This window comes from Leptospira koniambonensis, from assembly GCF_004769555.1.
Classification (GTDB): Bacteria; Spirochaetota; Leptospiria; order Leptospirales; family Leptospiraceae; genus Leptospira_B; species Leptospira_B koniambonensis.
Map to the genome: position 1 here is coordinate 1556842 of NZ_RQFY01000004.1, position 115343 is coordinate 1672184.

Here is a 115343-nt window from a genome sequence, read left to right on the forward strand (position 1 = left end):
AGGAAACTTTGCCGTCCGATTTTCGGATTAATTTTTGAAATACCTTGCATCTGGAACCTGAGATCTCGCCGAATTGAGTTTCGATTAAAGCAGTATCTGGATAACGAATTTCCGCCTTATAATCTGTTTCTCCTCTTAGGATCATCGGGCCTATGTTTTCAGATTTCATTTGAGAGAAGGAAAGGCCTGCTTCTTCCAGGGCGACCATTCGTCCTTCATGTAGGAATACTTGGAAGTTTCCAACATTCAAATGTCCATTCGGGTCGCATTGGCTCCAAAGAACTGGGATTTCGTAAAAGAATGATTTAGAGATTTGCATTTGCTTCTCCTGTTCTTCTAAGCTGAAAAGAGTAAAGATTTGGAAAAGGGAAAATTATTGTTTTATATCAAATTATTTATTGGTTGGAAAAACAAAGTATAGGATTAGAAACTTTTCCAACCTAAATAGAAATAGCAAGATCCTAAAATTACACAAACAGGAGAATAGAGCAGGTAATCGTATTTTGCGAATTTAGTATTTTTGATTTTTTTAAAGTATCCTACCAATCGAAAATCTCCAATGGCTCTTCCTAAAAAGATAAAAGATACTAATAAGGAGAAGATTGCACTTATTCTGTTTGGGTAAAAAATATTACCGGAAGACCATAGGGCAACTGTTCCGAATCCGAAAAGTGCAAGCGCAACAAGTAGAGTGAGTCCTTTGCTTGGAATGAATGTTGGTTTGCCATTTGTTTCTGGAATGACAGTAACTGATGTTAATTTTCCACCGAATGCCCAGTAGATATGTAATGCAGATAGGAAGAATAAAACTCCGCTCGTAAACAAACCGATAAATCTTTCTATCTGCATTTGGAACCTCTACCCTTTATGAACGTCCTGATATAAAAGCATGTCCAGCAATCTTTCTTCTTTTTCTGGATCAAAGCCGCAGGTATAATCGAATGTTTTAGGATTTTCGTACGTCCCAAAAAGCATATCCCACCAAACTATATCCCCGTAATTGTTTTTATGTCTTCCGTATTGGTGATGTATTCTGTGCATCTCCGGTCTTTGGAAAAAATACCCAACCCATCTTGGGGTTTTGATATTTGTATGATAAAAAAATTCTCCGATAGCGGTGCAGAAAGTATAAACTGCTCCTGCCTCATAGTTTAATCCTAAAATAACATAAATTAAGATACTTCCTATAATCGAATTAAGGATCATTTCTCCAGGATGTTTATAGAAGGAGGTGATTACTTCGAGTCTTTGGGGGCTATGATGGATTTGGTGAAATCCTGTCCAAAGAAAATCATATGTATGTCTCCATCTATGCCACCAATAAAAAATGAAAGTAGCGATAAAATAAGCAAATAGTCCACCCAGTGCTGGATTCAGAAATTTTGATATATGAAATATTGAATTTCCATAAAACCATTTTTCCCAAGTAAAGCCTGCTAATACCACTACCCCTAATTGGATAAAATTCACTAATATAACTCGGATCGGCCAAGTTTTTACTTTTGGAAGTTTCCAGCCAGGGATGATCCGTTCGATTGCTAGGCATATCCCAGCTATAATAAATATTTCTACCAACATAGTTTTTTACGTTATGTGCCTCTGATTTATTTTGAGGATAAGAACTTGGTCGGAAAAATCGGGTCCCGAAAAATATAGGAAATTTTTTTATGTGAGAGATCTAATTTTTAAAAAATGGAAGAGTAGAAATCGTCTAAGCAACTTCTTTCTATATCGAGAGTTAATCTCCGAAAAAATATAAGTATCCGACTTTAAATCCGCGATCTATATTCGAATCGGTTCTTGTTTGTAACATCAAAGAAAATGTTAGATATCCATTTTGGCTTGTTGGGTATTGCACTCCAGGTGCGATCACGAAATAATCTGAATATGGAGTAACTGTATTGGAGACTGTCGTTTTATGACTAAATTCCAAAAGCAAATTTGTTTTAGAGGATAGGCTATACGAAAAAGTTAGTCCCGTATATAAGAATCTTTTAAAGTCTTCTTCTGCGGTTTCTTTTCCAGAAGAATTGGTTTCAGATTCAAAATTTACAGTTCCCTGAATGGAGAATGCACCAAATCTTTTTAATCCTCCAAAATATGCTCGGAGTAAAAATAGATCTGGATTGATATCTGCTTCTCTGGGTTGAGAAACAGAAGGTCCTAAAAATTGGATCCCGCCTCCGAATGATGCAAAATCTGTTTTTATAAAATATTTTGCACCTACTGCCCATCTATCCCAACCGCTCCAAATTTTTCTGGTAGTGGAATAATGATCTACATATCCATAATTTGCTGTAACTGAAAATGAATCGGTAAGTTTCATTTCCCCGGAAACGGAGATCTTTCTATCTCTTTCGTAACCATCTTCTTGTCTAGGTGTTCTATCTGTGGCTGATCCGGCAACGTAAACTTTATTATATACTGCCAATTCCTGGTTCAGGTTTGGATGTACTGGTCTTTCTTCATTTCCTGGAGATGGTAATAATGGAATTATAAAAACTGAATATACGAAAACTAAGGCTATTAAACTTTTTCTTTTCATTTCGACTGCCTTATTCATTTAGATACAGTATCGGGAAAAATGGTTGTAGTCGTTCTCTAAGAGCTTTGGAGAGAATATAATATCCGTTTTTATTAGGATGATTTCCGTCTGTTAACATATCATCTTGGATCAATAATTCTGTATCTATTCTGGGAACAAATGTGATCCTTTCTTTCATTTCTGCAGTGATCATCGCTACCGCAAGTGTGGGCCAAGGAAATTTAATATTCCAAAGATTTAATGCAACTACATGCTCACATCTTATCAAAAGTATCTGTATACTTTGGATTTGCCTGTCTACTGTCGCATCTACCTGACTTTGTGTAGGGGAATAATTTAGCAGAAAATCGTTGATCCCTCCCTCATACAAACATGCATTATAACGATTTTTGTCATTCTGCACAGAGCTTAGGATTTTACTTGTATCAATCCCAGGAAAAGCAAACTTGATAGTATTAAAATCGGAAAGTTGTTCTTCTGCAGGCCAGGAAGCTACGATGCTGTCCCCGTACATTGCCAAAGAAGGTTTTGAAAGATAAGAGATTAATTTTTCAGGATCAGAAGAAGGATCTTTATCGCAGTTGGTAAGTGAAAATATTAAGAACAGAAGTAAGACAGGGTTTAAGTTTATAAATAACCTATTCCACTGTCCTTTTAACTTCTGCATGAATACATTCTTTTAAAAAAGAATGTTTCGTTTAAACTAATTTTTTAGCAGCTCCGATCGCAGCTTCATAGTTCGGCTCACTAGCGATCTCAGGAACTAATTCCACGTATTGAACAGTATCATTCTTATCTAAAACGAAAACTGCTCTTGCAGAAAGTCCTTGTAAACCTCCGTCCGCGATATGTGTTCCATATGCTTTGGAAAAGGAGAAGTCCCTGAATTGAGAAAGTGTGACTAAATTCGGAGAATCCAATCCTTCCATGGTGCAAAAACGATTCATTGCAAAAGGAAGATCTCCAGAGACAACCACTGTTACGATCCCATCTAACTTTGTTGCTTTTTCGTGGAACTTTTTAGTTTCCATCGCGCATACAGATGTATCTAAACTTGGGACTGAAACTAAGATTTTCACTTTTCCGTTATAATCTTTGAGAGACTTGGTGCTTAAGTCTTTTGCTGTTCCGTGAAAGTCTGGAGCCTTTGCACCTACTTCTAATAATTTTCCTTCTAGTTGAACTTGGTTACCTTTAAGAGTGACGCTTGCCATTTTTATTTCCTTGGGAAGGGATGATACGTCGTAAGCGGATTTGGGCAACGATAAAAAGTTCTTGCAAATTTTTATCAGTAAATCGTGAATATCTTAAGCGGTTTATCCGTCATTTTCTACGTAATGAATAAATTAGGTCTACAGTCTAACCAAACCCTTTGGGTCGTCCTCTGGATGGTGGTAGTGGTCACGCTACCCTGGTCGGCTTGTACGCCCTAAGGTTCTTTCGTAGGCAGCAATCTTCGAAAAGCCCCTCTCGGCGTAAAGCCGAGGGGGGCTTTTTTTATTTCTACACTATATTTGAGGCAAAAATGGAAACGATTACGGAAAAAAACAAGGCTTGGCTTAGAGAAGATAAGGTTCCACAGAACGGAGCCGAACTGATCGTTGCTTATTTAAAAAGAAGAAGGATCCATAATGTATATGGGATCCCTGGCGGCGCCAATTTACCGTTATACGATGCTCTTCATAATAGTGGAATTCGTCATATTCTAGCAAGACATGAACAGGGTGGTGGATTTATGGCTCAGGGAGAAGCCAGAGTCACTAAAAAGCCTGCTGTTTGTTTAGCTTCCTCCGGCCCTGGAGTTACAAATCTAATTACCGCAGTTGCGGATGCAAAATCAGATTCTATACCGTTAGTCGCAATTACAGGCCAAGTGCCTCTATCTCTAATTGGAACAGATGCTTTCCAAGAAATAGATACATACGGATTATCTTTACCTATTACTAAAAAAACTTATTTAGTTCGTTCCGTATCAGAACTCATTCGAGTTTTGCCGGAAGCATTTCAAATTGCAGAAGGACCAAGACCTGGTCCTGTTTGGATAGATGTTCCAAAAGACATACAAGCTTCTCCTATTTCACTTTCTATGACTCAGATAGAATCTATTTGGAGTTCTCAGGAAGAAACAAATTCGCCTAAGATCTTTATATCGGAAGCAGATAAACTTAGATTTTATTCTCTATTAGAAAATTCTAAAAAACCAGTTTTGTATATAGGTGGAGGAGTAAAAGGATCTGGTGCGGAAGATCTGATCCTTCAATTGGCAGAAGCGCAAGATATTCCTGTAGTTTGTACATTGATGGGTTTGGATTCTTTTTCACAAACTCACAAGTTATCTTTGGGGATGCTTGGAATGCACGGGGCTCCCTATACAAATCGGCTATTGTTTGAGTCTGATCTTCTTTTAGCATTCGGAGTTCGTTTTGATGATAGGGCCACGGGGAAATTAGAAACATTCTGTCCGAATGCAAAAGTGATCCATGTGGACATCGATTATAAGGAAATCGGAAAATTAAGAAGACCAGATTTCGGGTTCTGTTCCGATCTAAAATATTTCTTGGAGAATATGGGAGAATTTCCAATTCATAAAAGAGAAGAATGGAGAGAACAGATCCGTTCTTATAAAGAATTGTATCCTTTAAATTCCGTTACTGCGACTCAAGGCTTTTCTCCTCAGGACATTATTTTGTCTGTTGCTAAATTTTTAGGGCCGAACGCGAAGATCAGCACTGATGTTGGACAACACCAGATGTGGGTGGCTCAATATTATCCATTCCAGAAAAGCGGGACTTTTTTGACTTCTGGAGGACTAGGCACTATGGGTTTTGGTTTGCCTGCGGCGATCGGAGCTTCTCTTGCGGATCCAAATTCTAAGATTGTTTGTTTTTCTGGAGACGGATCTATTTTGATGAATATCCAAGAATTGGATACTTTGAGCGAGTTACAATCGGATCTTAAAATTATAATATTCGATAATCGGAATCTTGGATTAGTTCGCCAACAGCAAAATTTATTCTACGGAAGTAGGTATAATGGAAGTGCTTATCCTTCTCATTCTAAGTTCTCTAAGATCGCAAATGCTTTCGGAATTTCCAGTTTAGATCTGGGAGAAGAAGGAAAAAGTTTAGAAGATCTGGAAAGTTTTCTAAAAGAGAAGGGCCCAGGATTGATCGTTGTTCCGATAGATCAGGATCTTCAAGTTCTTCCAATGGTTCCTCCTGGAAAAAGTAATTTGGAGATGCTCTTAGGTTGAAAAACTCCGTCTACAGACGGTTCTCTTTTCAAAATAACTTCTCGGCCGAAGTTTCGGTCGAGGAGTTCGGGACTTCTTCGTTCATTTTCGCTCCTTCTATCCTGTCTTCAATTTTCTCTTGGTGGCCCTCCCGGGCCTGATCATACCTACATATTCCTTTTTTATAATGTATACCCGAATCTATTTGGTTCGAAATTAAGGAGACTAGTATGTCCATAGAGATACAAAATATCAGAAAAGAAGCAAATGCACTTTTCCCAAGACCAATCGTCCGATCTTTCCCATTAAAGGAAGAAGGTTTATTGGAATATTTCCAAAAGCTAATGGAGGAAGCTGAGGTCGCGGTCCTATTCGAAAGTTTAGGACCTGAATCGGATAATTCCAGATATAGTTTTATCTCGGGCTTTCCAAAGAGAGTATTTAAGGCAAAGGGAGATAAATTAAAATGTGACGGAAAAGAAATTGGGAGAGGAAATCCATACCAATTATTCTCCGAAATTTTTCCTCCTAGAAAATCATTCTTAGAATATACGGAGGCAGGGGGAGGAGGCCTTTATGGTTATCTTTCCTACGAGGCCGCAAATGATATGGAGCCGAGTCTTCTTTTGAAAGAACATCCTAAATTTCCTAAGTTCTGTTTTGCTTGGATGGAAGATGGTATCCTCTTAGATAGAAGAACAGGTGAGTCTAAGTATTTTCATTATGGAACAGATCGTTATTCTTTGTTCGAGGAAATTTATAAAAAGAAAAATCCCGATAAAGGAAAATACAAATCTATCGATTTAGGTTTTTCTAAAACAAAAGAAGAACATAGATCCATGGTACATGAAGTTTTAGAAGAGATCCGAAAAGGAAATACATTCCAATGCCAGGTCGGATTTAGAAAAACTTTCTTAGTGGGAGAAGATGAGAATGCTATAACCAGAAGAAGAGGAGATTTCGAATTATATAGATCAGTTCGGAAAATAAATCCGTCTCCTTTTATGTTCTTTATGAGCTTTCCTGGAGAAGTTCATCTAGGAGCAAGTCCTGAACTTCTATTTAGATTAAAGGACGGACTCGCTGAAAGTTTTCCATTAGCAGGAACAATCCGAAGAGGAACAAGCGAAGAAGAAGATCAAAAATTTGCACTTCAACTTCTGTCCGACCCGAAAGAGATCGCAGAACATAATATGCTTGTGGATTTGCATCGAAACGATCTGGGAAGAGTTTCCAAATTTGGAACTGTAAAGGTTAGAGATTCTTTTGCTCTCAAAAGATTCAGTCATGTGCAACATCTATCTACTGAAGTTTCAGGAATATTAAGAGCAGGTCAGGATATGTTTTCTGGGTTAGCTTCTTCTTTCCCGACTGGAACCTTAAGTGGTGCCCCTAAGATTGAATCCATGAAAATCATCCATAGAATAGAAAATGATCCGAGGGGACCTTATGGAGGAGCTGTAGGAAGATTTGGCTTTGATGGAAATTGTTCCTTCTGTATTCCGATCCGAAGTTATTTCAGAAAGGAAGAAGAGGCGATGGTCCGCGCCTCCGGAGGGATCGTTATGGATTCAGATCCGGATGCAGAATACCAAGAGATTGGTCATAAATTAGGAGCGATCTTAAAAGCGATGGAGGCAGCTCAATGAAAGTGTTATTAGTAGATCACCATGATTCATTCTCTTATAATCTATTCCAACTTTTAGGAGAAATATTGGAAGAAGAGTTTCCATATAGATTTAGATTAGATGTGATCCGACAGAATGAAACGGATATTTCTAAAGTTTTGAAAGAGAAATACGATAGAATTGTTCTTTCTCCTGGTCCTGGAACTCCAGAAAACCCTGAATATTTCGGCTGTTCAATGGAGATCCTAAAACAATTAGGAGGAGAAGTTCCAATCCTAGGAGTTTGTCTTGGAATGCAAGGTATGGCCCATTTTGCTGGAGCGAATATTATAAAAGCAGAATATCCTATGCATGGGAAGATCTCTGAGATCAAAACTGACAAAAAAGGAGTATTTGAAGATCTTCCTTCTGACTTAAAAGTGATGAGATATCATTCTTTGATAGTGGACGAAAATACGCTCGGAATAGAATGGGAAAGAACTGCATATGCAGGTTCAGAACTTATGGGAATTCGTAATCAGGAAAAAAGAATGGAAGGTGTTCAATTTCATCCAGAGTCATTTGCGACTGAAGGTGGGAGGAAAATGCTTTCTAATTTTCTAATATAGATCAGGAGGCCAAGGAGGAAGGGGGAGCTTTTAAAAATTCTTGGATCCTTTCTCCCAAATCTTCTATCCGGAAAGGTTTTCCCAAATAATCGTCCATGCCAGCTTCTGCGCAGGCTCTTCTGTCTTCGCTGCTGTCATGGGCGGTAACGGCGATGATCCAAGGAATTTTTCTAGTACTAGGTTTCTTTTTTAAGATCCTTGAAACTTCAAGTCCACTCAACTCTGGCATTTGAATGTCTAAAAGAAGAAGATCCACACCATTCTCCTCCCAAAATGCCAAGGCGTCGATCCCGTTAGAAACGACAGAACAACTTAATCCTAATTTTTCTAACATCTTTTGGATTAATCTTTGATTCACTTGATTGTCTTCTGCCACAAGGATTTTTAGATCTCCATGTTCAGAGAAATCGAAATTGATACGATTTTTAGATTCGGCAATTTTAACTTTTTCTGCAGGGTTTGCTTTAGGAAGAGTCATTTCCAAAACAAATTTAGAACCTTTTCCTGACTCACTTTCCGCAGATATATTCCAATCCAATGCTTCGCAGACTCGTCTGCAGATAGAAAGACCTAAACCTGTCCCACCATATTTTCTAGAAATAGATAGATCAGTCTGAGAGAATGCTTCGAATAAAGTTGGGATCCGATTTGCGTCTATCCCGATACCTGTGTCTTTTACACTCAGAGAAAGAGTAATATCTGTTTCAGTCTCTTGCTTTAACTCCAACTCTACAGTGACTCCACCTTTTTCTGTGAATTTCAACGCGTTAGAAACCAAATTAGAAAGGATTTGTCTGACACGGATCGAATCAGATTTTACGTCGATACTTTCTCTCGCAGGAGGAAGAATTGTTTTAAATGCTAATCCTTTTTTGAATGCTTTATCAGATGCTTCTTCTGCATATCTTTCCAAAAGAGAGATTAGATCGAATTCTTTAAAACTAAAATGTAATGAGCCTGATTCTGCTTTGCTAAAATCGATCACATCGTTGATCAAACGGATCAGATGTTCAGAACTTTCAGTTAATGAATCCAGATATTCCTTTTGAAGGTCTGGATTGTTTGTTTGGTGTAATAGATCCACCATTCCTAGGATACCATGCACTGGAGTCCTAAGTTCATGGTTCATATTAATAAAGAATTGTTCTTTAGCTTTTTGTAATTCTAATGCTACAGATTGTAACTGGATCAATGCCTGAGATTTAGCATCTAGCTCCATAAAAGAAACTACAGATGTTGCTAGTGCCTCTAAGGCTTGTATCTCTGCTTCTGACAATTTTTTAGGCTTGGTATCTATTACGCAAAGAGTCCCAAGAATATATCCATCGGGAGTGCGTAACGGGGCGCCTGCATAAAATCTAATATTCGGATCATTCAATACGAGAGGATTTTGACTAAATCTAGGGTCTTCTAGAGCATTCTCCACTACGAAAGTCTTATTTTCGGAAACTGCAAATTGGCAAAATGAGATTTGTTTAGGAGTTTCAGTTGCATTTAGTCCCATTCTGGCTTTAAACCATTGCCTTTCTGAATCGATTAGAGAAACAAGCGCAATCGGTGTCCCACAAATTAGGGAGGCAGCTTTTATGATCCCGTCGTATTTTTCTTCAGGAGGTGTGTCAAGGATCCTATAACGTTTTAATGCTTGTACCCTTTCTTCTTCATTATCGGGTAGGGGAGCGACGCTATAGGGAAGGTTTTCCATAATGAAATGTGATATTATTTAAGACTAAAAAATAATGCGGCATATACTCCTTTTTGAAAGCAAAAACACAAGGATTTAACTTATTAGAGATTATTTTAAGGATCAATCATGGATGACCTGAAAATTACGAATTCCTAAGGTTTTGCCTTGAGAAAGGATCTCTTGCAATTTTCGGATGTCTTTTCTTGTGTTTTCGAACGCCTTCGAGAAGATCCAGGACCGGAAAACTTTAGAAAATCCAGATAATTCCATCTGACTTGTAAAAAGGATTTTAGTATCAGTATCTGAACCTTTAGGGTCAGGATAAAAGGAGAAGGTCTCAGTCTGATCTGAAAATCTACTCTTGATCCGTATCACCAATCTACTCGGATACTTGGATTCTAAAATTTGGTATTCGAACTTACATGCGAAAAACCAAAACTTAGTTTTCACTTGAAAACTAGGAGTACTTTCATTTTTCTTAAAGGAGAGAATATTCCCCGACCAGTCAGGCAAACGTTCGAAATTAGAAACGTAATCGAACGCTCTGCTCAAAGAGATCGGCACAGTAAAAGCAATAGTAGTCGTCGCCATGGAAACTTCTCTCTTTCTTTAAAAAGAATTCCCTTAGGATCCTTTTTCGAGTCCAATGTAATATAGAGAGGAAATATGGGTTTTAGACGAATAACCGGAACAAGAATCGCCGAAAAAACTATGGAGGGTGGTGGATTTCCAGTCCGCAGACCATTCCCAGTTCCGCAATTTTCATATTGGGACCCGTTTTTACTTTTGGATGAAATGGGACCTGTCAATTACGAACCAGGCAAAGCAATAGGTGCTCCAGATCATCCTCATAGAGGTTTCGAGACCGTTACGTATCTTCTATCTGGCGAAATGGAACATAGAGATTCCTGGGGACATGCAGGGAAATTAAAAGAAGGTGGTATCCAATGGATGACTGCAGGTGCAGGCCTTGTGCATTCAGAACTTCCTTCCGCTGATTTTCAGTCCAGAGGTGGAAGAATGCATGGATTCCAAATCTGGGTCAATCTCCCAAGGGATAAAAAACTTATTTCCCCGAATTACCAGGAAATGGATTCATCTGAGCTTCCAGTGGCAGAAAAAGACGGAGTTTGGGCCAAGGTAATTGCAGGAGATCTTTGGGGAACCAATGCGATCATCCAAACTCAAACACCAATTGTATTTTTCCATTTGAAACTTTCTCCAGGTTCTTATGCAGAAGTGCCTGTGCCTAAAGATTATAATATTTTAGCGTATCCATTCGTTGGCGCAGGTACTGTAATTGATGCAGATGCCGAACACGACCTTGTAGAAGGTGAGACAGTATTTTATCAAGGCGGAGAAGGTAGTATAGGCCTTCGTGCTCCTGAAAATTTTGCATGGGAAGTTTTGATTTTAGGAGGACAACCTCTGAACGAACCTGTGGCACGTTATGGCCCTTTCGTGATGAGCACTCCTCAAGAAATACAGCAGGCATTTGAGGATTATTCTGCAGGAAAAATGGGGACAATATAATTCCTCATTCATGGAAGAAGTCCAAACCAAAAAATTAGCAGTGATCGGCGGCGGTGCCGCCGGTTTTTTCGGAGCCATCCAAACTAGAATTCTTTCAGAAGGAAGAATATCAGTTCAGCTATACGAAAAATCTCCCAATGTATTGTCCAAAGTAAAAATTTCAGGAGGAGGAAGATGTAATGTTACTCATTCCTGTTTTGATCCGGAAGAATTATCCAAACGTTATCCAAGAGGGGAGAAGGAACTCAAAAGAGCTTTCGAGATATTCCAGCCTAAGGATACGATCCGTTTTTTTGAGAGTAGGGGCGTAAAATTAAAAGCGGAACAAGACGGGAGAATGTTCCCAATCACTGATAATTCCGAAACCATCATCAACTGCTTATTAGAAGAAGCCAAAAAATCAGGAGTAAAGATCCAAACTAAAATTTCTATATTAGGAATTTATAAAAATGAGGACTCCGATCAAAAAAGATTCAGGATACAAACGGAAGAGGGAGAAGAATACTTCGATTCAGTTTTGGTAGCAAGTGGCTCCTCTCGAAAGGTTTGGGGATGGTTGGAAAATATGGGTCATTCTATAGAATCTCCAGTTCCTTCTTTATTTACATTCGAGATCTCAGATCCGTTGTTAGACGGATTTCAGGGACTTACAGTCTCGGACGTAGAAATTATATTCAAAAATTCTAAACTAAAACAAAGAGGCCCCATTCTTTTTACACATTGGGGTTTAAGTGGCCCCGCAGTCTTAAAACTATCCGCCTGGGCTGCTCGAGAACTATTCGATTCAGATTATAAGGCAGAATTGCTTATAGATTGGATTCCTGATCTTCCTAGACAAAACCTAAGAGAAATATTTTTAGAAAAGAAGAAGGATAGTCCTTCTAAAAAACCGGGAAGTCGTTCCGAATTCGACCTTCCTTCCAGATTTTGGGAAAGAGTTTGGGAGAAGTCCTGCGGTCCTGAAAAAAGATGGTCCGAAATTTCTTCCAAAGAATTTCACCAAGCGGAAGAAATCTTAAAACGAACTGTTCTGAAAGTTACGGGCAAGGGAGTTTTTAAAGATGAATTCGTAACCTGCGGAGGAGTTCGTCGTAAGGAAGTGGATTTTTCTAAAATGGAAAGTAGGTTTCATCCAGGACTTTATTTTGCGGGAGAAGTTTTGGATATAGATGGGATCACAGGCGGATTCAATTTCCAAAACGCTTGGACCACTTCTTATATTGCTGCAAAAGCTTTGGCCGCAACTTAATCCCAGGGTTCTGGATAAGAACTAAATCCTAAACGATTTCCATCCGGGTCCTTAAAATATTTTGTGTAATCTGTCTTCTCTATAAAAGAATTCGCAAATAAGGAATCTATCTTTTCTCTTTCTTCTTTTTTTGGAGCGGAGAAGATGAGTGCGTGAGGTGCCTTAGGATCTTCTTCTTTTTCTATCATGATCCGAGTGGACCCTGCTAAAAACCAAGAAGATCTGAGCTTACCGTTCTCGTAAAAATGATCCTTTTCGAAAGATAGACCTGGGATAGTTATATAAAATTTTTTTAATGTTTCTGGATCTTGTGTGGAAATCGCTATATGATGGATCATTCCATAATCACCAGATCGGAATATTCAGGATGTCTTTTTAGATAGGTTTGAACAAAAGAACAATTCGGGATGATCTTTTTAGTTTCTGCTCTTGCTGCTTTGAGAGCGGCTTCTGCGAGTTGGGAGGCGATCCCTTTTCCTCTGAAATCGGTCGGAACAAAGGTATGATAAAGATCCCAAACATGGGCGCCAATCTCTCTATAAACTAAATGAGCTTCTCTTCCGTCTTGTATGATCAGGAATTTTTTGCCGGCAATATCATGTTGAACTGAATCCATTTTGCCCTCTGTTAATTCGACTCTCTTTGGAAAAGTTTAGTAAAGCCGAATCAATGTAAATCGATTAAGTTTTAAAAATCAAACAAACGGAAGTTCCGCCTACGTTTTTCAGATCTAACTCCGCCTTAAGTTGACTGCATAATGAACGAATGATCATTAGGCCCAAAGAAGAGTCTTGGTCCTGTTTTTTGGAAGAAGTTTGTCCAAACCATTCTTGGATGGAAGGCATTCCTACGCCGTCGTCTCTGACTGTAAGATGGACCTTAGTATCTTTTACTTTTAACTGAACAAAAATATTTCCTTTTGCTTCGCTTGGGAATGCATGTTTAAGAGAGTTTGAGATCAGCTCTGTTACAATTAGTCCGCAAGGGATCGCCTTCTCCATAGAAAGTTTAACAGGATCCATATCCGCTTCGAAACCGATCCTATTTCCGGATGGGAAATAAGAAGTGACTAAATGCCTTAAAAGGGACTCCAAATATGTTTTCATATCCACACTCGCAAATTTATCCTGCTTGTATAAATGATCGTGGATCATAGCCATCGCGGTGATCCTATTCTGAGCCTTAGATAAAATTTCAGAAGTAGTGGACTCACTTGAATACATGTTTTGTAAGTTCAACATTCCGGAAACGATCTGCAGATTATTTTTAACCCTATGGTGGATCTCGTGCAGAAGTACTTCCTTCTCTCTTAAATTTTCTTCTAAGGTCCTTTCGATCTCTATTCTCGCCGCGATCTCTTTTTCCAAAGTACGTTTGGATCTATATATATGAGCTTTTCTTAATCTAAGATTGGTAAGATATTCGTGCCTTCTCTGCACACTTTCCTGCAAACCTCTCATAAGGATAGTAAGTGGAACACATACGATCGTATTAGCGATCAGAAAGTTCAGGCCTACCACATATAATCTTTCAGGAGCCATTGCCCAAGGAAGGCTCATATAAAATTGAGCCTTAGATGCTATGAACACTGCGATCATATTTGCCAAAAGTCCAAAAAGAGAAGGGGTGAGGCCGAATAATACTCCCGCAAGAACTGGAAAAGGAAATAACCAGAGTAATCCTCCTCCTTCTGGGCCCACGAATACCAAAAGCGAAAGCCCTAAACAATAATTCATTGTTAGGATCAATGTGGCCTTGATTGAAAAATTTATTTTTTTAACAAGTAGAAGTAGATAAACAAGCCCTAATGAAAATGAATCTATCCATAAAACTTCAGTTTTGCCTTCTGTCCATGCAAGGTAAACACTCGGAAAGTATACTATGGTTCCGAGTATTGTCATCGTAAATAAGATAGAAGTTAAAATGAGTTCTCTCCAAAAGGAAAGCCCGGAAGAGATCGGAGCTTTTGGAGTTAAATATCCTTGGATAGATTTGAAAATCCGATCAAGTGGGCCGGATTTTTTTCCTTTTTCCATAGTTGTTATCAATAGACTACTGGAATCTATCAAAACAATAATACTCTAGTTCGAATAAAAAGCCGCAGGGAATTTTAATTGTTTCTATTTTCATAATGAATTATGTAAGATCATGTTTTCTCTTCTCCAAGTAATAGCCTGAAATAGATTGAACACTAAATACTTGTGATTAGTTTTTTGTTTTTTCAGAAATCCGGATTGTTTTTTAAAACAATTTTTCGTCGTGAAACTTGCACGTTATTCGAAAGATCGTACTATTCTTTAGATAAAAAAAAGAGGTCCGAAGACCTCTTTGAAGTTGGTAGTTAGGTATAATGGTACACTTAGTTTTTGGAGATCGCTCCATCCGCAGAGAATTTTCCTCCGCCTTTGATCACCAATGCTAAGGAGATTGCTACCATCAATAGATGGAATTCGAATCCTTCTCCCTTTTGGCTTCCCGCCCAGTTCATAAAGAAACCATGTTCTGCATGAGGAAGTATAGCGACTGTCATTGCTACTGCGATCCCTGCTGCAGCTACTCTTGTAAGAAGACCTGAAAGTAATCCGATCGGTCCCAAAAATTCTGCGATGAATAAAAGTATTACTAAGAAACCTGGAAAGCCTGCGCCGGTTAGGAATGCATAAGTTCCGGAGAATCCGTATCCACCGTACCAGCCTAGTACCTTTTGTGCTCCATGTGGGAACATCACAACCGCGAGTGTTACCCTTAGAATTAGGGATGTTATATCCGAATCTGTTTTTAAAATTTTTTGAATCATGATTACCTCCTGAATGATTCGTGTATATATAGTCTATTGGTTAATAGTTTATTGTTAAAGTAATGGGCCGAAAAATCCAAAAAACATAGATCCCTCCTTCATATTATGCGGATTTGAGTCCGACAGTCTTACAGATCTGTCCTAAATTTTTGAGTTCTTCGTCGCTGAGGCAGGACATCTTGCCCTTCAACTGCTCCAAATAATCAGGGAAAGAAGTTCCGATAAGTTCCTTTCCTTTGTCGGTAAGATTAATGATAAAATAACGTCTGTCTTCTTCACTTCTGACTCTGAGTACTAGACTTCTTTTTTCTAAATTGTCTACGATCTGTGTGATATTACCTTCGCAGGAAAATATTTTTTGACCGATCTCTTTTTGGCACATTGGGCCCAGATGGTAGAGAGTCTCTAGGCATCCGAATTGGCCACTAGTCAGATTATATTGGTTCAGGAATTTCTCCTCCATTGTGCGGATGGAATCTGCACAGCGGCTTAATTTGATGTAGGCATCAAGCACCTTTACATCTCTGGACTTTCCTTTATAATGAGTGGCCATAATACTTTAAGATTGAACTATTAATGTATAGACATCCCGAAAAGAAAAAAGTCAACAAAAAAAGAAGCTAAACCCAAGTCTATTTATGCCCCAGTTGGGTCCCAGCAGGTCCGGAAGTTCTCGTTCCAGGTTTCCATTTCCTGTAGATCTGGCTCGCTTAGTTTGAAATCGAATACTTGGGAATTCTCCAAGATCCTTTCTTTTTTAACTGATTTAGGGATAACCACTAATCCTTTGTCGATTGCCCAACGGATCAAAACTTGAGCTGGAGTTTTTCCGTATTTGGCCGCAAGAGAAGCGAGTTTTGGATCTGAAATTTTTTGGCCATGGGCGAGGGGACTATAAGCTTCCAGAACTATATTATTCTTTTTGCAGGTGTTTAAAAGTTCGTTTTGGTTTAAGAATGGATGGTATTCCACTTGGTTCACAGTAGGAACAATTTCTGCGTACCCGAATAATTCCTGCAAGTGAGGGATTGTATAATTGCTTACTCCGATTGCACGGACCAAACCTTCTTTATATACTTTTTCTAATTCTTTCCAGGCATTCTTTCTGGTTCCAGATACAGGAAAATGAATGAGATAAAGATCAATTGTATCTAAGCCTAAGGCAGATAGTGATTCATCCAAATACTTACGTGGATTTTTTTGATCGCTATTCCATAGTTTAGTAGTGATGAATAATTCTTTTCTGGGTATCCCACTCTTTTTGATGGCTTCCCCCACATCGGATTCATTACCATAAATTTTAGCAGTGTCAATATGTCTGTATCCGAATTCTAATGCGTTTAAAACTGAATCTATACATTCTTTTCCGGATCTTGTTTTCCAAACTCCCAGACCGAAGACTGGCATCTCTACTCCGTTATTAAGTTGTACAGATTGGTTTAAGACTAAATTTTGCATACTTGCTCTTAGACTCCTTTTGTTTAGTTTGGATCCATTCTTCTTTCGAAATGACTCAGTTTTATTTTTTGGTAGAAGAAGCCAAATTAGAGAATGTCAGGGACTCTTCCCTGAGTCCCAAAACAGATTCCAATACATTCTCCGCATACACTAGATCACTATATCCAGGACCTTTGGGTAGCCAGGAGGCTAATGTGATAATTCCTAATAGCTCTGCATCTCCTGGAAGTTGTTTTGCAGAAAGATTAACTCCTTGGATATTATATAAAAAGTCCAAGAATGTTCTTTGTTTTAAGCCATTAGAAGATTTTAATGCGATGCAAAGTATTTGATTGTCCTGCTCCATTCGTATCGTACGAACGTTTCGGATAGAAGAGAGAGGGAACCTTCTTTCTTTATATAATAAGCTGCTTAAGATAGGGATCCTGGTAGAATAACGAAGTTTTAATTCGAGCGAATTTGCAATAACCTCTGTCTTTTTGAATAAGATAAAGACAGTCATCAGAGTGGTAATTCCTAAAAAGAAAACAGAAAAAGGAATGATGAAGATTAGAAAAATCAGATTTTCAAAATTCCCAAAGAAAGAATTTACAACAGTGAACCATGCTCCATAAAATAAAGCTGGAACAAGCAATGTGATAAAGGTTTTTCCTATAGATTTAGGTTCTATGATCTCTATCTTAGTTCCTTGGTCTTTGGATTCTGTTTTAACCCATACAGAAGGTTCTATCTTTTTAGGATCTTGATTATGAGGGATATCTTTTGATTCTGGATTTGTGATCCTTAGATCCGATCTATCCAAAACAGGCAGCGGAAGTTTTGATTTGAAAAATTCTAATCCTTGTTTGAGAGAATTTCCATCTCTAAAAGTTTCTAGTAAAATACAACTTCCATCTCTGTATACCAAGTATAGGTCCCAATATTTCCAAGTGCTGTTTGTATTGATACTACTCCCGGTAGAAGAAGATCTTTCCGCCCTGAATAAGATCATATAAGAAATGAATTCAGAAAGAGAAAGTTCTACATCAGACTTGCCTGTTTCCCTCAAAGAAAGTAGAGAAGTATTTGTTTGGATCTCTATCGTTTTAACTATATGAGAAGCTTTTCTATAATTTCTCATCGTTATGATAAAAATGGTAACGAGTGAAATGCAGAAAAAAAATCCGAAACCAGGAAATATCTTTTCTTCTCCAGTTAAGAGCATTACTCCGAAAAATAAGGAAGCAATACTTCCGAAAACGCCAAATGCCAAGATGCCAATTATAAATGTACATCCACCAGAATATGGGTTTTTAGTTTCTTTACGAATGTTCGCAGATTCAGAGATCCAAGGATCCAAACTCATAATTAAAAGTCCTGAGAATAGAGAAGACTCTAGGAAAATCAATTTTAAAATGAATCCTTCTTGCATTTTGATTTGGATCGGATTCTTTGTTCGTCATGCAAATTAGTACTGCTATTTCTGATTTAGTATTGGCGATCTTCGCCGTATGGTCCAGTCTTTCCGTCCAGTCTTCCTCTAAAGGAAACGTTTCTAAAAAAGGAGGAGCCTACGGTCTTTTTTTGATCGGGCTCGGTGCTCTTCTTGGAGTGATTTTCTTTTTAGGTGGAGATTGGATCAGCCCAATTTATAGACCTATCGTGCATGTTGCAGGTGTGGTTGGAGTTCCTTGGATCGGGCTCGCATTTTTTAATGCAGGTTTCGGAAAGGTAGATGGAAAAACTTGGAATCTTCTTAGCTTAATCCTTCTGGTTTTAGCTATATTAAGTTATCTTTATCCTTTCGGTTTATACTCTACAGTGATCGGTGCGATTGCATTAGTTGCTGTTTTAGTAGTATGTATCCAAAAATACAAAGGCTCTCATAAGACTGCTGCTTTGTACGGGATTGCAGGAGCTTTACTTTTCATTCTATCTGGACTTGTAATCGGAACTGTAGGAACGATTGCGGGACTTCCTAGAGTGGATATATTCCATTATGGACTCGCCGCAGCATCTTACTGCTTAGGATATTCTTTAAAAAGGATTGGATAATTCTATAAGACGCCGTGGTTTATACTGCGGTGTCTTCTTCTCTTACGCAGGGATCTGTTCTGATACCTGGGTCACCCAAGACGAATAATAGTTGGATAGAGTTCTAAGGAACATAAGATCCATATCATTCTCCGTTCCAATAGCGCGTAATGCGTTTGCATACTGTGTCCTAAAGTCAGTCAGAGGAGCGGTTTCTTGGATATAATTTCGCATAGACTGAGCTTGCTCCGGGCCAAAACCGTATTCAGTAGACCATTTATCGATCAGGGTCCCACAATTATACTTTCTGGAAAGAAGGATCTGGGCTAGGATATTTCGGAACATATTCTCGATAGAAACGATTGTAATTTCTCTATGATTGATCGAGATCTCAGTGATGATATCGTCCTTCTTATCGATTACTGCTTTTGAAGTTCCCATCTTATTAAAAAATTTGGAAAGATCATTATAAGCTCTAAAATGTTTTAAGATAAGTTCTCTATCTTTTACATCCACTGTTCTTTGGTCCTCAGGATGACTCATCTCTTGAAGGATAGACTCAATCACCTGAAACATGATATCGAATGTGAACTGAGTGGATTTACCCAAAAAATATCTGATTTCGTTTTGGAATGCTGCATGAACAGATGCGAAGAAAGTTTCTAACTTTTCAGGATTCAGTACGGTAGAAGTTTTGAAAACTGAGATCATATCCCGAACGAATTTGGCTCTGTCTAGGATTGGAAATTGTTCCGGATGATTAGAATGGGTGCGTATAAAAGTCTCTTTGACTACTTTTACCGAACCTCCCCGAACTTCTTCGCTTCGAAATAATACTCGATAGAGAAGAACTGAGATCTCTCGGGAAGTTTTTTTATCTTTCAGAGTTTTTAAGTCAGAAGCTTCGAGATTTTCTCTACTTCCTGCAGGCTTGCTCTGGATTTCTCCCATGAATGGTTATGCCGATATTCCCGAACGAATGTTAGGTCGATCTTGGTATGAAAAAGTTAATTGTAAAGCAGATTTGGTTGATGAGGTAGAAATCCCATTGATTTTTCAACTAAGCGTTCGAAAATCGAGCGAAATCTATGCAAAAAATTATCGGACCCGAAAATCAAGTACACTATGGAGTTTGGGATGGTCCGATCGAATTCAATCATCACGATTTTACTCTTCTGGATTTTTTTGGAAAGGAGATCAAAGGACTTAAAAAGAAGTTCGCGTTCCATTCTTTCAATTATCTAGGGATCATGATGGAAGACTGCTTGGTCGGGATTGCGGCCGTAAGTCTTGGATATGCGTATAACGTGTTTGCTTATCTGTATAAATTCGATCAGGGCAAGGTCTACGAATTCGATGTAAAGGGGCCCGACTTAGGTCTTGCTTTAAAATTCCCTGCGAACCCGGATGAATATGAGATCTCCTTTAAAAAGGGAAAGTCCTTCCTGAATATCCGCAAGTCTCACTCCGAAGGTAAACTTTTACTTGATGCAAACTTTGGAAATAAATTGGAGATCTCCGGAGAATTTCCATATTCTCTTCTCACTCATAACCCTCTTAGAGTCTTAAATCCTTCCGAGCCAAGTCGTTGGACATTCACTGAAAAATGTTCTCCTCTAATTCCTGATCGTATCAGTGTAAAATACGAGAAGAAGGAACTCGTCCGAGATCCTTCCAGAACCACTATGGTCTATGATTGGTCCGGTGGTTATTTAAGAAGGGAGACAAATTGGTACTGGGCAGCTTTCTCTTCTGTCCTTCCTGATAGAACAAAAATAGGGGCTAATTTTGCAGCTCTAGTAAACGAAAGTTTTTTTCCGGAGAATGCTTACTGGATCGATTCTGAAAGACAAAGGGTCAGTAGATGTATATTCGATTTTTCTCATAAAGATCCTTATAAACCTTGGAGACTTTGGGACGAAGAAGGACGTATTCGTTTAGAATTCGAACCAAAGGGAGAAAGAAGAGAAAAGGTAAATCTGATCTGGACCAAATTGTATTTTAGACAATTTGTAGGAAAATTTTCAGGAAGTTTTAGACCAGAAAAGGGAAGAGAAGTCCAGATCAAAGATGTCTGGGGTTTCACAGAATTCCACAGATCTCTTTGGTAGTATCAAAACTTGAAATCTGAAAATCCAATTCGTATCTTATCCATAGATCTTTTGAGAGGACTGACTGTTGCAGGTATGATCCTGGTAAATAATCCGGGTACCTGGTCCAATATGTACTGGCCTCTTAAACATGCAAAATGGGATGGATGTACTCCGACCGACTTGGTATTTCCTTTTTTTCTTTTTGTGGTAGGTGCCTCTATTCCTTATTCTATTTCCAATGGAATACAAGAATTTCCTAAAATACTAAAACGCGCTGCTATTCTGATCTTTTTAGGATTATTTTTGAATTTTTTCGGAGAGTGGAGTTTTTCCAATCTCAGATTTCCTGGAGTTCTGCAAAGAATAGGATTCGTTTACTTTTTCGGAGCAATTTTATACAAAGAGAAAAATCTAAAATTCAGGATCCTTCTATTTATAACCTTACTGATCTCTTATTGGTATTTGCAGGAATTTGTTCCTCCTCCCGGAGCTTTAGAACCAAGCATGAAAGAAGGAAAAGATTGGGGAGCCTGGTTAGACAGAGAAGTTTTCGGCCAAGCGCATTTATGGAGATTTGGTAAGGTCTGGGATCCAGAAGGACTTTTGACTTCTTTTACTTCTATAGGGTCTGTGTTTTGCGGGATTTTTGCGGGAGAATTTATAAAAGATTTTTTGGAGAAGAGGGAGTCTATTCTTTCCATTTCAGGTAAGATCGCGTTAGGCGCTTTTGTGGTGTTGTTTGTTGGCGGAGTTTGGGGAATTTATTATCCGATCAATAAAAGTTTATGGACCGGGACTTATTCTCTTTGGACTGCTGGCTGGGCCTTACTTGTTATTTCCTTGTTTTTAATTTTAGAAAAGTTTGATAGATTTGAGTTCAAAGCTTTACAAAGTTTTCTGCTTCCTTTTGGAAAGAATGCTTTGCTTGTATTTTTTGGCTCGGGGATTTTTGCCAGAAGTTTAAATATAATCATGGTCTCTTCTCCGGAAGGAAAAAAGATCCCTTTGAAAAATCTGATCTATCTAGAATATTATAAAAGCTGGATAGATTCTCCGGAGTTGAGTTCCTTTTTGTATTCTATAACTGTGTTGGCTCTATGGTTTTTGATCCTTTTCTTTTTAGATAAAAAAAGACTCTACTGGAAAATTTAAGAACCGATCAGATGTTTTACAGCTGCGAGAAGGTCCTCGTCGTTAAAAGGTTTGATCATCCATCCTTTTGCTCCAGCATCCTTTCCTTGTGATTTCATAGCGTCGCTGGATTCAGTAGTTAGGATCAGTATTTTCATACTTTTTCCTTTTTCAGTTCTTAAAACTTCTTTAGTGAGTTCTATTCCTGTCCTGCCTGGCATATTTACGTCGAAGATGCCGATATCAAAAGGACCTTCCGATTCAATTTTAGTAAGTGCTTCGTCAGGGCCGGCGGCCTTGCATACGGAATAACCTTCTTCCGTAAGAGTGAAATCTAAAAGTTTTAAAACCGTGGGAGCGTCGTCTACGCATAATATCTTTGTCATTTTCTACCTTACCTTTGATTAATTATAACTGTTCGCTGTTCCAAAACATAGTTCTGAAATTTTTTCTGGAATATTATCTAGAGAGATCTGTTCCTTTACCGCACCCATCTCGTATGCTTCTCTAGGCATTCCGTATACTACCGATGTAGATTCGTCTTGACCGAATGTCATTGCACCTTTTTCAGAAAGTGCCTTTAGTCCTTTTGCTCCGTCTTTTCCCATTCCTGTGAGAAGGAAGGCCGCGCAAAAAGAAGCCAAAGGAGATTTTGAGATTGAGTGGAATAATACATCTACAGAAGGCCTATGCCCTGTGACCTTCTCCTTTTTATGTATTCGAATATTATAATATGGAGGATCACCAAGCTCCATATGATGATCTCCTCTTGCTACATACACATTACCTTTTGCAATACTTTGGCCTTCTTGTGCTTCTTGGATCTTTAGGGGAGAAACGGAATCCAATCTTTCTGCAAACATTCCTGTGAAATATTCAGGCATATGTTGCACAATCAAAATAGGAGGAAGCTCGCCAGCAAGATTTCTGAGTAAATATTCAATCGCTTGTGTGCCACCTGTAGAAGCTCCAATCGCGATCAATTTGATCTTAGAGACTGTAGAACTGCTCTGAGTTTTTGTTTGAGAAGTTTTTTGATTTCGATTTAGAACATCGGAAACATTTGTTTTAGCGCATGCTCGGATCTTATTTTTAAGTTCCAGCATCATTCTCAGGAAATCTTCTTCACTTCCGTCTGCTTTTTGAACGTAGTCTAAAGCCCCCGCTTGCAAGGAGTCTAATGTTACCTTCGCGCCTGCTTCTGTAAAAGAGCTTAGCATGATAACTGGGATCGGGAATTTAGGCATCAGCCATTGTAGGAATTCAATCCCACTGATATCTGGCATCTCTACATCTAAGGTGATCACATCCGGTTTTGCTTTTAGAATTTCTTTCATTGCTTCAGTTGCAGTAGAAGATCCAACAACTGTGAATCTAGGGTCCTCTTGCAATTGGGATGCAATTATTTCACGGACAATCCGGTTATCGTCTATGATGTACACACTTATCATTCTAACTTAGGCCAATTTTTCCAAACTTAGATTTGAGTTTTCGCCGGTGGATGTAGCAGCATTAGTCCCGTGGAATTTTTCGAATAGGAATTTAGTGTCCAGGATCAAACTGACTCTTCCATTACCTAAGATGGTAAATCCATTCACACCTTGTGCTTTCTGGATGGAAGAGGAGAGTGGTTTGATTACAATATTTTGATTTCCTAATACTTCGTCCACGAGTATCCCCAAAAATCTGTCCTCATTTTCCAGAATGATCAAAACAGGATTTTTACTTTTGTATTCCAGCTTTTCCCTGAGACCGAGTAGATCATTGATCCGTATCACAGGTATATAGATCCCTCTTAAGTCCAAGACCTCTTGGTCCTTATAAGGATGGATCAATTTCTGGTCTTTTAGACTCACCAATTCACTGATTTCTATCGTAGGAAGAGTGAGATAAGTTCCGCCAACTTCAAAAACGGTTCCTTCAATAATCCCTAAAGTAAGTGGAATTCTTAAAATGAAAGTGGTACCTTCTCCTTTTTTCGAACGCACCTCTACTTTACCGTTCAACTTTTTGATATTTTGCAGAACGATATCCATGCCGACACCTCTACCTGAAATATCAGTCAGCTTTTCTGCAGTGGAAAATCCAGGAGTGAATATGAGTTGGAAAACTTCCTTATCACTCATCTCATCCGGATTTCCTTTTAGGATTCCTTTTTCTCTGGCTTTATTGATGATCTTATCTCGGTCGAGTCCTCTTCCGTCATCCGCTACTAGGATCCAAACTTCATTTGCTGATTGTCTTGCTTGTAAGCGGATAACTCCTTTGTCTTTTTTGCCGAGTTCTGCTCTTTCTTCAGGAGTTTCTAAACCATGATCAATAGAATTTCTTAATAAATGGATAATCGGATCTTGTATGATCTCAACTACAGATTTATCAACTTCTGTATCTTCTCCACCAATTTTGAAATCTAATCTTTTCTGAGAACGTTTTTGTAAGTCTCTTACCAACCGATTCATTTTTTGGAAGGTAGAAGATAGAGGCACCATTCGCATGGATAATGTAACTTCTTGTAGATCTCTTACGATCTTATGAAGATGTCTTGCTGCAGACCGGAAACCCTCTAATCTTAATCCTTCTAATTCAGGATGATGGATTACGTTAGACTCTGCTATTACTAATTCTCCCATAAAGTCCATGAGTTGATCCAGTTTATCCGTAGTAATACGGATATCTTTCTTCTTCTCTATAACTTGGGCTTCTTGTATAACTGGGTTAGCTTCTGAAGAAGGAGTCAGAATTTTTTCTAGGGTTGCAGGTTTAGTCTCTTCTTCGAAAAATCCAAACCCTTTAGGGGCAGAAGGTGCCGGAGCCGCTTCTTCAAAGAATCCAAATTTGTTCTCTGGAGCTTTTTTTTCTTTTTCAGAACCTTTGGAAATTCGATCCAATTGTTCTTTCAGTTTATTTCGAATGATATCGGTTTCTTGTTCGAAACCTGAATCAGTTCTTTCTTCTTCCACCCGATCGAATATTCTTCGGAGTAGATCCAGAGTTTCCATCAAATCATCACTGAAATCGAACTCAGTAACTTTATCTTGATTTCTTAATATATCTAGAAGTGTTTCACCCAGATGAGTGATTTTCACAACTGTTTCTAATTTCAATAGACCAGAAGAACCTTTGAGAGTATGGAAAAAGCGGAAAGCTTTGTTTAAAGTTTCCGGATTCCCTTGTCCTAAAGTTTCAATCTCTTCTTCTAATGCTAAAAGAGAAGTTTCTGCAGAATCGATCAGGTCTCGGGCTTCCGAAACGAATTCCGAAAGAAGATGTTCTCGATCCATGTTATACTTTGATTTCGCCGGAATTTTCTTCTGAACCGGAAGAATGTTCGGATTGGTTAGTTGCCTCTGACTCTTCTTCTATCAATGGAAGGAAATTTTTTCCATTAGAGGCTTTTTTAGAATCTTTCTTTGCATTCCCGAATTGTGAGGCTGCATGTTTTAGATCAAAATGAGGAGCATGGAAATGAGACTTGATCGGTTGAGCGGCAACAGAAGGTCCGCGGTCTTGTTTTTTAGATTTTCCTTTGGAGGCAGTTAATACTTCTTCTCTGATCTTGATTAGAGTTCCCATTACTTCTAAAAGTGTTTCTGCTTGTTCGTTCAATTCTTTCGCTGTGGAAGCTAACTCTTCGGATGCGGCGGCATTCTCTTGAGTAGCCTGGTCCAACTGAACCATTGCAGTATTGATCTGAGTGATACCCCTCGCTTGTTCATCTGAAGAAACTGAAATTTCTTGGATCAACTTCGCAGTATTCTCTATACTTGGAACAATCTCTTCTATAAGTTTTCCTGCATCTTCTGCGCGTTCTACTGAATCTTTAGAAAGTCCGTTAATCTCTTGGGCCGCGATCTGGCTTCTTTCCGCTAATTTTCTTACCTCGTCTGCAACCACTGCAAATCCTTTTCCATGTTTACCTGCTCTTGCAGCTTCAATTGCAGCGTTTAACGCTAGTAAGTTGGTTTGATAAGCGATCTCTTCGATGATATTCACTTTACCCGAGATCTTTTTCATCGCATTCAGGGTTTCTAAAACGGATTTTCTACCCTTACTCGCGTCTCTCGCAGAAGATTCTGCCATAGAGTTTGTTTCTTTTGCATTATGAGAGTTTTGTTCTATTGTAGAAGACATTTCTTCTACTGCCGCAGTGGTTTCTTCTAAACTTGCCGCTTGTTCATTTGAAGACTGGCTCAATGAGAATGCAGTTGCAGAAACCTGAGCTGCCGCGGAAGAAACTGAACCTACTACTTCCAATGCAGTACTTAAAGCTTTATTGACAGAAATTGTTATCCATACTGCGCAAGCTACAGCAATCAAGGAAGAAAGTATGGGGATCAGTATCATCAAGAATGTGGTTTCTGCATATAGCTCATCTGTGCTTTTATTCGCATCGTCCAATTCTTTTTGGGCACGATCAATCATTTGGTTTAAATAACCTTCCATCTTATCCAAATAACTTCTGAGTTGAACTTGAGAGATTTGTCTTGCTTCTGCGTTTTTATTGATATATGCGAGGTCTAAAACTTTTTTCAGGGTAGCTCTATAATCTTTTTCTACTATCCTAAATTCATCCATATTCTTTTTGCCAGCTTCTTGCAGGAGTGGATAAACATCTGTTCCCAATTGAGGTAAAAGTGCTAAATTTGTTTCCGTTTCACCGATATACCTTTTCATATCATCTTCCTCTGTAGAAAGAATGGTATTTTTTTCTGCTCGGGTAACCTTGAGTATTGCGGTCCTCATCGCCAAAAGCATGGTCGATTTTTTAGCGGAAACATTGACCGCTTTAGTAACTACTGCATTAAAAGTATTTAAACGATATATTGCAAATCCTGCTACGAAGATCAGCAGAACGACTACGGTTGAGAATCCTATGGTTAATTTGGTTTTGACGCTCATTCTTCTATCCTTGCTTTATTATAAATTTCTTTTGTTTGGTTGTTAGGCTGGAGTTCCGGTCTCGGGAAGTTTTTCATGTAGGACTTCCAGCTCGTCGTCTCTTAACAATTTACGCACATCAAGTAGTATCTTAACTGAATCTTCTACTTTACCGAAGGAGGCAATGAAACGATTTGCTTCACCATCTCCCATTTTTGGAGCCGGCTCAGTATTTTCGGAAGGAATGCTTACTACTTCGCGGACTGTGTCCACGATGAGTCCAAGACTTTCTCCTTCTATGTTTAAGATGATTACGCAGGTTTTTTCTGTATAAGGAATGGATTCCATATGGAATCTTAGCCTAACATCAATTAGTGGAACTACTTTTCCGCGGAGATTAGTTACTCCTTTGATAAAGGCAGGCATATCAGGGACTTCCGTGATCGGTTGCATCCCAATGATCTCTATGATATATTTGATCTCTAGTCCGTATTCTCTATCTGCAAGTGAAAAGACTAAATATTTATTCTCAAGTGTGTCTTCATCATCCGCTTCATCTTCTTCCAAAAGAAGATCTATTTCGTTTTCTGCCATATTTATCCTCGATATTCTTCTTCGAATAGTCTCGATACTCGAATAGAATTTGTTTTGTTTGTCTCGAATTCAACATAGCCCGTCGATTTTAGCACAAAGATCGCGAGCAGACATACTAAAATAATTTATTTCAAAAGATTCTTGAAACCTTAAATTATGTCGGATTATTTACAGAACTTTTGGATCTTTCTTTTATGTATGATGAATGATCCGAAGTTCGTTCTTTCTAAACTGATCTTCTGCGGTTTTATCTTTTGTAAGAACTATACCGGCAAGATGTTCGATGGATAAAAAAATAATCCTAATTTATTTCTATTCTTTTTTAATTCCTGGCTTCCAAATTTTTCATAAGACGAACTTAATATAGAAAAAAGAAACGGGCTCTAATAACTTATGAAATAATTTTTAAATTCATTTCTAAAAACTAGAGCTAAAGGACTACTCAGTATTCTTTGACATGCTTTAGGTAATCGCTTGTTCTAGTAGGTCGAGATCCAGTTTAGTATTTCAAGAAAACGTAAATAGATTTTCTGAAATTTCTTTTGGAATTTTCGGAAAAATATAATTTCTCTTTCTTCTTAAAGAAGCGTTGTTACATTAGGTTGATTTTCAAAGTCGTATTAGAGTATACTGAGGCGCGGGCGGATTGTTTGGAATCAAATAGAGTTATAGAAGAAGAGGAAAAGATTCCGTCTGTATTCGTTAATGTGGGAGAATGTTTATTTTCCCAAACTCCTGTTGCGATGAAAACTCTATTAGGCTCATGTGTATCAGTATGTCTATTCGATCCATTCAATAGATTCGGCGGGATGAATCATATACTTCTCCCAGGAAAAGCGGGTGTCGATGATTCCGCAAGATTCGGGATCAATGCTATGGAATTATTGATCAATGAATTCGTTAAAAAAGGAATTCCCAGAAGTCGTTTACAAGCAAAGATCATAGGCGGGGGCAAGGTTTTAAGACTGGGCTCTAAAAGTGTTCCAATTGGCGAAAGGAACGTAGAGTTTGTGAAAGAATTTTTGAAATCAGAAGAAATTTCTGTTTCCGGAGAAGAAACCGGAGGCCAATATTATAGAAATCTTCGCTTTTTCACTCATACTTTCGAAGTGTTTGTAAAACGTGTGCAGATCGATCTAGAGAAAAACATGATCGAGAAAAACGAAGCGGCTTATTTGGACAAAATACGGGAGAATATGCGGAAAAAAACGCCGACTACTTTCTTTTAATTTCGAACGAACATTTAAGTGTTTAGAAATTAATTATCGGCGCCGCTCAGGAGAAACGATTGAATTCCCTCGTACGCAATTTACTTTCACCTGCCATTCTCACCGAAGAGAACGGCAAAATCATTGAATCCAATGACAAGTTTGCCGAATTGATTGGCAAAGAATTAGATGCTACTTTTGATTATTTAGATTGGATCCATCCGGTGGATAGAGAACACGAAGCTTCTTTATGGGAAAAAGATCCTAGTCTCAAACATTATGAAATGGTAAAACGTGTTAAAAACACGGATGAGATCTATTTAGCCTATCATACAGTTACTTCCAAAACGATAGATGGGAATTTGTTAACTCTATTTTTGCCGATGGAGACAAAACTTCCCTCCGACTTTAAAAATATCTCGATACATTCTACTGGGGAGAGTGTGAAGAAAGCGGAGATAGAGATCTATCGCAAAGCCTTGGAACTATTCGATTGGAAACAATCTCTCAAAGACAGATATTCTTCTACTGCTTGGATGGACTCTGCTATTAAACAGATCAATATCACATTGATGCAAGGTACAGGCGTCGGAAGTTTGATGACTGTACTTTCTATGATACTTTCCAAAGCAAAAAAGAAAGAAGGTGCAGAATTTGTAGAAATACGCGCTAATCTTTTTGATCTTTTACAAGACGGAGTGGCGAGCGCTTCTAGATTTACTAAATTTTTATCTTCTGCTCAGGCTCTTTTTGAGGAGAGCGAAACTCCAGACGAGATTGGAACAGTTGCAGAGTTTGTAGACGTATTGAGAGAAGTGATAGATGATATTACCCCTTCTGTCGCTCTTAAGGACCAGAAAATCCTAGTATCAGATAATTTGCATATTCTTTCCAACCGTTTGAGATTTAAGAAAGCTTGGATCTCTACTATTGCGAAAGAGGTTCTGATCAACGCTTTAAAATATTCTCCAGATAAATCCAGCGTGTTAATTCTCGTGCTTCGGGTAGGAGAAGAGTTACAATTTAAGGTGATCAATGATCCTCCTTTTTCAGGTTATTTACAGGAATTCCATGAGGATCTCGTATTTGAGCCTTTTTATAGAGGGGTCAAATTTATGGATGAACGTTTCGATCAAGAACAGTTTGGGATGGGCCTTGGACTCCCAGTCGTAAAAAAACTTGTAGAATTACAAAATGGAAAAGTGCATCTGCAGACGATGAATCTAAATCTAGACGATACCAGAAAAGAAGGGATCTGTCTTACGATGCGTTTTCCAGTCATTGAGTAGAAAATCAATCTCCTAAATTTTTTGAGAAATCGGTAGATCCATTTCCATTAGGACCATTGTTTCTTCTTCCTCGTCTAAGAAACTTTTCACATTGAATGTAGAAATTTTTCCTTCATGGTTTGAGACTATTTTTTCTACTAAAGGTAAACCTAATCCATAATCCAGAGTGGGGATGTCTTCGTGAACATATTTGGTTAACCTCGCAAAAGGTTGGAATACAAACTCAGATTCTTCGTTTGGAATTCCTTTTTTACTTCCTCCTTCTATTTTGGGAGAATTTAAAACAGAGATCAAAAGTTTTCTTTTTTTCAGAGTGAATAATACATAGATCGTTGTTTCCGGTTCGGAAAATTTGATCGCATTCAGCAATAGTTCTCCTACTGCTTTTTTAAAACTTTCTTCGTGAATGCCTACAGCCGCTCTGGAGCTTATATACTTATCTTCACAGATCTTGATATGTAATCTTTTGAATCTTGCTAGTTCGTATACGTTCTGTATCTCTTTTCTGAACAGATTATGTATTTGTGAAATGGTGTATTCTTCTTTGATCTGAGGGTTATGGATGAAATAGTCCATCTCGTTGAAAATTTCTATAATCCTATTTGCTGTTTCTGCATTGGATAATAATAGATCGATCAGTGTAGCAGGGACCTCATAATGAGTTCCGTTCTGTTTTGCCTTTTTGCGTATTAGCCCAATCGCAGATACCAACGCTCCAAATCCAGATCCTTGACTTAAAGAAGTTCTAATATTCGAGATTAGATAAGCACTTTTTGTTTGTAGATCTTTTCGGATCAAATCTTTGCGAAATGAATTCCAATCCAAATCTCCTTGGATCTTATTAAATCTTTCTGTTTCTAGATTATCCTGTAGCAGATCCAATTCCCAATTTTCTTTTATATTTTTTAGAGTTTCCGTGATTTCTTTGGGTGAGGTTTCGTTAACATCAATACAGTCGAAGGCACCTAAACGTAATGCCTTAACTATAGTTTTGGTATCAGGATTTTCTAAGCCCAATATGAAAGTAGGAGACCTTTTTGACGTGGAAAACTTTCGGGTCAATATTTCGAATTGAGAGATATCTAATTCTGAATAAACGATCCCAAAGTCTCGATCAATTTTCAATTCTTCCAATAATGGAAAATGAAAAACTGTAAGACCTACATCTTCACAAATTTTGGAGATCAAATCCGTTCTTTTTTGATCGGTTCCCACTAACAAAATATTTTTTTTAGTCCGGCCTTCCAATTGCCGAACATCATTTTTTTCTATTCCAGCGTTCGTCATAGACGCGCTCCATCCAAAAGCATTCCCGAATATTCGGAAAATATCTATGTAATATATTTTTAATGAGCCATAACTCTAGAATAACGTGGAAAATTGAAATATTAAATTTTATGACTTTTGTATACTAAGATGGAAGTAATGAAAAAAATGTTTTTCTAAATTATGAGTATAAGATGTTGCAAATTATTACATCATAAAATACAAATATACTAGCACTTTTGGATTATATTATAATTTACGACTAAACAGAACGTGTTATCTTTTTCAAAAATTTATTTCTGTAGGTTGTTCGAAATAAGTGAAGGTTTTAACTTAAATTAGTCGAGATCCGTATTGCGGGTATTAGATGTCGCGGATAAAAAAAATGGATAAAGTGTATAAAAATAAAAAACGCCGCTTTCCAAAAGAAAAACGGCGTTAGATAACGTGAGAAATTAGAAATTAAATTCTTTCGATTACAGTTGCGATCCCCATTCCCCCGCCTATGCAGAGTGTAATGAGTGCGTAACGTTGATTTCTTCTTTCTAATTCGTCTAAAGCGGTTCCAAGAAGGATAGCTCCTGTTGCTCCCAGTGGGTGTCCTAAAGCAATTGCTCCTCCGTTTACATTGATCTTTTCAAGAGGAATACCTAGAGTTTTTTGAGTATAAAGTACTACGGAAGCGAACGCCTCGTTAATTTCCCAAAGATCGATATCTTCTACTTTTAATCCTGCCATTTGGAGTGCTTTTTTGGAAGCAGAAACAGGTCCAGTCAACATGATAGTTGGGTCTTCTCCAGTTGCCACAGTTGAAAGGATTTTTGCTCTTGGCTTTAATCCGTATTTTTTGATTCCTTCGTCGTTAGCGATCAAAACGGAAGCCGCACCGTCCACGATTCCGGAAGAGTTTCCGAGTGTGTGGATATGGTTGATCTTTGCTACATCAGGATAAGATTTAAGCGCGATCGCATCTAATTCTCTTTCTCCAACAGTTTTGAAAACTGCACCTAAACCAGAAAGGAATGCGTAGTCAGATTCAATACGAGGGTTTTCGTCAGTGTCTACTATTGTTCCGTCTTCTAACTTAACCGGAATGATAGATTTTTTGAATGCGCCTTCTTTGATTGCTTTGTCTGCTTTCAATTGAGAAGACTCTGCGAATTTGTCTGCTTCTTCTCTAGTGATATTATACTTGGTTGCGATCAGGTCCGCTGAAATTCCTTGAGGAACAAGATTATAATGCTTTTGTATATTAGGATTTCCTATATTAAAATCTCTGTCTCCTAAGTCTGCTCCCATTTTTACACGGCTCATGGATTCTACTCCACCGCCTAAACCAACAGCCATTGCTCCTGATTGAACATGATTTGCAATATTGTTCACTGCTTGTAATCCGGATCCGCAGAAACGGTTTACAGTGTAACCTGGAACTGAATTAGGCCATTGTGCAGCCATGACCGCATAACGAGCGATACATGCAGCTTGGTCATCCACTTGGGAAACACAACCTAATACAACTTCTTCTACAACTTCTGGTTTTAATCCGTTTCTTTCTTGGATTGCTAATAGAGTAGAGGCAGAAAGTTCTTGTGGGTGAACGGATGCAAGTGTTCCTCTTTTTTTACCTTTCCCTCTTGGGGTGCGAACCGCATCAATTACGTATGCGTTGGACATAGTATTTCTCCTATAACGAAAGCCGTTCGGTTATTCTTGAACTTGTGTTCAAAAACGAAATATGCTTACGGCTTGAGTTTAGAAGAAAGGAGGGAAAAGCAAGCTACTTCTTCTTATCCGAATATAACTTTATCGAATACTCTGAAATACCAACAATCTCCTTTTAAATTTTCATAAAATCCGTTATGGCCTCCGTACTTTTGGATGAATATCTTAAGTTTGGAATTTTTAGGGATCTCATTAAATTCATCAGGACGTATGATTGGATCGTCTGCAGATGTAACTATTGTCAGATCTACTTTGAGTTTTTCAAAATCCTTTGGGCCCAATGTATAAGAATTAAAATAATGATCCGTGTCTTTAAACTCTGCAGAAGACGCTACGATCCTATCAGTCATTTCCATGACTGTTTTTCCTTTCATTATATTTTGGTAAGGATGTAGATCAGGAAAATGTACATTCTTCTTAGCTAAGGATTGTCTCCATTTATCTAAAAAATATTTTCCTATGATCAATTTAGAATCCATCATTTCAGTCGCAGACTTTGGGTGAAGAGGAGGACTAACAGCGATACAATGTTTTAAATTAGGGATACTTTGTTTATTTCTAGAATGTTCTCTGGCTACTCGAATCGTAAAATTCCCGCCCATAGAAAATCCGCCCAAGTATACAGGAAGTTTATGTCCGAATTCTTTTGCAACTTTACGGACTGCTTCGTACGTTTCGCGTATTAAACTTCCGTTAAATGGTTCTGGATTCAAATGATGAGTGTTCCCATGATCTCTTAAGTTCAATCTAAAAATAGAAATTCCTTTATCATAAAATCTCCTGGAAGTTCTTTGGATATAATTTGAATCCATACTTCCTTCCCAACCATGTATAAGCACGAGCAGGGCTTTATTTTGTGGAGACTTAGAATAATGACCTAATAAACGAACTCCTTTACCTGCATCTATGACTACAGGAGAAGCTGCCTTGTCCATAGGATGATCCGGAGTATTCTGCCTCATTAAAGAAGCTAAAACAGTTTGTACAAATGGATGTCTGAGATGAAAGGGAGGTTTGAAGGGACGAAGAGTCTCCATGCCGGCAATTTTCCGGGTCAGGTTTTGTTAGACAAGCATTCGTCAGAGAAAATCGATAAGAACTTTATACAATTGTTTTGGTTGGAATGGTTTGCCGATAAAACCTTCTATACCATGTTGAGCGCATTTTTCATATGCTTCTGAAAAGGAACTAGCTGTGACTGCAACGATCGGAGTCTTTGCATTAGAGGAATTTAAAGCATGGATAGCATCCGCAGTATGATATCCGTCCATCTCGGGCATTTGTAGATCTAATAGGATCAGGTCGTATTTTTTATCATTCGTATCCAACAGTTTTAATGCTTCTCTGCCGCTTAAAGCAGAGTCGGATTGTATTCCTGTTTTGCTCAAATGTTTTGCAAGTATTTTCACATTGATCTCGTTATCATCTACGATCAGAACAGAGCCTGAAGTGAATTTAGGAACTGCATCTGATTGTTGTGTTTGTACAATATTTAAAGAAGTTTGGGTTTCCATTTTTAAAGGAAGAATAACAGTAAACTCAGAGCCTAGTCCAGGTTCCGAATCCAATCGAATTTCTCCTTTCATCCTAGAAGTTAACCTTTTGACGATATAAAGTCCTAATCCTACTCCTCCATATCTACGTGTATCCGCCAGATCTTCTTGATGGAATGCATCAAAGATCCTTTGTCTGGCTTCTTCTTGGATACCGATCCCTGTATCTTTTACTTTGAATAGAATAGAATCAGCTCCTTCTAAATCTAAAGAAAGTGTGACTGAACCTTTGTCTGTAAACTTGATGGAATTTGTGATCAGGTTCAATAAAACCTGCTCGATCCTGGTCCTATCTCCAATGATAACCTTAGGGAATTTTTCGGAGATTAGGATCTTGAATTCTATCTCCTTTTCGAATGCTTTAGGTTCTACTAATATACGTATAAGGTCTATAAAGGTTTTGATCTCGAAAGCTTCTTCCTTGATCTCCATTTTGGCGGAATCCAAGGTGATTATTTGGAGTAGATCGTCGATTAATCTGGAAAGGATTTCAGTGGAATCGGAAAGATCTTTTAGATATTCCTTTTGTTCCGAGTTCAATTCGGAACCTGCGAGAAGAGTGGCCATCCCGAATATTCCGTTCAGAGGTGTCCTCATCTCGTGGGAGATCATTCCTAAAAATTCCGACTTAGCCTTATCTGCTTGTTCTGCCTTTTCTTTTGCTTTTTCTAAAACCAACTCTGATTGTTTTGCGGCAGAGATATCCGTATGAGTTCCTACAATACGTGTAGGTTCTCCATTCTCATCCTTTATGATAAGAGCTCTGGAGCGGATAAACATATATTCTCCGCCTTTCGTTTTAAATCTTAAAACCTTATCGAATCTTTCCGTTTCTTCGGATTGATGTCTTTGGAATGCAGAAAGTGCAATTCTAAGATCCTTAGGGTGTACTAATTTTCTCCAGACCTGAAGATCATCGGAAGCGATCTCTTGGTCCGTAAAACCAAGCATTGTTTTCCATCTTTCAGATAGAAAAAGTTGTTCTGTCTTCACATTATAATCCCAGTATCCATCATTGGATGCAAGATAAGTGAATTCTAACTGCTCTTTTTGTATTCTAAGCTGGTTCTCTACGTTTCTAATTTCAGTAATATTCTTATTACTGATGAGAAGTCCATCATATACACGGCTAATATGAAGAAGATAAAATCCTAAATTTCCTTGAGTATCTCTGATCTCATATTCTTTTCTTTGTGCTTGTTGTGTGAGATATACATTCTTATAAAGATCAAATGTCCCTAATTCCAAATTTTGAGGGAATAATTTACATAAATTTTTACCAATCGCGATCTCTTTGGGCATTCCTATCTCTGCTTCCGCTGCAGGATTTAGATCCTTATATAAAAAATCTGTAATGGATCCTTTATTATCAAAAATTGGTTCTAAATAATAAACAGCGTCTTCGTTCCTATAAGCCGCTTCTCTAAAAATATCTTTTTCTTTGACTTCTTGGTTTAGGTCCTTTGCGAGAGAAACGATCCAATCGTCCTGAGGACAGAGCATTGTGGAGTCGAAATAATTTCCATTGAGTACGGATTTACGAGTTCCTCTCCATTCTGAGCCGGCTTTGCTGATTGAATCCATAAAATCAGCGATTTCTGGCTTAATTTCATTTACATCAGGTCTTAACTTAGTGAAATTTCTTCCTATTATGAAACTCTTCTCCATTTGTAAAAGTTTAGCACCTTGCTCATTACAATAATGGAGTTTTATATCTTTGATCTTACCGTTTTTATCCCGGATAAGTTCGTTTACATACACAGAAGTCCCATCTGAATTTTCAAAAAATTTAATGAATGTAAGAATGTCTGCCGGGAGTTGATTCATCTGCGTTCTAAGGACTTTTACATCATTATAGGACGGCGAAGATCCAGAAAAGGCCCCGGAATTTCACGAAAGAAGGCCTTAAATCCTTAATGAGAAACCAACGTTTAGTATCTGAAAGGAACGGGTTGGAAAGGATTTTTTGGGGAGAAGAAGAAGTAAAATTATAGGGCTAGGAAACTTCTCCCTCTTGTCCTGAGCTTAAAAATTCATTTTCAGAATTTTGAGGGGAAAATTTCCAAATTTCGGATCCTGAAGGATAGGTTTCTAATCTTTCTGTATCGTTTTGCCTGGATTCCAGCTTTCTACATAGGTCTTGGAATGGGTGACGAAGGGAAGAAGCTCCACGTATGCTCATATCCAGATTCTCTTATAATGAGACTCAATATCAATAAAATCTTTTTATTTCGAAAATTTTTCTGTTGACATAGGAAACAATAAAAAGAGATTTTGTTTCCTATGGGTGGAAACAAAATATACCATAAATGTTTCCCGTTGGATGTTATGCAACACAAACAGAATCAGGCAACCTTTCGCAGCGTACTTTACTTAGGCATTTTTCTAAGTGCTCTTTCTATCTCGGGAGATAATCGAGATGATTTGGAGAAAGAAGGAGTTTGGACAACTACTTCTCTTATCCGTTATTCTTTAGAGAATTCAGTTCAGGCAAAGATGAGCCGACTGGATTTAGAAAACTCTGAATATGATTGGGAAAAGGAGAACGGTAAATACAATTTTATCGGGACCTTAACCGCTAATACTCAAAAGACGAATAACTTACCTTTACCTCAATACACTTTGCAAGGTAGAGAGATCACAAGTAATACACTCTCAGCAGGTGTATCAAAAGTTTTTAATACAGGAACTACTGCAAGTTTAACTGTCTCGGATAACCGTTACGAGACCGATGCGGGAAAAAGACCGGAACAACAAGGAACAATCGCACAACAATTCGCTCAGCCAAGCCTTCACTTTGCAAATCTTGGTTTCACTTTGAAACAAGAATTACTGAAAAATATTTTCGGATACCAGCAAAGAAGATCCTTGGAGATAAGCAGAAGAAGTTCTGCAGTCAGAAGGCTGGACGCGATGAATACTCTCTCCAGATCAGTGGTCCAATCCTTATTATCTTTTTGGAATCTATCCTTAGCAGACGAAAATCTTAAAACCGCGGAACTATTAGTCAAAAGTGTGAAGAATGTAAAAGATATTACTTCTTCTAAAGTGCGTATGGGAGTCGCAGAAGATTATGAGTCCGGACAATGGAATGCACTTTTGATCTCTGCCGAGAATCAACTCAGACAAGCAAAATTGGAAAAGGATAGAGTTCGTAGAGACCTACTTGTTTCTCTCGGAAAAGATCCTGAAACTAAAGCAAATTTTTCCTTAATTCTGGATGATTCTCTTCCTTCTCTAGGCGCAGAAGACTCAGAAACGGAAGAAGCATTCCAGCATAGATATGATTTCAAAAGTATCGCATTACAAAAGCAGAATGCTGGAACAGCACTTGAGATCTCCAAAAACGGATTATTACCTTCTCTTTATGTGAGTGGAACTTATAATTCTCGTGAATACGATCGTAATTTTCCTCAGAGTTTTGATGGAATTGGGAGCGGTAGATTTACCCAAAATTCCGCAGAGATTAAAATGGATTATCCTCTTGGGAATGATACAGCAAGAGCAGAATATAGAAATTCTTTAACACAAAGCAGAAAACTGGATCTTCTTTTGGATCAAACAAAAGAGCAGGTCAAAACTGATATAAGACAAGGATTACAAAAGATCAATACTACTCATGAGATCTTAGAAGAATCTAAAAAGAATCTCTCTCAAGCAGAGAAGTTTTACTCGGGCATTCTGCCCAGATACAGATACGGAAGAGCCACATCCGTAAATGTTAAGAACGCATTAGACCTAGTAGCTCAAGCTAGATATGGACTGATGCAGGCAAAAGTGAATTATAACTCGGCGCTAGTACAATACGAGCTCTCTAAGGGAACCTTATTCCGCAAATACGGAATGGATGCTGAGGAAGTTCTGAACCAAAACACCGGAGACCAAAAATGAATTTTGCAGAACTATCGATCAAACGACCGATATTTATTACCTGTACGGTTCTCATCATTCTTGTTTCGGGATATCTTTCCCTGAACAAGTTGGGTGTGGACCTTTTTCCTAACGTAACAATCCCGGTGGTCACAGTGACTGTGCCTTATCCGGGAGCGGCACCGAACGAGATCGAAACTCTGATCGCAAAGCCAGTGGAAGACGAACTTTCCACTATCTCTGGAGTGAAAAGGATCCGCTCTACCTGTAGTGAAGGATCTGGAACGATTATCCTTGAGTTTACCTTAGAGACCGACGTGAAATACGCGGAACAACAGGTAAGAGATAAGGTCTCTGCAGTAAAACCTAAACTACCGAATGATATCAAAGAACCTATCATTAGAAGGATAGATCCTGCGGATCAGCCAATCATCATTCTTGCGTTGAATGCAAACTTGAGTGAAGCGCAGATCTATGATATCGCTAACGAAGAGATCAAACAAAATCTTTTAACTGCTAAGGACGTGGGAAATATCACCATCTATGGCGGACGTAAAAGAGAGATCCATGTTGAGTTAGATAGACAAAAATTAAGACAACATATGATCCCTGCTTCCGTGGTTTCCAATCGTTTGGCTTCCGGTGGAACGAATATCCCTGCAGGTAAAGTGAGTAAGGCTGATTCTGAATTAGTATATAGAACTATCAATGAATTCAAATCTCCTCAAGAGATCAGAGACACTCCAATTTCCTTATTCGGGAACGAAGTTCCAGTCAGGATCGGACAATTGGGAGAAGTAGTAGATACTTTAGAGGATGAGAGCACTCGCGCGTATTTTAACGGTAAAAAGGCAGTCTTCTTGTTGGTGTTCAAACAATCAGGTTCGAATACAGTTGCTGTTGCCCAAGAAGTAAAAAAACGAATTGAAGAACTAAATAAGGAACTCGGAAGAAGAGAAGGTGGCGCGGTTCTTTCTATTGCAAATGATAACTCCATTCAGATCGACGATAATATTTATGATGTAAAAGAAACAATCATCATTGGTATCGCGCTCACGATTGTAGTCGTACTTTTGTTTTTGGGAAGTGTAAGATCAACGATCATCACAGGACTTGCATTGCCTAACTCACTTTTAGGTGCATTCATCTTGATGGCGGTTGCAGGATTTACTGTAAACGTGATGACACTACTTGCATTAAGTTTAGCGGTCGGACTTCTTATAGATGACGCAATCGTGGTCCGTGAAAATATTTTCCGACATAGGGAGATGGGTAAAACTGCAAGAGAAGCGTCTACGGAAGGAACTAAAGAAGTAACATTAGCGGTAATCGCGACCACAATGACTGTGATTGCAGTATTCTTACCGATCGCATTCGTGAGTGGAGTTGTAGGACAGTTCTTAAGAGAATTCGGACTAACAGTATGTTTTGCTCTTTTGATCTCTCTTTATGATGCGCTTACAATCGCTCCAATGTTATCTGCTTATTTTGGTGGAAAAATTTCAGGATCACATGCACAGGCAGGCCATGGAAATTCTTCACAAGAATTCTTAAGTGTTCCTACAGATGGAAAGAAAAAGAAGAAAAATTCTGAAACCACTACTTTAGAGGAGATTGCATTCTCTAAGATTAGAGCACAAGAATCTCCGAAAGGAATTGTTTCCAGGATCTTCTTTGCTTTATTCGAGCTATTGAAGTTAGTATTCAAAGTTTTAGGAAGAATTCTTTCTCCAATAGAGAAGGGATTAGATGGCGTCTTATCCGGATTTAACGTATTTCAAACTTGGTTAGAAAATATTTACGCAAGTGTTTTGAAATTCACCTTAAAACGTCCGGTCTTTATATTAAGTAGTGCGGTTTTGATCTTTGTTGCTAGCTTAATGCTAACCAAATATATTCCTAAAACATTCTTACCTGCACAAGACCAAGGAAAATTCCAGGTCACCTTGGACATGCCTCCTGGCACTTCTGTACATAAAATGGCGGAGATTGCACAAGAAGCCTATAAAGAGATCTCATCTCATAAAGAAGTTAAATTGGTAGCTATGTTCAATACGAACAGGACTGCGACTATGTTCGTGGAGATGATACCAGCGAAAGAAAGAAATATGAACACTTCTCAGTTCAAAGATCTTCTTCGTAAAGAATTGGAATCATTCTCTTACGCAAACCCTATCGTAAAAGATGTGGATAACGTGGGTGGAGGACAAAGACCTTTTACTTTAGTTGTTAGCGGTCAGAACGGAAAAGTTGTAGAAGAATATTCCAGAAAACTTTTCGAAAAATTAAGAGAATCTAAAGCACTTCTGGATGTGGACACAAGTTATAGAGCCGGTGCTCCAGAATTCAGAGTCGTACCTGATCGCCAAAGAGAAGTGTTACTTGGAATTCCAGGAACCGTTATCGGAACAGAATTAAGAACCTTGGTAGAAGGAACTACTCCTGCAGTCTATCGTGAGAATGGTGTGGAGTATGATATTCGTGTTCGATTGAAAGAAGGTCAGAGAGATTTGAAGGACAACTTCTATAATTCTTTCGTTCCTAACTTTAATAACATGATGATCCCGATCCAAAACGTTGCGAAGGCAGAAGAGACAACAGGTCTTGCAACCATCAACCGTATGAACAGGAACCAATCCGTTGAGATCTATGCGGATGTAAATCCGGATGGACCTGGTATGGGTGGGGCAATGGAAGAAGTAGCAAAACTTACACAAACAGAATTGCCTCTTCCTCCAGGAGTTCGTATCGGATATACAGGACAGGCTGAGAACTTTAAGGAGATGGGAACTTCTCTTGGAATTGCTATGGGACTTGGGGTATTGTTCATCTACATGGTTCTTGCATCCTTGTATGAAAGTTTTATCACACCTATTGCGATTATGTTGGTTCTTCCTCTCGCACTTTGTGGAGCGTTCATCGCTCTGTTCATAACCCAAAAATCCTTGGATATATTCTCCATGATCGGGTTAATCATGCTCATCGGAGTGGCCACAAAGAACTCGATCTTACTCGTAGACTTCACGAACCAGCTCATACAAAGAGGTGTTGAAATGAAAGAAGCGATCATAGAAGCGGGAAGAGAACGTCTTCGTCCGATCTTAATGACGTCATTCGCATTGATTGCGGGTATGGCTCCAATTGCGATTGGATTAAACGAAGCTTCCAAACAAAGGACAAGTATGGGTGTCGCGATCATAGGCGGATTGATCTCTTCTACCGTACTTACGTTAGTAGTGGTTCCGGCAGCATTCTCTTATATAGAGAAGTTGAACAATCTGGTCCGTAGAAATTCTCCGGATCCGGACGCACGATAATTATCATGGACTTCGCCGAGAAAAAAAATAGGCTCCGAGTTTTACTCGGGGCATCTCGGGTCTTTCAACGGAAAGGTTATGCGAAAACTAGAATGGAGGACCTTGTAGAAGAGTCCAAGATCGGAAAAAAGGCCTTATACGAATATTATTCTAATAAGGAAGAAGTTTTAAAGGCCGCTGCCGAATATAGACAAACCAAGGCTGCCTTTAAACTTAAAAGAATTCGAAACAACCAAGCTCTGGACTTCTCTAAACGATTCGTGAAGATGAGAAAAGAGCTACTGGACGTTTGTAGACCCAGCCATTTTGCATTATGGAAGGAATTGCAGGATCAAATTCCAGAAATATGGAGAATGGTGAAGGCGAAAAGGGTCCAATTAATAGATGCTGAAATTGAAAGCTTCTTGGAAGAGGGGAAAAAATTAGGAGAATTCAGAGCGGACTTGAGGCCCGACTTGTTCATCATGGCATTAATCGCGTGTTCAGATGCGATTTACAAGTGGGAACAAAACCCGACCGAGCGTCGGGCCAATATATCCGAACTGGACAATATTTTTCTTTATGGCATAATACGCAGAGGAAAGGAGACGTTAAAATCGTCTTGAGATTGAAAAATCGTTTCCTAAGCGGAAGGGGGATAATAAAGTGCACAGCGCCGTGGAACAAGAACTAACCCAAGAGAAGGACGAGGTCCGTGAGAGAATATTTGAAAAATCGTTTGAGCTATTTTTGCGATACGGTTTTGCGAAAACTCGAATGGAAGAGATCGCTCGCACTCTTAGGATAAGTCGTAAAACACTTTATAAACATTTCGCCAATAAACATGAATTGTTAAAAGAAGTGATGACTGATAAACATCTCAGAATTCACGGCAGGATCGAAGGTATCTTCCAAGATCCAGACAAATCCATTAAAGAAAAGATCCAATCAATGAGAGGCTGCCTCTCTTCCGAAATCCCTCACGGAATGAACGAATTTTTAAGAGAGATCCGTGACCAGGCACCTGATATTTGGAAACAAATCCAGTCTCTAAAAGAAAAAAATATAAACAGAACAATGAGAAAGATGATCGAGACTGGCATCAAGAACGGCGAAATTCGTTCTGATGTAAATCCTGATATCGTACTTCTTATCCACTCAGCAGCTTCTGAAGCAATGTTTGATCCAAACTTCTTAGCACAGACCCCATATTCTATTCGAGATCTGGTCCAAGAGTTAGATAATATTATCTTTTACGGGATCGTAAAAAGAGACGATATCTAAGTAGGAAAAATTTTCACTTTTGATCGTATTCTTTTTTTTTACTGGATGGACCTTATCTTCAATATTCTTATTTATTCTTTTTAGTAGGCTTTCTGGTCCAAGAAGGATCGGTACTGCTCTCTTATCTGCAACTACCCCCTTGTTATATATGGGGATTATTTCTTTTCTGCTTACTATTCTTGGAATTTATAGCATAGAGAAAATTACTCTTTCCTTATTTATACTCTCTGTTCTTGCAGTTATATGTATATTTGCTTTTAGAAATGCAGAGATACGTAAATCACCTCGGCTCGAAATTAAAAAACCAGAACTTATATTTATCATCCTATTCTCCTTGGTGGCCTTGTATCTATATGCAGGATTTCCCACTTGGTATTTGGATGGAGGAAGGGACCAGGGACAATACACAATCTTCGGAGTAGTGATCTCCAAAACTGGCGGTCTAAATTTAGAAGTACCGGATTCAAAATTGATACGAGAGATATTCGAAGATTCAGTAATGGTAGATTACCAATCCATTGCTTCCGAATTCAATCTAGGACTTTCTAATTCCGAAACGTATCGTTCTCCTAGATTTTTTCATGTATTTCCTGCATATTTAGCGATTGGTTATGATCTGTTTGGAATTGGTGGTTTACTTCGTGTCAATGCAGTCTTCGGATTTTTTTCAGTATTCTTTTTATATTTAGTGATCAGAAGGATATCGGATCCTTTGTCTGCGTCTTTGATTTCCATTTTATATGTTTTGAACTCTTCACAACTTTGGAATATAAGATCTTCCTTATCTGAAACAATTTCTCAATTTTTAATATTATTTACTGCTTACCTAATCCAGATATTTTTTAGAAGAAAGAGCCCGGTCCCTATGTTTTGTATTGGGTTGATCTTTGGGATCAGTTCATTTACTAGAATAGATAGTTATGTGTATTTACCAGCTTTGGTATTGTATTCAGGATTCTTATTAATATTTTTTGAAAAGTATTTTAAAAATATCTTATATTTTATCTCTGCATTTCTCCTGGTAAGTGTATTTTCATTCATTTATGGATACTTTTACGCCAAAGTGTATATTTATCATTTATGGGAACATAAATTCCTACAAATTATAGGGATTGCTTGTGCTTTATCATTATTTCTTCTTTTGATAGAAATTGTAGTTTGGAAAAAGGGATTTTCTATTCCACTTCGGAGTTTTTTCGAAAAGAATAAAAGAACATTAAGAATTTCTGTTTTATCTTTATTAGTCCTTGCTGGGCTGCTTGCCTATTTTGTAAGGCCTATGTTTTTATCTAAGGTTCCTGAGATAGCAGCCGCTAAATATCTTACATTTCATTCTTTATCCGTGTTTTTCTGGTACGTTCCTTTCTGGTTATTTATATTTCTGATTTTCACTTTCGATCTATTTATTTTCCGAAAGAAATATGTTAGTTCTTCTTTTGTATTTTTTTTAGGGTTCTTTTTACTAATTATTTATTTGTTAAACCCAAGCATAAGACCGGATCATTTTTGGGCTTCCAGAAGATGGATGCTTTTTTCTATTCCATTCGCGATTATAGGATCTGTTGTAGGGATCAGAAATATCCCGAACCTAAAACAGAGTTTTAAAACAGCGCTGCTCGTAATTCTAGCCGGAACTGGAATCGTTTATACAATTTGGAGATCTAAACTAATCATTTTTCAATCAATGATGGAAGGGTATGAAAATGTGTATGAGACATTCTCAAGTTCTACTCCTTCTGAAAATTCATTTTATTTTACTACGAAAAGACAAATTGCAAGTCCTCTTAGATATATATATGGAAAGAATGTATACCTAATCAACGACTCCGAGGAATTTTTACAAAAAGTCCCTAAATTACTCTCTTTGGGAAAGAGTGTATATATTATCCAAAATGGAATACTAACAGGAGCTGATCCTTATTTAAAATTCACTCATACAAAAGATTTGGTCCTGAAGGGAAATTTTCCTGCAGAATCCATCCAGAGATATCCTGAATTCCTATATCATAAAAACTTAAATCTACAAACTTATAAACTGGAGATCTCTCAGGCAAAGGTTTTGCCAGAACCAATTCAATTTGATTGGATTCCTGCAGAAGGTGGATTTTTTTCCAGGGTAGGGGAAATCGAGTCAGATGGAACCATTTCAGCAACAAGACACCAAGGACCTTTAGTTTATGGACCTTTTCTAATATTGCCAAAAGGAAAATACTCAGTAGAGTTCTTCGGTGATAATTTGAGCCATGCTAAGTTTGATGTGGCTTATAACGGAGGTTCTTCATATTTATCTCCTGAGGAAAAAGGAGAGAATCCTAACTCTAAAATGCTAATATTTGAAATTACAAACCCAGTTATAGATGATGTTGAATTTAGGGTATTTGTGGAAGGAAAATCTGGAGTTCGCATCCGTCGAATTTTTCTAAAAAAAATCTAATATATGAATATTAGATGTCTTTAAATTTCCCCCCGTTGATACAATAATTAGAGCCTGAAAAACTCATTTTATAATTTGTTAAAGGATTCAGAATGAAATATATATACTTACATCTAATACTAATATTTCTCACTTTTAGTATTTCCGCTGGAGATAGGGAGAAGGGAGAAAAATGCACAGCAGATATCCAATGCGGTTTTAAAATGGAATGTACTGGAGGAGTCTGTACTAAAAAATCAGAATTTGATTACGGAAGCGGAAAATCCGGAAACGAATGCTCTTCGGACGCAGATTGTATCGGTTCTGGATCCTGTGCCAGAGGAACTTACGGTAAAAAATACTGCACTGGCAAATAGATTGGATAGAATTCCAATCTATAATACTGTAAATACAGTATTTAGGTGAGATCCCAGGGATAGTATGGAAATCCCTGGGACAAATATTGATTAAAGGTCATCAGCTACTTTGAAGGTGTTTACGATCGGAACCTTCTAATAATCTTAATTTCCCCAATTCAGTTTTGATCTCATCTATCGATAATTCTCCTCCTCCAGAACTTTCGGAGATAGATTTTAAGATAGGCTGCAATTTGGAAGCTTCTTCTTTGGAAACAGAGATCCCTGATTGCATTAGAATTTCATAAATTGCAGATTTGCCTGATTGGCTTGTGAATGCGATCCTATCTCCTTCCGGTCTTCCGATCAAATTTGCATCGAAGGCGCGATAGGCTCCCTTCTTCATATCTTTTGTTTTAGAAACTCCGTCTTGGTGGATCCCACTTCTATGAGCGACCACGTCTTCTCCAATCAAAGGAGCTTTCTCTGGGATAGGAACTCCTGACATACGAGAAACAATGCGAGAAGTTTCATAAATTGTTTGAAGATCCAAATCCACTTTAACACCACAATTATGAAGTGCGATTGCAACTTCGTAAGTGTTTGTGTTTCCTGCTCTTTCTCCCAAACCGTTTAATGCGGTTTCCAATTGAGTGGCTCCTGCAAAAAAACTTTCCACAGTGGTGGCTGTTGCCATTCCCAAATCGTTATGAGTATGAACTGAAATTTTACTTCCTTGGGGCAATGACTCTGCAACTTTTCGGACCATTGCTACAAACAAATAAGGTCTGTATCTTTCTACAGTATTGGGAAGATTTACTACATCTGCGCCTGCATCCAAAGCTGCTTGAAAAGCTTCCACAGCAAAATCCATATTCTCCAAAGAATCTCCGAAATGTTCTCCTGAAAATTGGACTTCTCCGTAATTTCCCGCCAGTTTTCGTGCGTATGAAACGGATCGTATTATATTTTCTTTAACTTCATTCTCGGAAATTCCTAGTACGTTCCTGATCGTAAAATCGCTGATTGGATAAACGATATGAATTCTTGGACGAGGTGCTTTTCTGATCGCTTCCCAAGAAAGATCTATTTCCTTCTCTACAGCTCTGGAAAGACTGGAGATCGCTATATTCTCCGGAGCCAAAGAAGAAAGATAAGAGCAAGCTTCAAAGTCTTGTTTACTCGCGGAAGCAAATCCAACTTCTATTCCTTGCACTCCTAACTTTACGAGTCTCTTAAATATGATCTCTTTTTCTTCCAGATTCCAAGGTTTACGTAATGCTTGGTTACCATCTCTCAATGTAACATCCATGAAGAATGGAGATACAGGTGGAGTTTTCAAACCCTGGCCGGGTATGATCATATCTTGGATAGAAGGATATTGTGTTGCGATAATCTCGCCTGGTTTTTGTTCCATTGGGCACTCTCTTTTTCCGGCTCAAGCGAGAGATTTTGCCGGGAATGGCCCTAAAACAAAAAACCCGCTCAGAGGCGGGTTTTTGCACACGCAATTTTCCGTCCTCTCAACTCCAAAGAAGGAGTAAGAGGAGACCGAGCATATTAGCTTGGATTAAATTTTGCGCCATACTTACCTTTAGACTCGGTAAATTAGAAAAAGAAGTCAAGTATAAAAGAAAAAAATTGGGCGACTCCTCGCTTCGCGAGGCCGCGCTGCTACGGGCTGCGCTAGCGCTTCGGTCCTTCGGACTTCCCCTGCGCATCACTGTCGCGAGTTATAGATCTTCTTCTCTTTTCAGAAAGCTCCAGATACCGCCTTGCTCGAATTGTTTCTCTTCCAGCAATTGTTTGAGTTGGAGATATTCTTTTTTGACCTGATCTGGGATACCAACGATCTCTAGTTTACTGAAAGTTTCTCTTGCTTCTTCAAAACGATTTGTTCTTACATAACAAATCGCTAATGCGTATAGAGTAGGGGAATCTGCGAGTTCCGATTCGGGAAGATCCTTAAGCAGATCCAATGCACGATCAAATTTAGAAGCGCCTGTATAAACAGCGGCCAAATTCTTTTTGGCAAATACATCACTTTCATCTAATTCTAAAGCTTTAGAAAGATGGAATTCTGCTTTAGGTTTATCTTTTTTACGAGCGAATAGAACTCCAAGTCCAACCCAGGCCTGGACATGTGCTGGTTCCAAACGAATACATTCTTGCAGCGCGGACTCTGCTGGGGACATTTCGCCCAATTGAGAAAGGCACATTCCTAAATGAAAGAATGCGTTAGGATTATTAGGCTCAGACTCTGTCCAAGAGATCAATACGGATTTAGCAGAATTAGAGTCCCCTTTTTTCAGCGAGTCCAATGCGGTTTTCAGTCTTGGATCCATTCTTTTTCCATTTCTTTTCTTCCTTATGGATACGACTATCTTTTTACCCGACTTTTTCGCTGGACAGAAATTCTTTCCGGGGTTTCATAGAGGTGTCGGACTTACTATGAATTCATTCTCTAAATATTCTATTATACTTTTTGTATCTGCTTCTTCATTGCTTATATCTTGCTCTGGAGCAGAAAAGAATAGTCCTGAAATTCTGTTACCTGCTTCAGGGGAACAAAGAGCTGAAATGCCAGTACTCGTCCAATTCGAAGATGATTTGGAGTATGATGTAAAAACTTTGATGGCGACTTTCGCTACTGGTGTTGAAGGTAAAGACAGAAGACTAGATAGAGAATATGCAAAATTTCCAATTTTAGTCGGAACAGGTGCTAGATCCAAAGAACTGGAATTAGAAGGCACAGTCACCAGAAGAGTTTCTTGGAGTAAATCCGAAAGAAAAGAAGTTCTGATCACCATCGAAGGAAACAAGCTCACTCATAACTGTGGTTTAGGGATCACTGATAAAACTTTAGGATCGGCAGACTCAGCTAAAAAACCGTTTAGATCCGTTCGTTTATTTTTTCAAAGTACAGGAGTGAAAGATGCTCCTCGCACTGGAATTGCCTGGGTTGTTGGATTGGGAACTTACTTACTCTATCCATTGATCTATACTGGTTTCGTGGTGGAAAAGATGGATTGTGGATTGGTTCTCGAAGGTTAGATCATAATTTTGCTTTTCTAATTCGTCTAATAGGAAGAATATAACAGAAAGGAAGAAGAATATGCCATATATGGCTGTCGGATCTCGACAAATTTTATATTCAGATTCTTCGGCTCCTGCTTTAGTAGGAGACCAACCCAGAGATATAGCTTCCGTTTCGGATAATGCTGTAGTGCAGACACAAACAGCTGTGGTTCCGCCAGGCGGATTGCCTCCTCATTTGGGACAGTTCCTAGATTCTACAGTTTAAGGACATCGATGTACAGACTTCTTTTTTCCGTTTTACTCCAATCCTTGGTAGTAGTATTCGTTTTTCCTCTGATTGATTCTGGATTTCGTGTCAGCAATCAAGTCTGGGACGTAATAGTAATCGTTCTATTTTTCGGATTTTTAAATTTTGTTTTAAGATGGTTTCTGGTCCTCGTCACTTTTGGCGTAGGATATCTGGTTTATCTTTTAACCTTGGGAATTGCAGGTCTTGTGGTAAATGCAATCGTTCTATTCTGGATCGCTAATATATTTCCTGATAAAATATTCGTACCTGGTTTTTGGGCAGCTTTCTGGGGAGGAGCGATCCTAACCTTGGCAAACTACGTGGCCAAAAGAGAAAGTCAGGAAGAATATTCCAGATCAGATCGTAAAAAGAAAAAGTCCCATTAGATTTTCCGAATGATTCGAGAGATCCAAGCAATATTCAAAAACGATCCCGCAGCCAGAGGACTGGAATTTATACTCTATCCGGGATTACATTCCATTTTACTACATAAGTACATTGCATATCCTTTATATAAGATAAGATTAAAATTCCTGGCACGATTTGTTTCCCAGTTCAATCGTTTTCTGACCGGGATAGAGATCCATCCAGGTGCAAAGATTGGCAGTGGACTATTTATAGACCATGGAATGGGGATTGTAATCGGCGGGACCGCGGAAATCGGAGACGATTGTATTTTATTTCACGGAGTTACCTTGGGCGGAACAGGAAACCACCAAGGAAAACGTCATCCTACTGTGGGGAACAATGTGCTTATTGGTGCAAGGGCAACAGTTTTAGGCCCGGTTCATGTTGGCAATAATGTGAAAATAGGTGCAGAAGCAGTGGTTATCGATCATGATATTCCGGATGATTGTACTGTGGTGGGTGCTCCCGGTAAGATCGTGAAATTAAAAGGGAAGAAGGTTAAAATCCCCCTTAAGAAGACCAAAATAGTTTAGGTTTTTATGATGCTTTTTAACTCAGAAATCATTTCTTCTTCTAATTCACTAAAATATTTAGGATCATGGGTCATCACATAAAATTGTGAATTTCCCTGGAATAATTTCAAAAATAGTTCTGCTTTTTTTCTGGAATCAAAATTTGCAGGAAGTGTGAGAGCTTTTTTATGCTTTTCAAAATAATTTTCTAAACAAGAGATCCAAGATCCGAGTACAGTAGAACTTCTTTCTGCAAGATCTGGTTCAGGTTTATCTAGGCTTCCCATAAATCGAGCAAGAGGGCATCCAAAATATTTTCCTGATTTGACCTGCTTTTTTAAAAGAGCCATCCATCTATGTACGAACTCTTCTGGAGTTTCGGATTTTTCCATCAGCCTTTCCCAGCCGACTTGAAAATCCCTACCTTGGCGCTCTAAGTATTCTTTCCCCAGATCTTCTTTGGTTTGGAAATATCTATAAAAACTTGCCTTATGGGATTCTGATTCATCGATCACCTGGTTGATAGATGTTCCAGCATAACCTTGAGAATACATTAGGCGAACAGCAGTGGATGCTATCCTTTCGAAAGGTCCTTCTGGCTGTCCCAGTTCCGGTTTTCGTTTGCTCATCGGACTAAAATAAAATGATAGACTAACTGGTCTATTCTATTTTTATAAGGTCGATTGCGGATAGACTGATTGGTCTATTGGAGGAAAACCATGCAACAATTGCTATTCTCTAAAAGAAATCGGGTAGAATGGGTAGAAGTCCCTGATCCCAAACTTTCAGGACTTAACCAGGCATTGGTCCGTCCATTGGCTGTTGCCAGATGCGATCTGGATCTTCCAATTTTAAGAGGACAAACATTATTCCGTCCTCCCTTTCCTTTAGGACATGAGTTCGTAGGAGAAATACTAGAAACAAGCGAAGAATTATCTTCCCTATTTCCTAAAGGGACTCGCGTTGCTGTTCCATTCCAAATTTCTTGCGGACATTGTGCAAATTGTGAAACAGGTCTGACTAAAAGTTGCAGCACCGTTCCTCATACGAGTGCTTACGGAATGGGAAAAGGTGCAAAAGAATTTGGTGGAGCGATCTCTGACTCTGTTTTGATCCCTTATGCAAAAGAGATGTTGATCCCTTTTTCTAATAAGACTGATCCCGCAGCGATCGCAAGTATCAGTGATAATATTGTAGAAGCATGGAAGTTAGTCGGTATACATCTAAAACAAAACAAGAATAGATCCGTTCTTGTTTTGGGAGGTTTTGCCTCTAGCATTGGATTGTACACTGCAGCTCTCGCAAAACATATGGGAGCAGCCGACCTTGTATATGTAGACACAGATAAAAAACGTCTGGAGATCGCTGAGTCCTACGGAGTGAAAGTGGAGCAAGTGACTTCTTTTCCTAAAAGTTTTGGTAAGTTTGATATTGTAGCAGATGCAAACGGAAGTTCAGAAGGTTGGGATTGTGGCCTTAGATCTTTAGGAATAGAAGGTGAATTTGGATCCGCTTCTATTTTCTGGACCAATAATATTCCGATCCCTTATTTAGAATTATATAATAATGGAGCAACAATCCGTTTAGGAAGAGTAAGATCCAGAGAATGGATCCCTGAAATTTTGAGATTAGTAGAAGAGGAAGGTTTCGATCCTTCTAAGGTCACCACACGTAAAGCATCTTGGTCGGAAGCGGCGGATGCTTTCCTGGAAGAGGAGACTAAGTTGATCGTTGTGAGATGAAGTACATTGGATTTGAAGGACGGGGAGACTCGTCCTTATTTTTTTAATACTGCCCAATCGACCTGAAATAATCCCCTAAAAGTCCATCTACTTCTTCATAGGAAGAATACCCTTTGGTTAAGATACCTCTATCTAAACCATCTGAAAATACCAAACAAGGAAATCCGGTTACACCTAAAATATATCCGTAGTTGAAATCATTTCTGGTTTCTAAAAGGGTTTCTTCTCTATAGTATAATTCTTTAAATTCATCTAATGGAATAGAAAGTTCGGAGGAAATCTCCGCATATGTTTCGAAACTACTTGGATCCTTTCCTTTGGAGTGAAAACTCTCGAGTAATTTATCTAAAAAAGCAAAAGATAAATTTGGATTGATCCTTTGTGCAGTGATGACTGCTCTGGAGCCAGGTTCAGAATCATATTTTAAATTTCTATTTTGGAGCAGATCGTAGTGGAAACTTCTTTTAGAGATCCTTTCTACTTCCTTCCAAAGGTATTTTAGTTTTTCAGTTACTTCTTCACTGAACTGTTCCACTTCAGGTCCGTATTTTAATCCACCAAGCACTAATGTGAATTCAATCTTGTCCGAGTATTTTTCTCTGATCTTTTGGAAAATAGGGGAGAAGCCGTAACACCATGCACATATTGGATCGGCTACGTATAGAATAGAATGTTTGGTATCCGGGCGTTTGAATTCAAGGCTCACAGAGAACAGAGATAATTCTTCTTTTATCTTTTCCAACTAAAAAAGGCGGGAACATGTCCCGCCTTCCATTCCTTTTCAAATAGGAGGATCCTTTTTAGATTTCGTTCGGGTGTTTGACGTAGTAGAGCGACAGCCACACTACCCCGAAAAGTACCCCCGCGTAAGCTAGGATCGCAGTTACGATGTCAATCATAGGAAGAACTGCTGCTATAGGTGTAACTTTAGTCGCAGTAATCTTCGTAGCTTCACCAAGAATTAGGAAGAGACCTCCCAATCCGATTAGGTGATAGCGATTCATCGCATCCTTGGATACTCGGGCAAACCGGGCAAACACAGGAACAGCCAAAAGCGCTAATGCGAAGATGGTCACTGTATCCATGTTCATACCTCCTTAAGATACTAGGTTAGACCGATAAGGAGGTTCACACATTTCACTTAAGTTAAAAAATTATTTTAAAAAAATGTCATGTAATATAACGAGTGATTAATAATAGATTTAGAGCTATAGTTCTTAAGGGTTAAATCATATTTTTATTTTATGTATCACGGAAGTGATAGTTTCTGCCGGAATGTAAGATGGCATATTTAGTACATTATAATATTTTAAAGTATTGTAAGTTTTTGTTTAAGTGTAGAAGGTCCGTTGTAGCGGATGCTCAGTGATACCGGGCCTTCTTCTTTTCATCGAATCGTAATCTAAAGGTAAAATTTTTTTTGGACCGGAAAACGGCGTTAAGTATGTTCGAGATTCAGTGGACGTATTATCGTACTATTTAGAAACCTACGAAGCCTGTAGAAAGGCCTTCTTATCTTATAAAAAACAGCTTAAATCTAAGTTTGAACGTTTTGACTATGAATGTCTGGAGATCCCAAAAGATGGGGGAGAGCTGGATGTTTATTATTTAGGAGAGAAGAAAAAGCCAGCAAAACGTCTGGTAGTCATGAGTTCAGGCATCCATGGAGTAGAAGGATTTGCAGGGTCTGCATTCCAACGCAGATGGATTGAGGAATTCCTACTCGATGATAAAAGCCCTTACAAACTTCCCAAAAATTCAGACTTTCTCATTTTGCATGGGATCAATGCGCACGGTTTCAAAAACTTCCTAAGAGTGAATGAAAGGAACGTAGACTTAAATCGTAACTTCGCATTAAAAAGAGAGAAGCTGCATAAGAAGTTCAAAAACAAAAAATACAGAAAGATCCAAAGTTTCTTAAATCCAGGTTCCGAGTTCGGTAATTTTTTATTTGAATATGTCTTCTTCATTATTCGGTTTTTGGGAGTGTTGATCCGCTTTGGCGCTAAGTATGTTTTGGATGCTGCAGTAAACGGGCAGTATGAATTCCCTAAAGGGATCTATTATGGCGGTAGAAAACCAGAGCCTGTGGTCCGAGTTCTAAGAAAGTATTTTAAAAAAGTTTTAAAACCTTATGATCGAATTTTGATCTTGGACTTCCATACAGGTTATGGGGCGAAGAATGGACTGAGCTTAATGCATAATGCTGAAAACGGTTCTAAGACGGATAAAAATCTCAAAAAAGTTTTCGGTGATTTCGGCCTGCTCTTAAATGAGGGAGAAGAGGATTTTTATAGAACCTCTGGAGATTTTACAGACTTCTTTGGAAAAGTTTTAGGAAAAGAAAAGGATCTATTTCCTCTCACAGTTGAGCTCGGGACTTTCGGAAATTTGAATGTGATGGGCGCTATCCGAGGAAGTTTCTTGATGATCAGCGAAAATCGAATTCGTTTCCATGGATCAAAATCCGAATCAGAAGCGGATAAAGTAAGAGAAGAATTTAAACAAATGTTTTATCCGAATCGAGAAGATTGGAGATTGGCCGCAATGGATCATGTTTTTGGAATTGTTCCGGAAGCAATTACCAGATTTTCTAAGTTATAATTCTATAAACTGCTTGAGTTGAATGTAAATTGCGGCTGTAGATCTTAAACTCTGTCTACGATCAATAAAGTAACATCATCTTCAAAATCAGATCTATGGCAGTAGGTCCTACACTCTTTGATCAAACTTTCTGCGGCTTCCGCTGAATGTGACTGAGAATAATTTCTGACTGCTAGAGTAAGTAAGTCTTCGCTATATCTTCTGGTTCTGTCAGAGTTAGAATGTTCTGTGAGTCCATCTGTGTATAATACCAATCTATCTTGTGGTTGGAAAGCAGTTACATATTCTTCGAAGAATAGGTCTGGGATCACTCCGACTAATTTTCCTTTTGTTTCTAGATGTAAGGAATTTCCTTCTGATCTTCTGTAAAGAATTGGAGGATTATGACCAGCATTCGTATAAGACAATGTATTTGTACCTGTATGTACAATTCCATAAAAAGCGGTTAAGAAATTCCCTGCTAATTTATTATACAATGCATAGTTGAGTGCAGTGAAAAATTTAGAAGGGCTTCCTAATGTTTCCGAGTCGAAAGTATTTACTACAGTATGAATGACTGTGGCCACAACAGCTGCAGAAAGTCCATGCCCGGAAACATCTGCGATGAGAACAGCGCTTCTGTTCTCATCTAATTTTAGAATATTATAAAAGTCTCCGCCAACATTATCATAAGGGATATGTTGTACTCCAAATTCCAAACCACCCACATAAGGAAGACTAGAAGGAAGTATCTTATGCATTACTTCTCTTGCACGTTTTAGCTCTCTATCAGTATCTAAAACTTTATGGAATAGATTTGCGTTTTTGATAGTAACACTCAGCCTGTTTGCGATAGCGCCTAACATTTCTAGATCTGCATGAGTGAATGCAAATCCTGAGTATTTATTATTTACGCTGATAACTCCCAATAATTCTCCCCTGAATAGTAAGGGAGCCGAGATCAAAGAGTTTGCTTCGAATTTATATTTAGCACTTTTATCGTATCTTGGATCTTCGTCCAAGTTTTGAATGAGTAGGCTTTGTTTTTCTTTTGCTACCCAGCCTGAAATTCCTTCTCCGTAAGGGACTTGTATATTATGGATTGCGTCTTCTGGGATTCCTCTGGCAGCAAGTACTCTTAATACTTCCAAAGTAGGGTCTGCTAAGTAAATGGTTCCTGCTTTTGCTTCTAAGAATTCGAGTACCTTGTCTAAAAGCCAATTTCCTAATTCGTTGATACTCTTTTCTGCGACTGTTAATTTTTCGAATTCGTAAAGTAGTCGGAGCTCTAACACTCTTTTTTTGAGAGTTTCGTGAGCCTGAGCATTTTTGATTGCGATTGCGGCCATCTCGGAAAGTGAATTGAGCACCTCTACATCGGAGCTTTCAAAACTTCTGTTGTCTGATTTGTTCAGGATTTCAAGAGTCCCGATAACTTTGTCCCCAATATATAAAGGAACACATGCAAGTGATCTGGTCCTAAATCCAGTTTTTTGATCCAGAGCAGGATTGAATCTTGGGTCCGTATATGCGTCTTCAAGTACGATTGCTTTTTTTTCTTTTGCTACCCAGCCAGCGATTCCCTGTCCAGGTTCCAACCTTGCATATTTTTGGACGATCTCTCCTTTTTCACCCAAGGCAACTTCGCAGTATAAAAATCCGTCCTTCTCCTCTAAAAGAAATAGGGAACTTGCTTCCGCTTCCAACAGATCTTTGGAATACAGCATGATCAAAGGTAGAAGTTGGTAAAGGTCCAGATTGGCGTTTAGGATCGTACTCGTATTCAGTAGACTTTTGTATTTTCTGGCTTCCGAGTCAATTATGGACATAGATGGGGCAAGACTCTCATGGATCGGCGAGTAAGTCAACGGATTGTCGTTTTCTGTCGGAACAAAATGTGAGAAAGGCCTTTTTTTGGAGGAACTCCTACCCTTTTTTTCGGTCGGATATATGAGTCTGGCAATGGAGTTCGATTTGCAAAGGTTAGTGATTTTTCTCAGTGTTTTTACGGTAATTCTTTTGATAGGATATTCTTATGCGACCAGTCGTTTGATCGCACCTTTCGAACTCGGAACTTTTCAGAAGGTTTCTCTTTGGATCGGAGTGGTCTTTCTGGTCCTTCTCACCCCTAGTGCTTATCTATTGAGTTTATTTTTTAGAGAAACTGGCTGGCAGAAGTTCTGGGCCTACTCCGCATTTACCACTTTGGGATTTGCAACCATTCTTGTTTCTTTTGTTGTCTTCAAGGATCTGGGAAACTTGGCTTGGAAAGGTGTTATTTATCTTTCGGACCTTCTACAATCCAAAAGTATTTCTGTCGCATCAGCCGAAACAGAGGCATTATTCGGATCAGAAAGATTTGGAAGAGGGGATTTTTTAGCAAGATTCTCGTCCTTTGCACTTTTGGGACTCGCAGGTGGATTAACAGCCTTCGGATTCTACCAGGCTAAAAAAACTCCTACCATTAAACATGTGAAGATCAAGGTAAAAGATCTGCCTGATGGTCTCCACGGTTTTAAGATCGTGCAACTTTCTGATATTCATATTGGGCCAACAATCAAAGGGAATTTTTTAGAAGGAGTAGTATCTAAAACAAATTCTCTGGAGCCTGATATAGTCGCAATCACTGGAGATTTGGTAGATGGAACGGTAAATATGCTGAAACATCATGTTTCTCCACTGAAAGATCTGGAATCTAAATATGGTACATTTTTCGTGACTGGGAACCATGAATATTATTCTGGAGTGATTTCCTGGATCAGAGAATTAGAAGATCTTGGGATCAATGTATTATTAAATCAGAATAAACTAATAGATCATAACGGAGCGAAGATCGCTGTTGCCGGCGTAACAGATTATAAGGCTCATACAGTTATCCCTGGTCATAGGACAGATCCTAAACAAGCTTCTCTCGGAACCGAAAATGCTCATTATAAGGTTTTACTTGCTCACCAACCAAATTCAGTTTTTGAAGCTGCTAAGGTAGGATATAATCTTCAACTCTCTGGCCATACTCATGGGGGACAATATTTCCCCGGGAATGTGTTTATTCATCTATTCCAAAAGTTTGTGGCTGGTTTGAGTAAGTGGGAAGATACTCAACTTTATGTGAGCAGAGGTACTGGATATTGGGGACCTCCTTTGAGAATAGGAGCTCCTTCCGAAATCACTCTTCTCGTTTTGGAAAAACAGTCTTAGAACTTTATTGACATTCTGATCTTCCCGGGCTCTCTGTAGGGAATCCGGGATCCAGAATGATCAAAAAAATTTTCAGTTCGATTGCCTTATCCGTTTTCTTATTTTCCAGCTACTTCTTCTTTTCTAATTGTTCCAAACCAAAGCCAAAGTCCAACCCCGAGATCGAAAGATTAAAACCCAAAAAAAAAGCAGATGATAGGGATCAGGATTCTGATATTTCTTCCAGAGAATATTTTGATGAAGATGCAGATGGTAAACCTATCGAAAGAAAACCGGAGCCTAGTCCAGGAATTAGCTTAAGATCTTTTGCAAGTGGTTCTTCTGGATGTAAAAAAGGAAATTGTAAAAACGGAGAAGGTGTCTATGTATATGATACCAAAGACGTTTACTCAGGTAGATTTTCTGGAGAGATGAGAGAAGGTTGGGGGACCTTAGCTTATTCTGATGGAGATAGATACGAAGGCAATTGGTCCGAAGATAAAAAATCGGGTGCTGGACGTTATGTGTTTCGAGATGGATCCGTCTTTAGCGGATCATTTACAGCAGAAGGTAACGGGAATGGAAAGTATACCAAAGCAGGTAGAACTGCAAGATGCAGATTAGAGAACAGAAAGCTATTCTGTAAATAATCCATATTAAACGATAATCCTTTCGGATGAGTTTAAACAAATATTAATAAACGATTGTTCGATTATATTAGATCTCTTTTTTACAAGAGGTCTTGCATTTCAAAAAAAGAAAGATAGAATGTTCCATCGCAGGACGGAGGTCCTTATGGAAAGTTGGCATGATTGGTTAGAGACTCATCGGGATTGGTGGATCGATATGGTCCGCGTATATTTGGGCGGTGTTTTGGTGTATAAGGGACTTGCATTCCTTGCAGACACGGATGCTCTTATTCGACTCATGGAATTAAATAATGCTCCTTATGCTTCTACATTACTAGCTCATTATATAGTGATTGCTCACATTTGTGGTGGTTTGCTGCTGATGGTAGGACTTCTGACTAGATTCTCCGCGATTTTACAATTGCCTGTACTAGTCGGGGCCGTTTTGTTCATCCATGCAAGAGAAGGTTTTGTATCTGCAGGATCAAATCTACCTTACGCATCCATGATCCTACTTTTACTTTTACACTTTTCGTTGTATGGGTCAGGTCGTATCTCGGCTGATTTTTATATAGAAACACATAAGAGTGTTTAAAAGAAAATTCGTTAGCTCTTTATAATATTCAAAGAGCTAACGATCTCATTTTGATATCAGACTGGTTCAGACACCTTGTCTAATAAGCCAACCCAGTCCGTTCTTTCAGGTTGTCCCGGTTTTCTTTTTCCAAAAAATTGAACGATCAATTCTCCATCTGCATCATATACTTCGATAGAGTGGATGACTCCGTCTTTAGAAGGTTTATCTACGATATAAACTTTAGAGATTAGATCGGATCTTAAATGAAGATTGAATTCAGGATCCAGAACGTTCCACCAAGATTCTAAAACCTTAATATTGGTGACTTCACCCGTATGGATCTGGATAGATCCTGGATTTCCTACAAAAACCATGATAGGACTTCTGTCCAAGGATGCCATTTCCAACATCCTTAATACTGCTTTGGACTCTACGGTTTTAGTAAATTTTCCATTAGCGATCTCCATGGATTGGATCCTGGAAACACCATATTTTTTTAATAGAGCGAAAAATTCATGGGTATCTTCTAATTTTCCCCAGTCGTTTAAGAACTCTTCTTTGGTTTCTGGGCTGATCTCTTTTTTCTCTGTGATAGCAGTTTCCTTTTTGTTTTCAAAAGAGAATAAAGGAGAGAAGTCTGGAGATCCGTTTTTAAATTCTGATCTTAATTTTTCCCAAGCAGATACATTCGATTTATCTGTAAGGAAAAGTTTGAACATTGCTTCTCCATTTTCGTTAAAAAATTGGAAAGATCTTTGAGTGGAATCTTGTTTAGGCTCTTCCACTGCAAATCCGAATTTCCAAATTCCTGGAAAGAGCCTTAGATCGATGTCTGCTCCGACTACTAAAATATGTCCAGGACCGGAACTTACTTTTTCGAATATTCCTTTTCGTTCATGTACGCAAGCCTCGTTACGAGTGAGGACCATTACATGTCCTAGTTCTCCGAATTTTGCGAATAACTCCCCCCAATTAGTTTGGAGAGAAGAAACTTGAGGAAATCCTTCCGCCTTGGAAATTTCTGAGGCGGCTAATAATCCGCCTTCCGATGTTTTGAGTTGGGAAGCGATCTCTCTCATTCTAAGACGAGGTTGTGTTTCTTTGATCTGTTTCCAATCTTTGATGATATTCTCGATTTCTAACGATTCAGCGATGGACATTTTCTTTGACTCCTTTAGCATCTATTGTATAGGGTAGGCCGTTTATTTTGTTTGGTTCTGCGGGACCTAGAGGGATTAGATAATGCCCTCCTTCCGGAAATGGAACTTTCTGAGTTCTTAGTAAAAAATGTTCTAAGACAAATTCCTCATCCAAAATATTTTCAGGAACTCCGTCTGCTAATACTTTACCTTCTTTTAATACTGCGATACGATCCGCGTATCTCAAAGCAAGATTCAGATCGTGAAGTATGCAGAGGACTCCTCTTCCTTCTTTACTGAGTTGTTTTGCTTTTTCTAATAAAGAATGTATTCTGTTCGGATCTAAAGAAGCGCCTGGTTCATCTAAAAGAACGTAACTTTCTCTTTGGGTAGGTTCTTTGTCTTGGACTAGGACTCTTGCCATCTGAGTCCTTTGTTTTTCTCCGCCAGAAAGTTTATTATAAGTTTGGAATCTTTCTCTTTCTCCCAAATGTACCGAGTGAAATGCATCTTCCGTAATCTGGTCTTCTAATGGTTTAGGAACTCTTAATTTGGAGCAGGACCTTCCCATTCGAACAATCTCATCTGCGATAAATGGAAAATGGATCTCTGATTCTTGAGAAAGAACACTTCTTCTAAGAGCTAAGTCTTCTGAATCATATTCAGACAAAGGGATCCCATCCAAAAGCACCAATCCTTTATCCGGAGATATTTCTCCTGAGAATAATTTTAATAAGGTGGATTTACCGGCTCCGTTTGGACCCAGCACGATCAAAAGTTCTCCAGGATATAAACTTAAATTGACTCCTGATAATAAGAACCTTCCACCTCTGGATAAGGAAATGTTTGATAATACTAGGCTCATCTGAATTCTCCTTCTCTACGTTTTGCTTGTAAAATTAAGAATAAGAAAAATGGACCACCAATACCTGCTGCGATAATTCCGATCGGAAGTTCAGAAGGGAATGCTATGGTGCGTGCTGTTAAATCTGCTATCGCAAGAAGAAGTGCTCCTCCGAATAAGGAAGCAGGTAATAATGTTTTATGACCTGGCCCTAAAACCATTCTTAGAATATGAGGAACGATCAAACCAACGAATGCAATATTTCCGCAGATAGAAATACTTACGCCGACTAAGAGACTTGCGAGAACGATGGTGAGATTTCGGATCCTTCTCACCTTGAAACCTGTATGAAAAGCTTCCGCTTCTCCTAGTGCCAAAGCATCCAGACCTCTGGCTAGTACAGGAAAGAAGAAGGTTACAAATAGAAGAATAGCACCCAATAGATAAATTTTATGCCAGCTTGCAACTGCCATACTTCCCAAACTCCAGAAAGTCAGATTTCTAAGTTGGGTATCATCTGCTAGATAAGATAAAAATCCTAAAAGAGACACTACAGTTGCATTTACTGCAATCCCCGCTAGCACAAGAACTAAGGAAAATCCTCCACCTTCTCTTTTGGAAACAACATGCAAGAAGAATGAAACAGATAATGCTCCACCAAATGCGCATAACTGTAATAAGAAACTTTCTTTTCCTCTTAGTTCAGCAGGGAAGAAAGTTAATATCTTTTCTGAAAATACGATCCATGTAGAAGCAGCTAATGCGGCCCCAGGACTTACTCCAATAAATCCAGGTTCGACTAATGGATTTCTGAATAATCCCTGGATACAAACTCCTGCTGAGGCAAGGCAGGCTCCAACTAACATAGATAATATGAGTCTTGGCATTCTCAAATTCCAAATTAAAATGGAATGTGGGACTTCCAACTCGGATAAAGAATCCTGTCCTGATACCAATACTTTCAGGATCTCTGCCGTAGAAAGTTGGATGGAGCCGAATTTGAGGGAAAGTATTCCTATTCCGAAAAGTCCAGCAGCTAACACGATATATACGAGGATAGGCGGGACTTTACGTCCTGTTTTTTTCTTTTTTTCTTCCCCTTTAGTTTTCATTTCAGGGGAAGAAGTTTCCGGAGAAGATACGATCATTTTTTATCAGGCGTTTTAGGATGGAAGCCTTCGAATAATTCTTCGAGACCTTGGCCAAGTCTTGGGCCGAAACCTAAAAGAACTAGATCATCTATTGCAACCACTCTGGATTTTTTTCCAGCAGGAGTATCTTTCACGCCTGGAAGTGAGAACACTCCGTCTTTTCCTCCAAGGCTTTCTAAACCTCTGCTTGGAATTAAGATGATATCTGGTTGTGCTGCGATAACTGCTTCGGGAGTGATCGGTTTAAAACCTTTGAATCCGTCTACTGCGTTGGTTCCTCCGCCGAGTCGGATCATTTCATCTGCAGGTGTGTCCGTTCCGGAAACTTGAGCGAGACTTGTTCCTCTATGATAAACGAATAGAACTTTCGGTTTGGATTTTAATTTGGAAACCTTCTCTGCAATTTTGGATTGTTTTTTGTGAATATCTTGCACAATCTTTTGGGCTTCTTTTTCGGCTCCGATCTCTTTTCCGATCGCAAGAATATTATTTAATGCAGGCTCTATTCCGGGTATACCAGGATAGATTATCACTTTTAAACCTGCGGATTTAAGTTGTTCGATTACTTCAGGAGGTCCTGCGTATTCTAATCCTAAGATCAAATTCGGTTTTAAAGAAAGAATTCCTTCTGCGGAAAGCATTCTCTGATAGCCTACTTTTGGAAGTGCCACTGCTTCAGGTGGATAAAGAGAAGAAGTATCGTTGCCTACGACTAATTTACCTTTTCCTAATGCGAAAACGATTTCGGAAACAGTTCCGTTTAATGTTACGATCCTAAGTTCTTTTGCCTCTGCGAATATAGTTGCAGGTAAACAGAGGAACAAAGCCAAGGTTATGAGTTTTTTCATATTGGTTCTCCCAATTTTTGTTTTTACCGGACCCCCGGTACAGGTGAAGAAGAAGGTATCGGAGCTGCAGAATAATCTGCAGGAGCCGAGCCCGCGCTGAACCTGCCATCTATCCCCACATAATAGAATCTAGGCTTTTGCGGATTATAAGTAAGATCGAATGTGTCGAGAAGATTGTCCACACCTGCGAATATTTCAAAAGTCCCTAATATTTTTTGCGAAACTCTGATATTCAAATTGGTATGTGCGTTAACCATTCTTATACCGTAAGTAGGTGAAGTAGTACAATACGATATGTTTCTTTCCGTACAATACTCTTGGATTCCACCTGGAATATTCCCGAATAATGCGTTTATTGTGTTTGTTGCTTGTGTGGTAAGCTGAGCGCTGAGTGCAGAAAATTCAGTAGGCAACTGAGGATCACACCAAAGAGGATTTTTTTGACAGTAGTATGGTTGTTTTCCAAAAATTACCGCAAATAGAGAAAGGCTGAATCCACTAGGTTGATGATCTAAACGTATATTCGCATTCCATCTGTGATAACCTCTTCCTTCTAATGGAAGATTAGTCAATTCGTCTCTTGTATCGGTATAAGTGTAACCACCACCCAAAGAAACATTTTGGTGAACTCTAAGAGTTACAGAAGATTCAAATCCTTTTGTAAGAGCCTTTTGGTAATTGGATGTATTAAAGATCTGTAATCCGGATGCATCTCTGGCCGGGTTCGTCCTGAATCCGATCAAGTTGTCAATATTATTATAGAAGAAGTTAAAGCTGAACCAAAATACTTTATTCGGTTCCCATTCTCCTCCCAAATTATAACTGCGAGAAAGTTCTGGTTTAAGATCTGGATTTCCTGCTACTCTATATCCCACACCAGGGTTTATGAAATTATAATATAAATCTTGGAAACTGGGTGCTCTATATCCTAAACCATTGGCAGCTCTAATACGGAATTTATCCGTAACATCATAACGAACTGCTAATTTAGGAAGGAGTTGTCCTCCATAAATGGAGTCATGATCGGAGCGGATACCTGGGACGATTTGGATCCTTGGAGCGCTGGATACTCTCCATTCGTCCTGCACGTAAAACGCATTTCTTTGTCTTTGCGCATATCCATTCTGAGTTTGATAACTATCTGTTCCGAGAAGGTCACTTGCACATATATTAGGAAAATTTCTTTTACAATCCGGAGCGATCCTTGCAGAAGAAAATTGGTCTATTAATGTTTCTGCACCGTAGGAGATAACATGTCCGTCTGCGATCTTATGGTCTAAACGAGTTCGGACCTCTGTAACAGCGTTATCTAACTTCTCTCTTTTATCTTGAGCGTCTGACTTTCTTTGATCGTATGTATAAGTATCAAAAAATCTGGCGTAGTTTGTGTTTACGTTTAAGTTTAATGTTTTGGTAATTTCCCAATCTGCATTCACTGCGCCCATAAAATCATGGGTTTTATTACTTCTATCGTAAACTCCTCTTGGAGGAACTGCATCTACAGCGTTTTGATTTAGGTATCTATAATAGAACTGGAATCCTAGTTTAAAAGTTTCCGAAATATCGAAGGTGGTTTTGTTGGAAACGTTTATATCTTCGAACGCACTGCCTGAAGTTGATTCTAAGGGACCTTCGTATGGAAGTTTTTTACGATAAATATAAAGTTTTGTCCAAAGAGGGGTGTCCGTCGGGAAAGGAGAATAACTAGGGGAAAGACTTTCTATCCTTCCATTTTTTGGACCCAAGGTAGCATCCGGAGTTAGATCGTAACCATCTCCTCTATGCCAACCTGCAGTAAAATTTGTGGAAACAATTCCTCTACGAACTCCAACCGAAGCGTAATTACGGAACTCTGTTCCTGTTCCATAATAAAGAGGATTTCCTCCTCCCATAAAAGTCCTGAAATTTGCGGAGTAAGGATCTTTTTGTTCCTTAGTGATGATATTGATCACACCTGCAATAGCATCCGAACCGTAGAGAGCTGATGATGCACCTTTTACGATCTCAATTCTTTCTATATCTTCTGCTTTAAATCTAGTTAAGTCGATGGAGCCGCTGAAACGTCCTGTGGTCCTTTGTCCGTCCACTAAGATCAAAACGTTTTGGCCTGAGAGACCTTGTAAACGAACTGTAGATCCTCTTTCCCCTGCTTGTGCGGGACGAACCTCGATACCTGGAACGTTACCTAGAGTTTGAGAGATATCTCTCGCTCCCATTGCATCTATATCTTTTCTTGTGATCACCTCTGTAGTGATCGTGGAATCTTTTAAAAAACCTTTTCTGCGAGTACCTGTAACGGTGATGATAGAACCTCTATCATTATTACCGTTATTAATATCTTTTCCAACTTCCGGATTCACCTTGGTCTTATCAGGATCTTCTTTTTTTTCTTCCGTCTTTTTTTCAGGAAGAACTTCTCCTTCGGAGAAGATAGGAACTCCTAGAAAACATAAACCTGAAAATAAGATCAGATAAAGTATTCTAGGAAGGGAAGAAGGTCTGATCTTCCCCATCAAAGTTCCTTCCATTTAATTGTGGGAAATCCACTGGTGTTTGCGTTGTCGTAATAATCTGTGACTTCTATTGCAAAATTGCTAACACCATCCGAACCTTGGATTAAATATCCGATTGAATAAGCAGTAAGAACGTGAGTAGTACCATTATAGTTGTACCAGGTCCAAAGAGAAGGGCTTGCACTTTCAGTTGCTGTTCCGAATCCTCCTCCACCGGTTTGAGACAGGACTGAATCCACTGCAATAGTACATCCACCTACAGTTACATCATTTATATCCGTGGCAGGGTCTCCATCTCCGAACCCGCAAGATCCGCCGTTTCCGGAACCGCTTGAGCCACTATTTGTACCTATGATAAATCTTTTAAATCTTAGATCCCAATTACCAGACTTCGTAGTCTCTACTCCGCCAGCTTTAAGGTTTATGTAAGCCCAACATCCGCTTGCTGTAGCGTTGACTTGAGTGGTAAAAGTTCCTGAACCTGTTGTAGTTGTTTCGCCGGGAGCCTTGATGCAACCTCCACCACCTTCATCCAATGCGGCTAAAATCGCAAGACCATCGTCTCCTCCGGTACTTGGTCCGCAGTAAACGGTTAAAGTTGCTATGAGAATAATGAAACTTGAATATAATGTTTTCATTATTGAATCCCCCTTCTTCAAAAATTAATAATGACAATAGGCGGCCGATTTAAGGCCGCCTAAAATTCTTAAAGCGCAGTAGTGCTATAAGTTACTACCTTAGTCGCAGTTACTCCGGAAGCAGAGCTACCGGTCTTGTAATATGTGCTAGTGCTGCCAGTTGAACCGATCCCGGCTCCACTTGGCCAATCCGCTTTATTGATGATCGCGTTAGACGAAGTAAGGGTACATCTCTTCTTACAGTTTGCACCTTTGTATCCACTTCCCCAAATAGTAACTTTAGGAGTGGTGTCCGCGCTGATATCTAAACAAACATCGCTTGCAGTAGTTGTGAAAGAAGAGAACAAGCTCGTTCCAGTTCCACCAAGTGCAGCTGTTGCAGTTCCATCATCCGTTCCATAAGCTGTGGTTGCAGAATAACCTGCGTAAACCATTGGCCCACCTTGGTAGATATTCACTACGAGTCTTCCGTCACCTGCAGTCGTAGAAGGTGTAGAACTAGTTCCTGCCACACCGTCTGTGAATCCGGTAGCCAAATAGATGGTTCCGTGTCCACTTAGAGCTTGGGTCAATGCTCCTTCTAATCTGATATGTCTTGCTGCACCTGCAGTTGGGATAGAGATCAATTGGAAAGTGTTGATCCCTGCAGTGATTGCAGTTTCTGCGATCTCATCATCTGCCACCGCAGCATCTACGCAGGCGCTGTTTAAAGCTCCTAGTACAAGTGCAGCGTTGGACTCTTTCGAGCCTTGGTCGCAATTCATTAAGAAGGATATTCCTAGAATCATCGTCAATAGCGTCTTGGTTGTGTTCCGTTTCATGTTTTCTCCTGTTGAGACTCAATTCTCATTAGTAGGAGTCATGGTTTCTATATTTAGGTTCTGAAATGAGTCTAAAACTCAAAATCAAAATCTCTCGGAATCTGTCAACCAAGAATGAGAACAATTCTCAGAAGCGATATATAAAAGTCCACTAAAGAATTCCGGAAAAGCCGGGCATTTTGGCTGTCAGAAGGATTGATATTTGTCTGCTAAATTGACCTGTACCCTGAACAATTTTGGATTTAGAGAGATTCCAATTTATTACATAGAGTATATTTCATTTTTCTAATCCTTAAAGAAGAAGGTTTTGGGAAAAGTAATTGCTACGTCCTTCTCCTTGGGTTAAAACTACCTTCGCCGAATTCCGAACCTTTCGGTGACGGAGAGTTTCATAAATAGGAGGGTACAGTATGAAGAAAAAATGGGTGGTGGTTGCAAACCGAAGTGAGGCAAAAATTTTCGAATACCAAGGACCGACTAACGGTTTGAAGCTGGTGCAAATGATGGAGAATCCTGAAGGCCGACTCAGAAATTCGGATCTAGTTACTGGAGCAGGTCAGGCTTCCAGATCGGATTTTGATTTTTTTCATGAACCGAAAAAGAGAGTGGCTGCGGCGTTTGCAGGTAAACTTAGCGATTTTATGAACTTGGAAAGAAAGAAGGATTCTTTCTCCAATTTTATTTTGGTTTCCGAACCTGGCTTTATGGGAATGATCCTAGGCAAACTGGACGAAAAGTCTAGAGAAAGGATCTATCATAAGATGCCTAAAGATATCGTGCATGAAAGAGAGTCCAATTTGATGAACCATCTTAAGAGTGTGCTTGTAAGCGAGTCTTGAGATCCATTCGAGTCGATAGTATTAAGGCCGCCTTCATGGCGGCTTTTTTATTGACGCAGCCGAATCCTAAAGGATTCTACCTCAGTAAAAAATTGGAGAGAGTTCAATGGCTGCCTCAAAAGAAAAATATATTCTTTCTATCGATAGTGGAGGAAGTGGGATCCGAGCCATCTTATTCGATAAGAAGGGCAGAATAGTTTCTCGCCAATACGAAAAAACTCCTCCTATTGTGAGCGAGCCTGGTGCCTTGGAACATGATCCTGAAAAACTTTGGCAGGCACTTGTTTCCATTCTCAAAAAAACTTTTAAGAATAAAAAGTTCCAAGCAGCAAATGTGGATTCGCTCGGGATCTGTAATCAAAGAGGATCTTTTCTTCTTTGGGATAAATCTACAGGCAAACCTTTAACTAAACTGATCAGTTGGGCAGATGTAAGAGCAGGCAAAACTTCCGCGGAGATGAATTCAAATAAGATCTGGAAAATGATCCAATTCGTTTCCAGAATTTTAGGAACGATCACTGGCAATCCAATGTTGATCGCAACTTATATGCTTAAGTTCACAACCGATCATGCTTCTGTTCGTTTGAAATGGGTCTTGGATAAAAATCCTGAACTCAGAAAAAGAGCGAAGAAGGGAGAAATCCTTTTTGGAACATTAGACACTTGGTTCGTATACAAGCTCACCAAAGGAAAAGAACATATTAGTGATCCTTCTAACTCTACAGTAACTGGGATGTTCAATCCTTTTCAATTACAATGGAATGCTCCTCTTTGCGGGATCTTTGGTATTCCTACAGGAATTTTTCCGGAAGTCAAGGATACGGCAGCAGACTTTGGAACCACTGATCCTTCTTTATTTGGTGCTGGAATTCCAATCAGAGCAGTTGTCGGGGATCAGATGGCTGCTTTATTCGGACATGCTTGTTTTGAAAAAGGTGGTGTTAAGATTTCCCAAGGTTCAGGCGCTTTCGTAGACATGAATATGGGAGATAAACCTAAACTTTCTAAAAGAGGTTTGTTCCCACTGGTTGCATGGAGACTCGGTGGTAAACCTACTTATATGTTAGAAGGTTTTACTGGAACTGTAGGAACTCTGATTGACTGGCTTGGAAAAGGGATAGGTCTTTCTGATACTCCTAAAGTATTGAACGAACTTGCTTCTCAAACAAACGACACAGAGGGAGTGATATTTGTTCCTACTGCTTCTGGTATGAGATATCCTCATTTTAATCCGAATGCAAAGGCTTCTGTATTCGGATTGTCTCTTGCGACTCATCGAAGGCATGTTGCAAGAGCAGTACTCGAAGGAATTGCATTATCTTTATTTGATATATTAGAAGGGATCAAGAAGGATACAAATGTTCCTGTAAGTTCCATCATGGTGGACGGGGGGGTTTCCCAATCGGATATACTTTTACAATGTCTTGCGGATTTTTGTAATGTAGAAGTGAAACGTGCGCCTGAGCCTGATATGACAGCTACTGGTGCTGCTTATCTTGCAGGTCTCGGTTCCGGTTACTGGAAAAGTTTAGAAGAATTGAGTAAACTCGAAAGAGGATACAAAATTTTCAAACCTAAGATGGATCCAAAGTTTAGAGAATTAAAATTGGAACGTTGGCATAGAGCGGTTCAATCCACTCTTAAAATAGATTAAATTACTCTTGGATACGAATGGAGCTTACGACGGTGGTCAATTGTTCCGCCAACTCTTCGGTAGGCTCCTCGTCTCCATTATAAGTGATTAAGATCATTCTTTTTTTAGCAGAGACCAGGTAGACCATCCAATGTCTTCCATCTTCTTTTAAAAATTCACAGGCGATGATCTTAGAACCTTCGTTGTTCTCGAAGAATGCAGCCATATCTCTCACAAATTCAATTTTGTGAGTAGCAAGATATCTTTCTATTTCTTCTTCTGGATCGAAACCGCCTTCTTTATTTTCGAAAGCATAGACTTGCATTGCACCGCCGCCATTCTCCTCGAAAAAGGCAGGGATACCTTCGATCACAATATTCTGCCAATGGCCCGGGATGACCATGCTGTACCAGCCGGAGGGAGAACGATAGAGTCTGTAATCTAACTTTTTATCCATTCTAGAAACTATTTCGTCATTTTAATCCGGATAAAAATCCAGGCAAGCATGTTTGGGAATACTTGACATTCGTCTTGTCTCAGTGATTCTCTCCTGGTGATTGCCATCCTGAAAAACAGAAGAGGTCCCTTCTATCTGATCACTACGTTTTTCGCGATCATATTCTTTGCAGTATTCGCGTCGTCTCTTGCGATCCTATTTTCCCTATTCCTGGTCGCAGTCCTAGTTTTATATCCTGTCTTATTGGACTGGTTTTCTCGCTTATATGGTCAGGAAGATATTGCTGACGAGGTACATTTTGCAAAAACCAAAGATGGATGGAATATAGCATTACACAGACATATTCCTCCTATTCCAAATCCTGAACTTGCTCCGGTGATCGTTGTGCATGGGATCGCTACAAATAAGTATGTGATCGATTTGGACAAAAGACATTCTCTTCCTTATTATCTGAAACTAAGAGGTTACGAAGTATTTGCAGTTTCTTTAAGAGGTGCAGGAAGTTCCTACCATGAGAGTAGGGGAGGATACGAAGACTTCACCTTTGATGATTTAGTAAAATATGATGTTCCTGCAATTATCTCCAAAGTGCTTTCTTTGACAGAAAGTAAACGTGTGAATTGGGTCGGCCATTCTATGGGTGCAATGATCTTCTATTCTTATTTAGGGATCACATCCAAATCCGAAAAAGAAAAGATCGCAAGTTTTGTTTCTTTGGGCGGACCGGGAAATCTGAATCATTTAGGTTTGAGCCTGATCGGTTTACTTTCCAGATTTCCTCGTGCCAGAAAAGTTTTAGATCTTAAGTTCGGTGCTTCTATGCTCGCACCTTTGGCAGGAGAAATTTACACACCTATCGATCAGATACTTTATAATCCGAAAGCAACTCGGCCTAGAATAGTGAAAAAGGTAATGAAAAACGCGGTTGAGAATATCAGCGAAGGACTGATTGAACAATTCATGTCTTGGATAGAAACAAAGAAAATGAGTTCCCTCAACGGATTTTATAATTATATAGATCTCCAAAAAGAGATCACGGTCCCTAGTTTATTTATCGCTGGTGCAAATGACGCAATTGCAACTCCTGACACAGTTAGATTCGTATACGAAAGAGCAGGAACTAAGATCAAAAAATTTCATGTGATCTCTAAAGAAGAAGGAGCCAGTGATGATTACGGCCATGGCTGTTTGATCCTTGCGGAGAAGGCAGAAGACGATGTGTTTCCTAAGGTAGAAACCTTCTTAAGAGAACATGGAACCTATAAAAAGCAGAGCTGGTTTTCGAGATTAAAAAGAAAATTCAGACAGAATATTCCAAGATAACACGACATAATCCTGAATTTGCTGCCTTAAAAGAGTGGCATTATTCCTTATATCTCACCAAATCCTGAGTATGTCTCAATATAGATATGCTTAAATAATAAACATATTCTAAAATTGTACCCCTAATTTGAGCACAATATTTAGATTTGGAGAATTGGTACGCTAATTGCATAAGATCTCGGTAGAGCGAAACGAATCCAAAGAGAAAAAGAATCGGATACGTAGAGGTGCTTGACCATGATAGAACTCAAATTTGGGCAAAGAAAAGTAGTTAGCTTCCGAGGTGCAAGGAAGGTTGTCGGTGGTTTAACCGAGAAGAATAAGATCGATATCCTTCTTTATATCAGTAAGGAATTCGCAAACGCGGATAAAGAAGAGGAACTTTACGATATCGTAATAAGCCTCTGTAAAGATATCTTTGAGTGTGATAATACCACTCTTAGGATGTGGAGGGGAAATCTTTTGGTTCCTTCTCGCTTCTTTAAGGAAACAATTCCACCTCGCAGAGACCTCAGTCAGGACGAAGGTTATTCGGGATTCACTTTTAAGACCCGTATGCCTTTACTCATACAGGACTTAACACATCATGCGGAATACATAGACGAGGGAGAAACTACCCGAGCAGTCATGTGTGTTCCGATTATGTATAAAGAAGATTGTTTAGGAACCATTGCAGTAGAGTCAGACACTGAATTTTTCTATAGAGAAGATGATCTCGAAATTTTAGAAGCACTCGGCTCACAGCTTGCACTTGCAATTACGAGTGTTCGTTTGATCCAAGGTTTGGTTCATGCGAATGAAAGAGAGGCTCAGATCCTAAAACAATTGGAATGGGATATGAGAATGGGCCGTAACGTCCAAAGCCAGATCGTAGAGACTACGATTGCTCCTTGGAATGGTCTACATTTCGGAACTTATTATGAACCAATGACTGAAGTTTCCGGAGACTATTTTAATGTAGTCCGTCAAGGAAACTCGATCACTGCGATCATAGTGGATGTATCTGGACACGGTATTCCTGCCGCGTTAGTCACAATGTCCATCCACTATCAATTCCAACGTTGTACTTCCCTTGGTATGGGACTATCCGAAACTTTGGCCGAGTTGGGTGAATCCATCCGGCCACAGCTTCCGGATGGCACTTATTTCACTGCTTTCATTCTGAAAGTTTATAGCGACTATACTTACTCTTATGTAAATGCAGCTCACCAAAAAATGCTACATTACCATAACGGTCATGGGCGGATTGAAGAGTTAGATACCCAGGGAGTTCCTCTTGGTATCTTCGAAGTAGAAAGAAGTAATTTCGAAGAGAAACACGGACGGATCTTACCTGGAGATATTTTATTCTTACCTACTGACGGTATTACTGAACAGAAGAATGAACAACGCCAAGAGTTAGGGAACCAGCGTTTTATAGAATGGATCCGCCAAGAAAAATCAACCATTGAAGAACAAAGAGATAAGATCTATGTTGCGGATTTGGTAGGTTCTTTGATCGGAAGATTCAAAAGATATAAAGGAGATATGAGAAACGGAGATGACGTTTCTTTACTTGCACTCCAATGCAATCCAGAGCTTGGAAAAGCTAAAACATTACTTTCTTTAGCAAAGTCAGCTGCGAAAGCAAAAAAAGACCAAGTCGCTTACGACAAAGCATTGGAAGTATTCTCCATGGATGAGTCTCTCAAAGATAGTTTGGTCCTCCTTGGGAAAATGTATTACAGAGATAGAAATTTCGAGAAGAGCGTACAGTTCTTAGAGAAGTATATCAGAACCAGCGGAGAAGAATCCGAACATATCCATTATCTTTTAGGAAGAGCGTATTACGAACTGGAGAATATTCCAGAAGCAAAGAGAGCATTAAAACGTTCTCTCGCAATCGATCATACATACGCGAAGTCCAGCTTAAGGTTGGCTAGATGTTATTTGAAAGATAATGAGACTCCTAAGGCGATCAAGGTCCTGCAACAAGGTATCAAAAGTGCGCCTACGAATGAGTATCTAAAAATTTCCCTTAAAAAGTTGGAGGAATTAGTAAAAAGAAAATCAGGAGATCTAGTCGTTTCGGAACAAAGAAAAGAAGCGGTTTAATTCATAATAATAAGCGAAGTTCAGGAATCGTGTTCAAAAAATATATAGGAGATTTAGGAAAACATATGCGCATATTGATATTACTTACGCTCGCCTTTGCCTCGAGCGGAATTTGGGCTGACGAAGCCAATCCTGTGACTGCTGAATCCGCGTTAAGCGCAGTTGCAACATTAAGAGATGAAACGAATTGGTTATGGACCTGTATCGCGGGTTTTTTGGTATTTTTTATGCAAGCAGGTTTCGCTTTAGTCGAGGCTGGGTTTACAAGAGCAAAAAATACTGTAAATATTCTAATGAAGAACTTCATGGACTTCTCCTTGGGTTCTTTGGCGTATTGGTTGATCGGATTTTCGATCATGTTTGGACCTCAGCTACTTAGTGGTATCGGATTCGGTTCCATATCTTTAGCTGATAGTCTTTTGATAGTAGATGGAAAGCCTGATCCGAGCAAGTTTACATTCTTCATATTCCAATTGGTGTTTGCAGGAACTGCTGCGACCATCGTTTCGGGAGCTATGGCAGAAAGAACCAAGTTTGTGGATTACGTAATCTTCTCCGTATTGATCACAGCTTTCGTGTATCCAGTCTTTGGTTCAGTAGGCTGGTCCAACTTATTCAACCCGGATAACAAAGGTTATTTGGTAGAAGCAGGATTTATAGATTTTGCTGGTTCCACCATAGTCCACTCGGTAGGCGGATGGGCAGGACTTGCAGGAACAATAGTTCTTGGGCCTCGTATCGGAAAATACCAAGACGGGAAAGTCCTTCCTATCTTAGGTCATAACATGACGATCGCAGCTCTTGGGGTTTTCATTTTATGGTTAGGTTGGTTCGGATTTAACCCTGGATCCACTACTTCTGTCAACGGAGGAAGCTTCGCTATTATCGCAGTTACGACTAACTTTGCGGCGGCCGCTGGAGCAGTCTCTTCCATGGCTGTAACTTGGATACTTTTCAAAAAGCCGGATATAGGTCTTTCTTTGAACGGTGCCTTAGCAGGACTTGTGGCGATCACAGCTCCTTGCGCAAACGTAAGTATCAGTTCTGCGATCATCATCGGACTTGTAGCGGGGATACTCGTAGTATTCAGCGTTTTATTCTTTGATAAGATTAAAATAGACGATCCTGTGGGAGCAGTTTCCGTTCACGGAGTTTGTGGAGCTTGGGGAACTATCGCAGTAGGTCTTTTCGCGGAACAAGCTTTTGGCGGAGTCAATGGTTTATTCTTCGGTGGCGGGATCGACCAGTTACTAGTTCAGCTACAAGGTGTAGGTCTCGGATTTGTTTGGGCATTCGGGGCGAGTTTACTGATATTCTTAGGACTCAGATTCACCATCGGTCTAAGAGTTTCCGAAGACGAAGAGATCCAAGGTCTGGATATTCTGGAACACGGAAACGAAGCGTATCCAATTTCCAAATAAGGAACTTACGAAAACCTCCGCGGTCTACTGCGGGGGTTTTCTTTTACGTTGACGAAAAAGAAAGGTTCCGCCCGAATTGAGGTATGCGTTCTGGATTTGCCATCCGCTTCTTCCAAATATCTCTTTTCTTACTCTGTTTTCTTTTTTTCGGCTGCTTCGAATATGAAGAAACTCTGACTATTAATTCCAATCTAAGCGGGACTTTGGAAATCTCTTACGTGGTTCCGACCAAACGTAAGTCGGAAGAATCTCTCATAAAATTTCTTCCAACTAGACAGGAAGAGATCCAGAACAGATTGAACAAAGGTTTTTTTGCCAAAAGCCTCGTACTAAAAGATTATACCTTCCAAAAATTAGAAAGTTCTGAAGCAGAACCTGGCGTATTCCGTGAAAAAGCAAAGGTGACTTACAAAGTAGATTTCACTGATATTTCTCAGTTAGAAAATGTGCTTCTCGGAAATGTTCAGATCAAAAAAGAGAAGGTGAATACAATCTATATCAAAAGAGAATTCCCTTCTATCAGCAAATCTCTGGAATCTATGCAGATGGACGGAGAGAAAAAGGTCTTAAGTGAAACTTTGAGATTGATCCGCGGGAGCGCGCTTAACTTCAAAGTGAATTTTCCGATCACTTCTGTTTGTTATACAAATCGTGGAGAACAAAGTTTAGGAAGACTCGCTTATAGATTGCCTCTTGCAGACACTGTAGAGAAGTTCGGGAACAAATCCTGGGATTACAGGATTACCTTCGTCTACTAATCTAGTAATGCGGGATTGGGTGCTTGTCGCAAAGGCCTTCGGCACATTGCCCTTTGGGCAACGTCGACAAGCTTGTGCTTAGGTTGATTTTTTCGTTGTTAGAGAATTCCTAACTCGCTGCAGTACTTTCCAAATAGTTCAAATCCATTTCGGTCACTTTCTGTGATTTCATAATGTAATTCTTCGGTAAGATACGTTCTGACTAGGTCAGTGGGAAGTCTGGATTCTTTTTGAATGATATCTTCGATATGAGCTAGGCCGTATTTTAAAGAATCCTCATAGAAACTATCCGGTAATTCCAAAGGTTTTTTGGAAGCCCAGAGTGCAAATATGAAAGAAGTTCCAGTGGTTTCATACCACCATTCTGCCAGGTCCTTTACTTCATAAACATCCGGATCCCATTCTGCAAATAATGCATTGTCCCCGAAAAGCATATGAGACCCTCTTCCGATAGAAATTTCTTCTTTGATGATCTTAGGGTCGGTGGGAGCTACTTCTGGCAATTTTCCGGAATCGTTATGTACGAGTACTCTGACGAGGGCCATACTGGTTCTCGAGCCATTGTCTGTAAGAATTCTATAAGGAGGATAGGCTTCTTTTTTATTTTTGAAAAACTTAATGGAACGGACCTGTTTAGAGGCGCAAACCCCGACTTTCATAGAAACTGAAAGTACGTCCTCGTTTCTTAGGCATTCGATGGAGGATATTAATCCTACGTCTACCAGGCCTCGTAATAGATAATCCTTTAAAAGAGAGGGATTTTCTGGTACGACTTTATGCTCTGAATTCTGCTCGAATCCCCAGGTTAGGGGACGGGCGTTCAGGTGTTTGACGATTCCGATTCTCACTTATTGTTTTTTTCCAGAAAAAAGATCCGTTTTTTTAGCCTATTTACCAGAAAAACGATATATCCCTTCTAAGCCAGAAAAATTAGTTTTTCCTTTCCTTTTCCAGGCTGTTTCCCGACTGTATTCCGGGGTAGGGACCTGTTCGTCCAATCTATGGAATGAGTCCGTCGAAACCGATGCTGATCAAAGTAGATTATGAGATCCTAAATGGTGATCATGAGGCTTTGCGTGCCTATTTGAATTCTCATATAGAAGGGAATCCCTCTTCTGTAATTTTGGATTTGGATGAGGTGCAAGTTCTCACCTCGGTCGCTTTAGGCTCCTTGGTTGCGTTTGCAAATCGCCTCCGAGGCCAGGGTGTACTTTTGGAAACGATCAATGTCAGCCCTAAATTATTAGAAATTATTAAATTAGTCTCTTTGGACCAAGCATTGGGTATTCGCTGATTTATGGATGATAATTTTTCCAGTTTCTCTCAGATCACAGACGAAGAGTTCAAATTCATCAAGGATTTGATGTATAAGGAAACCGGAATATTCCTGGCGGATCATAAAAAGATAATGGTCCAATCCAGGCTAAATTCCAGGGCGAGAATGCATAAGATGCAGAATGTTTCGGAATATATCCGAGGTCTGCAGGCGGATCGTAAGTTTTTCCAAAGTGAACTTACTGAACTAATCAATCGTATTACTACTAACAAAACCGATTTCTTTCGAGAAAATCACCATTTCGAATTTTTGAAAGAAACCTTCTTTCCTTCCGTAGAGGAGAAGGCTTTGAAGTCCGGAAAAAAGCAGCTTCGTATCTGGTCCAGCGCTTGTTCTACAGGCGAGGAACCGTATACAATCGCAGTTACTTGTGCAGAATATTTTATGCATAAGCCTGGTTGGGATATTAAAATTTTTGCATCCGATATTGATACGAATGTGGTGCAAACCGCTCAAGAAGGTATTTACAAAGCGGATCGTTTGGAGCCTGTGAGTGAGGCTCTTAAAAAAAGATATTTTCTAAAAGTTAAGGATCTTTCTGGAAAGAACCAAGACACTTACCAAGTAAAACCTGAGATCAAGTCTATGATCGAATTTTATAAGGTAAATCTTTTAGAAACTCCTTATCCGATACGAGAGAAGGTGGATTGTATTTTTTGCAGGAATGTGATCATCTATTTTGATAAGCCTACTCAAAAGAAAATTTTCGAGAACTTCGAGCATGTTTTGAAGGACAGAGGACTTTTGGTGATTGGCCATTCTGAAACTCTTTTCGGGATCTCGGAAGCATATAAATTCTTAGGCCATACTGTTTATCAGAAAAAGCCTAAAATCTGATTCCACTGTTTCTGAGTGAAACTTTTGCTTTAATTTTCTAAACGATTATAGTTTGAATTTTTCGGAGATATTTTTGAGTATCTCCGCGGTATTCGATAGGTTTCTGGAAGAAGAGGACATTTGTTCCGCTCCTGATGCAGTGTTGATCGTATGCTCGTTGATCTGCATAATCACCTGAGAAATTTCCGAAACCGCTTTTTTCTGTTCGTCCGCAGCTAATTTTACCGCTTCCGATTCAATCCTTACTTTGCCTGCATTATCCGTCACAGCCTGGTTTATATCAGTTTGAGAACCTGTGATAGAGTATAATCTATCCATCGCATCAGAAACCTGATCTACATTTCGGATGATCGCATGAATGATCTCTGTAGATGCTTGGATCCCTTTTGCTCCGCTATCCAATTCTCCGGTGTTTTTATTGATCATCGCAGAGATAGATTTGATAGAAGAGGCAGTCTTTTCTGAAAGTTTGGAGATCTCTTCTGCAACTACTGCAAATCCTTTTCCTGCTTCTCCAGCTCTTGCTGCTTCTATCGCAGCGTTCAACGCGAGAAGTTGGGTTTGTTCAGAAATATCGTTGATGATCCCTATGATTGCGGTCATTTCTCCAGATGATTTTAGAATATTAGAGATCATCGCATTCATTCCAGAAAGAGATTCTTCTCCTTTTTTTGCCTGGAGAGAAATGGACTTTGCCATATTCAGAGTAGCCTGGACTTCATTACCGATCTGACTCACACTTTGGGAAAGTTCTGTGATCTTGATCTGGAATTCAGAAATATTCTTATACTGATTATAGATGGAGCCGGAAATATTATCCATCCCTGCAGACATCTCTTCGACTGTTGCAGACATTTCTTCCGTAGATGCCGCTGTGGATTGGGCTCCATTGGAGAAGTTTTCAGAACTTGCAGATAATTCTTCGGCAGAAGCCGCAAGCTCTTGGGAGATTTTTTGGATATCCCTTACTGAGATTCTCAAACTTTCTAAGAATGAGTTGGTATCCTTGCTTAGATCTCCTATCTCATCCTCATGATAAATTTTTAGACTTGCTGTAAGGTCTCCGCTCGACATGGAACGGAATAATTCTCTCGCTTCTTGTAAAGGATGGAGACGAACATTTACTATTTTATAAATAATGAATATGGAAACGATCAAAAAAACGAGTGCAAATGCGATGATCCTAAATAACATTTGGTGAACTACTTCTGCGAGTTCGTCCTTGGACACCACTGCAGAAACTCTAAGGCCGTATTCCGGAACATCATAAACTGTGGCGATTTTATCCTTTTTGAAAAAATACTCCATATGTTGTTCAGAAGGAAGGGTCATTAATTGTTTGCCCCAATCCGTTTTGCTTAGATCCAATTTTAAGATTAGCGATTTATCTGGATGTCCTACAACCACTCCATTCATATCAGTGATTGCAATATATCCGTCAGATCCAATTGTGATCCCGCTAACAATTGCTTCTGTCATTTTACTAAGTGAGATCGCAAAACCTAAAATACCAACTACTTGGTTTCCTTCTTTGGTCGGAACTGTAAGAACTGCAACTGCTTCTCCAGTTACTGGAGAAGGGTTTACCTTACTTAAAAGATTTTTTCCTTCTAGTGCGGCTTTGATATTTGCATCAAAGCCAGTTCCTCCCCAGCGGAAGTTAATCGCCTTTCCTGTGGCATCTGCAAATACTAAAGGATTTTCTTCCGGAGTGGATAAAAATACGTTCTCATAAGTATCATATTTTTTGAATACGTTTGCGAGAGTTGGGTTTAAATTCCCCTTATCTCTTGCAATGGTTGCTTTGACGAATGGGGTGTTAGAATTAACGAATTCCGCCAAAGTAGCTTGTTGGTCGAAGAAAAATTTGATATGTTTTCCAGCGAGTTTCGAGATCTTTTTCATCTCGTCAATATATGCTTCTTCCACATATTTTTTTGCGGTAAAGTATGCGAAGGAGGAAATCCCAACTGTAAGTAGAACTATAGTAATAGTGCTTACTGCGAGAATAATGATCTTTAAACTGTTTCTTTGCATTTTGTGAGTCGAACCAGGGCTGGATTATATTTTGAACTTTTCGGTTATATTTTTTAGTATTTCCGCTGTTGTGGCTAAGTTCTGAGCAGAGGAGGACATCTGTTCGGAACCAGATGCGGTATTTAAAGTATGCTCGTTGATCTGAGTGATTACTTGAGCGATCTCTCTTACTGCTCTTTTTTGTTCGTCGGTTGCGAGTTTTACACCTTCTGCTTCTGTTCCTACACGATCTGATTGTTCATCCACAGATCTGTTCACTGATTCTTGTGCAGAAGTGATCTCGAATAGATGACTCATTGCTTCGCCAACAGAGTCCACATTTTTGATAATACTATGTAGTATCTCAACGGAAGAACGAATTCCTTTGGCTCCTTCGTCCAGCTCGGAATTATTCTTATTGATCATCTCTCCAATGGATTTGATAGAAGAAGCCGTTTTCACTGAAAGTTTGGAGATCTCCTCTGCAACTACAGCGAATCCTTTTCCTGCTTCTCCGGCTCTTGCTGCTTCTATCGCTGCATTTAATGCGAGAAGTTGAGTTTGATCGGAGATATCATTTATGATCCCAATGATAGATTTCATTTCTCCGGAAGACTTCAGGATATTTTCTATCATGTTGCTCATTCCAGTGAGTGAACTTTCTCCTCTTTTTGCTTCTTGGGAAATGGACTCGGCGATTTGCAGAGTATTTTTGATCTCAGAACCTATCTTTCTTACTCCGGAAGATAATTCCTTTATTTTAGTATGAAATTCTAATATATTCGAATATTGCCTGTCTGTAACTGAGGAAATATTTTCCATACCCGCTGACATTTCTTCTACAGTCGCAGACATTTGTTCAGAAGAAGCAGCTGTAGATTGAGCCCCTGTAGCAAAACTTTGGGAAGAAACTGTTAATTCTTCTGCGGAAGAAGCAAGTTCCATTGCAATACGTTGGATATCTTTGAGTGAAGTCCTAAGACTGGCAATAAATGAATTCAGATCTGAACTCATTGCACCTATCTCGTCGCTGTATACTACTTGAATATCCGAGGTAAGGTCACCTTGGGCCATTGTTTGGAAAAGTTTGCTGGCATTCTCCAATGGATCTAATCTCTTCTTTAAAAGAACATAAAGTAGGAAAATAGAAATCCCAACTGTAGCTATGCTGATTAGTCCAATAGATAGTAATAGTTCTCCGAGTGCCTCTCTGATCTCTGTTTTAGGTTGGATCGCAATTACTGACATTCTCCATTGGTCTAACCTAAAAATAGTAGAGTAACGATCTGCACCTTTGAAACTGAATTCAAAAATTTCTCCACTTTTTAATTCCAGCATCTTCTGGCCATATGGTTCTTTGGCCACATTCAAGTTCATGATCATTTCTTTTTTAGGGTGGGCGATCACAAGCCCTGTTTGGCTCATTACGGAAACATAACCTTGTTCTCCGATACGGATCTTATTGATCACTTTTTCAGAAACATCTTCAAAAGAAAGAGCGATGTTCAGGATCCCAACAATGGTTCCCGCGTTACGGATCGGAACTGAGATCACTGCAACAGGAAGTCCAGTGATAGGAGATTTTTGAGGAGGGCCTAGATAAGATTTCCCTTCTTTTACGGATTCTATATTATCTTTTAGTTCGTCTCCTTGTGCTCTATAGCCTAAAGACTTCCCACCTAAACTATCTGCTAAGATCCTTTTTTGTCCATCCAGGCTCATAACGAAAATGTTTTCGTAAATTCCATATCGTTCGTGAACTTCTTTAAAAAAATCTCCTGCGATTGGTTTTCCAGTAAGTGCGGTTTGTATTGCCCTTGGATCAGCAGCTAACGTCTTAGCCACGTTAGTATGGGAGAGTAAGAATGCATCAAACTCTTGAGCAACCACAGCCACCACATTCTGCATTTGATTGAGATGGTTTTCTGTGATCTTTTTCTGGCCGAAATAATAGGCATTGCCCGAGATCAATAACGTTAGCACAGTAAGAATAACGATGCCTGCGCCTAGAAGAATGAACTTTAAACTGCTTTTTTGCATACCTATAATAAGGCCTTCCTGAAGAGGCTAAGAGTTACAATAATTCGTCGGCCTAAACGGACAATTCCTTTCAGACCTTTGTCACCAGAGCGGATTTTTTATTTATGAAGATGGTAGAACGTCAGGCATTGTATCTAGGAAAGAGGCGCAGTCAAGACATTAGTGCTTTCACGTTAGTGGGTTTATAATCTTACTTACTTTGGGTTATGTAAGTATTGGTTTTGACACGGTTGTTGGAGTTCCAACACCCCCAGAAAGAATAAAAATCGGCCCGGTTCTTGGTTGCCTTTTGGATAAGCGGGTAGAACTTGGAAAACGAATTGGAACCTGTCCATTATTCGGTGCTCTATCGGGAGATCATTTCCTTCTTCCTTTCTGTATTCGATAAGGACCGAGAACTCCTTTTTTTGGACGGAACAGCGGGAGAAGGAGGACATAGTCTTCTACTCTTAGAGCAGTTTCCAAATTCCAAGCTGGTTTTGGTAGATCGAGACTCGGTCATGTTATCCAGGGCCCAAGCAAGACTTTCCGCGCATTCATCCAGAGTAATTCCTATCGAAGCCAATTTTTCCGATCTCGACTTAGAGTTCTTGAACGGTTTCGGTGTTTCTAATCCTCCCGACGGTATCCTTTTGGATTTGGGGATTTCTACATTTCATCTATTACATGCAGGTAGAGGTTTTAGTTTTAGAGAGAACGAACCTTTAGATATGAGACTTTCTTCTTCAGGTGGTATTTCCGCAGAAGATGTGATCAATACTTATCCCGAAAAAGCTTTGAGTAAAATTTTTTACGAGTATGGGGAAGAGCGTTGGACCAAGAAGATCGTAGAAGCGATCTTAGAAAGAAGAAGACATTCTAGAATTGGTTACTCAGGAGATCTTGCACAATTGGTTTCCAGAGTGATACCAAGAAAATTTTGGCCTCCTGGAAGACATCCTGCTACAAGAGTTTTCCAAGCGTTAAGGATAGAAGTGAATCAGGAACTTCTTCATATAGAGATCGGGGTTAAGAAACTTTTAGATCTTGTCGCAAAAGGTGGACTATTACAAGTTATCTCTTTTCATTCTTTGGAAGATAGGATTGTTAAAAACTTATTCAGAGATTATGCTAGAGGCGGAGAAGCTAAACTTCTTACCAAAAAACCAGCTCTTCCATCGGATGCGGAGACAAAAGAAAATCCTGCTTCTCGTTCTGCAAAATTACGTGTCATACATAAATCACTTCCTACCGATACTGAAGAAGAAGAGGAGGATGAGGAAGAATGAGCAGGGTTTCTGAATTTTTGTCCATCCGTCTTTGGCCTGATCTAGGTTTTTTATTTAGAATATTTGGTTGGATTGTAGCCCCGTTTACTATCGCACTTTTATTTGTATGGCAGAATGTTCAGGTTTCTAGATTAAACAGGGAACTCGCAATCGCTTCCCAAGAAAAAGAAAAACTTTTAAAGAAGAATGATGATTTAAAAATTGGAATGGCGACTTATACTTCTGCACGCAGGATAGAAGCGTTGTATCGTAAAACATATCATTATTTACCGATCACAGTTGGAGATCGGATCATTACAGTGACTCTTCCTCCAGAAAGAAACGAGGCGGAACTTGAAACTTTCAGAGCTCCTTAATCTTTTTCCAGATATTAAAATAATATCAGGATCTTATACTCCGGACGAGAGCTTCGACTTTGTCCGCACAGATTCTAGAAAATTAGGACCGAGTGATCTGTTCTGTCTTCCTGATTCTTCAGGAGATAAAGGAGCAGAATATGCAAAGACTTCTTCTTCTAAATATATATTAACAGGATCTAAATTAAAAATTCCGAAATTAGAAAATAAGGTCGTTCTTAAGACTGATCTAGATCCGGAAAGTTTGGCTGGGCCGATTGCTTCTGTAATTTTAGGGGACCCTTCTTCTAAATTGAAAGTGATAGGAGTTACCGGAACAAACGGTAAAACTTCTTTAACTCATATTTTATCGTATTTGGGAGAATCTCAGGGAAAATCTTGCGGGATCATTGGAACAACTGGCGTTAAATTCAAAGGTGTCTTATCTGACACTGGATACACCACCCCAGATCCAAGCAGCCTTCAATCCATTCTGAAAGAAATGTATGATTCAGGAGTGGAATATGTTTTTATGGAAGCGAGTTCTCACGGATTAAAACTAGGAAGAACGAACGGGGTCCATTTTAAAGTAGGAGTATTTTCTAATCTTACTCAAGATCATTTGGATTTTCATCCAAACATGGAAGATTATAGAAATAGTAAGGCTCTTTTGTTTTCTTCCTTAGCTTTACATCCAGAAACTTTTGGAGTAATCGACTCTGATGCTCCTGGTGGAAAAGATTTTAAATCTGTCGTAGAGGCTTCTTCTCCGAATCTAAAAATTTTCTCTCTTGGAAGAAGTTCCGAAGAATTCGAGATACATTCAGAAGCATTTTCCTTGGAAAAAACTTCTTACCAAATCCGACTTTCGAATGATTGGGGCGGAGATACTAATATCAGCACCAATCTTTTAGGTGGATTTAATGTCAGAAACACTGCTCTTGCATTTGTGACTGCACTCGGTTTAGGCTGGGAGAAAAAATTACTTCTATCCGCCTTGGAAAGTATTCCTCAAATCCCAGGAAGATTTCAGATCTATTATAGCAAAGATAAATCTCGTATGGCTGTCGTAGATTATGCTCATACTCCGGATGCTCTCGAAAATATTTTAAGAAGTATTAGAGAATCTAAACCTAAAGAGCTCGTTGCACTTTTTGGATGTGGAGGCGATCGAGATAAAACCAAACGTCCTAAAATGGCAAAGATCGCGGGTGAACTTGCTGACAAGGTAATACTCACTTCCGATAACCCAAGGACAGAAGACCCCGAAAGTATCTTAGATGATGTGCAAGCAGGTCTTCCTAGCGGATATTCTCCATTGCTTCGAGAAGTGGATAGAGCAAAGGCAATTTCTTTCGGGATCTCTCACTTAAAAGAGGGGGGATGCCTTCTTGTGGCAGGAAAGGGCCATGAGGATTACCAGATCATAGGTCGAGATAAAAGGCATTTTGATGACGGAGAAGAGATCCGAAAGGCATTCGGTCTCTAACCGCAAGCTCCTAACCGGCATTGTGCCGGACTAAATCCAAAAAAAATGTCTCAGATCCTGGCTTACGTCGATAATTAAGCCAGAGAAGACGATTTTCTTTTTTACGTTTACTCGTACTCAGCACGGGCGAATCTGTCTTCATAGAAACGATATGTTTTACTTTTTATACGAAAGATTTTTCCAAGATTTAGATTCTCTAAGACTTTTCAGCTATGTAACCGTTCGGGCTTTAATGGCCGGATTAACTTCCATGTTCCTGACTTTTTGGTTTGGGGGAAGAGTGATCGATTTCTTACACGGATTAAAATTCAGAGAAAGTGTAAGGGACGATGGGCCAAAATCTCATAGTGCCAAATCAGGAACTCCAACAATGGGCGGTCTCATGATCGTATCTGCCCTGGTTGTATCTGTTCTCCTTTGGGGAAATTTAAGAAATTCTAATATACTTTTATTACTCGTTTGTTCCATTTCTTTTGCTACTCTTGGATTCATTGATGATTATATGAAATCTGTGAAAAAGGTCAAAGGTGGAATGAGGGCCCGCACTAAGTTTGCAGTTTCGGTAGTTTTAGCTGCGATCTTTTGTGTGGTATTCTTATATACTACTGGAGAAGCACCAAAAGGAACTACAGGTAAAATTCTATTCCATTTGACAGATCTTTTCCTGCCTTTCGTAAAAGGTCCGATTTTGTCCTGGGGATATTTAGCGATCCCATTTTCGATTTTGGTAATATTAGGATCTTCTCATGGAGTGAACCTGACCGATGGTTTGGATGGTCTTGCTGGAGGAACTGCGGGGATTGTAGTTGGGACTCTTGGATTGATCGCATATGTTTCTGGAACGCCAGTTGCTGCAAACTATCTGAATATTCCTTATCTTCCTCATGCGCATGAGTATAGTGTATTCCTTGCTGCTTTAACTGGGGCATTGATCGGTTTTCTTTGGTTCAATAGTCATCCTGCACAAGTATTCATGGGAGATACTGGATCTTTATTTTTAGGAGCAACCATCGGGCTTACATGCGTGATGTTGAAGAAAGAAATCTTACTCGTCATCTTAGGCGGGATCTTTGTTGCGGAGTCTCTGTCTGTAATCTTACAAGTGGGATCTTTCAAGCTGACCCAAAAACGAATTTTTAGAATGGCTCCTTTACATCACCATTTTGAATTGGGAGGAGTTCCCGAAACAAAAGTGGTGATCCGATTCTGGATCGCAGCCATTATTCTTGCGATCATATCCTTATCTAGTTTAAAAATACAATGAAGGCTCTCGGGAGAAAGTTCAAAGATTTTTGGGAATCTCCCGGTTCCCCCTTCGATCTGGTCCTAGTAGGATCTGTATTCTTTCTTTTACTTTTTGGAATATGTGTAATGTATTCCAGTTCCTCCGTGACTGCATGGAGAGAATTCCAAGATTCAGAATATTTCCTGAAAAAACAATTAGCCTGGGCTATTATAGGTCTTATTGTATTTTTCTTCTTTGCAAATTTTCCTTATAAACGATTAGAAAAATTCGCGTTAGCCGGAATTATAATCAGCGTTCTTCTCCTGATTTTAGTGTTCATTCCGGGAATCGGAAAATCTGTAGGTACTTATTATGGAAGAAATTTCCATAGATGGATCGGGATTGGACCTTATCAATTGCAACCTTCTGAGATTGCGAAATTGGCTGTGGTAGTTTATCTATCTTCCCTAATTGTAAAACTAAAATTAAAAGAGACTAGGGATCCTAAAAAGTTTATTCTTCCTGCTATTTTATTACTCGCAGTTTTGATCTTAATCTTAGCGGAGCCAGCTTTCGGAACCACGATGGAAATTTTGTTCGTGGTGATAGCATTTGTATTCTTATTCGGATTCCCAGTTCGCAATCTTCTTCTTGTAGGTTTAGTATCTCTTCCTTTAGCTTATCTTCTGATCAGCCAAGTAGGTTATAGAAGGAAAAGAATGGAAGTTTGGTTGGATCCATATCGTTTTCGTTATGATGAAGGCCATCAGTTGGTGACTTCTTTTAGAGCGTTTTTGGATGGAGGCTGGTTCGGAAATAAACTAGCCAGTGGTTATGCACATAGATATCTAACGTATAGTCATACTGACTTCGTTCTTGCTACTTATGTAGAGGACTTTGGATTTATGGGCTTCGTATTTTTCTTTGCTTTGGTGATGATACTTCTTTCGAGAGTATATGTTCTGCTCAAAAGAGTAGAGGATCCATTCGGTTTTTATCTGGGAGCTGGTTTACTTTTTATTTTAGGGACCCAGTTCGTTATCAATAGTTATGTGGTCACTGGTCTTTTCCCGATTACTGGGATCAGCTTGCCGTTTATGAGCTACGGAGGATCTTCACTTCTCGTGGTTTTAGCGGCCTTCGGAATTCTTGTCAATATAACCAGAAAAGAAAACATAGGCGTATGAGATCGGTTTTAATCGCAGCTGGCGGAACCGGGGGCCATATTTCCCCAGGGGTTGCGCTTGCAGAAAGTCTTGTAAGTCGAAAAGATTCCTTAGGTATCTCTAACGTTTTTCTACATTCTCTTATCCGAAATAAGGATAATCCAGATCTGAAACAAGCTCCTTGCGAAGTGGTCTGGCATAATACTCCTTCTCTTTCTGGAAATATTCTTTTATTACCTTTTAGATACGTATTCCAGCTTGTCCGGTCTTGGATCAAGTTTAGACAATTAGGTGTGGATGCAGTTGTGGGTATGGGTGGATATTCCAGCGTTCCTGCTCTTCTATACGCTGTGATCTTTGGCAAAAAATTGTATTTATGCGAACAGAATTGTATTCCTGGAAAAGTAAATCGTATCTTTTTTAGATTCGCAGATAAGGTCGCTTTCAGTTTTCCACCTAAGGATACAAAAGTTTCCTGTAGTTGGGAAATATTAGGAAATCCTTTAAGATCTAAAACCATTCCTAAACTCGCTTTGAAGTTCAGCGAAAAATGGGATCCTAAAAAGAAAAAACAATTTAACGTTTTAGTAATGGGTGGTTCTCAGGGTGCAAGACAGATCAATAATATGGTAGTCAACCTGATGAAACACGAAGTGATCCAGGAAAGATTCCGTTTTAGGATGCTTACTGGAACTGCTCTTTATGACGAGGTTTCTAAAAAAACAAAAGATGCAGATCTTATCTCTTATTCAGATAATATGGCTGAACATTATGATTGGGCCAACTTAGTAATTGCTCGTTCGGGTTCTGGAGTTCTTTCTGAATGTGCAGCTTTTGCACTTCCTATGATACTTATCCCTTATCCTTTTGCAAAAGATGATCACCAAACTGCGAACGCAAAGTATATGGAAGCAAATGGTGCGGCTTCATTACTCGAGCAAAGAGATGAAGACGAAAGTAAATTATTCCGTATCTTGGATCAGTTTGCGGAGAAGCCAGAACTCTTAAATGAAATGTCTATCAGATCATTAGAATGTTCTCATGTAGAAGCATCTACTGAAACTGCTAGTTTCTTTTTCGAAAATACCAAATAATGGAAAGCGGGTCTGTCCAACAAAGATTAGGATTTTCTAAACCTTTTTTCCTGGGGATCGGCGGTTCCGGTATGTCCAGCTTGGCGCATATCTTGGCAGATGCTGGTTTCGAAGTTTCAGGTTATGACGGTAAAAAAAGTCAGGTTACTGAAAACTTAGAGAAGAAGGGTGTGGAAATATTCTCTAAACTTTCCGATCTCGGGGAGAATATTGAATACGACGCAGCTATTTATTCTTCTGCCATTCGTTTGGATTCACATCCTATTGCGATGTTCTTTAAACAAAAAGGAATTCGATTTTTTCATAGATCAGAAGTTTTACATCTTTGTTTCGAGCACCTGACTTGTATTGCAGTAGGTGGCTCTCATGGAAAAACTACAACCACTGCGATGACTTCTCATATACTCAATGATCTGGGATATTCTCCTTCTGTAATGGTAGGAGGTGATGTTTCCTTTTTGAATGGAGTAGGGGGAAGGTTTTCTTCCGGTAAGATTGGAGTTTTTGAATCGGACGAATCTGATGGAACATTCTTAAATCATAAAGCACAAGTTCGTATTCTCACAAATATAGATGAGGACCATCTGGACTTCTATCATTCTCGAGAAAAACTATTAGAGGCATTTTCTAAATTTATTTCTGCGGGAACTCAAACAGTGGTTTTGGATCTGGACGATCCTGGGATCTCGGATTGTTTAGATCTAATCCAAGATAAATCTAAAATTTTGGGATTCACTTCTTCTTCTGAAACGGACACTAAGTCTAATGGATTTAAAAATTTAGTACATTATAAAATAGAAAATAAGAAACTGAACTTCTTTTTAGATGGAAAAAAATTTGAAATTAGTTCCAGATTTCCCGGAAAACATTATCTTACGAATTCACTTGCGGGAGTTCTTGCGGCTTGTTCTTTAGGAGCAGATCCTGAAAAGGCAGCTAAGTCCGTTTCAGGTTATGCAGGAGTCAAACGTAGATTAGAATATATCGGCAATAAGAATGGCGTAGATATTTATGACGATTACGGCCATCATCCCACTGAGGTCCAGGCTGTTCTTTCTTCTATTCAAGAACTTTCTGGGGGAAGAGGGAAGCCGGTAATCTTATTCCAGCCTCATAGATATACCCGGACCAAAAACTTATACCAAGACTTCGCTAAAAGTTTGGACCAGGTAGAAACAGTCCTACTTCTTCCTATATACTCAGCAGGAGAAGATCCGATCTCGGGAGTTTCTTCTGAACTGATCGCAGACAAGATGAGAATCAGACCCAAAATCCTATCTGGAAATCTTGGATCAGACCTTTCTATTTTGAAAGAAGTGCTGAAACCTGGAGATGTATTCGTAAGTTTAGGAGCAGGGAATGTTCGGGACTGGGGCTTGGAACTTCTGAGGTCTTAAGTTCTATTTAGAATTTTTAGTATAGTTGTACTAAATCGCAAAGAATGATACATCATAAAAAGTATTGGACGAATCCCGAAAATCCCGCATTTTGACAAGTGGTAGAATGAAGTTAGTAATCAATATCCCTTGCTATAACGAGGAAAAAACTCTTTCTACGGTGCTCGCTGAGATCCCCAAAAAGATCCAAGGCATCAAGACGATAGAAGTTCAGGTTGTGGACGATGGTTCCACAGATCGTACCTCCGAGATCGCAGCTGAATATGGCTGTAAAATTATTTCTCACAAAAAGAATTTAGGATTAGGCAGAGCATTCAAGTCCGGAGTAGAAGCTGCTTTGGAAAGTGGAGCTGATATTTTCGTAAACACTGATGCGGATAACCAGTATCCTTCTTCTTATATTCCTGATCTAATTACACCAGTTATGAATGGTAAGGTGGATATAGTTATCGGAAATAGAGTTCCTTGGAAGGTGGAACATTTTTCTCCTTTAAAGAAAACTCTACAATGGTTCGGAAATTTGGTAGTTCGAAATTTGATCGGCACTAATATTCCTGATACGGTTTCTGGATTTAGAGCTTATTCCAGAGAAAGTCTTTTAAGACTACATGTTACTACTAAGTTCTCTTATGTTTTAGATACGATTGTGCAAGCGGTCAAAATGGATCTTGCTGTTTCTTCCATTCCGATCCCAACGAATCCTCCTACTAGAAAGTCCAGACTGTTTAAGAATATTTTCCAGCATATGTGGAAGTCAGGTAATTCTTTAGTTAAATTACTGATTGTTTATAGACCATTTCAATTTTTTGGAGTTTTGGCAGTCACTACTTTTGTTCCTGCGTTAGCGATTGCGGTTCGGTTTCTGATCTTTTTCTTCTTAGGGATTGGCAAAGGTCATGTGCAGTCTTTGTTATTCGCTGTAGTACTGGTAATCATCTCTGGATTGTTTTTAGTTTCAGGAATTCTGGCGTTTCTAATCGGTATGAATCGAAAATTGAACGAAGAAATTTTATACTATGAGAAGAAGAGAACCTTTGGTCCTTCTACTCACTCTAAAACTTCAAAAGCAAAAAATTAAATATATTCTTCGAATAATTTAAAATAGGTCTTTTGGGATGAATAAGAAAAAAGTAATTCTAGATAAGCCTAAGATCGCCTTATTAGGCCCAATACCTCCCTTCCGAGGAGGTATATCCCAATATACATTTGAACTTCAAAAAGTTTTAGAAAATAGATCTAATTTACTTACTATTTCATTTCATAGGCAATACCCAGGCTTTTTGTATCCGGGAAAAACGGATTTAGATCCTTTTTATAAAGGCCAAAAGTTGGAAAATGTATCCTATACAATCGATGCGTTAGACCCCTTTTCGTTAGTAAAAGTCGCTGATTCCGTATTGAAGAGTGGATGTGAATTGGCGATACTCTCTTGGTGGACTTTGTTTTGGGCCCCAGGTTTTGCTTTTATTTCCTCTCGTTTGAGAAGAAGTGGGATCAAGACTGTATTTTTGTGCCATAATTTATTTGATCATGATTCTGGTTTTTTAAAAAAGTTCATTACGAAAATATTAATTAGAAATGCGGATGGATATTTAGTACATAGCTCCGAGCAAAAAGAAATATTAAGCTCTATTTTTCCGGATAAAATTATATTACAAAATCCTCATCCTATTTATGAACAATTTCCTGCCCCAAAAGGAATTCTCAAACCTCGAGGAAAACTGGAACTTCTTTTTTTTGGATTTATTCGTCCTTACAAAGGACTGGATCTTTTATTAGAGGCCCTGGCAAAGTTAAACGATCCCGAAATTTATCTAACTGTAGTAGGGGAATCTTGGAAGGATCCAGAAGAATTGATCTCATTTTCTAAAAAATTGGGGCTGAATAACGTTGAATTTCATCTGGAGTATACTGACGAAAGTTCTGTATCAGAATTTTTCTATCGTGCGGATTTAGTTGTTCTGCCGTATCGTTCTGCAACTGGGAGCGGGGTTGCGACAATTGCGTATCATTATGAAAAACCAATATTGGCTACAAGAGTCGGAGGTTTTCTGGATACCATCATTGATGGAGAAACTGGATTTTTAATCGAGCCAGGTAGTTCAGATATTATTGCAGAAAAGATTAGACCTCTTTCCAGAAAATCTTTGGGAAAAATGAAGTCTTCGATCCGAAATTTTAAAAGAAATTTTACCTGGGAAAGTATGGTTTCAAAAATTATAGAATTCCATTCTATATTTAATAAAAGAAGTTAATTGCTCTGAGTTTAATCAATTTACGGAGATAAAATGAAAAGTTCAAAGCCGAAACAAAAAACATTAAAAAAGGAAGAATTTAAAAATTCTAATGTTCTTCTGATCGGCACTTATTCCTCCGAAAATAAAGGTGACGCTGCCATGGAATTAAGTGTGGCGAATAAAGTAAAAAATGAACTCGGAGCCACAGTTAAGATCTCTTCTCCTTTTCCGCATATCGACAGATCATTTTATTCAGATTTCGAAGTGGTCTTTTCTCAAAGGAGAAAATTGATCCGTGCAAGCATTCAATTATTTCTGGCGTTTATTTATTCTCTCTTACCTAAATCCGCACAGAGCAAATTTGATTTTCTAATCCTTTCCGACGAAGGAAAAGCGATCTTGAGTTCAGACTTAGTTATTGATTTGAGTGGGGATATGTTAACTGAGGATTACGGGCCTCATGTAGCGTATTCTCATTTTATTCCAATCTTAATGTCTATCTTTCTTGGGAAAAAGGTTTTTCTCTGTGCTCAATCGATTGGCCCATTTAAGCTCACTACTTTTCTCGCTAAATATATTTTTACAAAAGTTTCCCAGATAACGGTTAGAGAATCTATATCTTACGACTATATGAAACGTTTTAAACTTTCAGAAGTTATTTTAGCCAAAACTGCTGATGTTGCTTTTTTATTAGAACCTTCTGATTCTAAACGAGCACAAGAAATTCTAAAAGAAGAAGGTTTAGTTCTGCCTAAAAACCGTGTTGTGCTTGGAATTTCTGTAAGCGACATCATTCAGAGAAAATATAATTCCAGATCGGATCAGAAAGGAAAATTCGAAGATGAATTTGCTGCAATGTTGGATCGATTGATTGAAACGGATAATTATTTTATCGTTTTCGTAAGTCATGTAACAGGTCCTTCTGAAACTAAAGACGACAGAAATCTTTCTAAAAGAGTTTTCTCTAAAATGAAAAACGGGAAGTTCGGGTTCGTATTATCCGGGAACCATAGGCCAGAAGAAATTAAACAAATCATCTCTCAATTTAATCTATTTGTTGGAGCAAGAATGCATGCAAATATCGGAGCTCTTTCTGTTGGAACTCCTATCATTGCTATTTCTTATAGCCATAAAACTCCGGGGATTATGAAAGAATTTGGATTAGGTGATTGGGTCCATCCGATTGAAACTTTAAATATGGATGAATTGTACCAATCTATACTTACAATGTATAAAAAAAAGAAAACGATCTCTTCTCAGATAACCAAATCCAATGAAAGAATTAAATCGATTTCAGGAGAGAATATCCTAAAGATCAAAGAACTTCTTTCCAAGACTTATTGATAAAGATTTTAGGTCCTTCTTTGAAAAATGCTCGACCTAGGATTGAATTGAATGCTTGGATAAGTAGAAAAACGAAATATTTCCGATCCCAGACATTATAAATAGAATCTGATCGGAACGAGGGGTTTCATGGAATATTTATGCGGATGTTTATACAAAAATTCCGTAAAGAAGGATAGAAACATCTCTACAAGAGATAGATTATCCAATTATCATCGTGAGTCCCCTAAGGCCCTTCTAGATAAACCTCAAATCGAATTATTCTCTTCGGCTAACGGATCCAAATTTCTCTCAGGACAATATTCGGAATCCGAAGTGTATGTTTTCTTTCTTGGGCCGATTAATGGAATTTGGAAAGATTCCTATACTGGATTTGATCTGGAAACGCCAAACGTTTCTGCCAAATACGTTTTAGATTTTTACCTGAAGAATGGGGTCGCAGATCTAGGAAAATTAATAGGGCAATTTAGTTTAGCAATCATTGATAATCGAAATGAAACAAAAGTTTTCTTATTAGGTGATTCTACTGGAATGAGATCTTGGTTCGTTTCCGATGAAGGGGATCGATTTCTATTTGGCACTCATTTAAGTTCAGTTGCTGTCATCAGCCAAGCTGCTAAGATAAATCAAACGTACGAAGATTTCTTTTTGACTTATGGATTTATTCCTTTTTCCAAAACAGTCTTCGAGGGTGTTGAGGTTGTTCCTACAGGAATGTTTTTAGAAACAGGCATCGAGGACGGAGGCAAAAATTATTCATATAAACTTTTAACAAAGCCAGAACAAATAGCAGAGAACTTAGACAGTTTATCTTTAGATGAAATGGTAGATAAGTTAGACGAAGTCTTCTTATCTTCTCTTGCCTCTCAAGTCCCATCCGGGCAAAAGAATGTGGCTGTATTATTAGGGGGTTTTGATTCAGCATTGGTTGCTTCTGGCCTTGCTCGATTAGGGAAACAAGTTCATACTTATAGTTTCTTTTACGAAGACGAAAGTTTTAACCAGCCTCATACAGATACACTTGCTAAGTTTTTGGGAAACAAACATAGCTGGATCAAAGTAGACGAAAAGGTAATTTTAGAAGGACTAAATCATTTTTCTGAAAACTTCAATTACCCTACTAACTGGCTGAATTATTTAGTTCAAACAAACCATCTTGGAAAGAAGATCAAGGAAGATGGAAACGATTTCGTTTATACTGGGGACGGTTGTGATGTCGCATTCATGGGCTATCCGAGAACACATTTTGTTGCACATTGGGTTAAGTCTATTAACCGTTTGATCCCTAAATTCCTAATTGGATCAGTAATCGGATTGATTGAGGCATTTAGGATCGAATTATTAACCGGTAGACCAAGCCGAGTTTTGGTTGGATTACTTAGAAATTCCATGTTTAGATCCGATTTGCGAGGGTTTATTAATTTTCGGATTTTCGATGAGTCTTCTGTAAGACTGTTAAGAAAGAAGAAATTTGTACCAACTCAAACGAATGAGATGATCTTAACGAAACTATTGCAAACGGGAGCAAATCTTTCCATTGATAGAAAAGCATATTTAGGAAAGGCTTTGCAGTCTCCTAATAAAGCTAAAATTATTGGAACGTCCGACACGAATGGTTTGGTGATACAGGGGCCTTATCTACATCCAATCCTGAAAAATTTTGCAATGAGAATTCCTGATTCAATGCTTAGGCCAAAAGGGAATACTAAAAATTCTACAATAGGTAAATACGTTCTTTCTTTAATGGCTGAAACAAAAAAATATCTTCCTGAAGAGATCATATACCAAAGGAAAGTAGCTGCGGTAGACGCGCCTGTGGACACTTGGTATAAGAAATATTTAAAGAAGGATATCTCTAAATTGATCCTTGATAATTGTCCTTTTGAGGTGAATGAGAAATATCTAAATAATCTTTTCCAACAAAAATCTATCGAAGAATTATATCGTAATAAAGTTTCTTCAGACACAATCACTACACATGAACTTTCTCTCCTTGCTACGTATTCTTCCTTTGCAAAGTTTGGGAAAGAAGTTTGAATTTAATTTTGAAACTAAAAGTGGATGAATATATAGTTTTAGAGATCCGTATCCGAAATATCCACTTTTCAAAAACAATTGTTCTTTAGATGAACCTTAAACATATAAAAAGTTATTTATTTTTCTTTCTTCGAATATTATTCGCGATCGCGTTAGGCAGTTACGTCTTCTTAACCGTGGATTTTGCATCTGTTTGGGATGCACTTTTACAATTCAGTATTCCACTATTTCTGGTCTCTTTTTGTTTAAGTACGATTTGTTCTATAGTGATCCCTGCGATGACTACAAATCGTGCATTAAGAGTAAGTGGTATTGATATTTCACTTTGGGAATCCATAAAGATAAATTTCTCTATGCGACTTTATGTTATGATACTTCCCCAAGTGCTTAGCTCAGGTATCCGTTGGTTTCGATATAGGGGGCCTGAAAAAGGAAAGGGGTGGGAAGCCGCATCTATTATCTTTTTCGAAAAAATAGTTCAGCTATTCTTTATTACGTTTAGCACCTTGGTGTTTTTTCTGATCAAAATTAATACCATCCCGGAAGTTTTAAAAGATTCTATTCCATTAATTGGTTTGTTTACATTCGCATTTTTTGCATTGATAGTATTATTTCTATCCCCATATGTTTTTGGTTTGTTTGGGTTTATATTCAAATTCGTTCGAAATCATTTTCCACATTTTATAGCAAGTAGAGTTGATAAGATCGAAGAAGCCATCCAAGTATATCATAAATTAGGAAAACGTTCTGTAGCATTAATGTTTTTCGGATATTTGTCTGCACATTTGATCTTTATACTTAGCTCGTATGTGTTAGGAATTGGTCTTGGTATCGAAATGGATTATATCGATATGGGTTGGGTGCGATCGATCGTCTTAACATTGAGTGCTTTGCCGATTACTGTCGGAGGTTTAGGGGTCCGCGAATTAGGGCATATTTATCTCATGGGCTATTTGGGCGTTGATAAATCTACCGCGGTCACTTTTTCGCTCTTGATATTTGCGATACAAATTTTAATCGCATTGCTTGGAGCTTGCTTTGAAATTTGGAGATTTTTATTAAAGTCGAAGAAAGGTTTTGCAAAGTAAAAGAGTTTACCGGGTCTTATGTATAATTTTTCGAATAACGAATTGATTGTTTTGGCAATTAAAGCCGGCTTGGAAACAGCTGCTCTTATATTTGTTCTCTGGCTTTTATTCTTTAAATTTAGAATTTTAGAATATTTTCAAGTATTAGATCGTATTAAGGTCTTTTGGTTTTTGACATTCGTCCTTCTTTGGACAACAGTGCAAGTTTTAGATAGATGGCAGTATTTTTTTCCTCAAAAAGTTAGCTTCTATCCTCTCGCTCGTTTTGCAATGTTTCAGTTGGGAAAAAAGAGGGAAGTCAGAGAAAGTTACATTTGGACTGTTGAACTTGAAAATGGAGAAGAGAAAGACTTTAATCCAGTATCTTCCTTTTCTGCGATCGGTCAGCCTTCTTTAAGTACTAGACTGGAATTATTAAGAGAGGAGTTAGATTCGGAAAATAATTCAAAGAAAGAACATGGAAAAAAAGAAGCTCAGCTTTGGGCAAATTCAGTAAGAAATTATTACCATGGTAAATATGCAAAAAAAGTAAATTCGGTCGTATTCTATAAAACTGCTTCTCCGGATGGAATTAGTATTTTAAGGACCGAACTTTATGCAGTGGAGTTTTAAATGAAAAAGATCCTTTTGCATGATGATGCTGATTCTAAAACTTTGGGTTTCGCACGTATTTTTGTTTTTACGATCGTATTTTTGCATGTATTCTTTGATCGAACTTTGGCATTATCCTATCTCGATCCTGGCCTTTTTTTTCCCCAAGGAATATTCAAATTCATTCCCTCTGATTATTGGATCGGGATTAACTCAGCTGGGTTTTTATTGACCTTTAAAATCCTTTTATTAACTTTTTTGACCGGTTCGATATTTGGAGCAAATAAACTTTCTCTCCACGCTTCTTATTTGGGATTCGCAATCTTTTTAGGTATTGAGAAGGGATTTGGCGGACATGTGGATCATAGGGAACTTTTTTTAGTTTATATTATGTTTTCCTTATCTTTGACTCCTTGTTTGGATTCATTGAGCCTCCAAAAGCCGGATTTACAAAATGAGAAAACTCCTCAAGTCTATAAGGCTTCGATATTACTTATTCTTTTGGTCCCAATTTTAGAATATGTGTATATAGGCGTTGCAAGATTATTTATAGGTTTTCCAGAAGTATTCCATCCGGAAATAATGAAAGGTTGGATACTACATGGGATGATCCGTCCTACTAGATTTCCTTCTACAGGGATTGGTGCTTATTATCTTTCTCAAAGCTGGTTGAATTGGACATTGTATTTTATTTTGGCATTTTCCACTGTTTTGGAACTTCTGGCGTTGCTATTTCCTTTTCTGAAAAAATGGCCGAAACGTTTGCTAATCTTTTCTCTCATTGGATTTCATATTAGTATTTTCTTAATAATGAATATTATCTTTATTGAGAATATTACGATCCTTCTATTATTTTTTAATTATACTCCACTCTTAAATAGAATCCTAAAACCGTTTCAGGCAGAAGGGCAGGTGTTTTATGATAAGAATTGTGCTATTTCAAATTCACTAGTGAAATCGATCGTTTCTTCTGGCGGAGCCGCGAATTTGAGTTTTAATTACTTAGATACTTTTCCAAAGGCCGAAATTGGCAAAGTGTCGGACTCATTTATTGTCTTTCAGGATAAAGGAACGGGAAAACAATACTTTCGATCTGATGCTCTTTTAAGGACTTTAGCAGCGTCTGGTTCTACTTATTCTTTCTTTTGGATTTTTATATTGATCCCAAAATTCTTTAGGGATTTGGGGTATTGGGTCTTTTCTAAATATAGATATTCGATCTTTGGGAAGACAAATTGAAGTGATCTCTTGTCAACTTTAGCTAAGTTGAAATTGTGATTAAATGATTGCGCATTGTCTTACAAAAGTGAGAATGCCTTAACTCCCCTTTAAACTCACTTTTACAAGAGCCTTAAAATAAAATCATGAAACATAACGACGCAGTGACTTATCGTCCGGATATCGACGGTTTAAGAGCGATCGCAGTCCTTTCCGTAGTTCTATTCCACGCCTTCCCAACTGTGATACAGGGTGGATTTGTAGGTGTTGACGTTTTTTTTGTAATCTCCGGATACCTGATCTCAAGTATCCTTTTTAAAAATCTCCAAAAAGGTACATTCCATTTTTTTGATTTTTATTCACGAAGAATACGAAGGATCTTTCCCGCGTTACTAGTGGTTTTAACCTTCTGTCTGACTTTAGGGTATTTTGTATTATTGGGAGAAGAGTATAAACAATTAGGAAGACACACCTTCGCAGGAAGTTTCTTTTTTTCTAATATAGCTCTTTTAGATGAATTATCGGATTATTTTAACGTAGCAGCTGAATTAAAACCCTTATTACATTTATGGTCCTTAGGTATTGAGGAGCAGTTTTATATAGTCTGGCCTCTGGCTCTATATGTGGCTTGGCGTTTTAGATTTAATTTGTTCTTCATGACTATAGTCTGTGCAGGAATTTCCTTAATCTGGAATTTGTCCGAATATAAGAAAAATCCAATATATACTTTCTATTTACCTTATACTCGTGTTTGGGAATTATTATTTGGAGCTACTCTCGCCTGGACACAATTATATAAAACCGGATCAATTAAAGATTTTTTTCCTGCTTCTTTTGGGAAGTTTGAGTTTTTAAATAAACCATTATCTTTTTCTAAATGGAATGATCCTAAGATAAACAATATACGCTCTATTTTAGGTATTATGTTTATAGTATTGCCTGCTTTACTCTATGGCAAGGATACACCTTTTCCTGGTTTTGCAGCGATACTGCCGGTGCTCGGAGCAGTCTTAATTATTTCATCCGGCCCTGAAGCGATCGTTAATAAAAGAATTTTGGCGACTAAGCCAATGGTATTTGTAGGACTAATTAGTTTTCCTTTATATTTATGGCATTGGCCTTTATTATCTTTCACTGCGATTTTGGAATCAGGGGCTCCTGCGCTTCATTGGAGAATAATTGCAGTATTTCTTTCTTTCCTGTTCTCTTTCTTAACTTGGCATTATGTAGAAAAGAATTTACGTTTTCGTGAGAGCACTTGGATACTCGCCTCATTGTCTGGATTACTGATTTTCGCGGCTTTATTTGGTCAGACCATTTATAAAAAAGACGGATGGTCCTATCGTGTTTCTAAATACAGCGAGAACGCGAAAATTTTTGAAGGTTGGATGATCTCCGACCAAAAATGTACGGATAAATTTAAATCGGAATACGGATCAAACTTAGTATATTGTCTTGTTGGTGATCTGAATAAGCAGCCCGATGCAGTTTTGATTGGAGACAGTCATGCTAACGCTTTAGCTTACGGGCTTATCCAAAAATTTTCTAATCAAGGTTCGAATTTATTACATATGGGATTAGGGGGCTGCCCTCCATTTTTTGGAATAGAAGCAGATCCTAAGCGACCTTGCGAGAGAGAGAATAACACATTAGAGTTATTGGAAAAAAATCCTAAGATCACTAAGATCATATTGAATAGCCGAGGTCCTAGATACTTAACCGGTCATGGTTACGGAAATCTGGAGGCGAATGCAGTTGGCGCGGCAAAATATCGTTTAAGGCCTGATATAACAGATCCTAATCTAGCTTTTCGTGAAGCAATGCGCGATACATTGAGAAGGTTGACCGTTGCAGGAAAAGAAATCGTTTTTGTGACTGACGTCCCTGAAATAGGATTTGATCCTAAACGTTGTGTTTCTTTGAGACCTTTCCGGCTCGAATTCGAAGATCCTGAAAAAGTCTGTAAGATAGACCGGAAAGATTTTAATGAAAGAACTTTAGAATATCATGAATTAGTAAATTCAGTTTTAAAAGAATTTCCTAAGGTGAAACTATGGGAGACTTGGAAAAATTTTTGCGACGATCAATATTGTTATGCAATTAAAGATGGGAAATTGTTGTACAGAGATAGTAATCACATTTCTCTTCAGGGCTCTTATTGGTTAGGAGATAAATACGATCCGAAATAAGGATCGTAAATTTCCGGATAATGGCTTAGGCTAAACGCCTAAGCTAATTTTCCAATCTCTAAAAAGCCTTTTCGGGCTTTTCTCCCACATAATTCCAATGCCCCATTTTACGGTCTTGCCTTGGATCTGATTTACCATAAAGGTGCAAAGTATATCTTTCATCTGCAAGATACTTTGCCCAAAGATCAGAATCAGGAAGATAATCCTGTCCCAATATATTTTTCATGGAAGAAGTTTGGGAAGAAATTTCTGCAGGGAGTGGAAGTCCGGTAAGACATCTTAATTGCAGCTGGAATTGAGAAATACTTGCACCGTTTTGAGAAAAATGTCCTGAGTTATGCGGTCTTGGAGCAAATTCATTTAGAACGATCTTATCACCTTTGATAAAAAATTCTAATCCGAATACTCCAACATAATCGATCCCTTCTGCTAGGATTTTAGCTGATTCTACCATTTGTTTTTTGATAGAGTCAGAAAAATTTCCAGGGTGAATAGTTAGATCTAAGATATGATTTTTATGAATATTTTCAGAAGGAGAAAAACAAAGTATATTTCCTTTTTGATCTCGAGCTAAGATCACAGAACCTTCTTTATCGAATTCATACCATTCTTCTAAGATCAGATCAAGCGGCTCTTGTCCTAGTGAACCAACCCATGCTCTAAATTCTTCTTTGGTTTTAAATTTGGTTTGTCCTTTTCCATCATAACCAAAGGAAGAAGTTTTTAGAACCGCAGGGAACTTGGAAGTCTCAGCTGCTTTTGTTGCTTCTGCCTTATTTGTGATCGGATAAAAAGGTACAGTAGGAAGTCCCAATTTAGAAAATAATGTTTTTTCTCGGATCCTATGTTGTGCGATCCGAATACATTCCGTACTTGGGAAAACTGGAAGAGAATTTTTTTTAGAATATTCTGAGATGAAGTTCAGTTCTGCGCCAGGTATATTCTCGAATTCGAATGTAAGCGCATCTATTGATTTCAAAAATGTTTGAAGTGAATTTTCGTCCTCATAAGGAGCAACTGTTTCAGAAGCTCCTACTAAGGATGCAGGACTATTTCTTTCTGGAGAATAAACGGATACAAGATAACCCATTCGGATCGCTTCTTGGGCGAACATTCTTCCAAGTTGCCCTGATCCCATCACTCCAAGCCTTGCAGGAGGAACTAGAATTTTTGTCATATTAGGTCTTTGTTTTTGGACAATGCTTCTTCTCTAATATCGTTTCTGTATTGTTCCAATTTTTGTGATAATGTTTCGTCTTGCAGGGACAATATTCTTGCAGCAAGTAGTCCTGCGTTTTTTGCTCCTGCAGTTCCGATAGCAAGTGTTCCTACCGGAACTCCACCTGGCATCTGTACTATGGATAACAAACTGTCCATTCCGGACAGCGCCTTACTTTGAACAGGCACTCCTAATACGGGTAGAGTAGTGAGAGATGCTACCATTCCAGGAAGATGAGCCGCTCCACCTGCGCCTGCGATGATGATCTCAAAACCTTTGGATCTCGCAGATTTGGAAAATTCAAATAATAGTTCTGGAGAACGATGTGCGGATACGATTTCAGTATGACTTTCAATCCCGAATTGTTTCAGGATGGAGACCGCTTCTTTCATGGTTTCCCAATCGGAACTGCTTCCCATTATAATAGCTACTTTCGTTTTCACACTTGCAAATTCCTTTAATATCGATCCACCGGCAAGCCCGAAAACACTTTGGGGCACCTTGGTTCATGAATTTAATTCTTCTACGGCTCTTTCTAATTTCATTCCTCTGGAAGCTTTTGCTAATAGATAAGAGCCGAAAGGGACTTCTTTACGAATTGTATCTACTAAGTTTTTGAGTCCTTCTTCGTTGCCCGGAAAGGAGAAGGATAGAAGTCCCTGACTCGCTTTTTTCCGAAAACTCTTTAACGCATGAGAAGATTCTGTTCCGAATAGAAAGAGTCCTTTGCAATTTTTTAAACCTGCTGCAAAACTTCCTATCTCAGTATGGAACTTACGGGAATAATTTCCTACTTCTTTCATGTCTCCTAGTACTGCGTAAAATCCTTCTTCGCCAGAGATCTGTGAACATGCTTCCAAAGAAGATAACATGGATTCTCTATTTGCGTTATAGGTATCATTTAGGATTTTATAATTTCCTACTTGGAAATCCAATCGTTTGTCGCCGGATCTAAAATTTTTGATCCCGTTTTGTATCCATTCTGTAGGAGTTCCCATATCTTCCAAAACGGAAACACATAGCGCTAGATTTTCTAATAACTTGATCCCAGGGAGACTCCAATCCAGAGTAGAATTTAAAAAGGAAATTTTAAATCCTTCTCGGTTTGTTTCTAAAATTTCTATTCTTCTTTTGAGCGGAACCGATTTGAATTTGATACCATAACGTAGACATCTTCGTTTTAGAAAATTCTTATATTCTCCAGTTTCAGGATAGAATAAAACTCCACCTTTATACATTCCTTCCAAAACTTCTGCTTTTGCTTTTGCGATCCCTTTTCTGGAGCCTAATAATTCTATATGTGCTGTTCCGATCGTAGTAATGAGTGAATAATCAGGTTTTGCCATTTTGGTAAGCCTGGAAATTTCTCCAGCATGGTTCATTCCCATCTCACATACTACATATCTTGTCTTGGAGTTGATCCCAAATAATGTGAATGGAACGCCGATCTCATTATTATAGTTTTTTTCTGTGACCAGTAAACCTTCTCCCAATGGCGAAAGACAAGAGGATAAGATCTCTTTTGTAGTGGTCTTTCCACTGGATCCAGTGACTGCAATCAAGATCGGATTAAATCTGGATCTATGGAATGTAGCAAGTTTTCCGAGCGCGAGTAATGTATCTTTGACTTGGATCGCTTTTGATCTTTGTTCTGACGTGAGACTTTCTAAGATTGGATGATCCTTCTCGCATAAAAAATAAGAGGCTCCCTTTTCTAAAGCATCTAATATAAATTCGTGTCCGTCCCTGTTTCCTCTTAGAGGTACGAATAAGGTTCCAGGTTCCACCATTCCGGATGCGGTGCTAATACTTTCGATCTCCGATTCTTTTTGGAAGGAGAAGTCGGAGACACTTTCTAGTATCCTTCTTACTGTTTCCGGATCGTATTGGAATGGGGCTTTCATCAGACCCAATATCTTCCTACCTAAAATACTCGCAGTCTATTTTTAAAAATTCCTCTTGCAAGCTCTCGGTTCTAGTTTTCAAGTATGCGGGATGCGAAAAACCAAGGTTGTATTAATCGGTTTGGGAAGGATCGCTTCTTCCTTGGAAAAAGATCCGTATCGGTCCAAACCTTGCACTCATTCCGGGGTCCTATTCTCCTCTTGGGGTAAAAAGAATTTTGAGTTAGTGGGAGGAGTGGATCCTAATCCGGATAAAAGGGAGAAGTTTTGTAAGCAGTGGAAACTTTCCGAACACGTTACCTTCGCAGGTCCTGATCATTTTCCTTTTAAATATAAACCTGATCTTGCAATTATCTCAAGTCCTTCTGAATCTCATTATAGAAATGCGATCGAATGGATCGAAAAGGGTGTTAAAAATTTTCTGATCGAAAAACCGGTTTGTGAAACTTTCTTACAAGCCAAGGACCTGGAAAAAATTTCCCGCAAGAAAGGGATACGTATATGGATCAATCACGAGAGAAGATACCATCCCAAATATGCATGGGCCAAAGAGGTTTTGGACTCTCAAAAATATGGACCAATTCGTACGATCCGCGCTTCTGTTTTGACTTCTGCCTTGGCCCCTGGCCGGGCATTCCAAGGAAGAACAGGGCCATTATTCCATGATGGAACTCATGCAGTTGATTTGATTTATTGGTTTTTGGGGAAACCGGATAGGATCCGATCTTCTTTGACTAGACGTAAGGGTATCCCCATCGAGGATAGGGCTCTCGCATTCTTGGAATATAAGTCTGGGCAAGCGGTGTTCTTGGAAGCTGGGGGTGCTCGAAAGTATTTCCAATTCGAGATGGATATTATGACCGAGGAGGCCCGTATCCTTCTCTCCAATGATGGTATGAGACTTTTCGTTTCCAAACCTTCTAAAAAATACAAGGGATTTAATAGTTTGACGGAAGTCTCATTTCCCGAAAAATCAATCCTCGGATCGAACCCGTTTATGAATCTTTACGCGGAGATACGTAATGTTCTTACGGGGAAATCAGAAAGAATGACCGGTGATATCGGAGAAAATTTAGGCATCATGGAACTTTTACATAAGATCAAAACCGGCGCCGAAATCAGAACGGTTTCCGAAATTTAAACCTATGCCTCCAAGCTCCCAATCTACAAATTCAAATCAATTGCCTTCTTATTCCGCGAGAGGAAGATACTATCGTGGCAGCTTTTTTCTTTGGAAAAAAATATTCGGTCTATTCTGGTATTATAAATTTGTAAGATTATTTCTTTCTTCCAAATCAAGAGAAGAAAGAGAATTAGAATTTTATAAATCGTTGGGCTTAGAGTGCAGAGACTTCTTCCTAAAAATGGGGGGAGTGTATGTAAAACTTGGCCAATATTTCGCATCACTATCTCATCTATTTCCTGAAAGTTTTACTGAACCGTTGCAGGACTTACAAGATAGAGTTCCTCCTCATCTTTTTTCTGAAATTAAGGAAAGGTTCAAAAAAGAATTCGGAAAAGAAATCGCACAAGTTTTCCCTGATATTTCGGAAGCACCTTTGGCTTCCGCATCCATTGCACAAGTTCATTCTGCCACCTTTAAGGGGGAGAAAGTAGCGGTTAAAATTTTATACCCGGGCATCGAAGAGATAATCGAAAAAGATCTGAAAGCAGTTCGTAAATTCCTGAAAAGGATTAATCGATTCTTAGTTACTTTCGATTTCAAAATAGTTCATAAGGAAATTGCAAAATTAGTAGGAAGAGAAACAGATCTTCGTTTAGAAGCTGAGTCCATGGACCGTATGGCCAGATATTTTGCAGAAGAGCCTGATTATGTTTTTCCCAAACTTGTTCCTGAGTGGAGTGGCAAAAGTGTTTTGACTGCTCAATTTATAGAAGGGAAGCGGATCACTCAAGCCGGCATATTAAAAAAAGGACAAGCAAAGTCTAGGCCAGTAGATCTTTTGATCAGAGCTTATATTCTTATGATTTTTGAATATAGGTTTTATCATGCAGATCCTCATCCAGGAAATATGATCTATACTCCGGATGAAAAACTATGTTTTATAGATTTCGGAGCAGTGGGGGAGATCCCTCCTAGCCAAGCTGTCGCTCTTAGAAAGATAATCTTATGTGCAATGACAAAGGATTATCCTGCGCTTGTTGAGGCTCTCGATGAGCTAGGACTTGTTTCTAAAAAAGCGGATAGAGAAAAGTTAGAAGAAGTAGTCCGTTATTCCATGGAAAAACTTTCTAAGTTCTTATCTGATACGGATTCATTTAAGAATATAAAGTTTGAACAGATCCACACACCGGAAGATCTGAAATTTTTAAAAGAGATCAATTCCAGTCTTCGTGGACTTCTTAGAATGATCCAATTGCCGACTGCTCTTGTTCCGTTAGAGAGAGTGCTTGGTCTACTGGTTGGAATTACTGCAAGTTTAGATCCATATCGAACCGTTTTAGATTATGGAGAAAAACCATTTAAGGGTCTTGTCTTCCAAGGAGAGAACCAATGGCAGAAGGTCCTGGTCCAGGAAGGTGGCATCTGGGGCCAGGCAGTTTCTCTTCCTGGAGAATTATTACAGGCGGTTAAAAATTTAAACCGAGGCAAACAGGCCTATAAACTTCCGGACCTAGAACAACATACTAAGAAGATGTATTCTTTAGGTCATCAGATCATCAGCACAACATTTATACTTTTTGGTATCCATTATGGAACCGATAGATTAGATAAAGGGATCGAAACTCAAGCAATGGTGGCTTACGGGGTATCCGTTTTCTTCGGAATCCTCCTTGCTCTATCCGTTATCAAAAATAAATTCAGCTCTAAAAGGAATCGTCAGTGAAATATTTCGAAAAGAAATTCTTAGAGGTATACCCGCCTATCTTCATCATCAGTGTGATTGTTGGAACAGTTATAGATCTGGTTACCAAATACATCGCAATACTATATCTAAGACCTCATAACCCTGTCGAATTGATGGGAGATTTTTTCCGTTTAACTCTGACTTTCAATACCGGTTTTGTGATGGGTCTCTTCCAGGGATTTCCAAGAACCTCTTTGTCCCTGACTGCAGTTGCTATCTTAGTTCTAATTGCATATCGTTGGAAAAATTCAGACCTAGGGCATCCTGCCGGTTGGGCGCTTGTAATGTCCGGAGCATTCGGAAATTTTATAGATAAGTTTTTTGTAAAAATTATTGGGATCGGAGCAGAGTTCGGATTCGTAGAAAATCGTTACGAAGGAAGATTTATCGGAGTGGTGGACTTTTTGGACTTCGATTGGCCGAACTGGCTTTTAATTGATAGATGGCCTGCATTCAACTTCGCAGATTCCTGCGTGAGTGTTGGATTGGTAATACTGATCCTGACCATGAAAATCGAAGAGGATAAGAAGTAGTTTTGAATTTTCTACAACTCCCCATCTGGAAAAAGATAATAAAGAAGAAGGGAACCTCTAACCCAGAGATCATACGTTTCCTTCGAGAGACTTCTGTATTCGGAAAACTAAAAAGAAGGACCTTGCACGAGATTGCAAGACTCGTCCACGTTAGGCAATATTCCGAAGGAGAGGAAATTTTCAGACAGGGAGAAGCCGGAGCAGGATTTTATATGATCTTTGACGGCAAGGTCGCAATCCGTTCTGTAAGAGAAGGAGTAGAATTGGATCTGGCCCATTTAGACCAACATTCATTTTTCGGAGAACTTTCCTTATTCTCCGAAGAAAGAAGGACGGCAACTGCGATTGCACAAGAACCTTCTACATTACTCGGGTTTTTTCAACCTGACTTAAAAGAAATTATAGAAACAAAACCTAAGATAGGGATTGAGATACTCTTAAGCCTTACTGGGGTTGTTGTAGAAAGACTTCAAAAAACCAATCAGCTATTGGAAAAAGCATATTATAAGGGCAAACAAAAAAATGCCTGATACGAAACCGCTTTCTACATACGTAATCCGATTTATATTTTTCTTTTTAGTCGGAGCGGCTATCGTATTCTTTGTAATTGGTCTGCAACTTCTTATAGTGCCGATCGCTCTTTCCTTAATTCTGTTCTATATATTTAACGGAACCATAAACTACTTCGAAACATTGGGAGTGCCCAGGATTGTTTCGGTAGCAATACTTATCTTCTTACTCTGCCTTCCTATCTATCTAATTGCGACAGAGGTTGCACCTCCGATCGTTTCTACTTTGCAGCCTATCATGAAGAGCTGGAAGCAAGATATAGATGATGCAAAATTTAAGTATTTGGTAGTTGGTTTCCAACTTAGATTTAATGATTATCCAGCTAGCTGGGAAGATACAATCCGTCCTGATGAATTGGTAAAACAAGCTGCGGAGTTTATTCACGCTCAGGTAAGCGGTTTAGTTTCTGTAATTCCTACATTGATAGGATATTTAGTGGTTACTCCATTATTTGCATTTTTGTTTTTGTTAAATGGAAATGGAGTGTATAAGAATATAGTAAGTCTTGTTCCGAATCGATATTTTGAAATGACCTTAATGGTAGCTTCAAAGATCAACGAACAGATTACGAATTATTTGAGAAGTTTGGTAATCCAAAGTGCGATCATCACCGTGATATCTATGATTGGATTCTATGTGATTGGTCTAAAGTTCTTTTATATCTTTGCTTTGTTCGCTGGGATCGCAAACTCCATTCCTTACTTAGGGCCGATCATTGGAATGGTCCCTCCATTATTCATGACTCTTACCCAAGGCGCTGGGATCTTTACTCCGAATTCGATCAACGACGGAATGGGAATGTATGAATTAATGGTAGCTATTCTTGTTGTGGTCTTGATCGCACAAGCAGTGGATAACTTTTTTGTTCAGCCAGTTATTATCTCGGATGCAGTTTCTTTACATCCGGTCATTGTAGTAGGCGCTGTTACTGTGGGAGGAAGTCTACTTGGTATAGCAGGAATGCTTGTTGCAGTTCCGCTAGCTGCGATCTTGAAGGTGACGATTGCTTCTCTTTATAGGTCTATGAAAGATCACAAGCTGCTTTGAATAAAGCAGCTTGATAACTTCTTCTTTTACTCTGCTCCAATTCCTAAATAAACCCTGACTTTTTCTGATTCGAATTTTGCAGCAGCATTTTCATCTGGAAACAGTTTAGAAAAAATGAATGCAGAAATAAACGCCAAAGACATGGAAACGATAGCAGGATTTTTTAAAGGGAAAATTGCCTGATCAAATTTAAAAACATCCACCCAAACAGTTGGGCTGAATATTATAAATAAGGTCGCTGAGACAGAACCGATCAGAATAGAGAATACTCCGCCCATTGTGCTGAAATTCCGCCATAGAATAGATAAGAATAATGCGGGGAAGTTCCCGCTAGCAGCAATTGCAAATGCAAGTCCCACCATAAAAGCTACGTTCTGGTCTTTAAATAAAATCCCCAAAAGAATGCTGACTATACTAAATACAACAGTTGCCTTTTTGGCAACTGAAACTTGTTCATCCTCTGTCGCTTTACCTTCTGTAAAAACATTGAAATAAAGATCATGAGAAATGGTAGAAGCAGCTGCCAATGTTAGGCCAGCAACCACTGCAAGAATAGTAGCAAATGCAACTGCTGCTATAAATCCTAAGAATGGTGTTCCACCAAGAAGTTCAGCTAAAAGTGCGGCTGCCATATTCCCACCCTTATCAATTCCTGCGATCTGTTCTCTTCCGATCAAAACCGCAGCGGCAAAACCTACAATTGGAATGATGATATAAAAATAACCTATAAATGTAGTAGCGTAAGCAACAGATTTTCTAGCTTCTTTTGCATCTGGCACAGTATAAAATCTCATTAGAATATGAGGTAAACCTAATAGACCGAACATCAAAGCAAGTCCCAGGGAAATAGAGTCGATAGGACTGGAAGCAAATCCTCCTGGTTCTAAGGCGGTTCTTCCGAATTTAGTTTCTACTGCGGAGAATAAATTCTCTAAGCTAAAACCGAATTGTGCCAAAGACAAAATCACAAGTAAGGTAACTCCAAAAAGTAGAAGGCAGGCTTTAATGATCTGCACCCAAGTAGTTGCGATCATTCCCCCAAATAGAACATAAAGAAGCATGACTCCGCCCACGATCACAACTGCCAACTCATAAGGGAGACCGAACATTAGGTTGATCAATTTTCCGGAGCCAACGATTTGAGCGATGGAGTAGGTGATTGTGACTAAAATTCCGCCGATAGAAGCAACGATCCGCATCGGTTTTTGTTTTAAACGAAAAGCTAATACATCCGCAAAAGTATATTTGCCTAAATTACGTAAAGGTTCCGCCAAAAGGAACATGAGTGCGGGCCAACCTACAAGCCAGCCAACCGCATATATGATCCCATCATAACCTTTTAAAGCTACCATTCCTGAAATTCCTAAGAAGGAGGCAGCAGACATGAAGTCGCCGGAAAGAGCTAAACCATTTTGGAAACCTGTAATAGACCTTCCTGCAGCATAAAACTCACTGGAAGTTTTGGTTTTTTTAGCGGCCCAATAAGTAATTCCCAATGTAAGAATTACGAATACCACGAAGAATAAAACGGAGATAAAGTTTGGTTGGCCTAAAGAGGATTCCATTATTTAGTCTCCGATTCTAATTTAGATTTTAATACTTCTACTTCTTGATCGTAATATCGATTGGCCCAGAATACATAAATGAATGTGAGTAACCAAGAGAATAAGATTACGGATGCACCTGCATACAATCCGTAATTGCCAAAATTACCTAGTTTTTCGGTAACCCATTCCTTCTTTAAGGCGATGATTAGTATAAATCCGTAATAGTTCAGGAATAGGAAAAACAATAAAACGAAACTAACTGTCCATCTAGTACGAACTAGTTTTTTAAACTCGATGGATTCGATCAATTGATGAGCTTTTATCTTCATGTGAAGTCCTTGGAACGGCGGAGAGAATAGAACTATACCTCCGGTTGGCAAGGATAAAAAGCTTTTTTAAAATAAACCGTTGATACCGTTTATATTAACCGTTTTGATAATTTCTTTTTCTTGTTCGGTCTCTGCCACTTTCCAAGTGACTCCTGTTGGAGTGGAAAGTAGACTTCTTCCTATCCTTTTTTTACCAAAAGGAATGCCATAACCTGAGCTACGTACTAAGAACATTCCATATTGAGAGGAAAGATCTGCGTAATTTTTTAGATCTTGAGAATAGTTCGTACCGTTATCCGAAATAGAATCCAAATGAAATGCTAAATTGATCCTATCAGATTTTAGTTTTTCTAATTTAGACTTATCTTGGATCTCTTTTCCTGCAAAGATCCCAAAACGAAATCCTCCTAGGATCAGAGAATCTTCTCCCGAGCCTGGTATAGCAGGAGAATCTTCGGTTGATAATCCTTTTACGTCGTACCAATCTACTAGTACAATGTTTTGAACAATTGGAATAGAAAATCTTAATTTACCCTCGTCGTCTCTGCGGAACATTCCTCCGCCAAAGATCGCACCTTTATAAACTTCTGAGATAGCATAGATCTCATCTAAAAAAGTTTTAGCGCGAGAAGCTAATGATTCAGGAGAACCATTTCCTCCTCCTGGAAAATATAATGGTAGAATGAGGAAATCCGATTTTTCCTTAGAAAGTTTGGTTCTTTGTTCAGGAGAAACCGGTTGGGATAGATCCTTTTGGAAAAGGGTAATTTTTACTGAGGTCACTCTTTACCTGCGACTTTGAATTTAATCGGAAAGTATGGAAGGGTCCACACCGAAACTATCGTCTTCTCCGTCGCCGGACTCGCCACCAGGACTTAAAATTTCTGCTTCAGGAGCAGCGCTTGCAGCCTTGATACCGAATTCTTTTTCCATCTCTTCTGCGGAAAGTTCAGGAACTCCACCGAAAAGATCTCCGTTTTCCAAACGTTCGGAAAACGCCAGAGCATAACAATAAGATTCCATAATACACTGCTTTATAGGTTTCTTATTCAATCTCTTTTTGGATTCCATTAGATCGAAAGTCATTAAAGTTTCCATATTGGTCACGATCTCTTTTTTGCCTTTCATATCTGCGATCAATTTGGAAAGAAGTTCTGCTCCCTTTTGAAAAAAGTCCTTAGCGGTAACTCTTACGTTACGCGACTGTTGGCTTCTTTTAGTCTCAAGGGCAGAAGTTTTTTTGGAAGCTTCAATATAATTTGCGCCAGGATTTTTGAGATGGTTTTCCAGCTCTTTGTAATACTGATCATAAATCCTGAATTGTTCGTGGATCCCTCTCGTAGTCTCGTAAAGATCGATCAGTTTTTCGCGATAATCAATTTTGGATCCGGCCGCGATTGTAGGTTTCAGATCTATTTTCTTGGTGGTCATTACGAAGGAATATTCCTCGTCGAACTCCTTGAAAAATAGCCAGGTTAATAATGCCTTATCTCCTGCCGGGATAAGTTCGTGTTCTCCCCTGGTATCATGACGTTTTCTTAATTGATCTAAAGGCATGGATCTCATGAGTTTTAAGCCATATTTCAGCTCTTTGCTGAGGCCTTCTTCTGGATCTATTGGCTTTTCTTCCGGAGCTTCTTCCGTATCTTCCTCTTCTGGATGGACTCCGCCGGAGATTTCGTCTAACTCTTCTCCCTGTTTTCTTTGGCCGAGTTTTTCTTCTGGAAGAATTCCTAGAACATTCTCCATATAAGTGCTTAAAAGTGGGATATTTTTATCCTCACTTCTAAGAATTGCAAGATAGAGTTTATCAAAAATAGTTCCGTAAAGAACATCGAATTCTTGGAGAGCTCTTTTTCTTTTGGTATTATAAACTGTAGCAGGTTTACCTTCCAGTTTTTCAAGAGCCTGATAGCCCAAGGTCACAGCCTTTACGTAAGAACCTTGGAACGGATACATATAATACAGTTTTTTGAATATAGAATAGAGAGGTTGTCTTATTCTAGACGGTGCAACAGGAAGGTCAGGAGCAGCGCTATGCCCTTCTAAAAGCTGGTTCAACTCAGTGCTATCATATGCTTTGTGCATTCTGCCCAAGAGCTCTATGTAAAGAGGGTTTTGTCCGTCGAGTTCCTTTGCGATCTTAGAAGCGTATGCAGGGTTTCCTAAAAGATCGTTGCCCACAAAATTCATTTCCAGAAGTGCTTTTTTTCCTGCGATATTCAGCTCGGACATAAAAGCAGGGAGAAGGTCACTGGAAGAAAATGACGTTACGCGGGAGATCCAGCATTTGAATCGGACCGCCATACGATTGAAAAAATTTCCCATCTCATCTTCTAAAGCTTTACGATCCATAATTGGATTTGGCTTAGAAGGTACCTGTTTTGCAGAAGATCTTCCTGATTGAGAAGATTGATTTTGCCTCGGGTCTCTTCCCCCGGCTTGGCTTCTTGCACCTTGGCGGACTTGGGGTTGCTCTTTTTGTTTACGAAGAGCTTCTTCCTTTTTTTTATCCTTATCGGAGACTACTTTTCCGCCAGCGGACTGGAACTTGTCGAACATTTCCCGCCTGGCTTTATCATCTAGGTTATTAGCACCGATACTTTTTCTTGTTTTATCGAATTCGGACATGGACTGGATTCCTTGGAAACCGCTCTGATTGTATCTTGGCTTTCTGGCGAAATAAATCAACAAAGATACTTATTTCTTGACATACTCTGAATTCCTGGGCCTGTTATTTTCCCATGATTCTTAAAAGTCTCGCCCGAGAAAATCACCTGGTACTTTCGGTCCAGGAGGATATCTTGATGGATAATTCCCGGGACTTTTACCTGGAGTTCGAGGACAGCGTTCGGGAGGGATATCCCCCTGTAGTCAGCTTTCATTTGGGTCTCGTAAAGTTTATCGACTCTTCTGGGATTGGCATTATTATCAAAGTCAGAAATCAGATCCGGGACCATCAAGGAACAGTGAATATATTCGGGCTAAATAAGTCCCTGCATTCCGTTTTTAGGCTTTCCGGTCTAGACAGAATTGTAAATCTGTACACCATCGAAGAATTTCTGGAGAAATACCCCGACTTTCGGGAATTTCTTACAGTAGAATGAACCGGAAACTCTTCTAAATAGTTCCAACAAATAGATGAATCAATTCGGCAAGAGTCCTGTAATGAATTTTTCACTTTTAGACATTATGAAGGGAAAAGCTCTCCGTACTTCCCTGATCCTTTTTTTAGTATTTAGTTTCTCCGGATGTTATCCTTATTTCTTCAAAGACAGGATGTTCCGCTCCGAAGGGATGGGATTTTTTACGATCAGTGTTTCTGATCTCGCTGATTTTGATAAAACTTCTAAGAATGATGATATTAAATTGGAACATCCTATCCAATTGGACCAGGCCAAAATTAAGGACTATTTTGGAAATTTAAGATATTCTAAACGTTCTTCTGTAGGTTATTTTTCAGATTTCGTATTTTCAGATCATGAATTGGATCTACTTGCAAGGGACCTTCCTTTTACTCTAAAAAATCTTCCAGATGATAAACTTCTTCTTATCATTTCTAAATATGATGATACTCAATCTGTGATCTCTTTTGACGAGATTACCAGTTGTATCCTTTGGGCTGCAGAAGGTAAGATCAATCTTCTATTTGGACGAGTCAAACGTGAGCTTGTGGATAGAGATGCTGCGTTAGATTTTAGCCGTTGGACACGAGTTGAAAAGATCAGACTCACTCATGGATTTGACGGAACTGAGATCGCAGAAGGGGAGAATGTTGACTTTGGACAAGTCGACGGACTTCCATTGCGTAAATGGGTTGTGTTCGATATGAAAAATCCAAGCAAATATAAATTCACTCCTAGAAAGCAGTACCAGCCTGTCAAACTCACCGACGAGAACGACAGACCTTGATCTAACGAATAGCATAATGGATCCGGAATATTGTTGTTTAAATCCTTCCATCACAGATCCTAAAGACTTAATTTCTTTCGAATATATCAATCCTGAAGTTTTGGATCTGATCAAAACGGACTCAAGATTTCAAGAAGGCAGCCGAATGGTCTCCTTGGGAGAATTGAATCTGGCTACGATGAAGTATATCCAAGGAATGATCCAAAAGGAAACTTCTGAACTGAGTTCCTTGGAAGAAGAAGTCAAAAACAGCCTGGAAAATCAGGAACTGATCTCAGAAGATCTCAATCAAACATTTCAATCTAAACTGACCTTTGGACAAAGAGTCGCGGATAAGGTGGCTGACTTTGGAGGAAGCTGGACATTCATATTAATGTTTGGATTTTCCATGGCGGTCTGGATCGGGATCAACGTATTCTTTTCCATATGGAGATTCGATCCTTATCCATTCATTTTGCTTAATTTACTTTTATCTACTTTAGCTGCGATCCAGGCCCCTATCATTATGATGAGCCAGAACAGACAAGAAGCAAAAGACAGGGCCAGATCGGAAATGGATTATAAGATCAATCTAAAGGCAGAGCTTGAGATACGACATCTTCATGAAAAGATAGATCATATTCTCAAAAACCAATGGAGAAGGTTAACTGAGATCCAACAAATCCAGATGCAGATGATGCAAATATTAGGAAATCGTAAATAGTAGAAGGACTTAAATCTTGCGGTGTTTGCGCAAGATTTGTTAGTGCGGCCTTAAACGGCCGCCGCACAACGTTTACAAAGACCGTTATGTCTTTCCTCTGCAGGATGTCTCCAGCAGCGAGGACATTCTTCTTCCTTAGGTTTTACAACTCTAACTGAAAAATGTTCATCAGAATATTCGGACAATTGTTCTCTGCCGGATTTTTCAAAACCTACTTGAGAAACTGTAAAGATCAGCTCCAGAGCTTCTAAAGAAAAATCTTTTTGAAGTTTGCTCTCTGCTTTGGAAGTGATTTCCACTGCTGCTTCTAAAGATTTTCCTAATTTACTAGCCTGTCTCGCAAGTTCCAAAGATTTGTGAACTGTTTCTCTTGCTTTTAATGCTTCTTCAAACTTAGCTTCCAGCTCTTTGTTCCTGAAAGAAGAAAGATCCGGGAATTCTTCTGTAAATACAGATTCTTTCTTACCATTCTCTTTCCAAACTTCTTCCGTGGTGAAACTTAAGATGGGTGCCGAGAATATACAAAGAGTTTCTAGGATGATCTGGAGTGCAGTGGAGGAAGATCTTCTTGTTTTAGAATCTCTTCTGTCACAATACATTCTATCCCGGATCATTTCAAAATAATCTTGGGAAAGTGTTACAGTACAGAATAACAGAAGTTTTT

At 38.9% G+C, this 115343-nt stretch carries 108 protein-coding genes (2 of these 108 only partly in view); 57 read left to right on the forward strand and 51 right to left on the reverse strand.

Annotation, left to right across the window (positions count from 1 at the left end):
* The 6 genes from EHQ52_RS11360 to tpx all read right to left on the reverse strand — a co-directional run.
* Positions 1 to 319 carry the 5' portion of an acyl-CoA thioesterase gene (locus EHQ52_RS11360; protein WP_135615265.1) on the reverse strand. 110 nt of this gene lie to the left of the window's left edge, so the window shows 319 of its 429 coding nt (coding positions 1–319); its start codon is at positions 317 to 319; its stop codon lies beyond the left edge, outside the window.
* Positions 320 to 423: 104 nt separating this feature from the next.
* A complete protein-coding gene (locus EHQ52_RS11365) occupies positions 424 to 849 on the reverse strand; it encodes a DUF3995 domain-containing protein (RefSeq protein ID WP_135615266.1) in 426 nt (141 codons plus the stop codon).
* Between the two features lie 9 nt (positions 850 to 858).
* Positions 859 to 1578 carry a sterol desaturase family protein gene (locus EHQ52_RS11370; RefSeq protein WP_135615267.1) on the reverse strand — a complete coding sequence of 240 codons (720 nt, stop codon included), beginning with the start codon at positions 1576 to 1578 and terminating at the stop codon, positions 859 to 861.
* 160 nt (positions 1579 to 1738) lie between these two features.
* Positions 1739 to 2563 carry a hypothetical protein gene (locus tag EHQ52_RS11375; protein ID WP_244244839.1) on the reverse strand — a complete coding sequence of 275 codons (825 nt, stop codon included), beginning with the start codon at positions 2561 to 2563 and terminating at the stop codon, positions 1739 to 1741.
* Complete coding sequence (locus EHQ52_RS11380; protein WP_244244840.1) at positions 2556 to 3212, reverse strand: SGNH/GDSL hydrolase family protein; 657 nt, start codon at positions 3210 to 3212, stop codon at positions 2556 to 2558. Before EHQ52_RS11380 ends, EHQ52_RS11375 begins: the two co-directional genes overlap by 8 nt.
* A 31-nt stretch (positions 3213 to 3243) precedes the next feature.
* The gene (gene tpx / locus EHQ52_RS11385; RefSeq protein ID WP_135615269.1) at positions 3244 to 3759 is read right to left on the reverse strand and encodes a thiol peroxidase; all 516 of its coding nucleotides are present in this window, start codon (positions 3757 to 3759) and stop codon (positions 3244 to 3246) included.
* A 311-nt stretch (positions 3760 to 4070) separates the two neighbouring features.
* On the opposite strand from tpx, the gene ilvB reads away from it, so the two are divergent.
* The 3 genes from ilvB (at position 4071) to EHQ52_RS11400 (ending at position 8013) form a co-directional block, all read left to right on the forward strand.
* Positions 4071 to 5798 (forward strand): biosynthetic-type acetolactate synthase large subunit, encoded by a 1728-nt coding sequence (ilvB, locus tag EHQ52_RS11390; protein ID WP_135615270.1) that lies wholly within the window; start codon positions 4071 to 4073, stop codon positions 5796 to 5798.
* A 209-nt stretch (positions 5799 to 6007) separates the two neighbouring features.
* Positions 6008 to 7426 (forward strand): anthranilate synthase component I family protein, encoded by a 1419-nt coding sequence (locus EHQ52_RS11395; RefSeq protein ID WP_135615271.1) that lies wholly within the window; start codon positions 6008 to 6010, stop codon positions 7424 to 7426.
* Positions 7423 to 8013 carry an anthranilate synthase component II gene (locus EHQ52_RS11400; protein WP_135615272.1) on the forward strand — a complete coding sequence of 197 codons (591 nt, stop codon included), beginning with the start codon at positions 7423 to 7425 and terminating at the stop codon, positions 8011 to 8013. The genes EHQ52_RS11395 and EHQ52_RS11400 overlap by 4 nt, the downstream gene beginning before the upstream one ends.
* Before the next feature lies 1 nt (position 8014).
* On the opposite strand, the gene EHQ52_RS11405 is transcribed toward EHQ52_RS11400, so the two are convergent.
* A complete protein-coding gene (locus EHQ52_RS11405) occupies positions 8015 to 9718 on the reverse strand; it encodes a hybrid sensor histidine kinase/response regulator (RefSeq protein WP_135615273.1) in 1704 nt (567 codons plus the stop codon).
* Positions 9719 to 9820: 102 nt separating this feature from the next.
* Entirely contained in the window at positions 9821 to 10291 is a 471-nt protein-coding gene (locus EHQ52_RS11410; RefSeq protein WP_135615274.1) for an LIC13081 family protein, read from the reverse strand.
* Between the two features lie 75 nt (positions 10292 to 10366).
* On the opposite strand from EHQ52_RS11410, the gene EHQ52_RS11415 reads away from it, so the two are divergent.
* A complete protein-coding gene (locus tag EHQ52_RS11415) occupies positions 10367 to 11233 on the forward strand; it encodes a pirin family protein (RefSeq protein ID WP_135615275.1) in 867 nt (288 codons plus the stop codon).
* A 10-nt stretch (positions 11234 to 11243) separates the two neighbouring features.
* Entirely contained in the window at positions 11244 to 12482 is a 1239-nt protein-coding gene (locus EHQ52_RS11420) for a BaiN/RdsA family NAD(P)/FAD-dependent oxidoreductase (RefSeq protein WP_135615718.1), read from the forward strand.
* On the opposite strand, the gene EHQ52_RS11425 is transcribed toward EHQ52_RS11420, so the two are convergent.
* The 7 genes from EHQ52_RS11425 to EHQ52_RS11455 form a co-directional block, all read right to left on the reverse strand.
* A complete protein-coding gene (locus EHQ52_RS11425; protein ID WP_135615276.1) occupies positions 12479 to 12820 on the reverse strand; it encodes a VOC family protein in 342 nt (113 codons plus the stop codon). The genes EHQ52_RS11420 and EHQ52_RS11425 overlap by 4 nt on opposite strands.
* Positions 12817 to 13098 carry a GNAT family N-acetyltransferase gene (locus tag EHQ52_RS11430; protein WP_135615277.1) on the reverse strand — a complete coding sequence of 94 codons (282 nt, stop codon included), beginning with the start codon at positions 13096 to 13098 and terminating at the stop codon, positions 12817 to 12819. Before EHQ52_RS11430 ends, EHQ52_RS11425 begins: the two co-directional genes overlap by 4 nt.
* A 64-nt stretch (positions 13099 to 13162) precedes the next feature.
* A complete protein-coding gene (locus EHQ52_RS11435) occupies positions 13163 to 14518 on the reverse strand; it encodes a sensor histidine kinase (protein ID WP_135615278.1) in 1356 nt (451 codons plus the stop codon).
* Between the two features lie 323 nt (positions 14519 to 14841).
* The gene (locus tag EHQ52_RS11440) at positions 14842 to 15279 is read right to left on the reverse strand and encodes a DoxX family protein (protein WP_135615279.1); all 438 of its coding nucleotides are present in this window, start codon (positions 15277 to 15279) and stop codon (positions 14842 to 14844) included.
* A 103-nt stretch (positions 15280 to 15382) separates the two neighbouring features.
* Positions 15383 to 15832, reverse strand: coding sequence for a MarR family winged helix-turn-helix transcriptional regulator (locus EHQ52_RS11445; RefSeq protein ID WP_135615280.1), 450 nt, complete (start codon positions 15830 to 15832; stop codon positions 15383 to 15385).
* Positions 15833 to 15915: 83 nt separating this feature from the next.
* On the reverse strand, positions 15916 to 16737 hold the full coding sequence (locus tag EHQ52_RS11450) for an aldo/keto reductase (RefSeq protein ID WP_135615281.1): 822 nt from the start codon (positions 16735 to 16737) through the stop codon (positions 15916 to 15918).
* A 61-nt stretch (positions 16738 to 16798) separates the two neighbouring features.
* Complete coding sequence (locus EHQ52_RS11455; RefSeq protein ID WP_244244841.1) at positions 16799 to 18124, reverse strand: hypothetical protein; 1326 nt, start codon at positions 18122 to 18124, stop codon at positions 16799 to 16801.
* Positions 18125 to 18177: 53 nt separating this feature from the next.
* On the opposite strand from EHQ52_RS11455, the gene EHQ52_RS11460 reads away from it, so the two are divergent.
* Positions 18178 to 18771: a DUF6962 family protein gene (locus tag EHQ52_RS11460; RefSeq protein WP_135615283.1), complete on the forward strand. Its 594-nt coding sequence runs from the start codon at positions 18178 to 18180 to the stop codon at positions 18769 to 18771.
* A gap of 42 nt (positions 18772 to 18813) precedes the next feature.
* Here EHQ52_RS11460 and EHQ52_RS11465 read toward each other — a convergent pair whose 3' ends face one another.
* Positions 18814 to 19701 carry an LIC_13029 family protein gene (locus EHQ52_RS11465; protein WP_135615284.1) on the reverse strand — a complete coding sequence of 296 codons (888 nt, stop codon included), beginning with the start codon at positions 19699 to 19701 and terminating at the stop codon, positions 18814 to 18816.
* A 137-nt stretch (positions 19702 to 19838) separates the two neighbouring features.
* Between EHQ52_RS11465 and EHQ52_RS11470 the strand changes: the two genes are divergently transcribed.
* Together EHQ52_RS11470 and EHQ52_RS11475 are read left to right on the forward strand one after the other, a co-directional pair.
* Positions 19839 to 20861, forward strand: coding sequence for a DUF2804 domain-containing protein (locus EHQ52_RS11470; RefSeq protein WP_135615285.1), 1023 nt, complete (start codon positions 19839 to 19841; stop codon positions 20859 to 20861).
* Positions 20862 to 20870: 9 nt separating this feature from the next.
* On the forward strand, positions 20871 to 21995 hold the full coding sequence (locus EHQ52_RS11475) for an acyltransferase family protein (RefSeq protein ID WP_135615286.1): 1125 nt from the start codon (positions 20871 to 20873) through the stop codon (positions 21993 to 21995).
* Here the strand turns inward: EHQ52_RS11475 and EHQ52_RS11480 are convergent.
* Genes EHQ52_RS11480 through EHQ52_RS11500 form a run of 5 tightly spaced genes read right to left on the reverse strand, consistent with a single transcriptional unit; the run spans position 21992 to position 27446 of the window.
* Positions 21992 to 22360, reverse strand: coding sequence for a response regulator (locus EHQ52_RS11480; protein WP_100710994.1), 369 nt, complete (start codon positions 22358 to 22360; stop codon positions 21992 to 21994). The two genes, EHQ52_RS11475 and EHQ52_RS11480, sit on opposite strands and share 4 nt — an antisense overlap.
* An 18-nt stretch (positions 22361 to 22378) precedes the next feature.
* Entirely contained in the window at positions 22379 to 23425 is a 1047-nt protein-coding gene (gene cheB, locus EHQ52_RS11485) for a chemotaxis-specific protein-glutamate methyltransferase CheB (protein WP_135615287.1), read from the reverse strand.
* 6 nt (positions 23426 to 23431) lie between these two features.
* Positions 23432 to 25255 (reverse strand): chemotaxis protein CheA, encoded by a 1824-nt coding sequence (locus EHQ52_RS11490; protein WP_135615288.1) that lies wholly within the window; start codon positions 25253 to 25255, stop codon positions 23432 to 23434.
* A 1-nt stretch (position 25256) separates the two neighbouring features.
* Positions 25257 to 26873, reverse strand: coding sequence for a HAMP domain-containing methyl-accepting chemotaxis protein (locus tag EHQ52_RS11495; protein ID WP_135615289.1), 1617 nt, complete (start codon positions 26871 to 26873; stop codon positions 25257 to 25259).
* A 42-nt stretch (positions 26874 to 26915) separates the two neighbouring features.
* Entirely contained in the window at positions 26916 to 27446 is a 531-nt protein-coding gene (locus EHQ52_RS11500; RefSeq protein ID WP_135615290.1) for a chemotaxis protein CheW, read from the reverse strand.
* Positions 27447 to 27602: 156 nt separating this feature from the next.
* Here EHQ52_RS11500 and EHQ52_RS20330 point away from each other — a divergent pair, with 156 nt between their 5' ends.
* The 3 genes from EHQ52_RS20330 to EHQ52_RS11510 all read left to right on the forward strand — a co-directional run bounded on the left by EHQ52_RS20330 (position 27603) and on the right by EHQ52_RS11510 (position 29943).
* Positions 27603 to 27737: a hypothetical protein gene (locus EHQ52_RS20330; protein WP_279638301.1), complete on the forward strand. Its 135-nt coding sequence runs from the start codon at positions 27603 to 27605 to the stop codon at positions 27735 to 27737.
* Positions 27738 to 28096: 359 nt separating this feature from the next.
* Positions 28097 to 28675, forward strand: a complete 579-nt coding sequence (locus tag EHQ52_RS11505) for a chemotaxis protein CheD (RefSeq protein ID WP_244244842.1) — start codon at positions 28097 to 28099, stop codon at positions 28673 to 28675.
* Positions 28676 to 28734: 59 nt separating this feature from the next.
* On the forward strand, positions 28735 to 29943 hold the full coding sequence (locus tag EHQ52_RS11510; protein WP_135615292.1) for a sensor histidine kinase: 1209 nt from the start codon (positions 28735 to 28737) through the stop codon (positions 29941 to 29943).
* A 12-nt stretch (positions 29944 to 29955) separates the two neighbouring features.
* Here EHQ52_RS11510 and EHQ52_RS11515 read toward each other — a convergent pair whose 3' ends face one another.
* The 5 genes from EHQ52_RS11515 to EHQ52_RS11535 all read right to left on the reverse strand — a co-directional run bounded on the left by EHQ52_RS11515 (position 29956) and on the right by EHQ52_RS11535 (position 36666).
* Positions 29956 to 31131: a sensor histidine kinase gene (locus EHQ52_RS11515; protein WP_244244843.1), complete on the reverse strand. Its 1176-nt coding sequence runs from the start codon at positions 31129 to 31131 to the stop codon at positions 29956 to 29958.
* 540 nt (positions 31132 to 31671) lie between these two features.
* Positions 31672 to 32883: an acetyl-CoA C-acetyltransferase gene (locus EHQ52_RS11520; protein ID WP_135615294.1), complete on the reverse strand. Its 1212-nt coding sequence runs from the start codon at positions 32881 to 32883 to the stop codon at positions 31672 to 31674.
* A gap of 113 nt (positions 32884 to 32996) precedes the next feature.
* Positions 32997 to 33968, reverse strand: a complete 972-nt coding sequence (locus EHQ52_RS11525) for a YheT family hydrolase (RefSeq protein ID WP_135615295.1) — start codon at positions 33966 to 33968, stop codon at positions 32997 to 32999.
* Between the two features lie 42 nt (positions 33969 to 34010).
* Entirely contained in the window at positions 34011 to 36311 is a 2301-nt protein-coding gene (locus EHQ52_RS11530) for a hybrid sensor histidine kinase/response regulator (protein WP_135615296.1), read from the reverse strand.
* Positions 36312 to 36480: 169 nt separating this feature from the next.
* On the reverse strand, positions 36481 to 36666 hold the full coding sequence (locus EHQ52_RS11535) for a hypothetical protein (protein WP_135615297.1): 186 nt from the start codon (positions 36664 to 36666) through the stop codon (positions 36481 to 36483).
* 101 nt (positions 36667 to 36767) lie between these two features.
* On the opposite strand from EHQ52_RS11535, the gene EHQ52_RS11540 reads away from it, so the two are divergent.
* The 6 genes from EHQ52_RS11540 to EHQ52_RS11565 all read left to right on the forward strand — a co-directional run bounded on the left by EHQ52_RS11540 (position 36768) and on the right by EHQ52_RS11565 (position 45724).
* On the forward strand, positions 36768 to 38375 hold the full coding sequence (locus tag EHQ52_RS11540; protein ID WP_135615298.1) for a TolC family protein: 1608 nt from the start codon (positions 36768 to 36770) through the stop codon (positions 38373 to 38375).
* Positions 38372 to 41671, forward strand: coding sequence for an efflux RND transporter permease subunit (locus EHQ52_RS11545; protein WP_135615299.1), 3300 nt, complete (start codon positions 38372 to 38374; stop codon positions 41669 to 41671). The genes EHQ52_RS11540 and EHQ52_RS11545 overlap by 4 nt, the downstream gene beginning before the upstream one ends.
* 5 nt (positions 41672 to 41676) lie before the next feature.
* Complete coding sequence (locus tag EHQ52_RS11550) at positions 41677 to 42276, forward strand: TetR/AcrR family transcriptional regulator (RefSeq protein ID WP_135615300.1); 600 nt, start codon at positions 41677 to 41679, stop codon at positions 42274 to 42276.
* Positions 42277 to 42316: 40 nt separating this feature from the next.
* Positions 42317 to 42934, forward strand: coding sequence for a TetR/AcrR family transcriptional regulator (locus tag EHQ52_RS11555; RefSeq protein WP_100711008.1), 618 nt, complete (start codon positions 42317 to 42319; stop codon positions 42932 to 42934).
* 19 nt (positions 42935 to 42953) lie between these two features.
* Positions 42954 to 45368, forward strand: a complete 2415-nt coding sequence (locus EHQ52_RS11560) for a hypothetical protein (RefSeq protein ID WP_135615301.1) — start codon at positions 42954 to 42956, stop codon at positions 45366 to 45368.
* A gap of 92 nt (positions 45369 to 45460) precedes the next feature.
* On the forward strand, positions 45461 to 45724 hold the full coding sequence (locus EHQ52_RS11565) for a hypothetical protein (RefSeq protein WP_135615302.1): 264 nt from the start codon (positions 45461 to 45463) through the stop codon (positions 45722 to 45724).
* A 100-nt stretch (positions 45725 to 45824) separates the two neighbouring features.
* Here the strand turns inward: EHQ52_RS11565 and leuA2 are convergent, their stop codons facing one another.
* The gene (gene leuA2 / locus EHQ52_RS11570) at positions 45825 to 47066 is read right to left on the reverse strand and encodes a 2-isopropylmalate synthase LeuA2 (protein ID WP_244244888.1); all 1242 of its coding nucleotides are present in this window, start codon (positions 47064 to 47066) and stop codon (positions 45825 to 45827) included.
* A 370-nt stretch (positions 47067 to 47436) separates the two neighbouring features.
* Entirely contained in the window at positions 47437 to 48048 is a 612-nt protein-coding gene (locus EHQ52_RS11575; protein ID WP_208653476.1) for a tetratricopeptide repeat protein, read from the reverse strand.
* 106 nt (positions 48049 to 48154) lie between these two features.
* On the opposite strand from EHQ52_RS11575, the gene EHQ52_RS11580 reads away from it, so the two are divergent.
* The 4 genes from EHQ52_RS11580 (at position 48155) to epsC (ending at position 49972) form a co-directional block, all read left to right on the forward strand.
* On the forward strand, positions 48155 to 48757 hold the full coding sequence (locus tag EHQ52_RS11580; RefSeq protein WP_135615304.1) for a hypothetical protein: 603 nt from the start codon (positions 48155 to 48157) through the stop codon (positions 48755 to 48757).
* Between the two features lie 61 nt (positions 48758 to 48818).
* A complete protein-coding gene (locus EHQ52_RS11585) occupies positions 48819 to 49007 on the forward strand; it encodes a hypothetical protein (RefSeq protein WP_135615305.1) in 189 nt (62 codons plus the stop codon).
* 8 nt (positions 49008 to 49015) lie between these two features.
* Complete coding sequence (locus EHQ52_RS11590) at positions 49016 to 49417, forward strand: phage holin family protein (RefSeq protein ID WP_135615306.1); 402 nt, start codon at positions 49016 to 49018, stop codon at positions 49415 to 49417.
* 9 nt (positions 49418 to 49426) lie between these two features.
* On the forward strand, positions 49427 to 49972 hold the full coding sequence (gene epsC, locus EHQ52_RS11595; RefSeq protein ID WP_135615307.1) for a serine O-acetyltransferase EpsC: 546 nt from the start codon (positions 49427 to 49429) through the stop codon (positions 49970 to 49972).
* Here epsC and EHQ52_RS11600 read toward each other — a convergent pair.
* Complete coding sequence (locus tag EHQ52_RS11600; RefSeq protein WP_135615308.1) at positions 49969 to 50580, reverse strand: TetR/AcrR family transcriptional regulator; 612 nt, start codon at positions 50578 to 50580, stop codon at positions 49969 to 49971. The two genes, epsC and EHQ52_RS11600, sit on opposite strands and share 4 nt — an antisense overlap.
* A 90-nt stretch (positions 50581 to 50670) precedes the next feature.
* Here EHQ52_RS11600 and EHQ52_RS11605 point away from each other — a divergent pair, with 90 nt between their 5' ends.
* Complete coding sequence (locus EHQ52_RS11605) at positions 50671 to 51693, forward strand: zinc-dependent alcohol dehydrogenase (protein ID WP_135615309.1); 1023 nt, start codon at positions 50671 to 50673, stop codon at positions 51691 to 51693.
* Positions 51694 to 51736: 43 nt separating this feature from the next.
* Here EHQ52_RS11605 and EHQ52_RS11610 read toward each other — a convergent pair whose 3' ends face one another.
* Together EHQ52_RS11610 and EHQ52_RS11615 are read right to left on the reverse strand one after the other, a co-directional pair.
* Positions 51737 to 52435, reverse strand: a complete 699-nt coding sequence (locus EHQ52_RS11610; protein ID WP_135615310.1) for a DsbA family protein — start codon at positions 52433 to 52435, stop codon at positions 51737 to 51739.
* Positions 52436 to 52493: 58 nt separating this feature from the next.
* Entirely contained in the window at positions 52494 to 52778 is a 285-nt protein-coding gene (locus EHQ52_RS11615; protein WP_135615311.1) for an LIC10816 family protein, read from the reverse strand.
* Positions 52779 to 53151: 373 nt separating this feature from the next.
* Between EHQ52_RS11615 and EHQ52_RS11620 the strand changes: the two genes are divergently transcribed.
* A complete protein-coding gene (locus tag EHQ52_RS11620; RefSeq protein ID WP_135615312.1) occupies positions 53152 to 54297 on the forward strand; it encodes a M14 family metallopeptidase in 1146 nt (381 codons plus the stop codon).
* 44 nt (positions 54298 to 54341) lie between these two features.
* Here EHQ52_RS11620 and EHQ52_RS11625 read toward each other — a convergent pair whose 3' ends face one another.
* Positions 54342 to 56105: a GAF domain-containing SpoIIE family protein phosphatase gene (locus tag EHQ52_RS11625; protein WP_135615313.1), complete on the reverse strand. Its 1764-nt coding sequence runs from the start codon at positions 56103 to 56105 to the stop codon at positions 54342 to 54344.
* Between the two features lie 133 nt (positions 56106 to 56238).
* Between EHQ52_RS11625 and EHQ52_RS11630 the strand changes: the two genes are divergently transcribed.
* The 3 genes from EHQ52_RS11630 (at position 56239) to EHQ52_RS11640 (ending at position 58677) form a co-directional block, all read left to right on the forward strand.
* Positions 56239 to 57474, forward strand: coding sequence for a metallophosphoesterase (locus tag EHQ52_RS11630; RefSeq protein ID WP_135615720.1), 1236 nt, complete (start codon positions 56239 to 56241; stop codon positions 57472 to 57474).
* A gap of 56 nt (positions 57475 to 57530) precedes the next feature.
* A complete protein-coding gene (locus tag EHQ52_RS11635) occupies positions 57531 to 58103 on the forward strand; it encodes an MORN repeat-containing protein (RefSeq protein WP_135615314.1) in 573 nt (190 codons plus the stop codon).
* 145 nt (positions 58104 to 58248) lie between these two features.
* A complete protein-coding gene (locus tag EHQ52_RS11640) occupies positions 58249 to 58677 on the forward strand; it encodes a DoxX family protein (RefSeq protein WP_135615315.1) in 429 nt (142 codons plus the stop codon).
* Between the two features lie 56 nt (positions 58678 to 58733).
* Here the strand turns inward: EHQ52_RS11640 and EHQ52_RS11645 are convergent, their stop codons facing one another.
* From EHQ52_RS11645 to EHQ52_RS11675, 7 genes are all read right to left on the reverse strand, one after another.
* On the reverse strand, positions 58734 to 59819 hold the full coding sequence (locus EHQ52_RS11645) for a hemin-degrading factor (protein WP_135615316.1): 1086 nt from the start codon (positions 59817 to 59819) through the stop codon (positions 58734 to 58736).
* Positions 59806 to 60663, reverse strand: coding sequence for an ATP-binding cassette domain-containing protein (locus EHQ52_RS11650; protein ID WP_135615317.1), 858 nt, complete (start codon positions 60661 to 60663; stop codon positions 59806 to 59808). The genes EHQ52_RS11645 and EHQ52_RS11650 overlap by 14 nt, the downstream gene beginning before the upstream one ends.
* Complete coding sequence (locus tag EHQ52_RS11655; RefSeq protein ID WP_244244846.1) at positions 60660 to 61754, reverse strand: FecCD family ABC transporter permease; 1095 nt, start codon at positions 61752 to 61754, stop codon at positions 60660 to 60662. The genes EHQ52_RS11650 and EHQ52_RS11655 overlap by 4 nt, the downstream gene beginning before the upstream one ends.
* A gap of 32 nt (positions 61755 to 61786) precedes the next feature.
* Entirely contained in the window at positions 61787 to 62641 is an 855-nt protein-coding gene (locus tag EHQ52_RS11660) for a heme/hemin ABC transporter substrate-binding protein (protein WP_135615319.1), read from the reverse strand.
* Positions 62642 to 62664: 23 nt separating this feature from the next.
* Positions 62665 to 65154 (reverse strand): TonB-dependent receptor plug domain-containing protein, encoded by a 2490-nt coding sequence (locus EHQ52_RS11665; RefSeq protein WP_135615320.1) that lies wholly within the window; start codon positions 65152 to 65154, stop codon positions 62665 to 62667.
* On the reverse strand, positions 65154 to 65792 hold the full coding sequence (locus EHQ52_RS11670) for an HmuY family protein (RefSeq protein WP_135615321.1): 639 nt from the start codon (positions 65790 to 65792) through the stop codon (positions 65154 to 65156). Before EHQ52_RS11670 ends, EHQ52_RS11665 begins: the two co-directional genes overlap by 1 nt.
* Before the next feature lie 68 nt (positions 65793 to 65860).
* Positions 65861 to 66556: a hypothetical protein gene (locus EHQ52_RS11675; RefSeq protein ID WP_135615322.1), complete on the reverse strand. Its 696-nt coding sequence runs from the start codon at positions 66554 to 66556 to the stop codon at positions 65861 to 65863.
* A 467-nt stretch (positions 66557 to 67023) separates the two neighbouring features.
* On the opposite strand from EHQ52_RS11675, the gene EHQ52_RS11680 reads away from it, so the two are divergent.
* Together EHQ52_RS11680 and EHQ52_RS11685 are read left to right on the forward strand one after the other, a co-directional pair.
* Complete coding sequence (locus EHQ52_RS11680) at positions 67024 to 67452, forward strand: host attachment protein (protein ID WP_135615323.1); 429 nt, start codon at positions 67024 to 67026, stop codon at positions 67450 to 67452.
* Between the two features lie 106 nt (positions 67453 to 67558).
* Positions 67559 to 69106, forward strand: a complete 1548-nt coding sequence (locus EHQ52_RS11685; protein ID WP_135615324.1) for a glycerol kinase 5 — start codon at positions 67559 to 67561, stop codon at positions 69104 to 69106.
* Between the two features lies 1 nt (position 69107).
* Here the strand turns inward: EHQ52_RS11685 and EHQ52_RS11690 are convergent, their stop codons facing one another.
* On the reverse strand, positions 69108 to 69542 hold the full coding sequence (locus tag EHQ52_RS11690; RefSeq protein ID WP_135615325.1) for a hypothetical protein: 435 nt from the start codon (positions 69540 to 69542) through the stop codon (positions 69108 to 69110).
* A gap of 96 nt (positions 69543 to 69638) precedes the next feature.
* Here EHQ52_RS11690 and EHQ52_RS11695 point away from each other — a divergent pair, with 96 nt between their 5' ends.
* The 4 genes from EHQ52_RS11695 (at position 69639) to EHQ52_RS11710 (ending at position 75138) form a co-directional block, all read left to right on the forward strand.
* Positions 69639 to 70865, forward strand: coding sequence for an alpha/beta fold hydrolase (locus tag EHQ52_RS11695; protein ID WP_135615326.1), 1227 nt, complete (start codon positions 69639 to 69641; stop codon positions 70863 to 70865).
* 237 nt (positions 70866 to 71102) lie between these two features.
* Positions 71103 to 72959: a SpoIIE family protein phosphatase gene (locus EHQ52_RS11700; protein ID WP_135615327.1), complete on the forward strand. Its 1857-nt coding sequence runs from the start codon at positions 71103 to 71105 to the stop codon at positions 72957 to 72959.
* 65 nt (positions 72960 to 73024) lie between these two features.
* Positions 73025 to 74380, forward strand: a complete 1356-nt coding sequence (locus EHQ52_RS11705; protein WP_135615328.1) for an ammonium transporter — start codon at positions 73025 to 73027, stop codon at positions 74378 to 74380.
* Positions 74381 to 74463: 83 nt separating this feature from the next.
* On the forward strand, positions 74464 to 75138 hold the full coding sequence (locus tag EHQ52_RS11710; protein ID WP_135615329.1) for an LIC11874 family lipoprotein: 675 nt from the start codon (positions 74464 to 74466) through the stop codon (positions 75136 to 75138).
* Between the two features lie 98 nt (positions 75139 to 75236).
* On the opposite strand, the gene EHQ52_RS11715 is transcribed toward EHQ52_RS11710, so the two are convergent.
* Positions 75237 to 75986: a menaquinone biosynthetic enzyme MqnA/MqnD family protein gene (locus EHQ52_RS11715; protein ID WP_135615330.1), complete on the reverse strand. Its 750-nt coding sequence runs from the start codon at positions 75984 to 75986 to the stop codon at positions 75237 to 75239.
* A 176-nt stretch (positions 75987 to 76162) separates the two neighbouring features.
* On the opposite strand from EHQ52_RS11715, the gene EHQ52_RS11720 reads away from it, so the two are divergent.
* Together EHQ52_RS11720 and EHQ52_RS11725 are read left to right on the forward strand one after the other, a co-directional pair.
* Complete coding sequence (locus tag EHQ52_RS11720) at positions 76163 to 76432, forward strand: STAS domain-containing protein (protein WP_135615331.1); 270 nt, start codon at positions 76163 to 76165, stop codon at positions 76430 to 76432.
* A gap of 3 nt (positions 76433 to 76435) precedes the next feature.
* Entirely contained in the window at positions 76436 to 77311 is an 876-nt protein-coding gene (locus tag EHQ52_RS11725; protein ID WP_135615332.1) for a CheR family methyltransferase, read from the forward strand.
* 45 nt (positions 77312 to 77356) lie between these two features.
* Here the strand turns inward: EHQ52_RS11725 and EHQ52_RS11730 are convergent, their stop codons facing one another.
* Together EHQ52_RS11730 and EHQ52_RS11735 are read right to left on the reverse strand one after the other, a co-directional pair.
* On the reverse strand, positions 77357 to 79348 hold the full coding sequence (locus EHQ52_RS11730; RefSeq protein ID WP_135615333.1) for a methyl-accepting chemotaxis protein: 1992 nt from the start codon (positions 79346 to 79348) through the stop codon (positions 77357 to 77359).
* 24 nt (positions 79349 to 79372) lie between these two features.
* Positions 79373 to 81367 (reverse strand): methyl-accepting chemotaxis protein, encoded by a 1995-nt coding sequence (locus tag EHQ52_RS11735; RefSeq protein WP_135615334.1) that lies wholly within the window; start codon positions 81365 to 81367, stop codon positions 79373 to 79375.
* A gap of 308 nt (positions 81368 to 81675) precedes the next feature.
* On the opposite strand from EHQ52_RS11735, the gene rsmH reads away from it, so the two are divergent.
* The 15 genes from rsmH (at position 81676) to EHQ52_RS11810 (ending at position 100045) form a co-directional block, all read left to right on the forward strand.
* Positions 81676 to 82635, forward strand: coding sequence for a 16S rRNA (cytosine(1402)-N(4))-methyltransferase RsmH (gene rsmH / locus EHQ52_RS11740; protein ID WP_135615335.1), 960 nt, complete (start codon positions 81676 to 81678; stop codon positions 82633 to 82635).
* Complete coding sequence (locus EHQ52_RS11745; protein ID WP_135615336.1) at positions 82632 to 82991, forward strand: FtsB/FtsL family cell division protein; 360 nt, start codon at positions 82632 to 82634, stop codon at positions 82989 to 82991. The genes rsmH and EHQ52_RS11745 overlap by 4 nt, the downstream gene beginning before the upstream one ends.
* Positions 82969 to 84459, forward strand: coding sequence for a UDP-N-acetylmuramoyl-L-alanyl-D-glutamate--2,6-diaminopimelate ligase (locus EHQ52_RS11750; protein WP_135615337.1), 1491 nt, complete (start codon positions 82969 to 82971; stop codon positions 84457 to 84459). The genes EHQ52_RS11745 and EHQ52_RS11750 overlap by 23 nt, the downstream gene beginning before the upstream one ends.
* Before the next feature lie 151 nt (positions 84460 to 84610).
* Positions 84611 to 85723 carry a phospho-N-acetylmuramoyl-pentapeptide-transferase gene (gene mraY / locus EHQ52_RS11755; protein WP_135615338.1) on the forward strand — a complete coding sequence of 371 codons (1113 nt, stop codon included), beginning with the start codon at positions 84611 to 84613 and terminating at the stop codon, positions 85721 to 85723.
* Positions 85720 to 86871: an FtsW/RodA/SpoVE family cell cycle protein gene (locus EHQ52_RS11760; protein ID WP_135615339.1), complete on the forward strand. Its 1152-nt coding sequence runs from the start codon at positions 85720 to 85722 to the stop codon at positions 86869 to 86871. Before mraY ends, EHQ52_RS11760 begins: the two co-directional genes overlap by 4 nt.
* Positions 86868 to 87944, forward strand: coding sequence for a UDP-N-acetylglucosamine--N-acetylmuramyl-(pentapeptide) pyrophosphoryl-undecaprenol N-acetylglucosamine transferase (locus tag EHQ52_RS11765; RefSeq protein WP_135615340.1), 1077 nt, complete (start codon positions 86868 to 86870; stop codon positions 87942 to 87944). Before EHQ52_RS11760 ends, EHQ52_RS11765 begins: the two co-directional genes overlap by 4 nt.
* On the forward strand, positions 87944 to 89341 hold the full coding sequence (gene murC, locus EHQ52_RS11770; RefSeq protein WP_135615341.1) for a UDP-N-acetylmuramate--L-alanine ligase: 1398 nt from the start codon (positions 87944 to 87946) through the stop codon (positions 89339 to 89341). Before EHQ52_RS11765 ends, murC begins: the two co-directional genes overlap by 1 nt.
* A gap of 106 nt (positions 89342 to 89447) precedes the next feature.
* Positions 89448 to 90419 (forward strand): glycosyltransferase family 2 protein, encoded by a 972-nt coding sequence (locus EHQ52_RS11775; RefSeq protein WP_135615342.1) that lies wholly within the window; start codon positions 89448 to 89450, stop codon positions 90417 to 90419.
* Between the two features lie 37 nt (positions 90420 to 90456).
* Positions 90457 to 91596, forward strand: a complete 1140-nt coding sequence (locus EHQ52_RS11780; protein ID WP_244244847.1) for a glycosyltransferase family 4 protein — start codon at positions 90457 to 90459, stop codon at positions 91594 to 91596.
* 33 nt (positions 91597 to 91629) lie between these two features.
* Positions 91630 to 92922: a polysaccharide pyruvyl transferase family protein gene (locus EHQ52_RS11785; RefSeq protein WP_135615343.1), complete on the forward strand. Its 1293-nt coding sequence runs from the start codon at positions 91630 to 91632 to the stop codon at positions 92920 to 92922.
* Between the two features lie 129 nt (positions 92923 to 93051).
* Positions 93052 to 94959, forward strand: a complete 1908-nt coding sequence (locus tag EHQ52_RS11790) for an asparagine synthase-related protein (RefSeq protein WP_135615344.1) — start codon at positions 93052 to 93054, stop codon at positions 94957 to 94959.
* An 89-nt stretch (positions 94960 to 95048) separates the two neighbouring features.
* A complete protein-coding gene (locus tag EHQ52_RS11795) occupies positions 95049 to 96047 on the forward strand; it encodes a lysylphosphatidylglycerol synthase transmembrane domain-containing protein (protein WP_135615345.1) in 999 nt (332 codons plus the stop codon).
* 51 nt (positions 96048 to 96098) lie between these two features.
* Positions 96099 to 96659 carry a hypothetical protein gene (locus tag EHQ52_RS11800; RefSeq protein WP_135615346.1) on the forward strand — a complete coding sequence of 187 codons (561 nt, stop codon included), beginning with the start codon at positions 96099 to 96101 and terminating at the stop codon, positions 96657 to 96659.
* Complete coding sequence (locus EHQ52_RS11805; RefSeq protein WP_135615347.1) at positions 96660 to 97877, forward strand: DCC1-like thiol-disulfide oxidoreductase family protein; 1218 nt, start codon at positions 96660 to 96662, stop codon at positions 97875 to 97877.
* 125 nt (positions 97878 to 98002) lie between these two features.
* Positions 98003 to 100045: an acyltransferase family protein gene (locus tag EHQ52_RS11810; RefSeq protein WP_135615348.1), complete on the forward strand. Its 2043-nt coding sequence runs from the start codon at positions 98003 to 98005 to the stop codon at positions 100043 to 100045.
* Positions 100046 to 100103: 58 nt separating this feature from the next.
* Here EHQ52_RS11810 and EHQ52_RS11815 read toward each other — a convergent pair whose 3' ends face one another.
* The 3 genes from EHQ52_RS11815 to EHQ52_RS11825 all read right to left on the reverse strand — a co-directional run bounded on the left by EHQ52_RS11815 (position 100104) and on the right by EHQ52_RS11825 (position 103168).
* Positions 100104 to 101222, reverse strand: coding sequence for a 5-(carboxyamino)imidazole ribonucleotide synthase (locus EHQ52_RS11815; protein WP_135615349.1), 1119 nt, complete (start codon positions 101220 to 101222; stop codon positions 100104 to 100106).
* Positions 101219 to 101707, reverse strand: coding sequence for a 5-(carboxyamino)imidazole ribonucleotide mutase (gene purE / locus EHQ52_RS11820; RefSeq protein ID WP_086448343.1), 489 nt, complete (start codon positions 101705 to 101707; stop codon positions 101219 to 101221). The genes EHQ52_RS11815 and purE overlap by 4 nt, the downstream gene beginning before the upstream one ends.
* 63 nt (positions 101708 to 101770) lie before the next feature.
* Positions 101771 to 103168, reverse strand: a complete 1398-nt coding sequence (locus EHQ52_RS11825; RefSeq protein WP_135615350.1) for a UDP-N-acetylmuramoyl-tripeptide--D-alanyl-D-alanine ligase — start codon at positions 103166 to 103168, stop codon at positions 101771 to 101773.
* 91 nt (positions 103169 to 103259) lie between these two features.
* On the opposite strand from EHQ52_RS11825, the gene EHQ52_RS11830 reads away from it, so the two are divergent.
* The 5 genes from EHQ52_RS11830 to EHQ52_RS11850 are packed head-to-tail and all read left to right on the forward strand — an operon-like array spanning position 103260 to position 108188.
* Positions 103260 to 104309 carry a Gfo/Idh/MocA family protein gene (locus EHQ52_RS11830; protein ID WP_135615351.1) on the forward strand — a complete coding sequence of 350 codons (1050 nt, stop codon included), beginning with the start codon at positions 103260 to 103262 and terminating at the stop codon, positions 104307 to 104309.
* 4 nt (positions 104310 to 104313) lie between these two features.
* Positions 104314 to 106017 (forward strand): ABC1 kinase family protein, encoded by a 1704-nt coding sequence (locus EHQ52_RS11835; protein ID WP_135615352.1) that lies wholly within the window; start codon positions 104314 to 104316, stop codon positions 106015 to 106017.
* The gene (locus EHQ52_RS11840) at positions 106014 to 106571 is read left to right on the forward strand and encodes a lipoprotein signal peptidase (protein WP_135615353.1); all 558 of its coding nucleotides are present in this window, start codon (positions 106014 to 106016) and stop codon (positions 106569 to 106571) included. The genes EHQ52_RS11835 and EHQ52_RS11840 overlap by 4 nt, the downstream gene beginning before the upstream one ends.
* A gap of 2 nt (positions 106572 to 106573) precedes the next feature.
* Positions 106574 to 107101 carry a cyclic nucleotide-binding domain-containing protein gene (locus EHQ52_RS11845; RefSeq protein WP_135615354.1) on the forward strand — a complete coding sequence of 176 codons (528 nt, stop codon included), beginning with the start codon at positions 106574 to 106576 and terminating at the stop codon, positions 107099 to 107101.
* Positions 107094 to 108188 (forward strand): AI-2E family transporter, encoded by a 1095-nt coding sequence (locus EHQ52_RS11850; protein WP_135615355.1) that lies wholly within the window; start codon positions 107094 to 107096, stop codon positions 108186 to 108188. The genes EHQ52_RS11845 and EHQ52_RS11850 overlap by 8 nt, the downstream gene beginning before the upstream one ends.
* Before the next feature lie 26 nt (positions 108189 to 108214).
* Here the strand turns inward: EHQ52_RS11850 and EHQ52_RS11855 are convergent, their stop codons facing one another.
* The 4 genes from EHQ52_RS11855 to EHQ52_RS11870 all read right to left on the reverse strand — a co-directional run bounded on the left by EHQ52_RS11855 (position 108215) and on the right by EHQ52_RS11870 (position 112695).
* Positions 108215 to 109753 (reverse strand): sodium:solute symporter family transporter, encoded by a 1539-nt coding sequence (locus EHQ52_RS11855; protein WP_135615356.1) that lies wholly within the window; start codon positions 109751 to 109753, stop codon positions 108215 to 108217.
* Entirely contained in the window at positions 109753 to 110064 is a 312-nt protein-coding gene (locus EHQ52_RS11860) for a DUF485 domain-containing protein (RefSeq protein WP_135615357.1), read from the reverse strand. The genes EHQ52_RS11855 and EHQ52_RS11860 overlap by 1 nt, the downstream gene beginning before the upstream one ends.
* A 66-nt stretch (positions 110065 to 110130) precedes the next feature.
* Positions 110131 to 110847: an amidohydrolase gene (locus tag EHQ52_RS11865; RefSeq protein WP_135615358.1), complete on the reverse strand. Its 717-nt coding sequence runs from the start codon at positions 110845 to 110847 to the stop codon at positions 110131 to 110133.
* Positions 110848 to 110868: 21 nt separating this feature from the next.
* Positions 110869 to 112695 carry a hypothetical protein gene (locus EHQ52_RS11870; protein ID WP_135615359.1) on the reverse strand — a complete coding sequence of 609 codons (1827 nt, stop codon included), beginning with the start codon at positions 112693 to 112695 and terminating at the stop codon, positions 110869 to 110871.
* Positions 112696 to 112808: 113 nt separating this feature from the next.
* Here EHQ52_RS11870 and EHQ52_RS11875 point away from each other — a divergent pair, with 113 nt between their 5' ends.
* From EHQ52_RS11875 to EHQ52_RS11885, 3 genes are all read left to right on the forward strand, one after another.
* Positions 112809 to 113171, forward strand: coding sequence for an STAS domain-containing protein (locus EHQ52_RS11875; RefSeq protein WP_100724141.1), 363 nt, complete (start codon positions 112809 to 112811; stop codon positions 113169 to 113171).
* Positions 113172 to 113232: 61 nt separating this feature from the next.
* Positions 113233 to 113976, forward strand: a complete 744-nt coding sequence (locus EHQ52_RS11880; protein ID WP_135615360.1) for an LA_1326/LA_4305 family lipoprotein — start codon at positions 113233 to 113235, stop codon at positions 113974 to 113976.
* A 16-nt stretch (positions 113977 to 113992) separates the two neighbouring features.
* Positions 113993 to 114679 (forward strand): DUF1003 domain-containing protein, encoded by a 687-nt coding sequence (locus EHQ52_RS11885; protein ID WP_135615361.1) that lies wholly within the window; start codon positions 113993 to 113995, stop codon positions 114677 to 114679.
* Between the two features lie 50 nt (positions 114680 to 114729).
* Here the strand turns inward: EHQ52_RS11885 and ileS are convergent, their stop codons facing one another.
* Positions 114730 to 115343, reverse strand: partial view of an isoleucine--tRNA ligase gene (gene ileS, locus EHQ52_RS11890; protein ID WP_135615362.1) — the 3' end only. Its footprint extends 2125 nt past the window's final position; the window shows 614 of its 2739 coding nt (coding positions 2126–2739); its start codon lies off the right edge, out of view — the gene reads right to left on this strand; the stop codon is at positions 114730 to 114732.

Coding starts and splice junctions, on each gene's coding strand:
- EHQ52_RS11365 (WP_135615266.1), bottom strand. CDS start 849: ATGCAGATAGAAAGATTTATCGGTTTGTTTACGAGCGGAGTTTTATTC.
- EHQ52_RS11370 (WP_135615267.1), bottom strand. CDS start 1,578: ATGTTGGTAGAAATATTTATTATAGCTGGGATATGCCTAGCAATCGAA.
- EHQ52_RS11375 (WP_244244839.1), bottom strand. CDS start 2,563: ATGAATAAGGCAGTCGAAATGAAAAGAAAAAGTTTAATAGCCTTAGTT.
- EHQ52_RS11380 (WP_244244840.1), bottom strand. CDS start 3,212: ATGCAGAAGTTAAAAGGACAGTGGAATAGGTTATTTATAAACTTAAAC.
- tpx (WP_135615269.1), bottom strand. CDS start 3,759: ATGGCAAGCGTCACTCTTAAAGGTAACCAAGTTCAACTAGAAGGAAAA.
- ilvB (WP_135615270.1), top strand. CDS start 4,071: ATGGAAACGATTACGGAAAAAAACAAGGCTTGGCTTAGAGAAGATAAG.
- EHQ52_RS11395 (WP_135615271.1), top strand. CDS start 6,008: ATGTCCATAGAGATACAAAATATCAGAAAAGAAGCAAATGCACTTTTC.
- EHQ52_RS11400 (WP_135615272.1), top strand. CDS start 7,423: ATGAAAGTGTTATTAGTAGATCACCATGATTCATTCTCTTATAATCTA.
- EHQ52_RS11405 (WP_135615273.1), bottom strand. CDS start 9,718: ATGGAAAACCTTCCCTATAGCGTCGCTCCCCTACCCGATAATGAAGAA.
- EHQ52_RS11410 (WP_135615274.1), bottom strand. CDS start 10,291: ATGGCGACGACTACTATTGCTTTTACTGTGCCGATCTCTTTGAGCAGA.
- EHQ52_RS11415 (WP_135615275.1), top strand. CDS start 10,367: ATGGGTTTTAGACGAATAACCGGAACAAGAATCGCCGAAAAAACTATG.
- EHQ52_RS11420 (WP_135615718.1), top strand. CDS start 11,244: ATGGAAGAAGTCCAAACCAAAAAATTAGCAGTGATCGGCGGCGGTGCC.
- EHQ52_RS11425 (WP_135615276.1), bottom strand. CDS start 12,820: ATGATCCATCATATAGCGATTTCCACACAAGATCCAGAAACATTAAAA.
- EHQ52_RS11430 (WP_135615277.1), bottom strand. CDS start 13,098: ATGGATTCAGTTCAACATGATATTGCCGGCAAAAAATTCCTGATCATA.
- EHQ52_RS11435 (WP_135615278.1), bottom strand. CDS start 14,518: ATGGAAAAAGGAAAAAAATCCGGCCCACTTGATCGGATTTTCAAATCT.
- EHQ52_RS11440 (WP_135615279.1), bottom strand. CDS start 15,279: ATGATTCAAAAAATTTTAAAAACAGATTCGGATATAACATCCCTAATT.
- EHQ52_RS11445 (WP_135615280.1), bottom strand. CDS start 15,832: ATGGCCACTCATTATAAAGGAAAGTCCAGAGATGTAAAGGTGCTTGAT.
- EHQ52_RS11450 (WP_135615281.1), bottom strand. CDS start 16,737: ATGCAAAATTTAGTCTTAAACCAATCTGTACAACTTAATAACGGAGTA.
- EHQ52_RS11460 (WP_135615283.1), top strand. CDS start 18,178: ATGCAAATTAGTACTGCTATTTCTGATTTAGTATTGGCGATCTTCGCC.
- EHQ52_RS11465 (WP_135615284.1), bottom strand. CDS start 19,701: ATGGGAGAAATCCAGAGCAAGCCTGCAGGAAGTAGAGAAAATCTCGAA.
- EHQ52_RS11470 (WP_135615285.1), top strand. CDS start 19,839: ATGCAAAAAATTATCGGACCCGAAAATCAAGTACACTATGGAGTTTGG.
- EHQ52_RS11480 (WP_100710994.1), bottom strand. CDS start 22,360: ATGACAAAGATATTATGCGTAGACGACGCTCCCACGGTTTTAAAACTT.
- cheB (WP_135615287.1), bottom strand. CDS start 23,425: ATGATAAGTGTGTACATCATAGACGATAACCGGATTGTCCGTGAAATA.
- EHQ52_RS11490 (WP_135615288.1), bottom strand. CDS start 25,255: ATGGATCGAGAACATCTTCTTTCGGAATTCGTTTCGGAAGCCCGAGAC.
- EHQ52_RS11495 (WP_135615289.1), bottom strand. CDS start 26,873: ATGAGCGTCAAAACCAAATTAACCATAGGATTCTCAACCGTAGTCGTT.
- EHQ52_RS11500 (WP_135615290.1), bottom strand. CDS start 27,446: ATGGCAGAAAACGAAATAGATCTTCTTTTGGAAGAAGATGAAGCGGAT.
- EHQ52_RS20330 (WP_279638301.1), top strand. CDS start 27,603: ATGTCGGATTATTTACAGAACTTTTGGATCTTTCTTTTATGTATGATG.
- EHQ52_RS11520 (WP_135615294.1), bottom strand. CDS start 32,883: ATGTCCAACGCATACGTAATTGATGCGGTTCGCACCCCAAGAGGGAAA.
- EHQ52_RS11525 (WP_135615295.1), bottom strand. CDS start 33,968: ATGGAGACTCTTCGTCCCTTCAAACCTCCCTTTCATCTCAGACATCCA.
- EHQ52_RS11530 (WP_135615296.1), bottom strand. CDS start 36,311: ATGAATCAACTCCCGGCAGACATTCTTACATTCATTAAATTTTTTGAA.
- EHQ52_RS11535 (WP_135615297.1), bottom strand. CDS start 36,666: ATGAGCATACGTGGAGCTTCTTCCCTTCGTCACCCATTCCAAGACCTA.
- EHQ52_RS11540 (WP_135615298.1), top strand. CDS start 36,768: ATGGGTGGAAACAAAATATACCATAAATGTTTCCCGTTGGATGTTATG.
- EHQ52_RS11545 (WP_135615299.1), top strand. CDS start 38,372: ATGAATTTTGCAGAACTATCGATCAAACGACCGATATTTATTACCTGT.
- EHQ52_RS11550 (WP_135615300.1), top strand. CDS start 41,677: ATGGACTTCGCCGAGAAAAAAAATAGGCTCCGAGTTTTACTCGGGGCA.
- EHQ52_RS11565 (WP_135615302.1), top strand. CDS start 45,461: ATGAAATATATATACTTACATCTAATACTAATATTTCTCACTTTTAGT.
- leuA2 (WP_244244888.1), bottom strand. CDS start 47,066: ATGATCATACCCGGCCAGGGTTTGAAAACTCCACCTGTATCTCCATTC.
- EHQ52_RS11575 (WP_208653476.1), bottom strand. CDS start 48,048: ATGGATCCAAGACTGAAAACCGCATTGGACTCGCTGAAAAAAGGGGAC.
- EHQ52_RS11580 (WP_135615304.1), top strand. CDS start 48,155: ATGAATTCATTCTCTAAATATTCTATTATACTTTTTGTATCTGCTTCT.
- EHQ52_RS11585 (WP_135615305.1), top strand. CDS start 48,819: ATGCCATATATGGCTGTCGGATCTCGACAAATTTTATATTCAGATTCT.
- EHQ52_RS11590 (WP_135615306.1), top strand. CDS start 49,016: ATGTACAGACTTCTTTTTTCCGTTTTACTCCAATCCTTGGTAGTAGTA.
- epsC (WP_135615307.1), top strand. CDS start 49,427: ATGATTCGAGAGATCCAAGCAATATTCAAAAACGATCCCGCAGCCAGA.
- EHQ52_RS11600 (WP_135615308.1), bottom strand. CDS start 50,580: ATGAGCAAACGAAAACCGGAACTGGGACAGCCAGAAGGACCTTTCGAA.
- EHQ52_RS11605 (WP_135615309.1), top strand. CDS start 50,671: ATGCAACAATTGCTATTCTCTAAAAGAAATCGGGTAGAATGGGTAGAA.
- EHQ52_RS11615 (WP_135615311.1), bottom strand. CDS start 52,778: ATGGATACAGTGACCATCTTCGCATTAGCGCTTTTGGCTGTTCCTGTG.
- EHQ52_RS11625 (WP_135615313.1), bottom strand. CDS start 56,105: ATGTCCATAATTGACTCGGAAGCCAGAAAATACAAAAGTCTACTGAAT.
- EHQ52_RS11630 (WP_135615720.1), top strand. CDS start 56,239: ATGGAGTTCGATTTGCAAAGGTTAGTGATTTTTCTCAGTGTTTTTACG.
- EHQ52_RS11635 (WP_135615314.1), top strand. CDS start 57,531: ATGATCAAAAAAATTTTCAGTTCGATTGCCTTATCCGTTTTCTTATTT.
- EHQ52_RS11640 (WP_135615315.1), top strand. CDS start 58,249: ATGGAAAGTTGGCATGATTGGTTAGAGACTCATCGGGATTGGTGGATC.
- EHQ52_RS11645 (WP_135615316.1), bottom strand. CDS start 59,819: ATGTCCATCGCTGAATCGTTAGAAATCGAGAATATCATCAAAGATTGG.
- EHQ52_RS11650 (WP_135615317.1), bottom strand. CDS start 60,663: ATGAGCCTAGTATTATCAAACATTTCCTTATCCAGAGGTGGAAGGTTC.
- EHQ52_RS11655 (WP_244244846.1), bottom strand. CDS start 61,754: ATGAAAACTAAAGGGGAAGAAAAAAAGAAAAAAACAGGACGTAAAGTC.
- EHQ52_RS11660 (WP_135615319.1), bottom strand. CDS start 62,641: ATGAAAAAACTCATAACCTTGGCTTTGTTCCTCTGTTTACCTGCAACT.
- EHQ52_RS11665 (WP_135615320.1), bottom strand. CDS start 65,154: ATGGGGAAGATCAGACCTTCTTCCCTTCCTAGAATACTTTATCTGATC.
- EHQ52_RS11670 (WP_135615321.1), bottom strand. CDS start 65,792: ATGAAAACATTATATTCAAGTTTCATTATTCTCATAGCAACTTTAACC.
- EHQ52_RS11675 (WP_135615322.1), bottom strand. CDS start 66,556: ATGAATTGCGACCAAGGCTCGAAAGAGTCCAACGCTGCACTTGTACTA.
- EHQ52_RS11680 (WP_135615323.1), top strand. CDS start 67,024: ATGAAGAAAAAATGGGTGGTGGTTGCAAACCGAAGTGAGGCAAAAATT.
- EHQ52_RS11685 (WP_135615324.1), top strand. CDS start 67,559: ATGGCTGCCTCAAAAGAAAAATATATTCTTTCTATCGATAGTGGAGGA.
- EHQ52_RS11690 (WP_135615325.1), bottom strand. CDS start 69,542: ATGGATAAAAAGTTAGATTACAGACTCTATCGTTCTCCCTCCGGCTGG.
- EHQ52_RS11700 (WP_135615327.1), top strand. CDS start 71,103: ATGATAGAACTCAAATTTGGGCAAAGAAAAGTAGTTAGCTTCCGAGGT.
- EHQ52_RS11705 (WP_135615328.1), top strand. CDS start 73,025: ATGCGCATATTGATATTACTTACGCTCGCCTTTGCCTCGAGCGGAATT.
- EHQ52_RS11710 (WP_135615329.1), top strand. CDS start 74,464: ATGCGTTCTGGATTTGCCATCCGCTTCTTCCAAATATCTCTTTTCTTA.
- EHQ52_RS11720 (WP_135615331.1), top strand. CDS start 76,163: ATGCTGATCAAAGTAGATTATGAGATCCTAAATGGTGATCATGAGGCT.
- EHQ52_RS11725 (WP_135615332.1), top strand. CDS start 76,436: ATGGATGATAATTTTTCCAGTTTCTCTCAGATCACAGACGAAGAGTTC.
- EHQ52_RS11730 (WP_135615333.1), bottom strand. CDS start 79,348: ATGCAAAGAAACAGTTTAAAGATCATTATTCTCGCAGTAAGCACTATT.
- EHQ52_RS11735 (WP_135615334.1), bottom strand. CDS start 81,367: ATGCAAAAAAGCAGTTTAAAGTTCATTCTTCTAGGCGCAGGCATCGTT.
- EHQ52_RS11745 (WP_135615336.1), top strand. CDS start 82,632: ATGAGCAGGGTTTCTGAATTTTTGTCCATCCGTCTTTGGCCTGATCTA.
- mraY (WP_135615338.1), top strand. CDS start 84,611: ATGTTTTACTTTTTATACGAAAGATTTTTCCAAGATTTAGATTCTCTA.
- EHQ52_RS11760 (WP_135615339.1), top strand. CDS start 85,720: ATGAAGGCTCTCGGGAGAAAGTTCAAAGATTTTTGGGAATCTCCCGGT.
- EHQ52_RS11765 (WP_135615340.1), top strand. CDS start 86,868: ATGAGATCGGTTTTAATCGCAGCTGGCGGAACCGGGGGCCATATTTCC.
- murC (WP_135615341.1), top strand. CDS start 87,944: ATGGAAAGCGGGTCTGTCCAACAAAGATTAGGATTTTCTAAACCTTTT.
- EHQ52_RS11775 (WP_135615342.1), top strand. CDS start 89,448: ATGAAGTTAGTAATCAATATCCCTTGCTATAACGAGGAAAAAACTCTT.
- EHQ52_RS11780 (WP_244244847.1), top strand. CDS start 90,457: ATGAATAAGAAAAAAGTAATTCTAGATAAGCCTAAGATCGCCTTATTA.
- EHQ52_RS11785 (WP_135615343.1), top strand. CDS start 91,630: ATGAAAAGTTCAAAGCCGAAACAAAAAACATTAAAAAAGGAAGAATTT.
- EHQ52_RS11790 (WP_135615344.1), top strand. CDS start 93,052: ATGGAATATTTATGCGGATGTTTATACAAAAATTCCGTAAAGAAGGAT.
- EHQ52_RS11795 (WP_135615345.1), top strand. CDS start 95,049: ATGAACCTTAAACATATAAAAAGTTATTTATTTTTCTTTCTTCGAATA.
- EHQ52_RS11805 (WP_135615347.1), top strand. CDS start 96,660: ATGAAAAAGATCCTTTTGCATGATGATGCTGATTCTAAAACTTTGGGT.
- EHQ52_RS11810 (WP_135615348.1), top strand. CDS start 98,003: ATGAAACATAACGACGCAGTGACTTATCGTCCGGATATCGACGGTTTA.
- EHQ52_RS11815 (WP_135615349.1), bottom strand. CDS start 101,222: ATGACAAAAATTCTAGTTCCTCCTGCAAGGCTTGGAGTGATGGGATCA.
- EHQ52_RS11825 (WP_135615350.1), bottom strand. CDS start 103,168: ATGAAAGCCCCATTCCAATACGATCCGGAAACAGTAAGAAGGATACTA.
- EHQ52_RS11830 (WP_135615351.1), top strand. CDS start 103,260: ATGCGAAAAACCAAGGTTGTATTAATCGGTTTGGGAAGGATCGCTTCT.
- EHQ52_RS11835 (WP_135615352.1), top strand. CDS start 104,314: ATGCCTCCAAGCTCCCAATCTACAAATTCAAATCAATTGCCTTCTTAT.
- EHQ52_RS11850 (WP_135615355.1), top strand. CDS start 107,094: ATGCCTGATACGAAACCGCTTTCTACATACGTAATCCGATTTATATTT.
- EHQ52_RS11855 (WP_135615356.1), bottom strand. CDS start 109,753: ATGGAATCCTCTTTAGGCCAACCAAACTTTATCTCCGTTTTATTCTTC.
- EHQ52_RS11860 (WP_135615357.1), bottom strand. CDS start 110,064: ATGAAGATAAAAGCTCATCAATTGATCGAATCCATCGAGTTTAAAAAA.
- EHQ52_RS11870 (WP_135615359.1), bottom strand. CDS start 112,695: ATGTCCGAATTCGATAAAACAAGAAAAAGTATCGGTGCTAATAACCTA.
- EHQ52_RS11875 (WP_100724141.1), top strand. CDS start 112,809: ATGATTCTTAAAAGTCTCGCCCGAGAAAATCACCTGGTACTTTCGGTC.
- EHQ52_RS11880 (WP_135615360.1), top strand. CDS start 113,233: ATGAATTTTTCACTTTTAGACATTATGAAGGGAAAAGCTCTCCGTACT.
- EHQ52_RS11885 (WP_135615361.1), top strand. CDS start 113,993: ATGGATCCGGAATATTGTTGTTTAAATCCTTCCATCACAGATCCTAAA.